Annotated in this window: 108 protein-coding genes and 2 pseudogenes; 57 read left to right on the top strand and 53 right to left on the bottom strand. The window is 65.5% G+C overall.

The window, feature by feature from the left end:
- Positions 1-262: 262 nt before the first annotated feature.
- A complete protein-coding gene (locus A5790_RS18960; protein ID WP_066847631.1) occupies positions 263-1,522 on the top strand; it encodes a hypothetical protein in 1,260 nt (419 codons plus the stop codon).
- Between the two features lie 111 nt (positions 1,523-1,633).
- Entirely contained in the window at positions 1,634-2,053 is a 420-nt protein-coding gene (locus tag A5790_RS18965) for a hypothetical protein (RefSeq protein WP_066847634.1), read from the top strand.
- A 1-nt stretch (position 2,054) separates the two neighbouring features.
- On the opposite strand, the gene A5790_RS18970 is transcribed toward A5790_RS18965, so the two are convergent.
- Positions 2,055-3,044: a GlxA family transcriptional regulator gene (locus tag A5790_RS18970; RefSeq protein WP_197696833.1), complete on the bottom strand. Its 990-nt coding sequence runs from the start codon at positions 3,042-3,044 to the stop codon at positions 2,055-2,057.
- A 91-nt stretch (positions 3,045-3,135) separates the two neighbouring features.
- On the opposite strand from A5790_RS18970, the gene A5790_RS18975 reads away from it, so the two are divergent.
- From A5790_RS18975 to A5790_RS19000, 7 genes are all read left to right on the top strand, one after another.
- The gene (locus A5790_RS18975) at positions 3,136-3,786 is read left to right on the top strand and encodes an HD domain-containing protein (RefSeq protein WP_066847637.1); all 651 of its coding nucleotides are present in this window, start codon (positions 3,136-3,138) and stop codon (positions 3,784-3,786) included.
- A gap of 18 nt (positions 3,787-3,804) precedes the next feature.
- Positions 3,805-4,509, top strand: coding sequence for a nitroreductase family protein (locus A5790_RS18980; RefSeq protein ID WP_066847640.1), 705 nt, complete (start codon positions 3,805-3,807; stop codon positions 4,507-4,509).
- Positions 4,510-4,542: 33 nt separating this feature from the next.
- Complete coding sequence (locus tag A5790_RS18985; protein WP_066847643.1) at positions 4,543-5,085, top strand: cupin domain-containing protein; 543 nt, start codon at positions 4,543-4,545, stop codon at positions 5,083-5,085.
- A 1,006-nt stretch (positions 5,086-6,091) separates the two neighbouring features.
- Entirely contained in the window at positions 6,092-7,750 is a 1,659-nt protein-coding gene (locus A5790_RS18990; RefSeq protein ID WP_156656455.1) for a hypothetical protein, read from the top strand.
- Between the two features lie 55 nt (positions 7,751-7,805).
- A complete protein-coding gene (locus A5790_RS18995; protein ID WP_197696834.1) occupies positions 7,806-9,632 on the top strand; it encodes a carbamoyltransferase in 1,827 nt (608 codons plus the stop codon).
- The gene (locus A5790_RS25850; protein WP_156656456.1) at positions 9,632-9,799 is read left to right on the top strand and encodes a DUF5989 family protein; all 168 of its coding nucleotides are present in this window, start codon (positions 9,632-9,634) and stop codon (positions 9,797-9,799) included. Before A5790_RS18995 ends, A5790_RS25850 begins: the two co-directional genes overlap by 1 nt.
- 788 nt (positions 9,800-10,587) lie before the next feature.
- The gene (locus A5790_RS19000) at positions 10,588-11,628 is read left to right on the top strand and encodes a class I SAM-dependent methyltransferase (RefSeq protein WP_066847650.1); all 1,041 of its coding nucleotides are present in this window, start codon (positions 10,588-10,590) and stop codon (positions 11,626-11,628) included.
- Positions 11,629-12,125: 497 nt separating this feature from the next.
- Here A5790_RS19000 and A5790_RS26270 read toward each other — a convergent pair whose 3' ends face one another.
- Together A5790_RS26270 and A5790_RS19010 are read right to left on the bottom strand one after the other, a co-directional pair.
- Entirely contained in the window at positions 12,126-14,705 is a 2,580-nt protein-coding gene (locus A5790_RS26270; RefSeq protein WP_066847655.1) for a PE-PPE domain-containing protein, read from the bottom strand.
- Positions 14,706-15,002: 297 nt separating this feature from the next.
- Entirely contained in the window at positions 15,003-15,671 is a 669-nt protein-coding gene (locus A5790_RS19010; RefSeq protein WP_197696835.1) for a hypothetical protein, read from the bottom strand.
- An 88-nt stretch (positions 15,672-15,759) separates the two neighbouring features.
- Between A5790_RS19010 and A5790_RS19015 the strand changes: the two genes are divergently transcribed.
- Complete coding sequence (locus A5790_RS19015; protein WP_066847661.1) at positions 15,760-16,530, top strand: SDR family NAD(P)-dependent oxidoreductase; 771 nt, start codon at positions 15,760-15,762, stop codon at positions 16,528-16,530.
- Positions 16,531-16,536: 6 nt separating this feature from the next.
- Here the strand turns inward: A5790_RS19015 and A5790_RS19020 are convergent, their stop codons facing one another.
- From A5790_RS19020 to A5790_RS19040, 5 genes are read right to left on the bottom strand one after another with little or no spacing between them, the layout of a single operon-like run.
- On the bottom strand, positions 16,537-16,944 hold the full coding sequence (locus A5790_RS19020) for an ATP-binding protein (RefSeq protein WP_066847664.1): 408 nt from the start codon (positions 16,942-16,944) through the stop codon (positions 16,537-16,539).
- A 9-nt stretch (positions 16,945-16,953) separates the two neighbouring features.
- Positions 16,954-17,286: an STAS domain-containing protein gene (locus A5790_RS19025; RefSeq protein WP_066847668.1), complete on the bottom strand. Its 333-nt coding sequence runs from the start codon at positions 17,284-17,286 to the stop codon at positions 16,954-16,956.
- Positions 17,283-19,253: a glycosyltransferase gene (locus A5790_RS19030; RefSeq protein ID WP_066847671.1), complete on the bottom strand. Its 1,971-nt coding sequence runs from the start codon at positions 19,251-19,253 to the stop codon at positions 17,283-17,285. Before A5790_RS19030 ends, A5790_RS19025 begins: the two co-directional genes overlap by 4 nt.
- Positions 19,250-20,476, bottom strand: a complete 1,227-nt coding sequence (locus tag A5790_RS19035; protein ID WP_369829801.1) for a PP2C family protein-serine/threonine phosphatase — start codon at positions 20,474-20,476, stop codon at positions 19,250-19,252. Before A5790_RS19035 ends, A5790_RS19030 begins: the two co-directional genes overlap by 4 nt.
- Positions 20,477-20,484: 8 nt before the next feature.
- Entirely contained in the window at positions 20,485-21,339 is an 855-nt protein-coding gene (locus A5790_RS19040) for a glycoside hydrolase family 26 protein (RefSeq protein WP_066847677.1), read from the bottom strand.
- A gap of 197 nt (positions 21,340-21,536) precedes the next feature.
- Here A5790_RS19040 and A5790_RS19045 point away from each other — a divergent pair, with 197 nt between their 5' ends.
- Positions 21,537-22,736, top strand: a complete 1,200-nt coding sequence (locus A5790_RS19045; protein WP_066847680.1) for a hypothetical protein — start codon at positions 21,537-21,539, stop codon at positions 22,734-22,736.
- A gap of 2 nt (positions 22,737-22,738) precedes the next feature.
- On the opposite strand, the gene A5790_RS19050 is transcribed toward A5790_RS19045, so the two are convergent.
- Together A5790_RS19050 and A5790_RS19055 are read right to left on the bottom strand one after the other, a co-directional pair.
- A complete protein-coding gene (locus A5790_RS19050; RefSeq protein WP_066847683.1) occupies positions 22,739-23,182 on the bottom strand; it encodes a cupin domain-containing protein in 444 nt (147 codons plus the stop codon).
- Positions 23,183-23,206: 24 nt separating this feature from the next.
- On the bottom strand, positions 23,207-24,985 hold the full coding sequence (locus A5790_RS19055) for an Hsp70 family protein (RefSeq protein ID WP_066847692.1): 1,779 nt from the start codon (positions 24,983-24,985) through the stop codon (positions 23,207-23,209).
- Between the two features lie 110 nt (positions 24,986-25,095).
- Between A5790_RS19055 and A5790_RS19060 the strand changes: the two genes are divergently transcribed.
- Positions 25,096-26,601, top strand: a complete 1,506-nt coding sequence (locus A5790_RS19060; protein WP_066847695.1) for an FAD-dependent oxidoreductase — start codon at positions 25,096-25,098, stop codon at positions 26,599-26,601.
- Here the strand turns inward: A5790_RS19060 and A5790_RS19065 are convergent.
- Positions 26,585-27,346, bottom strand: a complete 762-nt coding sequence (locus tag A5790_RS19065) for a hypothetical protein (protein WP_156656458.1) — start codon at positions 27,344-27,346, stop codon at positions 26,585-26,587. The two genes, A5790_RS19060 and A5790_RS19065, sit on opposite strands and share 17 nt — an antisense overlap.
- A 46-nt stretch (positions 27,347-27,392) precedes the next feature.
- Between A5790_RS19065 and A5790_RS19070 the strand changes: the two genes are divergently transcribed.
- Complete coding sequence (locus A5790_RS19070; RefSeq protein WP_066848308.1) at positions 27,393-27,851, top strand: nuclear transport factor 2 family protein; 459 nt, start codon at positions 27,393-27,395, stop codon at positions 27,849-27,851.
- Between the two features lies 1 nt (position 27,852).
- On the opposite strand, the gene A5790_RS19075 is transcribed toward A5790_RS19070, so the two are convergent.
- The 3 genes from A5790_RS19075 to A5790_RS19085 are packed head-to-tail and all read right to left on the bottom strand — an operon-like array spanning position 27,853 to position 29,929.
- Positions 27,853-28,506, bottom strand: a complete 654-nt coding sequence (locus A5790_RS19075; protein ID WP_066848312.1) for a L,D-transpeptidase — start codon at positions 28,504-28,506, stop codon at positions 27,853-27,855.
- Positions 28,507-28,515: 9 nt separating this feature from the next.
- A complete protein-coding gene (locus A5790_RS19080; RefSeq protein WP_066847698.1) occupies positions 28,516-29,343 on the bottom strand; it encodes an SRPBCC domain-containing protein in 828 nt (275 codons plus the stop codon).
- A 1-nt stretch (position 29,344) separates the two neighbouring features.
- Entirely contained in the window at positions 29,345-29,929 is a 585-nt protein-coding gene (locus tag A5790_RS19085) for a helix-turn-helix domain-containing protein (RefSeq protein WP_066847714.1), read from the bottom strand.
- A gap of 57 nt (positions 29,930-29,986) precedes the next feature.
- Here A5790_RS19085 and A5790_RS19090 point away from each other — a divergent pair, with 57 nt between their 5' ends.
- Complete coding sequence (locus tag A5790_RS19090) at positions 29,987-31,480, top strand: bifunctional phosphatase PAP2/diacylglycerol kinase family protein (RefSeq protein WP_066847716.1); 1,494 nt, start codon at positions 29,987-29,989, stop codon at positions 31,478-31,480.
- Here the strand turns inward: A5790_RS19090 and A5790_RS19095 are convergent.
- On the bottom strand, positions 31,434-32,105 hold the full coding sequence (locus A5790_RS19095; RefSeq protein ID WP_066847718.1) for a phosphatase PAP2 family protein: 672 nt from the start codon (positions 32,103-32,105) through the stop codon (positions 31,434-31,436). The two genes, A5790_RS19090 and A5790_RS19095, sit on opposite strands and share 47 nt — an antisense overlap.
- 47 nt (positions 32,106-32,152) lie before the next feature.
- Here A5790_RS19095 and A5790_RS19100 point away from each other — a divergent pair, with 47 nt between their 5' ends.
- Entirely contained in the window at positions 32,153-32,635 is a 483-nt protein-coding gene (locus A5790_RS19100; RefSeq protein ID WP_066847720.1) for a hypothetical protein, read from the top strand.
- A 102-nt stretch (positions 32,636-32,737) separates the two neighbouring features.
- Positions 32,738-33,232: a DUF4334 domain-containing protein gene (locus tag A5790_RS19105; protein WP_197696836.1), complete on the top strand. Its 495-nt coding sequence runs from the start codon at positions 32,738-32,740 to the stop codon at positions 33,230-33,232.
- Between the two features lie 123 nt (positions 33,233-33,355).
- Here the strand turns inward: A5790_RS19105 and A5790_RS19110 are convergent, their stop codons facing one another.
- Both A5790_RS19110 and A5790_RS26410 read right to left on the bottom strand, forming a co-directional pair.
- Positions 33,356-34,210, bottom strand: coding sequence for a DUF222 domain-containing protein (locus A5790_RS19110; protein ID WP_255361659.1), 855 nt, complete (start codon positions 34,208-34,210; stop codon positions 33,356-33,358).
- Positions 34,179-34,565, bottom strand: coding sequence for a DUF222 domain-containing protein (locus tag A5790_RS26410; RefSeq protein WP_255361660.1), 387 nt, complete (start codon positions 34,563-34,565; stop codon positions 34,179-34,181). The genes A5790_RS19110 and A5790_RS26410 overlap by 32 nt, the downstream gene beginning before the upstream one ends.
- Before the next feature lie 256 nt (positions 34,566-34,821).
- Between A5790_RS26410 and A5790_RS19115 the strand changes: the two genes are divergently transcribed.
- Together A5790_RS19115 and A5790_RS19120 are read left to right on the top strand one after the other, a co-directional pair.
- Positions 34,822-36,189 carry a sulfatase gene (locus A5790_RS19115; RefSeq protein WP_066847722.1) on the top strand — a complete coding sequence of 456 codons (1,368 nt, stop codon included), beginning with the start codon at positions 34,822-34,824 and terminating at the stop codon, positions 36,187-36,189.
- A gap of 65 nt (positions 36,190-36,254) precedes the next feature.
- Positions 36,255-37,055: a Stf0 family sulfotransferase gene (locus tag A5790_RS19120; RefSeq protein WP_066847725.1), complete on the top strand. Its 801-nt coding sequence runs from the start codon at positions 36,255-36,257 to the stop codon at positions 37,053-37,055.
- A gap of 34 nt (positions 37,056-37,089) precedes the next feature.
- Here the strand turns inward: A5790_RS19120 and A5790_RS19125 are convergent, their stop codons facing one another.
- A complete protein-coding gene (locus A5790_RS19125) occupies positions 37,090-37,851 on the bottom strand; it encodes a trans-aconitate 2-methyltransferase (RefSeq protein WP_066847738.1) in 762 nt (253 codons plus the stop codon).
- Positions 37,852-37,892: 41 nt separating this feature from the next.
- Between A5790_RS19125 and A5790_RS19130 the strand changes: the two genes are divergently transcribed.
- The gene (locus A5790_RS19130; RefSeq protein WP_066847741.1) at positions 37,893-39,086 is read left to right on the top strand and encodes a S9 family peptidase; all 1,194 of its coding nucleotides are present in this window, start codon (positions 37,893-37,895) and stop codon (positions 39,084-39,086) included.
- Here the strand turns inward: A5790_RS19130 and eccE are convergent.
- The 13 genes from eccE to A5790_RS19195 all read right to left on the bottom strand — a co-directional run bounded on the left by eccE (position 39,073) and on the right by A5790_RS19195 (position 55,668).
- Positions 39,073-39,990, bottom strand: a complete 918-nt coding sequence (eccE, locus tag A5790_RS19135) for a type VII secretion protein EccE (RefSeq protein WP_066847744.1) — start codon at positions 39,988-39,990, stop codon at positions 39,073-39,075. The genes A5790_RS19130 and eccE overlap by 14 nt on opposite strands.
- Positions 39,987-41,390 (bottom strand): type VII secretion-associated serine protease mycosin, encoded by a 1,404-nt coding sequence (gene mycP, locus A5790_RS19140; protein ID WP_066847747.1) that lies wholly within the window; start codon positions 41,388-41,390, stop codon positions 39,987-39,989. Before mycP ends, eccE begins: the two co-directional genes overlap by 4 nt.
- 10 nt (positions 41,391-41,400) lie before the next feature.
- On the bottom strand, positions 41,401-42,846 hold the full coding sequence (gene eccD / locus A5790_RS19145) for a type VII secretion integral membrane protein EccD (protein WP_304441293.1): 1,446 nt from the start codon (positions 42,844-42,846) through the stop codon (positions 41,401-41,403).
- A complete protein-coding gene (locus tag A5790_RS19150) occupies positions 42,831-43,694 on the bottom strand; it encodes an ESX secretion-associated protein EspG (RefSeq protein WP_066847752.1) in 864 nt (287 codons plus the stop codon). The genes eccD and A5790_RS19150 overlap by 16 nt, the downstream gene beginning before the upstream one ends.
- Before the next feature lie 6 nt (positions 43,695-43,700).
- Positions 43,701-43,991: a WXG100 family type VII secretion target gene (locus tag A5790_RS19155; protein ID WP_066847754.1), complete on the bottom strand. Its 291-nt coding sequence runs from the start codon at positions 43,989-43,991 to the stop codon at positions 43,701-43,703.
- Between the two features lie 36 nt (positions 43,992-44,027).
- Positions 44,028-44,321, bottom strand: coding sequence for a type VII secretion system protein EsxG (gene esxG / locus A5790_RS19160; protein ID WP_064346865.1), 294 nt, complete (start codon positions 44,319-44,321; stop codon positions 44,028-44,030).
- A 52-nt stretch (positions 44,322-44,373) separates the two neighbouring features.
- Positions 44,374-45,939 (bottom strand): PPE family protein, encoded by a 1,566-nt coding sequence (locus tag A5790_RS19165; protein ID WP_156656459.1) that lies wholly within the window; start codon positions 45,937-45,939, stop codon positions 44,374-44,376.
- A 2-nt stretch (positions 45,940-45,941) separates the two neighbouring features.
- Positions 45,942-46,250 carry a PE family protein gene (locus tag A5790_RS19170; protein ID WP_064417542.1) on the bottom strand — a complete coding sequence of 103 codons (309 nt, stop codon included), beginning with the start codon at positions 46,248-46,250 and terminating at the stop codon, positions 45,942-45,944.
- The gene (gene eccCa / locus A5790_RS19175) at positions 46,250-50,224 is read right to left on the bottom strand and encodes a type VII secretion protein EccCa (RefSeq protein ID WP_066847756.1); all 3,975 of its coding nucleotides are present in this window, start codon (positions 50,222-50,224) and stop codon (positions 46,250-46,252) included. Before eccCa ends, A5790_RS19170 begins: the two co-directional genes overlap by 1 nt.
- Positions 50,224-51,789, bottom strand: coding sequence for a type VII secretion protein EccB (eccB, locus tag A5790_RS19180; RefSeq protein ID WP_066847758.1), 1,566 nt, complete (start codon positions 51,787-51,789; stop codon positions 50,224-50,226). Before eccB ends, eccCa begins: the two co-directional genes overlap by 1 nt.
- Positions 51,786-53,627 carry a type VII secretion AAA-ATPase EccA gene (gene eccA / locus A5790_RS19185; RefSeq protein ID WP_304441294.1) on the bottom strand — a complete coding sequence of 614 codons (1,842 nt, stop codon included), beginning with the start codon at positions 53,625-53,627 and terminating at the stop codon, positions 51,786-51,788. The genes eccB and eccA overlap by 4 nt, the downstream gene beginning before the upstream one ends.
- A 108-nt stretch (positions 53,628-53,735) precedes the next feature.
- On the bottom strand, positions 53,736-54,626 hold the full coding sequence (locus tag A5790_RS19190) for an SAM-dependent methyltransferase (RefSeq protein ID WP_066848319.1): 891 nt from the start codon (positions 54,624-54,626) through the stop codon (positions 53,736-53,738).
- 151 nt (positions 54,627-54,777) lie between these two features.
- Entirely contained in the window at positions 54,778-55,668 is an 891-nt protein-coding gene (locus A5790_RS19195; RefSeq protein WP_066847762.1) for an oxygenase MpaB family protein, read from the bottom strand.
- Positions 55,669-55,748: 80 nt separating this feature from the next.
- Here A5790_RS19195 and A5790_RS19200 point away from each other — a divergent pair, with 80 nt between their 5' ends.
- A complete protein-coding gene (locus tag A5790_RS19200) occupies positions 55,749-56,369 on the top strand; it encodes a TetR/AcrR family transcriptional regulator (protein ID WP_066848323.1) in 621 nt (206 codons plus the stop codon).
- Positions 56,370-56,374: 5 nt separating this feature from the next.
- On the opposite strand, the gene A5790_RS19205 is transcribed toward A5790_RS19200, so the two are convergent.
- Positions 56,375-56,950, bottom strand: coding sequence for a VOC family protein (locus A5790_RS19205; RefSeq protein WP_066847764.1), 576 nt, complete (start codon positions 56,948-56,950; stop codon positions 56,375-56,377).
- A 195-nt stretch (positions 56,951-57,145) separates the two neighbouring features.
- On the opposite strand from A5790_RS19205, the gene A5790_RS19210 reads away from it, so the two are divergent.
- The 5 genes from A5790_RS19210 to A5790_RS19230 all read left to right on the top strand — a co-directional run bounded on the left by A5790_RS19210 (position 57,146) and on the right by A5790_RS19230 (position 62,232).
- Complete coding sequence (locus A5790_RS19210; protein ID WP_066847765.1) at positions 57,146-58,288, top strand: alpha/beta hydrolase; 1,143 nt, start codon at positions 57,146-57,148, stop codon at positions 58,286-58,288.
- Positions 58,264-59,301, top strand: a complete 1,038-nt coding sequence (locus tag A5790_RS19215; protein ID WP_369829802.1) for a 2-hydroxyacid dehydrogenase — start codon at positions 58,264-58,266, stop codon at positions 59,299-59,301. The genes A5790_RS19210 and A5790_RS19215 overlap by 25 nt, the downstream gene beginning before the upstream one ends.
- Positions 59,302-59,310: 9 nt before the next feature.
- The gene (locus A5790_RS19220) at positions 59,311-61,542 is read left to right on the top strand and encodes an acyl-CoA dehydrogenase (RefSeq protein ID WP_066847769.1); all 2,232 of its coding nucleotides are present in this window, start codon (positions 59,311-59,313) and stop codon (positions 61,540-61,542) included.
- A 62-nt stretch (positions 61,543-61,604) separates the two neighbouring features.
- On the top strand, positions 61,605-61,880 hold the full coding sequence (locus A5790_RS19225) for a hypothetical protein (protein ID WP_066847771.1): 276 nt from the start codon (positions 61,605-61,607) through the stop codon (positions 61,878-61,880).
- Between the two features lie 40 nt (positions 61,881-61,920).
- The gene (locus A5790_RS19230) at positions 61,921-62,232 is read left to right on the top strand and encodes a hypothetical protein (RefSeq protein ID WP_066847773.1); all 312 of its coding nucleotides are present in this window, start codon (positions 61,921-61,923) and stop codon (positions 62,230-62,232) included.
- A 12-nt stretch (positions 62,233-62,244) separates the two neighbouring features.
- On the opposite strand, the gene fadD2 is transcribed toward A5790_RS19230, so the two are convergent.
- Complete coding sequence (gene fadD2, locus A5790_RS19235) at positions 62,245-64,065, bottom strand: long-chain-fatty-acid--CoA ligase FadD2 (RefSeq protein WP_082961794.1); 1,821 nt, start codon at positions 64,063-64,065, stop codon at positions 62,245-62,247.
- A gap of 55 nt (positions 64,066-64,120) precedes the next feature.
- Here fadD2 and A5790_RS19240 point away from each other — a divergent pair, with 55 nt between their 5' ends.
- The 3 genes from A5790_RS19240 to A5790_RS19250 all read left to right on the top strand — a co-directional run bounded on the left by A5790_RS19240 (position 64,121) and on the right by A5790_RS19250 (position 66,402).
- Positions 64,121-65,365, top strand: a complete 1,245-nt coding sequence (locus A5790_RS19240; RefSeq protein WP_066847774.1) for a DNA polymerase domain-containing protein — start codon at positions 64,121-64,123, stop codon at positions 65,363-65,365.
- 119 nt (positions 65,366-65,484) lie between these two features.
- Positions 65,485-65,895, top strand: a complete 411-nt coding sequence (locus A5790_RS19245; RefSeq protein ID WP_064417530.1) for a hypothetical protein — start codon at positions 65,485-65,487, stop codon at positions 65,893-65,895.
- A 135-nt stretch (positions 65,896-66,030) separates the two neighbouring features.
- The gene (locus A5790_RS19250) at positions 66,031-66,402 is read left to right on the top strand and encodes an NYN domain-containing protein (protein ID WP_066847775.1); all 372 of its coding nucleotides are present in this window, start codon (positions 66,031-66,033) and stop codon (positions 66,400-66,402) included.
- Here A5790_RS19250 and A5790_RS19255 read toward each other — a convergent pair.
- Positions 66,386-67,021, bottom strand: a complete 636-nt coding sequence (locus A5790_RS19255) for a TIGR03086 family metal-binding protein (RefSeq protein WP_066847777.1) — start codon at positions 67,019-67,021, stop codon at positions 66,386-66,388. The genes A5790_RS19250 and A5790_RS19255 overlap by 17 nt on opposite strands.
- A 51-nt stretch (positions 67,022-67,072) precedes the next feature.
- Here A5790_RS19255 and A5790_RS19260 point away from each other — a divergent pair, with 51 nt between their 5' ends.
- Positions 67,073-67,507: a MarR family winged helix-turn-helix transcriptional regulator gene (locus tag A5790_RS19260; protein WP_066847780.1), complete on the top strand. Its 435-nt coding sequence runs from the start codon at positions 67,073-67,075 to the stop codon at positions 67,505-67,507.
- Between the two features lie 10 nt (positions 67,508-67,517).
- On the top strand, positions 67,518-68,930 hold the full coding sequence (locus A5790_RS19265) for an NCS2 family permease (RefSeq protein WP_066847782.1): 1,413 nt from the start codon (positions 67,518-67,520) through the stop codon (positions 68,928-68,930).
- Between the two features lie 5 nt (positions 68,931-68,935).
- On the opposite strand, the gene A5790_RS19270 is transcribed toward A5790_RS19265, so the two are convergent.
- The gene (locus tag A5790_RS19270; protein WP_066847785.1) at positions 68,936-69,601 is read right to left on the bottom strand and encodes an IF2 family translation initiation factor; all 666 of its coding nucleotides are present in this window, start codon (positions 69,599-69,601) and stop codon (positions 68,936-68,938) included.
- A 26-nt stretch (positions 69,602-69,627) separates the two neighbouring features.
- Complete coding sequence (locus tag A5790_RS19275; protein ID WP_066847788.1) at positions 69,628-70,176, bottom strand: CsbD family protein; 549 nt, start codon at positions 70,174-70,176, stop codon at positions 69,628-69,630.
- Positions 70,177-70,415: 239 nt separating this feature from the next.
- Between A5790_RS19275 and A5790_RS19280 the strand changes: the two genes are divergently transcribed.
- From A5790_RS19280 to A5790_RS19290, 3 genes are read left to right on the top strand one after another with little or no spacing between them, the layout of a single operon-like run.
- Positions 70,416-71,450 (top strand): GTP-binding protein, encoded by a 1,035-nt coding sequence (locus A5790_RS19280; RefSeq protein ID WP_066848327.1) that lies wholly within the window; start codon positions 70,416-70,418, stop codon positions 71,448-71,450.
- 27 nt (positions 71,451-71,477) lie between these two features.
- Positions 71,478-72,437: a non-homologous end-joining DNA ligase gene (ligD, locus tag A5790_RS19285; protein WP_066847791.1), complete on the top strand. Its 960-nt coding sequence runs from the start codon at positions 71,478-71,480 to the stop codon at positions 72,435-72,437.
- A gap of 60 nt (positions 72,438-72,497) precedes the next feature.
- Positions 72,498-73,499 carry a YihY/virulence factor BrkB family protein gene (locus tag A5790_RS19290; protein WP_066847793.1) on the top strand — a complete coding sequence of 334 codons (1,002 nt, stop codon included), beginning with the start codon at positions 72,498-72,500 and terminating at the stop codon, positions 73,497-73,499.
- Here A5790_RS19290 and A5790_RS19295 read toward each other — a convergent pair.
- Positions 73,466-74,083, bottom strand: coding sequence for a nitroreductase family protein (locus tag A5790_RS19295; protein WP_066848333.1), 618 nt, complete (start codon positions 74,081-74,083; stop codon positions 73,466-73,468). The genes A5790_RS19290 and A5790_RS19295 overlap by 34 nt on opposite strands.
- Before the next feature lie 38 nt (positions 74,084-74,121).
- Complete coding sequence (locus A5790_RS19300; RefSeq protein ID WP_066848330.1) at positions 74,122-75,207, bottom strand: dihydrodipicolinate reductase; 1,086 nt, start codon at positions 75,205-75,207, stop codon at positions 74,122-74,124.
- A 122-nt stretch (positions 75,208-75,329) separates the two neighbouring features.
- On the opposite strand from A5790_RS19300, the gene A5790_RS19305 reads away from it, so the two are divergent.
- Complete coding sequence (locus A5790_RS19305; RefSeq protein ID WP_066847796.1) at positions 75,330-76,238, top strand: enoyl-CoA hydratase; 909 nt, start codon at positions 75,330-75,332, stop codon at positions 76,236-76,238.
- 106 nt (positions 76,239-76,344) lie between these two features.
- On the opposite strand, the gene A5790_RS19310 is transcribed toward A5790_RS19305, so the two are convergent.
- A complete protein-coding gene (locus tag A5790_RS19310) occupies positions 76,345-77,355 on the bottom strand; it encodes an acyl-CoA dehydrogenase family protein (RefSeq protein WP_066847799.1) in 1,011 nt (336 codons plus the stop codon).
- Between the two features lie 102 nt (positions 77,356-77,457).
- Between A5790_RS19310 and A5790_RS19315 the strand changes: the two genes are divergently transcribed.
- Entirely contained in the window at positions 77,458-78,618 is a 1,161-nt protein-coding gene (locus A5790_RS19315) for an acyl-CoA dehydrogenase family protein (RefSeq protein WP_066847802.1), read from the top strand.
- Here the strand turns inward: A5790_RS19315 and A5790_RS19320 are convergent.
- Positions 78,607-79,395: a TetR/AcrR family transcriptional regulator gene (locus A5790_RS19320; protein WP_066847806.1), complete on the bottom strand. Its 789-nt coding sequence runs from the start codon at positions 79,393-79,395 to the stop codon at positions 78,607-78,609. The genes A5790_RS19315 and A5790_RS19320 overlap by 12 nt on opposite strands.
- Before the next feature lie 223 nt (positions 79,396-79,618).
- On the opposite strand from A5790_RS19320, the gene A5790_RS19325 reads away from it, so the two are divergent.
- Positions 79,619-80,806, top strand: a complete 1,188-nt coding sequence (locus tag A5790_RS19325) for an amidohydrolase family protein (RefSeq protein ID WP_066847809.1) — start codon at positions 79,619-79,621, stop codon at positions 80,804-80,806.
- Positions 80,807-80,879: 73 nt separating this feature from the next.
- Here A5790_RS19325 and A5790_RS19330 read toward each other — a convergent pair whose 3' ends face one another.
- The 4 genes from A5790_RS19330 to A5790_RS19345 are packed head-to-tail and all read right to left on the bottom strand — an operon-like array spanning position 80,880 to position 84,787.
- Entirely contained in the window at positions 80,880-81,704 is an 825-nt protein-coding gene (locus A5790_RS19330) for an enoyl-CoA hydratase/isomerase family protein (RefSeq protein WP_066847812.1), read from the bottom strand.
- Position 81,705: 1 nt separating this feature from the next.
- Positions 81,706-82,779 carry a hydroxyacid dehydrogenase gene (locus tag A5790_RS19335; protein WP_066847815.1) on the bottom strand — a complete coding sequence of 358 codons (1,074 nt, stop codon included), beginning with the start codon at positions 82,777-82,779 and terminating at the stop codon, positions 81,706-81,708.
- A complete protein-coding gene (locus A5790_RS19340) occupies positions 82,776-83,891 on the bottom strand; it encodes a TauD/TfdA family dioxygenase (protein WP_066847818.1) in 1,116 nt (371 codons plus the stop codon). The genes A5790_RS19335 and A5790_RS19340 overlap by 4 nt, the downstream gene beginning before the upstream one ends.
- A gap of 32 nt (positions 83,892-83,923) precedes the next feature.
- The gene (locus A5790_RS19345; protein ID WP_197696837.1) at positions 83,924-84,787 is read right to left on the bottom strand and encodes an HpcH/HpaI aldolase/citrate lyase family protein; all 864 of its coding nucleotides are present in this window, start codon (positions 84,785-84,787) and stop codon (positions 83,924-83,926) included.
- A gap of 5 nt (positions 84,788-84,792) precedes the next feature.
- Between A5790_RS19345 and A5790_RS19350 the strand changes: the two genes are divergently transcribed.
- On the top strand, positions 84,793-85,938 hold the full coding sequence (locus A5790_RS19350; protein WP_066847825.1) for an acetyl-CoA acetyltransferase: 1,146 nt from the start codon (positions 84,793-84,795) through the stop codon (positions 85,936-85,938).
- Positions 85,938-86,339, top strand: a complete 402-nt coding sequence (locus tag A5790_RS19355; RefSeq protein WP_066847828.1) for a Zn-ribbon domain-containing OB-fold protein — start codon at positions 85,938-85,940, stop codon at positions 86,337-86,339. The genes A5790_RS19350 and A5790_RS19355 overlap by 1 nt, the downstream gene beginning before the upstream one ends.
- A gap of 75 nt (positions 86,340-86,414) precedes the next feature.
- Here the strand turns inward: A5790_RS19355 and A5790_RS19360 are convergent, their stop codons facing one another.
- Complete coding sequence (locus A5790_RS19360; protein WP_066847831.1) at positions 86,415-87,974, bottom strand: class I adenylate-forming enzyme family protein; 1,560 nt, start codon at positions 87,972-87,974, stop codon at positions 86,415-86,417.
- 55 nt (positions 87,975-88,029) lie between these two features.
- Here A5790_RS19360 and A5790_RS19365 point away from each other — a divergent pair, with 55 nt between their 5' ends.
- On the top strand, positions 88,030-88,896 hold the full coding sequence (locus A5790_RS19365; RefSeq protein ID WP_066847834.1) for an SDR family NAD(P)-dependent oxidoreductase: 867 nt from the start codon (positions 88,030-88,032) through the stop codon (positions 88,894-88,896).
- Between the two features lie 3 nt (positions 88,897-88,899).
- Here the strand turns inward: A5790_RS19365 and A5790_RS19370 are convergent, their stop codons facing one another.
- Positions 88,900-89,718 (bottom strand): enoyl-CoA hydratase/isomerase family protein, encoded by an 819-nt coding sequence (locus tag A5790_RS19370; RefSeq protein WP_066847837.1) that lies wholly within the window; start codon positions 89,716-89,718, stop codon positions 88,900-88,902.
- Between the two features lie 91 nt (positions 89,719-89,809).
- Between A5790_RS19370 and A5790_RS19375 the strand changes: the two genes are divergently transcribed.
- The 8 genes from A5790_RS19375 to A5790_RS19410 all read left to right on the top strand — a co-directional run bounded on the left by A5790_RS19375 (position 89,810) and on the right by A5790_RS19410 (position 97,697).
- Positions 89,810-91,069, top strand: a complete 1,260-nt coding sequence (locus A5790_RS19375; protein ID WP_066847840.1) for a hypothetical protein — start codon at positions 89,810-89,812, stop codon at positions 91,067-91,069.
- A gap of 7 nt (positions 91,070-91,076) precedes the next feature.
- On the top strand, positions 91,077-91,883 hold the full coding sequence (locus A5790_RS19380; RefSeq protein WP_066847841.1) for an enoyl-CoA hydratase/isomerase family protein: 807 nt from the start codon (positions 91,077-91,079) through the stop codon (positions 91,881-91,883).
- Between the two features lie 7 nt (positions 91,884-91,890).
- The gene (locus tag A5790_RS19385) at positions 91,891-93,138 is read left to right on the top strand and encodes an acyl-CoA dehydrogenase family protein (RefSeq protein ID WP_066847843.1); all 1,248 of its coding nucleotides are present in this window, start codon (positions 91,891-91,893) and stop codon (positions 93,136-93,138) included.
- The gene (locus A5790_RS19390) at positions 93,135-93,947 is read left to right on the top strand and encodes an enoyl-CoA hydratase/isomerase family protein (protein ID WP_066847845.1); all 813 of its coding nucleotides are present in this window, start codon (positions 93,135-93,137) and stop codon (positions 93,945-93,947) included. The genes A5790_RS19385 and A5790_RS19390 overlap by 4 nt, the downstream gene beginning before the upstream one ends.
- Complete coding sequence (locus A5790_RS19395) at positions 93,944-94,744, top strand: enoyl-CoA hydratase/isomerase family protein (protein ID WP_066847848.1); 801 nt, start codon at positions 93,944-93,946, stop codon at positions 94,742-94,744. The genes A5790_RS19390 and A5790_RS19395 overlap by 4 nt, the downstream gene beginning before the upstream one ends.
- The gene (locus A5790_RS19400; protein ID WP_066847851.1) at positions 94,741-96,186 is read left to right on the top strand and encodes a class I adenylate-forming enzyme family protein; all 1,446 of its coding nucleotides are present in this window, start codon (positions 94,741-94,743) and stop codon (positions 96,184-96,186) included. Before A5790_RS19395 ends, A5790_RS19400 begins: the two co-directional genes overlap by 4 nt.
- 162 nt (positions 96,187-96,348) lie before the next feature.
- Positions 96,349-96,942 (top strand): SDR family oxidoreductase, encoded by a 594-nt coding sequence (locus A5790_RS19405; protein WP_066848336.1) that lies wholly within the window; start codon positions 96,349-96,351, stop codon positions 96,940-96,942.
- Positions 96,939-97,697: an SDR family NAD(P)-dependent oxidoreductase gene (locus A5790_RS19410; RefSeq protein WP_066847854.1), complete on the top strand. Its 759-nt coding sequence runs from the start codon at positions 96,939-96,941 to the stop codon at positions 97,695-97,697. The genes A5790_RS19405 and A5790_RS19410 overlap by 4 nt, the downstream gene beginning before the upstream one ends.
- Before the next feature lie 252 nt (positions 97,698-97,949).
- Here A5790_RS19410 and A5790_RS19415 read toward each other — a convergent pair whose 3' ends face one another.
- Positions 97,950-98,594 (bottom strand): TetR/AcrR family transcriptional regulator, encoded by a 645-nt coding sequence (locus tag A5790_RS19415; RefSeq protein WP_231987845.1) that lies wholly within the window; start codon positions 98,592-98,594, stop codon positions 97,950-97,952.
- 10 nt (positions 98,595-98,604) lie between these two features.
- Positions 98,605-98,886 (bottom strand): annotated as a pseudogene (locus A5790_RS25555) (SDR family NAD(P)-dependent oxidoreductase); the annotation flags it as partial.
- A gap of 408 nt (positions 98,887-99,294) precedes the next feature.
- On the opposite strand from A5790_RS25555, the pseudogene A5790_RS19430 reads away from it, so the two are divergent.
- The 8 genes and pseudogenes from A5790_RS19430 to A5790_RS19465 all read left to right on the top strand — a co-directional run bounded on the left by A5790_RS19430 (position 99,295) and on the right by A5790_RS19465 (position 107,174).
- Positions 99,295-100,058: pseudogene (locus A5790_RS19430) on the top strand (SDR family NAD(P)-dependent oxidoreductase).
- Positions 100,059-100,083: 25 nt separating this feature from the next.
- On the top strand, positions 100,084-100,896 hold the full coding sequence (locus A5790_RS19435; protein WP_066847862.1) for a sugar phosphate isomerase/epimerase: 813 nt from the start codon (positions 100,084-100,086) through the stop codon (positions 100,894-100,896).
- Positions 100,897-100,954: 58 nt separating this feature from the next.
- Positions 100,955-101,440, top strand: a complete 486-nt coding sequence (locus tag A5790_RS19440) for a VOC family protein (protein ID WP_066847864.1) — start codon at positions 100,955-100,957, stop codon at positions 101,438-101,440.
- Positions 101,437-102,447 (top strand): zinc-binding dehydrogenase, encoded by a 1,011-nt coding sequence (locus A5790_RS19445; RefSeq protein WP_066847866.1) that lies wholly within the window; start codon positions 101,437-101,439, stop codon positions 102,445-102,447. The genes A5790_RS19440 and A5790_RS19445 overlap by 4 nt, the downstream gene beginning before the upstream one ends.
- Before the next feature lie 136 nt (positions 102,448-102,583).
- Positions 102,584-103,828: an alkyl sulfatase dimerization domain-containing protein gene (locus A5790_RS19450; RefSeq protein WP_066847870.1), complete on the top strand. Its 1,245-nt coding sequence runs from the start codon at positions 102,584-102,586 to the stop codon at positions 103,826-103,828.
- The gene (locus A5790_RS19455) at positions 103,825-104,574 is read left to right on the top strand and encodes an SDR family NAD(P)-dependent oxidoreductase (protein WP_066847872.1); all 750 of its coding nucleotides are present in this window, start codon (positions 103,825-103,827) and stop codon (positions 104,572-104,574) included. The genes A5790_RS19450 and A5790_RS19455 overlap by 4 nt, the downstream gene beginning before the upstream one ends.
- Before the next feature lie 12 nt (positions 104,575-104,586).
- On the top strand, positions 104,587-105,771 hold the full coding sequence (locus A5790_RS19460) for a sulfotransferase (protein WP_066847875.1): 1,185 nt from the start codon (positions 104,587-104,589) through the stop codon (positions 105,769-105,771).
- A 224-nt stretch (positions 105,772-105,995) separates the two neighbouring features.
- Positions 105,996-107,174, top strand: coding sequence for an amidohydrolase family protein (locus A5790_RS19465; protein ID WP_066847879.1), 1,179 nt, complete (start codon positions 105,996-105,998; stop codon positions 107,172-107,174).
- Positions 107,175-107,270: 96 nt separating this feature from the next.
- Here the strand turns inward: A5790_RS19465 and A5790_RS19470 are convergent, their stop codons facing one another.
- From A5790_RS19470 to A5790_RS19485, 4 genes are read right to left on the bottom strand one after another with little or no spacing between them, the layout of a single operon-like run.
- Complete coding sequence (locus A5790_RS19470) at positions 107,271-108,806, bottom strand: class I adenylate-forming enzyme family protein (protein ID WP_066847882.1); 1,536 nt, start codon at positions 108,804-108,806, stop codon at positions 107,271-107,273.
- On the bottom strand, positions 108,806-110,005 hold the full coding sequence (locus A5790_RS19475; RefSeq protein WP_066847885.1) for an acyl-CoA dehydrogenase family protein: 1,200 nt from the start codon (positions 110,003-110,005) through the stop codon (positions 108,806-108,808). Before A5790_RS19475 ends, A5790_RS19470 begins: the two co-directional genes overlap by 1 nt.
- Positions 110,002-110,988 carry an acyl-CoA dehydrogenase family protein gene (locus A5790_RS19480; RefSeq protein WP_066847888.1) on the bottom strand — a complete coding sequence of 329 codons (987 nt, stop codon included), beginning with the start codon at positions 110,986-110,988 and terminating at the stop codon, positions 110,002-110,004. Before A5790_RS19480 ends, A5790_RS19475 begins: the two co-directional genes overlap by 4 nt.
- Before the next feature lie 6 nt (positions 110,989-110,994).
- Positions 110,995-112,188 carry an amidohydrolase family protein gene (locus A5790_RS19485; protein ID WP_066847891.1) on the bottom strand — a complete coding sequence of 398 codons (1,194 nt, stop codon included), beginning with the start codon at positions 112,186-112,188 and terminating at the stop codon, positions 110,995-110,997.
- A gap of 197 nt (positions 112,189-112,385) precedes the next feature.
- Between A5790_RS19485 and A5790_RS19490 the strand changes: the two genes are divergently transcribed.
- On the top strand, positions 112,386-113,504 hold the full coding sequence (locus A5790_RS19490; protein ID WP_066847894.1) for an acyl-CoA dehydrogenase family protein: 1,119 nt from the start codon (positions 112,386-112,388) through the stop codon (positions 113,502-113,504).
- Positions 113,505-113,518: 14 nt separating this feature from the next.
- A complete protein-coding gene (locus A5790_RS19495; RefSeq protein WP_066847897.1) occupies positions 113,519-114,415 on the top strand; it encodes a TIGR03619 family F420-dependent LLM class oxidoreductase in 897 nt (298 codons plus the stop codon).
- Here A5790_RS19495 and A5790_RS19500 read toward each other — a convergent pair.
- Positions 114,405-114,842, bottom strand: a complete 438-nt coding sequence (locus A5790_RS19500) for a nuclear transport factor 2 family protein (RefSeq protein ID WP_066847900.1) — start codon at positions 114,840-114,842, stop codon at positions 114,405-114,407. The genes A5790_RS19495 and A5790_RS19500 overlap by 11 nt on opposite strands.
- Between the last annotated feature and the right edge of the window lie 16 nt (positions 114,843-114,858).

Consider the following 114,858-nt stretch of genomic DNA (forward strand, 5'->3'; position numbering starts at 1 on the left):
CACTGACCACCCCACCCCCAACCCGCCGGCCCCACCAGGGCCGGCGGGTTTATTCGTCCCGGATCGTGGGCCTCACGACCCTCGTCGGCTCCGAGGCGGCCGCGGAGCACTGCCGAGGAAGCGAAGAACCGCATAGCGGGAACGCCAGCAGAGCGCATGGCTGGAATTCCGCGGCGTGTTTGCCGCCATGGCCGCGAAGAATCTGCCAAGGTCGCAAGTCTGTGCCAATACGCGCGCCAGGCGGCACACGACGGGAGATCACGTGAACGAAGCTCGAAGCGTCCTCTACCGGCGCGGCGCCCTCGCCATGTCATCGGTCGCGGTCACGACGGCCATGTGGTTGGGTGCCATATCGCCGGCTTTGGCCGATCCGTACGAGGACGGCGACTCGACCGAGGTCGTCGATAACTCCGGCTCCTACGCCGAACCCGTCGAAGAACCGGCCCCGGAGGACCCGGGCGAGCCGGCCGGCGAGGCTCCCGAGCCGGACGCACCGGCACTCGACGAGGCGGGGCCGGCCGAAGCACCCGACGAACCGGGACCGGGAGGAGCACCCGACGAACCGGGACCGGGCGAGGCACCGGGTGATCCGGGCGACCCGGACACGAACGTCGCCGACCCGGCAATCGATGCCGACACCGCCGACCCCGACATCGCCGAGGTGTCGCAGGGAGACTTCGACGAGGCTCACGGCGCCGATGCGGTGGACGTCGAGTCGGAGTCCGCGTCGGAGACGGAGGTCATCGAACTCACGGAATCGCTGGAGTCGTTCACCAGCACCACGACCACGACCACGACCACGTCCTCAACGTGGAGCAGCCCGGTGACGCAATGGAATTCGAGATGGACCGGCTATGACCGCTGGTATCGGCCCGTCTTCACCAATCCGTACAAATCGCCGCTGCAGATCGTCTACCCGTACAACAACACCACCCGCGTCGTCGACGTCCCACCGAGCGGTCGCGCCGTACTCACGGTGCCCAATCCCGGCGTGTACAGCTTCACGGCGGTGAACCGCGACCCCTCCGGCAAGCCGGTCACGGTGTCCACTGGAAGCTTTTCCGGTGGCGGCTATCAGCCGGCTCCCGGTCAGCCGCCGCCGCCAAAACCGAAGCCGCCGACGACCTTCAAGAACGTGCTCGTACAGCTCAAGTACAAGGACGGAGAGTCGAAACCGTTCCGGGTCAAGACGCTGGCCGATCTCGGCGATGACCCGTCGGTCGGTGGTCATCGCGTGCTTCTCGACGAGGAGACCCCCGCGTGGGGGCGCTGGACCAAGACCGGAGGCGGTGAGCGCTTGTTCGAGATCACCAGCACGCAGCAACTACCGGGACTGGTCGCGCCGTCACAAGGTCCCCTCCCCGGGTACCAGGTTCAGTTGACCAGCAACGAAACTGCGGCGCCGACCCAAGACACCTGGGTGAAGCCGGTGGCCATCGGCGCGGCCCTCGCCGGCGCGCTGGCGATCGGCGCGGTGGTGTATTTCCTCCTGTCAGGCCGTCGGCGCAAGACTGCGCCGTAACGGCCGAACGCGTCGAAGGTCTCGATTCAGCGACATCACGGACACAACCGGGTATTGCCGTGTCCCGTCACCGTGAATTGGCCTGACAGAACCGTAAATTCCTGAGTCACTATGACAAAGGTCTTGCACACATTGGCAATCGCGGTCGCCTTGCCGGCAACCGCATGCGTTGCACTCGCAGGGACGGCGTCCGCCGATCCTCCGCTACTCAACGGGTCCTACACCGAAGTGGACGGCGACTCCATTCTGGTGTTGACCTTCGCGACCAGCTGCGGTCCTGCCGGTTGTACCGGCACGGTCGCCAGTAACCAGGGATGGCAGACGCCCGCCACGTTCTCTGGCGGCCGCTGGACCTTCACCGTCTCCAAGCCCGGCGGTCTCACCTGTGAAGACGGCAGCTACGAACCGGCCGTGGTGTCGATGTCGGTCGATCCCACAACGCTCAGTGGCGTGCTCTCCTCGGACTCCAATTACGGCTGCGCGGGCGGCGTCGTGACCCAAAGCCCGTTCCAGCTGCGAAAGGTCGGCTGAGTCAGCCCCGGATGGCGGTGCGGAACCTGTCCCGGTAAGCCTTCGGTGATACACCGAGGTGTTCGACGAACGCTCGTCGAAGGGTCTCCGTGCTGCCGAAGCCTGCGAGGTGTGCCGTATCGGTGACGGTGCGGCCGGCGTCGAGTGCTGCACGGGCGGCATCGATTCGGATCATCTCGACGTACTCGGCAGGAGTCATCCCGAGCTCGGAACGGAATAGTCGTGTCAACTGGCGAGTGCTCAACGAAGCGCGCAGCGCAAGCGATTTCACGCTGTGGTTCCCTGCAGGGTTGGCCGCGATCGACTCGGTGACCACTCGAAGCGCTGACTGTGGCGGTGGGTTCGCCTCGACGAGCGCAGAGAACTGCGACTGTCCGCCAGCGCGTTTGAGGTAAACGACCAACCAACGAGCCACATCACGCACGAGGTCGGCGTCGTGATCCTGTTCGACCAGCGCAAGCGCGAGGTCGATGCCCGATGACACCCCGGCCGAGGTGAAGATGTCGCCGTCACGGACGAACAGTGCATCCGGCTCCACGGTGATGTCAGGGAAAGCCCTTGCCAGTCTTCGGGTTTCACGCCAATGCGTGGTGGCACGCCGCCCCCTGAGCAAACCGGCCTGCGCAAGGATGAACGACCCGGTACAGATCGAACCGAGCCGCCGAGTCCGATCCGCGAGCGACTTCACAGCCTCGACCAGTGCGCGGTCGATCGGGCGCGCCGGAATGTTGTCACTGCCTGCCACCAGGACGGTGTCGGCGGATTCGATGGACGCGATGCTGTCGGTGACACCCAAGCGGATCCCAATCGAGGTCGTCACATCGCGTCCGTCAACCGATGCGATCTTGATCTGGTAGTCGCCGCCGAACCGGTTGGCCTCGGCGAAGACCTCGCCGGCTCCGGCGACGTCCAGCATCGTGACCTCGTCGAAGACGACAATCACCACCACCCGCGAGAAGGCACCCGCCACCACAGCGCCATTGTGTCGCATTTTGTGGGCCGAACGGCTCATTAGCCGTGTGCGCACGAGCCGCCGCGTGCGTTGACTCAATCGCAAGAGTCCATATGTGAGGAGGCTGACGATGAGCATCGAATCGATCCAAACGATCGCCGGCATAGCGATACCCGACAGCGCGCTGGTGCGCGAGGTGACCGACTACATTCGCGACGCCGAAGACGACCTGCTGTTCGACCATTCGCGCAGAGTGTTCCTGTTCGGCGCGCTGCGGGGCAACCGACTGGGGCTGAAGCCCGACCTCGAGTTGCTCTATGTCGCCGCCATGTTCCACGACCTGGGTCTCACCGAGCGCTACCGCACCTCCGAACTGCGCTTCGAAGTCGACGGCGCGAACGCCGCCCGCGACTTCCTGCTCGAGCGCGGCGTCGACGCCGCCGATGCCCGGAAGGTCTGGCTGGGCATCGCCTTGCACACCACCCCGGGCGTACCGCAATTCCTCGACCCCGAGATCGCGCTGGTGATCGCCGGTGTCGAGGCGGACGTCGTCGGGATCGGCCGCGAAGAGCTCACACCGGAGGCCATCGACGCGGTGACCGCGGCCCATCCCCGTCCCGACTTCAAGAACCGCATCCTGGCGGCCTTCAACGACGGCATGAAACATCGCCCGGACACCACCTTCGGGACGATGAACGCCGATGTGCTGGCGCACTTCGACCCGACGTTCGAGCGGCAGGACTTCGTCGACCTCATCTTGAACAACAGCTGGCCCGAGTAGCGGGGAAGGAGTATAGAAATGGATGTCCACGAAGCGCTGTACACCACCAGGATGATGCGGCGATTGCGACCCGATCCGATTCCGCTCGAGACACAGGCCCGCATCCTGGATGCCGCCGTTCGCGCTCCCAACGGAGGCAACACCCAGCGTTGGCATTTCGTCGCCGTTGACGATCCGCGACTAATTCGTCAGTTTGCGCAGTTGTTCCGCCAGGCTCGCGACCTCGAATACGAGAAGTTCATGACCGGTACGGGACCGATGGTCGCGACGGCACCCGGCGCCGACGACGCCGCGCACGTCGCAACGATGCGTCGAATGAAAGGTTCGGGGAACTACCTCGCCGACCATTTCGAGGAAGTCCCCTTGTTGCTCTTCGTCTTCGCCATCGACGACCTCGGGGGCGCCAACATCTACCCGGCGATCTGGAGCGCGTTGCTCGCGGCCCGCGCCGAGGGCGTCGGCGGCGTCATGACGATGGTGCTCCGCAATTTCGAAGCACAGGTGAACGAGCTGCTCGGGGTTCCCGTCGGAGAGGGTTGGCGGATGTCGGCCATGCTGGCCCTCGGTTATCCCCTCGGTAAGTGGGGCGTGGCCGCCAATCGGCGACCCGTACACGAGGTTTCTTCCCGCAACCATTGGAATTCACCATTCGGCGTCGAGGTGCCGCAGCCGCTGTGGCCGCCGCAGGGTGAGATCCCGCCACGTCTGGCCGCGACGGGTTAACCGCTGCCGACATGACTCACGAAGGAGGCTGCCATGTCCATGACGAAGGATGCCGTGCTGACTGTGATGCAGCCCGGCGAAGGCGATGTCGTGCCCATCCCAGGCTTCGGGGCGGTCTTCAAGCTCGTCAGCCGGACCACTGGCGGCTTGGTGTCGATCGTCGAGCATCCGTTCCCGGTCGGCACGATCACCGCGGCGCATCGCCACACGCGCGAGGATGAGCACTCGTATGTCCTGGCCGGCGAGATCGGCTTCCGATCCGACGACAGCGAAGTGGTGCTCGGGCCGGGCGGCTACATCACCAAACCCCGCGGCCAGATGCACGCTATGTGGAATGCGGGAAGCGAACCGGGGCGAATCATCGAAATCATCACTCCGGGAGGTGGTTTCGAAAACTACTTCCGCGAACTCGGCGAGCTGCTCATGTCCGGCGAGGCAACGGCACAGCCCAGCGCCCCGTTGCACGAATCAGCCGAGTTTACTGAACTCGCAACGAAATACGGTTTGACATACGCGACGCCCGACTGGTTCGACGACGTCAGAAGACGGTACGGTTTGTCTCCCGCGACACATTGAGACCCGGAAGTATGCCTCGGAGTCCGACGGCGTTCCTAGACGGCCGGTTCGGGATCTTGTCGGCTAGTTCGAAAAGCCATGGATCATCGAGCAGTACGCGATAGCCACCGACCGCTGGGACATCGCCGACATCAGTGAACATCCTGACCCGGAACGGCTTCGATTCTCCGTCTTTGTCCTTGAGCCTTACGAGCACGTTCTTGAAGGTCGCCGGAGGCTCGGGTTTTGGCGGCGACTGACTGGGAGCCGTGAGGACTGCGCGTTGGCTCGGCGGGACATCGAAGACTCGGTTGTTGTCGGGATAGATGATCTGGATCGATGTGCTGTACGGATTGGTGAAGGCGGGCCGATCCCAGCGGTCATAATCGATTCATTTCAATTCCATTGCGTCACTGAGCTGCACCACGTCGAGAACGTGGTGGTTGTGGTGCTGGTGAACGACTCCAGCCACTCCGAAAGCTCGGTAACCTCGGTTTCGGACACCGTCGGCGAGTCGACCCTCACGGCTTGGCGCCGTGAGCCTCCTCGGAGTCCTCCTGGGAAACCTCCGCGTTGTCCAGGTCGGCCGTGTCGGCATCGACGGCCGGGTCGGCGACGTTCGAAGCGGGTTCCTCTAGGTCGGGAGTCGGCGCCTCCGGCTCGGGAGCCTCACCGACCGGCTCGCCACGCCATCCTCATCCTCGTACGGATCAGCAAACGCGGGCGGCACGGCACCCAGCCAACATGGCCGTCGTGACAGCAAGCGATGGCGAGACCAGGACGCTGCGCCGATACAACTAGTCACCGTCAGGGCTGCTCGGCGCTGTCCGCGTCCGTCAGTCCCAACGCTGTATCCGCTTCGGAGAAAACTTGCCTCGCTGTATCGCCGGCACCACCAATCCGGGGCGACCATCGGTGTGAAATCGCAGATATCGGCCTCGGCGCGATGCTAGGGTGCTCGCGAATGTGACCCTTATACGCCGGTGAAGGGCACGTTCTGTGACTGGATCGTCGAAGAGGGGGACAGATGCTCCAGGAACAGCGTAACGAGGCCGTCACACTCCGTGGTGAGCATGGTTGGTGGGTGCCTGAGGGTGAATCAGATGACCCAGGACACGATCGGCGATCATGGAGCGTTGCCGCCCTCAAGGCCTCCGCACTGAGAACCTCCGTCGGTTTGCTGTTCGCCGCGGTCCTGTGGCTGCTCGGGCTACGGCTCGGAGCCACTCTGCTCGTGCTGGTGTTGATCGCGCTCGCGGCGATTGCCGTCTTTCGGCCGGCCGCAGGGGCGACGATCGACCGCGGCATCGCCAGGGTGGCGGCGTTCGTGGCACGAGTTATCGCGAAGGTTGTGTTGGCGATCGTCTACTTCGTCGTCATAACCCCGGTGTCTCTCGTTCTTCGCCTCGTCGGTCGCAACCCTCTCAATTCACCCGGTGCCAGTCCCGGAAGCACCTGGATCACCAAGCCGCGTGTATCCGATCCGGCGATGGCTCGCCGCCAGTTCAGCGTTGAACCGGAGGTGATCGGATGGAAGCCAAAGGGACGGGCCGCCACCGCGAGACACATTGCGGTGATGACATTTCGCGCCGCCCTGGTGTTAATTGTCGTCGATCTTGCCATCGGGCTTGCATTCCCGCACTGGGCCGCCCATGGCGGCGTCCGCGTAGGAGGCAAGCAAGGCACGTGGGACGACATCTTTGCCGCACAGATCTCCTCTGCGGCAATGGCAGATGATCAAGAGTGGGCTGCCGACTGGTTCAACGAGTTCAAGTACGTATACACGCACAACGTGTATACGCCGCTCTTAGGCATGGTGAATCAGGACCACACGGGCAAGTACATCAACATCGTCGACCGCGCTCGCAAGACATATACCGCTGACGGGGTCGGAGAGGACGCCGCATCGGTATACATGTTCGGCGGGTCGACAATGTGGGGCTACGGTCAACGCGACTTGTACACGATCCCTTCCCAAGTGGCTCGATTCGCCGAAAAGGACGGTATTCCAGTCCGTATCACCAACTACGGGCAGGTCGCATGGGGAATCTGGCAAGAACTCGCCCTCCTTCAACAGCTGCTCAGCGAAGGTCGGGTCCCCGACGTGGCAGTTTTTTATGACGGCGCGAACGACGTTGCCGAGCAGGTAGAAGGACTCACGACCGAACCTACGTACCCGGGTGGGCACTTCGTAAGCCAGGCTGTGGAAAGGGCTCGCCTGCGTGGAGGGCTGGCGGGCCTCAAAGACTCTCTCATGGCTTTTTACTCGCAACACAGCATCCTGACGCGCATCGCCCTGACGTCTAACTCTAAGAGGGCTTCTCCGGAATTCACTCCAGAGCTGACCCACGAACGGGCACGCAACGCTGTGAACCTTTACGAAAGGGCGATCGAGGTCATCGAACAGCTGGCTAGGAGCTACGGTTTCAAGGCCGTGTTCGCCTGGCAGCCACTTGCTTATAGCACTGAGGGCGGCGATGCCGAACGCTACGCGAGCCCCGACGAGTGGGGAGTTGGAGCGGCGTTTCTCGACGCGTCCAAACTCGTGGCCCCTCCAGCCATCAATCTCGCCGACGCACTGGACGGCGTTGAAGAACCCGTGTTCGTGGACAACGCACATACCAATGAGTTTGGCGCGGAACTCGTTGCACGAATCATCTATCCACACCTGGGGCTGAAGTCATGAGCAATCGCGAACTTGTCGGTGAAATCGTCAACCTGCTCCCCGGCACGGTGCGATCATGAACATCCTGGGTATAAGTGCCTTCTACCACGACTCGGCTGCTGCTTTGGTGCGAGATGGGCAGATCATCGCTGCCGCGCAGGAGGAACGGTTCACACGTCTCAAGCACGACCCGGGTTTCCCGAAATACTCGATCGAGTATTGCCTCGCCGCAGGAGGCGTCGACCGCACTGGAATCGATGCAATCGCCTTCTACGAGAAGCCGATATCCCGGTTCATTCGTCTACTCAAGACGTACGCCGCCATTGCCCCACGGGGTTTTCGGTCCTTCTCCACCGCGCTTCCGCAGTGGTTGGGAACGAAACTCTGGATTACCTATGAAATCGAACGCAACCTGAAAGCGCTCGGGTACCGGATGCCCTCGGACTTGTACTTCACCGAGCATCACGAGAGTCATGCGGCAAGCGCTTTCTACCCCTCACCATTCGAATCGGCCGCCGTCCTCACGATGGACGGCGTCGGCGAGTGGGCGACGGCGAGCATCGGCCGTGGGGTCAACAATCAGCTGGAGATCCATCGCGAAATGCGGTTCCCACACTCGGTAGGACTGCTCTACTCCGCGTTCACCTATTTTTGCGGCTTCCGAGTCAACTCAGGCGAATACAAACTTATGGGCCTCGCGCCGTACGGTGAGCCGGCGTATGTAGATGTCATTACGGACAACCTTGTCGACATCAACGCAGACGGTTCGATCCAGCTCAATCTCAGGTACTTCGACTTCCTGGGCGGCCTCACTATGACGAATGACCGTTTTGCCGAGCTGTTCGGCGGGCCCCCGCGTCCTCCAGAAAGCGAGATCACTCGGAGGGAGATGGATATTGCCCGCTCAATCCAGGATGTGACAGAAGAGATCGTGATGAGGATGGCCGCGACGACGGCAGCCATCACTCAGGAGAAAAACTTGTGCTTGGCGGGTGGTGTTGCTCTCAACAGCGTCGCGAACGGGAGGCTGCTCCGCGAAGGGCCCTTCACCGACATCTGGATCCAGCCGGCGGCTGGGGACGCAGGAGGTTCCGTAGGCGCGGCTTTGCACACGTGGTACCAGATCGCCGGTAACCCAAGACATGTCGCAGGCGACCGCATGCAGGGGGCGTACCTCGGACCGCAATTCTCCGCGGACGACATTTCTGCATATCTCTCGTCACACGGCTACCCTTTCCAAACGGTCACCGACACCGACGAGCGTGCCCGACGAATCGCGGAGCTCGTCGCAGAAGGCAACGTCGTGGGTCTGTTCACCGGCCGCATGGAGTTCGGACCTCGAGCCCTCGGGAATCGTTCCATCCTTGGTGACGCTCGGTCACCCCAAATGCAGTCGGTCATGAACTTGAAAATCAAGTATCGAGAGTCGTTCCGCCCGTTCGCGCCATCGGTTCTCGAGGAGAGAGCGAAGGATTACTTCGACCTCGACGCACCTTCGCCATACATGCTCTTGGTGAGTCCGGTCCGGGAGGAGATACGCACCGCTCCCAGCAAGGCTGGGTCAGGCGAGATCTGGAGTGAGGTCAACAAGGTGCGGTCGTCTATCCCGGCGGTCACCCATGTCGACTACTCCGCACGCATTCAGACGGTCTCGCGAGAAACGAACCCGTTCTACCACAACGTTCTAGCGTCATTCGAGGATCTGACGGGTTGCCCCGTAGTCGTCAACACTTCGTTCAACGTCCGAGGAGAGCCGATTGTCTGTACTCCACAAGACGCTTACCGATGTTTCATGAATACCGAGATGGACTATCTGATCCTCGAGGATCATGTATTAGACAAACGACTCCAGCCGGGCCGTGAGGACAGGGAACTGTTCCACATCGCGACAGTACTCGACTGATGCGGCGCGCCTTCTATGCCTGGAAAATGCTGACAGAGTTCAGCAGGTACGCGGTCGTCAACAGAGCCTATTGGGTGATCCCAATGATCATACTGCTGCTGGGCGTCGCGGGGTTGCTCGGCGTCGTCCAAGTGACCGTTCCCTTCACCCTGTACGCGCTTTTCTGAGCTCCGTTCGGTAGCGCAGATCCAGCGGCTTCCCGGCGCTCGCCATCTACCACGGACCGCGCCGCAGGTGCTGGCAGCTCTTCCCTCAACGGGGCAGTCGGGGAAACGCAAGCTGTGCCGGAGTTTCGATCCGGTCTTGGCCGCCGTTAGCTACCCAGAGACGTATTTCTCGGAACAGATTCCGCAGCAAATAGAAGCGCATCAGTTAGTACAAACACAAGCTGGCGGAAGAGCACAAGGTCAGGTCCTGAGCTACTTAAACGGAAATGCTTGGGCGTCTGGGTGAAGCCCGACTGCTCGATCAATCGTTTTCTGGATCAACGCATTTCGACCGCTTGCTGTCATTACAAGGGCAAACACCGACAGGGCGCCGAACTCCGTAGGATTATCTCGTCCACGCCGCGTGCCGACATGCTCCTCGGACATCGATGGCGGCTCACTTGTGGGGCTCACGCAGTCTTGAGCCCAGGAGGTTCAATGCGCAGCCGAGCGCCTATCGACACAGCGGTGAACACGATGGGCTGGACTTGTCGATCGACCGGCGGATGTGATGGTCAGTCAAGCGGACTCGGATGTCCCGATCGGACATCAAGATGTATGGGCGCCGTCCGCGGAAGTTGGTCAGATATAAACACACGACTGCGCGGCTAAGGCTAATCACATTGGCAGAGCGAAGCTTACAGTCAGCAAATGCTCTACAAATTGCCTTAGAACCCATTTCACGAAACGGCTCATCCGACCTTATACAACACTGCTCCCCAATCTTTCCGCCGCAGTTAGACTTCGGCGTGACCTATTCCGGGCTCAACGATCTCTTTAGTGAACATTCCGAGTTGTTGTGCTGCCCGCACTGTGGCGCCACCCTAACGCTCCATGGTGATGGCTTCAGATGTGCGCAGTGTCAGCAGTGGCATCCCGCACAAGACGACATCGCATCGCTTTTCATCCCGAACGAGTGGAGCGACTCGAAGCAGGACGTCACCCAGAAGATCAAGGCGTTCTACGAGGCGAACCCCTTCCCGAACTACGACGACTTCGACAGCGTCGGCAGCTTGATCGACAAGGCGCGAAAGGCGGTGTTCGCCAAGCTGCTCGACGAGCAGGTCCCGACTGGCGCGCGCGTGATCGAATGCGGCTGCGGCACCGGACAGCTCGCTAACTTTCTCGCCATCCGTAACCGGACAGTGATCGGGACGGACCTCTGCCTGAACTCGCTTAAGATGGCCACAGCCTTCAAGCAACAGAACAATCTCAAGCGCGCCCACTTTCTGCAAATGAATCTGTTCAGGCCGGCGTTCAAACCGGGCACGTTCGACTTGGTGATCTCAAACGGGGTGTTGCACCATACGAGCGATCCACAGCTCGGCTTCGAGTCGATCTCGCGGCTGGTGCGGCCAGGCGGCTACATCATGATCGGGCTCTATCACAAGTTTGGGCGGCTGGCCACAGACATCCGTCGCTTCGCCTTCAAAGCCACAAACGATCGCATGATGTTTCTCGATCGCCACGCCGTCGATGCGCGCGTCAGCACGCAGAAGCGCCGGTCATGGTTCATGGATCAGTACAAGAACCCACACGAATCGAAACACACCATCGGCGAGGTAGTCGGATGGCTCAAGAACGTCGGCTTCGACTTCGTGCACGCGATTCCGAAGACAGAGCCGTTCGCCGAGTTGGCCGAAGACGAGCAGCTTTTCAAGCCGGAGCGGCTCGGCAACAGGTTCGAGCGCATGCTGGTGAATCTGGGAATGATGTTTACAGGCCACCGCGAGGGCGGATTCTTCATCGTCATCGCGCGGAGGCCGGTGGAACTCGGGGCCAATCCGTAGTTCGTCTACCCACGTCCTGAATCAAGAACCGCAACGTGGCTGGCTTCGATGACGGCATGAATGCTGCGCGTCAATTTCAGCAATTCATCGGCACATTGGCGATAGTCTCGCCTCAGCCTGGCAGTGAGCGGCTGGAATTAGCCGAGCTTTCCTGCCGAGACTGTCGAAGGAGGTGTCCGATGTCCGAACTCTCGAAAATTGTTAGCCGATGCGCCGGTACGGTGGTTCTCGGATGCGCGCTCGCCGCGGTTCCCGTTGTCACCGCGCTAGGCGGTGCGCCTGCGCAGTCGGGCGCCGAACCGGCATGCATCGGAAGTGAATCCATTGTCGATGGCACTCCGACGTGCGTGCCGGCGCCCACCGCCCCTGCCGCACCCGATGCCCCTCCGGCGCCGGTCGACAGCCAACAGCCCGACGGCGGGCATCACTGACGCGACGACAAACAGCCCCGGGCCATACGGCGCCGGGGCTGTCTGAGGGCAGACGATCTATTCGTCCTATTCGTCGCCGCCGCCGTCACTCTTGTTATCGCCGCTCTCGTTGGTGTTGCTGCCGTTCTCGTCGCCCGCCTTGGCGACGCCCGAGTCGGCGTTCTTGTCGGCGTTCGCAGCACTCGATCCCGGCACCCTGGCGACGGTTCCGGGCGTCACCTTGTTGGCGCCGCCGTCCCCGTTGTCCTTCTTGGTGCCGCGGTAGCGGCTTTCCGGCGTCACCTTTTTGGCGCCGCCGATGGAGTCGGTCTTGCTACTGGCGCTTTGACCGGTGCTGTCGCTCTCATCGGAGCCGGCGCCGACGCGGTTGAGGTTTCCCGCGGCCGACTGCACTGCCTCGACCGCATCGCCGACCCCGTCGCGAACGTCGGCCACCTGTCGGCCGACCTGTCGCTGCAGTTGGCCGAGTTCGGACTGGCTCGGTGTCGGCAAGTCGGGTGTCTGACGCTCAACCTCTGAGGCCACGCTCGAAATCTGCTCTCCGGCTCGAGAACTGACGGTCTTCAGGATCGACCCTGGCGCTGCCAGCATCGTATTAAGCTGAGCACGCTGCTCGGTTGTCAGTCCGATCTTCGTCTGCTCGACGAACCGCGTCACCGCGCGCGTCAACACATCGGTCAGCTCGTCGCCCACACCTGCGCCCAGCAGGCGAACGAAATCACCTGGCAACATCGCCATCTGGGCGGATGTGAGTGCCGGCGTACCGAACAACATCGGCTCACCGAACTTGTCGAGCGAACGGGCGTACGTGCCGTCTGCATTTCGCACGACGTCGGTGTATCCGATGTTGACCAGCATCTTGAGAACCGGTTCGAGCGCATCCGCCAGCGGTGTGTTGACGTCTTCCCCGGTGGCCAGGCCGATGGCGGCCGAGGCCAGTCGAGGCAGCGCCAGCAGTGGCAGCTCGTCGACCGGCAGCGTGTAGTAGATCGTGCCGTCAGGGCCGACATATCCACCCGCGCCGAGGTTTCCGAAGTCGACTCCGGTCAACAGGTTGGTCAACAGCACGGCCGATGCAACCGAGTTGGCCCATGCGATGGGGTTGGCGGTCGCGGGGGCGTCTGAGAGCAGGTCGTATTGCCAACCAACGTCGGCCTTGACCGTCACGATGATCGGTTCGCCGTCGACCGAGTCGATCACGGTCTGCAGGTTGCCGAGCTCGTCGAAGGTGATGTCGCCGGCATTTCCCGTGAGCAGCTTGGTGATCAGGTCGGGGTCAAAGCCGTCCGGCAGCACGTCCTGGCGGTCGGGGGTCACCGGGTTGACCCCGGTGAGCTCTTCGTATATCGGCGCGAAGCGCGAGTAGAGACCGCCGTTCACCCGACCGGGGTTCCGCACGAGCAGCAGCGACAGCAGGGTCACGTCGACGACGCCGCCCTCCTGCACCGTCTCCCAGCCCACCGGTGGCGCATCCGGGAATTCGAGGTCACCAGGCAGCGGAATCTCGAGCGGATTGTTCGTGGTGTCGGTCCGTGTCACTGTGACCTTGCCGTCACCGAAGGTGAGCCGGATTTTGCGCGGTCCGGTTTCCGGATCGCCGACGGCGAACGGGTTGTAACCCTCGTGGGTGTTGCCGTTGGCGCTGTCGATGAATGCTTGATACGCCTGCCCCGCCGCGATCGCCCCGTCGCCGTAGGCGATGAGGTTGACGTTGGTCAGGTAGGCGGTCCAGTTCAGCACCGGCGCAAGGGCACTGAGGTCGCCGTTCTCGATCGCGTGCGCCAGATAGGCAAGCTGTCCGACCGTTGGTAGGGCCGCGACGTCCTCAGGCGAGGCAACCCATTGACCCGAGGTGGTCGTGGTCCAGTAGCCGTCGTCCTTCCAACCGAATTCCGGTACCTCCGTGGTGAATTCGATGGTCTGGGGGATGTTGGTCACGGCGGCCAGCGCGGCGGCCAAGCCGGCGCTGTGCCCCGCAGCGGCGGCGGCGGCCGCGACGGTGGGGTTCTTGGCCGCGGCCTGGGCAGCCGCGACGGCGGCCTTGCCGGCCTCGAGCGCTGCCTCACCCTTGGCGAATGCGTCCGCAGCCGACTTGATCGGTCCGGAAGGGTTCTTCGGATTGCAGATGACCTTGCAGTACTTCTGGACGTACTCGTTGTACTTGCGCGTGTAGACCTGCGCGTACGTGGTGTTGTACGCCGCGGTGGAAGCATCCTCCGAAGCCTTGGCGATGTACGCGGCGCGAGCGACCTCGTAGCCACCGTCGTAGGCGAGGGTGTACGCCTCGTCATACAGCGGGTTGGGCTCGTTGACCGATACCGTGTGTGAGCCGGTCTGGCCCCATTCGCCCGGCGTGTAGTACTGCTCCTGGCCCGGATCGGTCGGATCCAACGGGTTGACCGGCGTGTACCAGTTCACCCACACCGGCCTCAGCTGCACGGGCCCTAGGCCCCAGGCCACCAGCGGATTGCGGTCTTTGGCCGCGACAATGGCGTTGTTGATCGCGACCGGATCATTGGGCAGCTTGGACCCCTCGCCAATCGGCAACCAATCCGGAACACCGACGAAGTAGGTCTGCGACGATGCTGCGTTAGCCAACGAGGGTGTCAAGATCATCGCCACCGACGTCGTCGCGATGGCGCCCATCAAGGCTAGCTTTTTGCCGTTCCCACGGTTGAGCCGGCGCCTCCGAGCCCGAGCCCCCTCCGGTTTTACGTTCCAAGTGCGCATGCGTATCCCACCCCTGAATATAAGTGTGCTTACTTGCCGCTGGAAATATTAACCGAGCGGCGTCCGCTTTAAGCCGGAGCAAGGTCAGGGAACGGCGTCTCAATATGTTTGCTGACGAAAATCCGCAGCCGCCCAGCTGGCGATTCTCAGCAAACTGTCAGATTGGTCACAGCACCGGTAATCCGCTGCGTCGCATCACGCGCCGCGACAACCTCAGCGCAGGTAGGTTTCGTCCCCGGTCGGGTAACCGCCCCCGCGGGTCGTGATGTGCACATGGTCGTAATGGCCGTAGCCGCCCCGCTGTGCGCCATCTGGCGTGTAGTACACACCGCGCCAGATCGCATCCTGCAAGCCGAAACGCTTCGCGTTGCGCAGGACGTAGGAGACGATCTCGTCGCCCAGGGCGATCCCCTCGGCGCTGCCGGGATTGGGAATCATCACGTCGAGCGCCAAGCCGTTGGGATGCCACCTCAGCGAATCGGGTCGCACGCCACCGATATTGCTGATCTCGGGGAAAGCCTCGCTGATGGCCCGCGACGCCAGGATCGTCTTCACCTGCAGGCCGCCCTCAGGCGCGATGCCGACCGGCAGAGATCGATCGACGGTGCGGTAGCGCGCCGCCGCAACCATGGCGTCGGCCGCAATGCCGGGGCTGACATGACCGATGGCCGCCGCGGGTGCTATCGGCGGGGCCGCAACGATCTCCAAACAGCACGGTTGACTGTCGGCAACCTCTTCGACGACGGGCTTGCTTTCCGGTGCCGGACGAGCTTGAAGGTGGACGTCTCCCCCGACCGCGAAGAAGACGGCGGCCGGGCCGAGCACTGCGGCCACGCCCATCGGTGACGTGCGCCTCTTCTTGGCTACGGAGTGCCGACCCACGCAGGGTTGTATATCAAACCGTTACATTTGCCGCAATCCGGGACGATCCGCTGGGCCCGCGCTCGACCAGGGTGGATCATCTCCAAGCGTGACGGGACTGCTCGAAGACAAGGTCATCATCGTCGCGGGCCTCGGCGGCATCGGAAACGGGCTGGCGCGCAGGTTCACCGACGAGGGAGCCCGTCTGGTGCTCGGCGATATCGACGCTGAGCTGGTAAAACGCGTCACCGACGAGATCAACCCGGCGGGAGAGCGGATCCGCGGCACGCATCTCGACGGCTCCGATGAGCAGTCCGTCAGCGCGGCGGTCGCATTGGCTGTCGACACCTTCGGTCGCCTCGATGGCCTGCATGTGAACTTCACCAACGCCGCGGATGCCTATCTGCCCGGCGGGGTCGTCGAGCTTCCGCTCGAAGCGTTCGACGAGGTGATGCGCGTCAACACCCGCGGGTTCGTCATCTGCGCCAAGCACGCCATCCCCGCGATGGTCGACAGCGGCGGCGGTTCGATCGTCTTCACCGCTTCCATCGACGCCTACAACGGCGCGGGCACCCGAGTGTCGTACGCCATGAGCAAGGCGGCCGAATTGGCGCTGATGCGACATATCGCGCGTCGATACGGACCCAAGGGCATCCGATGCAATGCGATCGCGCCCGGGTTGATCTGGCACTACAAATTCGACCAGCAACCGATGCCTGACGGCGTCGTCGAACAGGCCCGCGCACGGCAGATGATCAAGTCCCGGTTCGGGACGCCGAACGACGTCGCCGCATTGGCCGCGCTACTGCTCTCCGACGACGGCAGCTTCATCACCGCGCAGACGATCAGCGTGGACGGCGGTGTGACGTTGCGGCCCTGACCCCGGTCAGTGCAGACGCGACACCAACGTCCAACGGTTACCGGTCTCCTCGCGCCGATAGGAAAGCTCGTCGAGCACCCTCAGGGTGATGGCAAGACCCCGGCCGCTTTCGGCGAGTTCGTCGGGTAACTCCACCTGGCTGAGGTCCACCGGCGACGGTCCGCCGTCGTCGATGAAGGTCGCGATCACTTCGGTGGGTGAGACCGCGACCTCCATCCGCAACCGCACCGACTGGCCGCCCCGTGCGTGCTCGATAATATTGGCGCCGATCTCTCCGACCGCCAGATCCATCGACATCCGGGTCCCGTCGGGTACGTCATGCGTCTGCCACACTTCGTCCAACGTTTCCTGCAGGGCTGCAAGGGTTTCCGGACCAGTAGCCATTTCGACGACGGCGGCGGGATTCTGCATCATCGGTCGCTTCTAGTCGAACGCGGCGTCGGCTGTGGAATGTGCGCGCAGCACCCTGTCCAGGTTCGTCAGCGACAACACGGTCTCCACCTGCGTGGTGGGAGCCGCGATACGCAGATCCCCTCCCGCCTGCCTCGCGAGCTTGAGCCCGGATATCAGAACCCCGAGCCCCGACGAGTCAATGAACTCCGTTGCCGACAGGTCGACGACCAACCGGGTGCTGCCGGCCTCGACAAGGCCGTGTAGTTCCTTGCGCAGCGCCGGCGCCGCCACCATGTTCAGTCGCCCCTCGGGCTTCACCACCACTGCCCCGGAAGCTGTCGTACGCCTACTGGATCCGGTCACTTCTCGCCTTCCGCTTCATGGCCGCGATACCGCACTGCCTGGAACACCACGCTCAGGATGATTAGGTCGAAGAGCACCCAGAATAGATTCACTCCGACGCCCAGCACCGAGATTGCGCCGAAATACAGCTGGACGATCCCGATCACGGACGCGACCACCAGCAGCGCCATGGCGGCGAGCTGCCACTTCACCAATCCCCAAGGGATCGAGCCGGCACCCTGTCGGGTTTTGGGTGTGACCGCGAAGCCGAGGGGCCGGTCGAAGTAGACGTTGCGAAATGCCGTGATACACGCCTTGATCCAGACCGGGAACAGCGCAAGGCTGTACTGCTGGCCTCGCCATGTCGGTGTGCCCCTGCTGACGACGATGAAAAGAAGCTGGTTGAGGATCAGGAACGGAATCAACCGTCCGAAGAAGTCCCAACTGTAAGCCTGCACCGGCATGATATTGAAGATCAAAAAGATTGCGGGAGCAGCAATGTAGGCCAGAGCCGCGAAGCCGGCAAGGTAACTCCACATCGTCGCGAAGTACATGAGCCGCTGCCCGACGCTCAGGCCCTTCACGAATAGTGGGTTCTCCTTGAGCATCACCTGGATTGTGCCCTGTGCCCAACGCAGCCGCTGAGTGAGCATGGTGCGCACATCATCGGGCGCCAAACCCTCCGCCAGAATCTCGTGGTGATAGGCAGACTTCCACCCGAGTGCGTGCATGCGCATGCAGGTGGCCATGTCTTCCGTCACCGAGATCGTGGCCATCGGCAGCATCGGCTGGGCTTCATCGTCCCTGCCGACGTCCACGGTGCGGATCATGGTGCGAATCGACTCAAGCGCCCCCAGCGGCGACCACTCCCTGCCGGCGAGCGACTCCAGAGCCTCGTCATCGAAGATAACTGCGGTGTCGAGGTTTTCGCCGTGGCCGCTCAACGCGGCGATGGCATCGAGGTCAGCACGCATGGCGCTGACATCGGCGACTACCAGGCTCTTCGCCGCTGCGTCGACACGTTGCTGAAACACGTAGGTGATGTCGGCCAGCGGCTGCTTGGTCTTGAGTGAGGCACGGGCCTCGTGGACGGCGTCCTCGACACTCTTCAAGGCGGCAAGCACGCTCTGTTGATCTCTGCTGGTCCTGCGCTTCGCCTGCTTCAGGATCTTGCGCGAGGTATACAGCGCGCGCTTGATGCCGTCCTCCACCGCGCGCACGTAGCCGGTCACGCCGAGTTGCATCAGCGCGTCGCGCCGCAGCACGGCGTTGGAACCGCAGAAATACGCGGCGTTCCAACCGTCCTTACCTTGCTGAATGGGACCGTAAAACAACGGCGCCTGGCTGCCCAGCGGGTCGGAGAACGGGACGTTGATGAAGTATTGCGGCGTCTGGACCAACGCCATCTTCTCGTCACGGAAGTACCCCAACGTGAGGTCGAGGATCTCTGGTTTCGGCACCTGATCCGCGTCGAGGATCAAGATGAACTCGCCGTCGGTTTCCAGCAACGCGTTGTTGAGGTTCCCCGCCTTGGCGTGACGCGGTTTGTCCAACCAATGCGACGACCGGACCAGATATCCGATCCCGCGCTCGGCGGCGGCCTCCGCTAGCTCGTTGCGTTCACCGTCGTCGAGAATGTAGGTCCGATGTGGATACCGAATGCGCTGTGCGGCTTCCGCTGTCGCGATCACCATGTCGATAGGTTCGTTGTACGTGGTGATGAACACGTCGACCGTCGCGCCCTCGGGAGGCGGTGGCGGCGGGGGGCGACGACGCAGTCGCCACATCGTCATACCGAACAGCAGGGAGTCGATGAGGCTGTAGGTCTCGGCCAGCACCAAAGGAACCGCGATCCACCACGCCGACCAGTTCGTCGAAGCCAACCACCGCCAGACGACGTAGTTGACGCCTAGCGCGGCAGTGACCACGATCAACAGCCGCAGCCACGGCGACGGCGCGGTCCTCTCGGACGGAAGCTTGTGCGTCACGGAATGTCTCGGTGCACAGCTATCAATGTCACGTCGTCGAGTGGCGGCTTCCTGGTTGTCAAAGCGCTGACTGCGGCACAGAGCTCACCGGGTTTGGCGTGCTCGGCAACGAAATTTAGGATGTCCTGCTCTACGGCACTGCGACCGAGCAGGTCCAGCGACCCGTCCGAGGCGATCACGAGCATGTCGCCCGGCTCCAACAGTGTCTCCTGCGCTTCCCAGATGTCGTCGGGGACAACGCCCATCGGAAGCCCACCTGTAGGCAGGCGTTCGACGACACCCGTTCGTCTCAACACAGCGGCAATTCCGTGGCCGACGTCCACGTACTGCACTCGGCCGGACATCGTGTCCAACCGGGCATGGAAAATAGTCACGAAAGTTTCTGTGCGGCCGAAGTCTTCGGTCAACTGACTGGCCACCGAGTTGACTGCCGCCGACAAGTCGGCGTCGTAGGCCACCTGGTCGACCGCGCGCGACGCTCCACGCAATGCCGAGCGCACGCTGGCGGTCAGCAAGGCCGCCCCGAGCCCCTTACCCATCACATCGGCAACGGTGAACACCGCGCCACCCTGCACGGGGTAGAAATCGTAGAAGTCGCCGCCGACCGTGAACGCGGGCGAACACATCGCGCAGACGGAGTAACCGGGAAGGTCGTCAATCGCCGGCGGCAGCAGCAGACGCTGTATGGCGGCCGCTCGCTCCAGGTCGTCGGACCGTTCGAGTTCACGCTGTGCCCATACCGCGAGCTGACGGAAGATCTCGCGCTGCCGGTCGTCGAGCGATCGCGGCTTCAGGTCGTAGATACAGAAGGTCCCGACCGCGTGGCCGCCGGGACCGAAGAGCGGATAACCGGCGTAGAAACGGATGCCGCCTTCGGCCGCTATCGCCGGAAGCGCGGCGAATTCCGGCTCGACCTTCAGATCGTCGACGATCAGGGCCGGCTCGGCGGGTTTGTCATAGGTCCGGGCGATCGTTGCGCGACACACCGATGTCTCCCGGGGCCCAGTGATCTCCAGGCCCTCGCCCACCGCCTGCTTGCACCATTGGCGGTCACGGTCGATGAAGTTGATGTACGCCCGTGGCACCTCGAAGATCAGCTGCGCCATGCGGATGATGCGATCGAACCGCTCTTCGGCCGGGCTGTCGAGGATGTTCAGTTGCTCAAGCGAGTGAAGCCGCCGCTCTTCGACTTCGGCCGGGAGGGCGAAGCGGTCATTGGCCACGCCTGAGATCATGACACCAACCGCGTATCGCGCATCGCCTCGGCCATCGCGGCCGCCGCCTCCAGCGTGCTCTCGATCCGCCAGTCGGTCTCCTTGACGTGGTCGAACCAGACGAATCCGACTACATCGCGCTGCTGCTGGAGGAACTCGACGAAAGACGCTATCCATTCGGCTTTGCTGCCGCCGGATTCGGCGCACCCGACCTCCGCGATCAGGATCGGCTTGTCCGTCGCGATCGATCGCAGCTCGTCGAGGACGGCTCCGAAAAGTTGCTCGGGCGAAACCCAGTTCGACGAGGGCAGGCAGGTTCCCCAGTTGTATCCGTCGACACCCAACACGTCGACGTACTCGTGGCCGGGGTACCAGTCGGCCAGTATTCCGGCGCCGCCGACCGTGGGCGCCCATATCCAGTCGACGTTGGAGACGTCCTTCTCGGTGAAGATGTCGTGTACATGCCGCCACGCGCTGACGTATGCCGAGGGCGTCGTGCCGCCTGGCGGTGTCCAGGGGTACCAATTGCCGTTGAACTCATGCGCGAACCGAATGAAGGCGTGTCGGCCCCATTCGCCGATCTCGTCGGCCCAGCGGTAAATGTGGTCATCGAGGGCGCCAGCGCGCAGGGATTCCATGAGAGCGGGCGACCGATCGCCCGTCCAGCACCACGGCTCCCAGGAGACGATGGGTTCGGCGCCACCGTAGGTCACCACCGCCATTGCCGGTATCGGCGGCGGAGCAAAGAAATCCTCGAATGCCATCACCATCTCGGGGCGATGCCCGACCGCATCGGCGACGGCCTGCAATTCTCGGCCCGCCGTGAATCCGCCCGGCGTACTCACGCCGAAGCGTACGGCCAGCGCATCCACGGTGTTCCCCTACGTCCTATGAGGTCACTCAGATGTTCCCCCGCGCGCTATCGTCGCAAACTCCGATCCTCGCCATCGGGCAATCTGCGGATAGGGCGGTCATGCGGCGGCTGTGGGTTGCTGGGCTTACTGGGTATCGCCTCCTGCGAGGGGGAGTAATCTCAGGACCTGATTCACCGCAAGAACGGGGACACGATATGGACCTCGTGCTCGGCCTGTTGATGACGTCCAGCACGGTTCGGTGGGTGCTCGTCGAAGGCACCACCGGCGAAGGAGCCACCGTCGACCGCGGATCGTTCGACTTCGACGCGGAGGTCGATCCCGACGATCTGCTCAACGTCGCGCTCGCCGATGTCGCCAGCCCGATCCACGCCATCGGCGTCACCTGGACCAACGAGGCCGAAACCGTGGCGTCCGATGTGCTCGACGCACTTGCCGTCCGCGGTTACGGCAACGCGATCGCGGTCTCCGAACTGGAAGCGGGCGAGGTGCTGGCGGCGGGCATCGCAGAGATCGCCGACTACGACGACGTCGCGGTGTGCATCGTGGAACCCGACGCCGCGGTGGTCGCGATGGTCGACCGCGACGGCGTGACCGTCGACCGCATCGCGCGACCCCTTGACGGCGCAGACGTCGTCGAGCTGCCCAGCAGCGTGATCGCCATGCTCGAGCTCAACGAATGGCGGCCGCAGGCCATTTTCGTGGTCGGGTCGGCCCGTGATGTCGAGCTGATCACCTCGACGCTCGGCAACGTGACGGATTCCCCGGTGTTCTCCGCCGCCGAAGCCGACCTGGCGTTGGCACGCGGAGCGGCGCTGGCGTCGGCGCGGGCGGTGAACAGGCTGGACGCCCCGGCGACCAAAGCACCGTCGCGGGTCGGGGCGCTGGCATCGGTTCTCGTCGCCGCCGTGGTGACGTTCGTGGTGTCGACCTCGACAGCAGTCGGCCTGACTCTGACGGGCGACAGCTCGTCCACGCCCCAGGACCCGCCGGCCACCGACGAGGAACCCGTGGCCGTCGCGGACGAGGCGCGGCGGCCCGTCGAGAACGAGATCCACAGCAAGAAGGTCACGACGCCCGCCGAAGCGAAGCCGGTCGTCGCACAGACCATCGCGATGGCCGCCCCTCCGCCGCCGCCCGCCGCTCCCCCGGCCGAACCGGTCTACGAACCACCGGCCTACGTACCACCCGCGCCGGCGTACACCGCGCCCGAACCGGCCTACACACCACCGGCCCCCGCCGGCGCTCCCCCGGCTTACGCCCCACCTCCGGTGTATGCGCCCCCGCCGGCACCGGCGTACGTCCCGCCGCCGCAGCCACGTCTGCGCGACCGCATCATCGAGCGGATCCCGATCATCAACCGGTTCCACGAACCGGAGTACACGTACGGGCGTTAGACCTACGGGCAGGCGGCCGGTGCGTCGTCCCGCACCGCACGGTCGGCGGGCAACGTGTAGGTGACCGTCGCCTCTGCGTGCTCAAAGCCCCTGTTGGACACCACATGTGGGACACCGGCAGGGACGAAGATGGCCTGCCCGGCGCCGAAGACCGCAGGCACGCAGCCGCCGGCCGTCTGCAGACTCACCTCCCCGCCGTTGATCACCGAGTACTCCGGGCCCGGGTGGGTGTGCCAGCCGCTGCTCGACTCCGGTGCGAGCACGAGGTTCTGCACGTAGAGGGTGGTCGGCTGGCCCACGGCGACGATCGCGATGGGCGCATCCGTCGTGCCCTTCGCCAGGTCGGTGCGCTCGATGTCACCCTCTGCGGGTGTGGCGGCCGCCGACGGCGCTGCCATCGTCGCCGTGATCGCCAGGGCCGCCGCGACGGAATGTAACCGGTTCATCGCCGCATTATCCGACAGCTGGGGCTATGGCACCGGCTGGTAAGGGTTCTGCGGCACCTGGATCGGAATCGGCACCGGCACGAACGGCACAGTCAGATAGGTCGTCGTCATCGGCGTGGTGGTCGCCGTGGCGGAAGAGATCGTCGTGGTGGGCGCGGTGGTCGTGGTCGTGGGCGGGGTTGTTGTCGTCGTCGTCGTTGTGGTCGTCGTCGTAGTAGTGGTCGTTGTCGTCGTGGTGGTAGTCGTCGGTTGTGTCGTGGTGACGACGGTCGTCGTCGGCGGTGGCGGCGGTGGCGGCGGAGGTGGCGGTGCTTCGGTGGTCACCGGCGGAGGGGGCGGGTCGTTGGGCAGTGTGACGGTTTCGACGGGAGGCGGCGGCGCCTCAGGTGCGACCGGTTCGGGCGGCGGCGCCGACGGCGGCGGAACCGGCGCGGTCCGCGGAGCCTCGGTCACGCCGGTACTGCCGGTCGCACTGGTCAAGGCGATTGCCACTCCGCCGACGGCGACCACCGCGATGGCCGCCGCAACGCCCATCACCAGCCCCGGCAGCCGCTGCCAGATCCGGGGTTCGTCGATCGGCCCCGTCATCGCGGCCACGTACTGCACGGGCGGCGGGCGCATCGGCCCGGAGTCATACGGGGTCTCGTAGGGACCCGAGCCGGTGTAGGGCACGGGGTCGTCCGCCGCGTCGTCCTGCGACCAGGCCAGCGCGCCAACCGTCGATGTCCCCGGCGACTCGGTCTCCGTCGGGGGCGCCGGCGCCAGACCCGTCGGGGCGTCCGCGGCAACCACGGGCGCCAAGCCGGTGCGCGCCTCGGCGGCCGAGGTGTACGCGCCGATCAACGCGGCGCCCTTGGCGGCGTCGAGCCCCGGTTGCGCGGTGGCGAACACCGGCATGCCGGAGTGCTCGGACAGCCGCCGAATCAACGGCAGGCCTGCGCCACCGCCGACCACGACCAGCGCGGCGACGTCCTTCCAGCCAATTCTGTTGCGCTGCAACGTGTCATCGATCGCGGCCAAGACACCTTCGAGCGGTGTCGCGACCAAAGCCTCGAGTTCATCTCGGGTCACCCGAACCACCGAGTGATGGTTCGGCAACCGCACATCGACGTCGGTCGCCTCGTGTGTCGACAACCGTTCCTTGGCGTCGCGGCACTCTTCTCGCAGCCGCGACAGTGACCCCACGGCGGCCGTGCTCGTGGGGTCGTCTCCGCCCGAAGGCAGCCCTGCCAGAACGTGGCTGAGCAGCGCCTGATCGACAAGGTCACCGGAGAACTCCGTGTGACGAGTCGTCTCGTCGATCGGTTCGAACGCGTCGCCCGCATCGGCCAGCGTGATGCCGGTCGCGCCGCCGCCGAAGTCCACCAGTGCCAGCACACCCTGTGTCGGGATTCCGAGATCGGTTTGCAGCGCGGTCAGCGACGCTTTGGCATCCGAAACGAGTCGGGTGGTCGTACCGTCGGCGCCGAAGACGGGATGGCCCCGCAGCGCGCTGCGCAGGGTCCGAAGGGTGGCCGGTCCCCAGTGCGCGGGGACGGCGAGCGTGACGTCGGACGCCGGCGCACCGCTGGCTTCGACGAGATCGGCGAGCGCGGCGACCAACAGCCGGTCGGCCGAGTGTGACGATCCATCCGCGGCGACCAGTGGCACATCGTCGCCGGCCCGCTCGACGAACCCGGACATCACGGTGCCGTCCGGCACGGTGAATACCGAACGACGGAGCACGGGCTGATCGGCTCGATTGTCGATGCGTACCGCGACCAAGTTCGTCGTCCCGATCGACAACCCCAATGGGTCGCTCATAACGGACCACACGATAGTCCTCCGACCACCGGGAACCGGTCAGACACTCCGTGCGAACCCCGTTCGGCCGCCACGGTTTTGGGGTGGGCCAAACGGGTACCTGCAATGCCATGACATCTCTGTGGCTAGCAAACCGCGTCGAGCGGCCGGCACCGCCGGACCCGTTGGTCGAATCGGACCGGTCGGCCGACGTCGTCGTGGTCGGCGCCGGAATTACCGGCCTCATCACCGCGGTGCTCTTGGCGCGGGCCGGCAAGGACGTGTTGGTGCTCGAAGCACAACGCGTCGGCGCGGGCGCGACCGGCAATACCACCGCCAAAATCAGCCTGCTGCAGAGCACCAAACTGTCGAAGATCGTCTCCAAACACGGCGCCGGGACCGCCAAGCAGTACGTCGAGGGCAACCGTGAGGGCCTGGAGTGGCTGGTCCAGCACTGTGAGGCGCACGGGCTGTCGGTGCAACGCGAGGACGCCTACACCTATGCACAATCCGAGAAGGGTGTGTCCTCTGTGCGCCAGGAGCTCGAGGCGTGCGAGGCCGCGGGATTGGATGTCGACTGGGTCGACGACGCCGACGTGCCGTTCCCGTTCCACGGTGCTGTCCGGTTGGCCGACCAGGCACAGTTCGATCCGATGCCGTTGCTCGACAGCCTGGTCATTGAGCTCGACGAACGGGGCGGACGGCTGGCGCAAGGCGTTCGGGTGCAGAAGGTTTCGAATGAGGGCGACAAACTGGCCCTGAATGTGCGCACCACCGCAGGTGACGAATTCGACGTGCACGCCAAGCAATGTGTCCTCGCGACGGGCATCCCCATCCTGGACCGTGGCGGCTTCTTCGCTCGCCTCAAACCGCAACGTTCCTACTGCATGGCCTACAAGGTGCCCGGCAACATCACACGGGGCATGTACATCTCGGCTGATTCGCCGACCAGGTCGCTGCGTTATGCGCCGACGCCGGACGGCGATCGGTTGATCGCCGGTGGGGCGGGGCATCCCGTCGGCCACGAGAAGAGCCCGGCCTCGTCGGTGCAGGAGCTCGACCAGTGGACGAAGCTGCACTTCCCCGGCGCGATGCAGACCCATTACTGGTCCGCACAGGACTACTCACCCATCGACGAATTGCCCTACGTAGGCCCGATCCTGCCCGGCAACGACAAGATCTTCGTGGCAACGGGTTTCGACAAGTGGGGCATGACCAACGGAACCGCTGCCGCACTGGCGCTGTCGAGCCGCATCCTCGGGGGCCGGATGGACTGGGCGCAGGCCTTCGACAGCTGGAGTCCGCACGAGTTGTCGGGCATCCCCAAGGCGATGCAGACCAACGCGCAGGTGGCGCTCTATCTGACGCGCGGGTGGATCACTCCGGTCACCAGGATCCTCAACCGCACCCCAGAAGAGGGCGGCGTGGTCAGCGGCCCGCCATGGGACCTGGAGGCGCGAAGCGTGGTCGACGGTCGCGAGTACCGCGTGTCGCCGGTGTGCCCGCACCTCGGCGGCATCGTCAACTGGAACGACGCCGACGAATCCTGGGAGTGCCCGCTGCACGGCTCACGCTTCGCACCCGACGGAACCCTGCTCGAGGGTCCCGCGACCCGCAACCTCACTGCGGCGCAGTAGATATCGGCTTCTCCGGCAATAGCCGCCGAACAGCGATCGAGCCGATAACACCGACCGCGATCAGCGCGATCGCCATCGTGACGGACGTCGAGTCCGACACCCAGCCGACGATTCCGGTAACGGTGAGAAACGGTGGAAGCCAGTCGATGACACCCGACCACGAGTTCGACTCTCCGGTCGCGTAGTCGGGGTAGAACTCGGTGAAGGACGCGGCGAAGACGACGGCGCCGATGGGAATGATCCAGGCGGTCCAGAAGTTGTCGTTGTCACCTAGGACAGCATCCCCGATCGCACCGGCGATGGCGGACACCACGAATGCGCCGGCCCAGGCACCGGTGATCGCATAGTTGATTCGCCGAAACGGCGCACTGTCCCAGTGCTCGGGAGGTGTGGTGTCCTTCGCGTACGCCATCGTGAACGGCCGGCGGATGATCAGCGTGCCGACGGCGAACACGGCCAGCACGATGTTGCTGAGTTCGCCGGCCCACAGTTGCAGCCAGTCGATGACCGAATCCGGCGCAACCAAACCCACTACGACCAACACTGCGAAGTAGGCGACGGTCACCACCTCGAGTGAATGCACCGCGGCGCCGCGACGGGTGCCCACCCACAACGTGAGCAGAGCCAGACCCAGCGCCGCAGAGGCGGCTTCCTCGAACCGGCCGGGTCCTGCGACGACCGCCATCAGGATCCATGGCGCCAGTCCCGCGAACGGAGACTTGACGTAGGCGTCGATGAATTTCATGTCCGGACTGTACGCGCCGTGGCTGTGCTGTGTTGCAATGACGGGCATGGGTGACATCGACGAGATCCAACAAGTGAAGTACCGGTACCTGCGCGCACTCGACACCAAGCATTGGGACGAGTTCGCCGACACCCTCACCGAGGATGTGGTCGGCAAGTACGGCGAATCGATCGGCGAGGAGCATCACTTCACCAACCGCGACGAGTTGGTCAAGTTCATGCGCGACTCGCTGGGTCCCGAGATCATCACCGAACACCGCGTCACCCATCCCGAGATCACCGTCGACGGCGACGAAGCGACGGGCACGTGGTACCTGCAGGACCGGGTGATCGCGCCGGACTTCAACTTCATGTTGATAGGCGCGGGCTTCTACCACGACCGGTACCGGCGCACGAGCGACGGGTGGCGGATCAGCGAAACGGGGTACGACCGCACTTATGACGCGTCAATGTCACTCGAGGCGCTGAACTTCAAGGTGAAACCCGGTCGTGCACTGAACATCTGACTCACTGAGCAATCGCGATCAGCGCCCCCGGCCGAAGCCACCGCATGATCTCGACCAGCTTGCCGTCGTCGATCGCCACGCATCCGGCCGTCGGCCCGCCGTCGGTGGCGTGCAGGAAGAAGGCGCCTCCATTGCCAGGTACCCGCGCCTTGTTGACCCCCATGACGACCGCGTGCACGTACTGAGGGATCTGGAGGTTCTCGGTGCCGCTGGCGGGGTCGGTGTCGAACGGGCACTGCGCCTTCTTGCAGACCTGCATGGTGTTGTAGGTCGGGCTCTTCATGTCACCGTCCCACCAGTGGTCTGGCCCGACCTGCACGTACGGCAGACCTCCGCCGGGGTTGGGTGCGGTGCCGAAGGCGAAGTCCAGCGTGAAAACGCCCATCGGCGTTTTCATTTCGCCGTCATGGCTCTGCGGAGTCATGCCGTTGGCGCCGATCCAGGCCGGTATGCCCGCGGCGACCACCTGCCAACCCGCACCGGTCCGCTGGTAGACATCCATCTTGGCTTTCGAACCACCCACGCCGACAACTGAAATCACCTGGGTGGCCGAACCTACCGATTTCGCGAACCACGGCACCGTCTGCGCCTGGCCAAGGGGCGCCGTCGCAAGGGCCAGCAGGCTCACGCACAGGAGGGTCAGCAGTCGGCGCACCGACACATGCTAAGTCGCGGTGTGCTGCCCTTCGAGTAAGCCACGCAGCCACGACGACCAGTTGTCGTGTTCTTCCTTTGCGATCGCGGCGGCGTCGTCGCCGTAGAGAAAGACGCTGGCCATGGCGCTCGTCTGACCGGCGACCGTGCAGGTGCCGAGAACCGCGACGCCTTGCCCGGGTTCGTCGATGCGCAATATCAGGTCGCGCACGGTGTTGTCCTGGTGTACGCGTTGGACAACGCCGGCGAGACGTGGCGCGCCGCGCGGGGATTCACGATGTTCGCCGACGTCCACGCCCGCGAGGTTCAGCGCCTCGGTGAGTTTCGTCCACGCCTGCGACTCGTCGCCCGGATGAACCGACATGACCCGGACGCTCGACGCGGGCAAGCCCGCGAAATCCGAGAGGTAGATTTTGAGCACTTCGAAGGCGCCGGGCCAACCGGATTCGAAGCTCTCCATCTCGTCGTCCCAGTCGTCTCGATCGGTGAACAGGCTGTGCACCATCCGGATGACGCAGCGGTCCCCGGAGCGGCTGGTGACCGTCACTTCGGTGGCAAGTGGCGGCGCGTCGCCGCTCCAGTCGTGCTCCTCGTAGGCGAAGCGATGCGGAGGCTCCCAGGCGGTCACCTTGCCGCCCGAGGCGTCCGTCCCGCAGCTCTCGCCGCCGAAGTCGAATCTGATGGCGCCGCCGACGTGTTCCTCGACCGTCGTCGGCGTGAACCACGCGCCCATGCCGACGCCGGTGGCGATGGCATGCCAGACCTGCTCCGGTGTTCCGGGCACGAGCACTTCCACCGCTACCCGGCGCATACCGGAATCGTCTCTGTGCAAGGGCATTTCAGTCCTCCTTCGGGGCGGGGTAGGCGGCGACCAGCAACCGGTAGCCGCGCGCCTGCGGATCGGATTCGTCGTGATAGCGCGCGACCAGCGAGGTGATCGCGTCGGAGAGCTCGCGGGTGAACTCCGCCCGGTCGGATGGTGAGCGGAAGCGGACCGCGGTGTCGATCGACAAGGTCGCCAGCCGTTTGTCTTTTTCACGGGCGATCGCCCAGAGCTCACCCACTTCGCGAACGGCGCGGGCGGCCAGGGCGATCAGGTAGCTGGCGGACAGGCGGTCGTTGGTGCGGCCGGGGTCGGCGGCGACGGGTCCCATCGCGCCGGGCGACACGACGTAGGACGCGGCCGTGGCGACCAGCAAGCGCTCGCGCAGGCCACCCCACCGGCGTTCGCCGGCTTCGGCGACGAGCCGGTGCTCCTCGAGTGCGCGCAGGTGGTAGTTGACCTTCTGCCTCGATATTCCGACCCGCGGGGCAAGCGCCGCCGCGGAGGCCGGTTCGGTGAGTTCGGCGAGCAGTCGACCGCGGATCGGGTCCAGTGCACTGACCGCGGCCGCGGGATCGTCGATCACTTCCACGTCGAGCATGACGCCACGATGCGCTTGACAAGATTATTTGTCAAGACTCGTGGATACGTTGGGGAGATGGATATTGCGCAGGTCGTCGGCCGGCCCACAGGCTTACGGCGAATCACTCACGGTCTCGGCGCGCTGGACCAGGAGGTCTTCGACGCGATCGCCGAGTCGCCGACCCCGCTGCTTGACACCGTGATGCCACCGCTGACCCGCGCTGCCGACCACTCCAAACTCTGGTTCGCGATCGCGGCTGCCCTGGCTGCCACGGGTAAGCCGAGCGCGCGGCGCGGCGCGGTGCGTGGGGTGCTCACGCTGGCGGCGACGAGCTTGATCACCAACCAGGGCGCCAAGCGCATCCGGCGACGGCCCCGCCCACTGTTCGACTCCGTGCCACTGGTGCGTCGCACGCGACGCCGACCCACGTCGAACTCGCTTCCGTCCGGGCACTCCGCCAGCGCTGCCGCCTTCGCGGTGGGTGTCGGACTGGAGAGCGCGTCGCTCGGTCTTCCCCTGGCGCTTCTGGCGGGGCTCGTCGGGTTGTCCCGCGTCGCCGTCGGCGCGCATTACCCCGGAGACGTGATCGCCGGATTCGGTCTGGGTGCGGCGGTTGCGGTGCTGGGCGGACGGGTGGTGCCTCCAATGGTGCCGACGAGGCTTCCGACCGCGGATCCGCTGCGAGTGGAAACGCCGCCGCGACCGGAGGGGGAAGGTGTGGTGCTGGTCGTCAATCCCGCGTCTGGCAGCGGGACCGGAGCAGACATTCTCAAAGAAGTCCGAGAGGCGTTGCCACGCGCGGAGATAGTCGAGCTCTCCGGAGACGACGACTTCGCCACCGCCTTGCGCTCGGTGGCTCAGCGCGCCGAGGTTCTGGCGATCGGGGGCGGAGACGGAACGGTGTCGTGCGCGGCGGCGGCGGCCATCGAGGCGGGTGTGCCGCTGGCGGTGTTCCCGGGCGGCACGTTCAACCACTTCGCGAAGGACATCGGTTGCGAGACGGTGGAAAAGACCGTCGACGCGATTCGGCAGGGCAGCGTCGCGTGCGTCGACATGGTGTGTCTGAACGAAAATCAGATGGTGGTCAACACCGCGAGCATCGGTGCGTACCCGGCGTTCGTGCGCACCCGAGAGAAGTACGAACGCAAGATCGGCAAGCCGCTGGCCGGGCTCTACGCGATGTATCACACGTTGCGGCACGAGGATCCGGTCCGCATCCGTTACGACAACAAGACGTTGCAGACGTTCCTGTTCTTCCTCGGCAATTCAGCTTATCTGCCTTCGGGATTCGCGCCGTCGCGGCGGGACCGGATGGACGACGGGCTGATGGACGTCCGGATCCTCGAGACCGGTCACCGGTTCAGCAAGCTGCGCATTCTGGTTGACGTCGCGCTCGGCCGGCTCGTACGCAGCCCGTTCTATCACGAGATGCGGGTCCCCGAGTTCGAGTTCACCGCAGTCGACGGTCCGACGCTGTTGGCGCACGACGGTGAGATCGGAACCGAGTGCGAAACCGCCAGCTTCAGTGTGCGATACCGGGCGCTTCCGGTGTTCCGGCCGCTTCCGTGATCGGCCGCGACGGCCGCACGAGCATGAGGCACAGCACGAAATAGGCGTAACCCAAAGCCCATCCGGCCACGACGTCGGTCGGGTGGTGGACGTTGAGCACCACCCGGCCGACCCCGATCAGGGTGACGATGGCGATGCCCGCCGCGATGAGCCAAGCGCGTGCAGCCGGACGCACGGCGGGCAGAGCGACGGTCAGCAGGGCGAAGACCGCGACCAGCACCCCGAGGGCGTGGCCGGAGGGAAACGATGTTCCCAGCGCGGTGACGAACGCGGTGTCCGGGCGGGGACGGTCGGCGGCTCCCTTCGCGATCTCGGTGACGAGTCCGGCCAGTTCGACGGTGACGATCAGGAATATCGCGATGCGGATCCGGCGGCGCACGAACGCGACGACGATGAGCCCAATGGTCACCACGCGGAACATGCCCGGACCCAGAGCGAGGCAGAAAATATCCCATCCGAGCACCCATCCAGGATGGTCTGCGCCGATCGGGTAGAAGGCGTCGAGCGCAGCGAAATCGATGTCGGCCAACCACGTCCACTGCTGCGCGACACCGACCCATAGCAGGGCATACACCGCGACCGCGGCCAGCGCCGATACCACCAGCCGAGGTGTGTGTGATGCCATCGTCCACCTCTACCACGCGGATCGTTGGGCCGTTAGTGTGACTGCCCATGGCGGTGTTCCTGCGCAAGTTGCTCCGTATCGGCGGTATGCCGGACGAGATGCGGGCCGAGGTGGAGGCCGAGGGTGTGCTCTTCCTCTCCGAGTACATCGCGGTGACCCGACGCTTCAGCGGCAAGATCCCGGGGCGACGGGCGAACGCCAACGTAACGAGTTACGTAGGCTCGCTGGCACTGACAAACCAGCGTGTACTCGCCACGCTGTCGACCGTTCCGAAACTGGCCGGCCGCACCACCGATCAACGCTGGGACGCTACGCAGTCCGGGACCGTCACCGCCGAACTCTCCCCGACGGGTATGAAGATCGATGTCGACATCGCTGCCGTCGATTCCCGCTTCAGCGGCGAACTTTCAATGAATTACAAAGTCGCCATCCCCGAGGATGTGCTCATGCGGATCCCTCGGCGATCGCTGTCCTTCGACGTACCGCCGGAGTACGTGTTCCGCGCCGTAGGGGTGCCGTACCACCCTTAGGCGCTTTGACCGGTAAACCTCCCTGTCAAATCGCCGCCGGCCTGTATCTGTGGGGGCCATACTGGACCAACCATCCTCACCGCCGCGTGATGGGAGAGCGCCGTGGGCGATGAACTGGCCCGGAAGAGGTTCACCGAGCTCAAAGAGCGCGCAGGACAGCGGCTTGTGACGGGGCCGAAACGTGTGTTCATCCCGGACGCTGACCTCGATGCTTTCTGGGCAACGCTGGAGCCTGCGACCATCGATTTCATGATCGGCGAATGGGAAGGCGGTGAATTCGATACCGGTCACCGGGAAAACGGAACGTTGGCCCTCATCAACTGGTTCGGCAAGACCTTCATCTCTGCGACCGACGTGAAACCGCTGGTCTGCCTGGACGAAGACGGCCATAAGTACTCGAACGCCGAGAACGGCGAAGGCAGCCTGTGGATGGAGGAGTTCCGGGGCGAGGTAACCGCCACGATGGTGTTCGACGGACAGCCCGTCCACGACCATTTCAAGAAGATCGACGACCATGCCGTGATGGGCATCCTGAACGGTAAGAACGTACTCGACAACGGCCGCCACGCTTACTTTTATCTCGAACGGGTTCCTTAGAAGGGTGGGGGTTTGTTGCGTTCGGCGACGTAGGGCTGGTTGCAGCGCCGTTCGGCTTCGATTGCCGCAATACGATTCTGCTCACGAGTTCGTGTGCGGCGCGGCATTTTCAGGGTGCGCGCCTCATCGGTGTTGGTGTCGATGGTGGTGTTGATGGCGGCGGGTGCGGTGGGCTGGCACAGGTCGGGGAATAGCAGGCGGCTGCCGGGGTGGGTGGTATAGGTCTGCCCGTGGCGGGAGGTCCACTCGATCCTGCCGTCGCGATACTGGCGGTCGCGGCAGCGCACGAACCACGCCAAGCTTGTTGAGGCGCTGTAGCGCGGTTCGGGCCCGGCATCGCCGGGGTGGATCACCGGTTGACGTTTGGCGGTGGCGGCCAGGGTGCTCGCCAGCAGCGGCGCCCGGCAGCACACCCTTGCCCATCAGATACCCCGGGTCCGTGCCCGCCGGGCCCGCGGACTCGCCCTGGTTCTCCTCGTGTGGCGTGTGCGGTGCTGCGCCGTGCAGTGCGGCGGGGGTGTCGTCGGACAGTGATTCGTGGCGGGCGATGACATGGATGACCACAGCGCTGGGGGTGGCGGTTGCGGCTTCACATTCGGGGCGCCCGCATGCGCAGGTGAGTCGGTCGGCGCCGTGGCCGAGGGCGCCGAGGGCATCGGCGCGGCGTTGCTCGGTGGTACGCGGGTCGTGGTCGCACACTGCGGCGGCCATCGCATCCAGGCGCGCGTCGAGGGCGGCGGTGTCGGCGGCGAACAACCAACCCTCGATCGCGGCAGTGCCCGACCCGTCGGGCGGATCGTGGATCACCACGTCGCGGCCCAGCGCGGCGTTCTCAGTGCGCCGCACCGCGCCCGCGTCGTAGCGGTCCACACAGGTGTCGATGGCGGTGTCGAGTTTGGTCGCCGACAGGATGCCCCAGCGGGGCAGCTCGGTCGCGAGTTCGGCGTCAATCTTGGTCAGTGCGGCCGCATCGCGCACCAGCCGGGTGCGATGGGGTGACCGTGGCCACCATGCGAGACGAGAGCGCGCCGGTGGCGAACACCGCGGCCACCGCGGGCAGGCGCTGGCGCAGATCATCAGCTATTGAGAGTTGGTGGGAGGCCACGCCCAGGGAGACGCCCTGGGCGGCGGCGACCTCGGCGGCCGCGATCGCCCAGTTGTCGATGCACCACTGCTCGCGATCAACCGCCCCGGCCTCCCGGATCAATCGCTCGAGCACATCGGCAGAAGCGGCCAACCGGCGCGCGCACGCGGCGTTTTCCACCCGCGCCCACGCCCCGATCGCGCCCGCACCCCGGGACCGGCCGGCCACCCCCACCAACTCATCGAACATACGAACGAATCTAACGACCACCCCCGACCGCGTTGACCGCAACGACCGGCCACAACCACATCTGTGGACGAACCAGAACTTGGGGACAACTCCGACGGCCGTCGGCCGAACGCCTGTAGATAACGTGCTGAGAGCGAGGTCGTACCGAGCGTGAGGGCCACATAACGAGCGTGAGGTCGAGCGCCATGAGTCAAAGGGTTGCCCGTCCACGCTTCGCAGGTTGAAGTGGAGACGTCGACCGACGAAAGGATGGAACGTGACAGACCGGCGCCGAGACAACGTGCTGATCGTTCACTGGCACGACCTCGGCCGTTATCTCGGCGCCTACGGCCACCACGACGTGTCGAGTCCGCGTCTCGACGAATTCGCCGCCGAAAGCTTTCTGTTCACCCGCGCGCACGCGACTGCGCCGCTCTGCTCGCCATCGCGGGGTTCCTTGTTCACCGGCCGCTACCCCCAGAGCAACGGTCTCGTCGGCCTTGCCCACCACGGCTGGGAATACCGCGCGGGTGTCCGTACACTGCCGCAGATTCTGTCCGAATCAGGTTGGCATACCGCCTTGTTCGGTATGCAACACGAAACCTCATACCCTGCCAGGCTCGGCTTCGATGAGTTCGACGTCTCGAACTCGTACTGTGAATACGTTGTCGGACAGGCGACGCGGTGGCTCACCGACCCGCCGGATAAGCCGTTCCTGTTGACAGCGGGCTTCTTCGAGACGCATCGACCGTACCCGCGCGACAGGTATGAACCAGCCGATGCCACAGGCGTCGACGTCCCCGAGTATCTGCCCGACACCGCGGAAGTCCGGCAGGATCTCGCCGAGTTCTACGGGTCGATCACGGTGGCCGACGCTGCGGTCGGCCGACTGCTCGACACCCTTGAAGCGACCGGCCTCGACCGCACCACATGGGTGGTGTTCATGACCGACCACGGCCCAGCACTCCCCCGCGCCAAGTCGACGCTGTACGACGCGGGCACCGGCATCGCGATGATGCTGCGCCCGCCACGCGACGCGAATGTCCCGCCGAAGGTATACGACGAGTTGTTCAGCGGTGTAGACCTGGTTCCCACACTGCTCGACCTCCTCGGTGTCGAGGTACCGGCCGATGTCGAGGGGCTCTCCCACAAGGCGGCCCTGCTGGCCTCCCCTGAGCCGCCCGTTCGCACCGAGGTGTACACAACGAAGACCTACCACGACTCGTTCGACCCGATCCGCGCGATCCGCACCAAGGAATACAGCTACATCGAGAATTACGCGGCGCGCCCGCTCCTCGATCTACCGTTGGATATCGCCGACAGCGCGCCTGGGCGCATCGTCGCGCCCCTCACCCGAGCGGAGCGACCGCAACGAGAGCTCTACGACCTGCGCGCCGACCCCAACGAGTCAAACAACCTCCTAGTCCGAAACGTCTCGGCCGAAGCAAAGTCCGTCGCCGATGATCTCGCCCTGCTGCTCAACGACTGGCGTGTCAAGACCAACGACGTGATCCCCTCAGATTTCGCGGGCACCCGGATATCGGAGCGCTACACCGAAACATATCTGCGTATCCAACGCCAGCTGCCGAGCCGGTCCGCAATCGCGTCCGAACGCGGCGTCACAGCCGACCACAGCGGCCAATAATTTCGCTCAGCATGAGCGAAACCGCATGTGGTGTCGGATGATTGCCGTGTGGGTAAGCTGCGCGCATGTCAGCTCCGACGGCCTATCTAGTCCTGGCCTCTCAGCGCAGCGGCAGCACGCTGCTTGTGGAGTCCTTGCGCGCGACCGGTGTCGCCGGAGAACCCGGCGAGTTCTTCCAGTACCTACCGAGCACCAGCCAGTCGCCACAGCCCAGGCAGTGGTTCGAGGGTGTGACCGACGAGTCGATCCTGCGCCTCCTCGACCCGATCGACGAGGGCAAACCCGACCTCGCTCCCCCGGAGATCTGGCGCGACTACATCCGCACGGTCGGCCGCACCCCTAACGGCATTTGGGGCGGCAAGCTGATGTGGAACCAGACCCCGCTGCTGCTCGATCGGGCCAGCGGACTGCCCGACCGCTCAGGTACCGGCCTCTTGTCAGCCATCCGCGATGTCATCGGCAGTGACCCGTTCCTCATTCATGTCTTCCGACCTGACGTTGTCTCACAGGCTGTTTCGTTCTGGCGGGCGGTGCAGACCCGGGTGTGGCGTGGCCGACCCGACCCAGCGCGCGATGCCCGCGCCGAATACCACGCGGGAGCGATCGCCCACATCGTCACGATGTTGCGCGCCCAGGAGGAAGGTTGGCGCACTTGGTTCGATGAGGAAGGGGTTGCTCCGATGGAGGTGGCGTATCCGGTGTTGTGGCGCAACCTTTCACAGATCGTCGGCGATGTCCTCGAAGCGCTCGGACAGGACCGACGGCTCGCGCCCGAACCGGTTCTCGAGCGGCAGTCCGATCAACGTTCCGACGCGTGGGTCGACCGGTACCGAGCGGACGCAGAAAAAGACGGGCTTCCCACATGAGGACAACACTCTGCATCGTTGAGCCACGGGACGCTCAGTTCACCTGAGCCACCACGAAAACACGTCGAAACGGGAAGAACGTCGTGCCATCCTTCCGCGACGGATACGCCGCGTCCAGCAGCGGAATCAACTCGTCGCGGAACTCGTCCCACTCGGTGTCGGTGAGCTTACTGCGCACCGGGCGTAGCGCCGTCCCCGCGATCCAGTTCAGCACCGGGTCTTCGCCGGCCAACACGTGTACGTAAGTGGTCTCCCACGCGTCAACCGTGCAACCAGCATCGGCTAGTAGGTCTGCGTACTCGACCGAATTCTTCACCGGTGACTCCCGAAACGGGAAGTCATGCAGCCGTTCTGCCCATCGGTCACGCCGGACGAGTTCTCCCACCGTGCGATGCGACGGTGCGTCGAAGTTCCCCGGTACCTGCATCGCGATCCACGACCGGGGAGGCAACTGTTCGACCCATCTGACGAGTAAGCGGGGATGGTCGGGCAACCAATGCAGGGTGGCATTGCTGATCACGACGTCGGTATCGGGTTTCGGCACCCAATCGCCGACGTCACCGACGTTCGCGTCGATTCCTCTATCCCGCGCAGCCCGCACCATTTCCGGCGAGCTGTCGAACGCCTCTATGCGTGCCTGCGGCCAACGCTGGGCCAACGAGGCCGTCAGATTGCCCGGCCCACAACCCAAATCCGCAACCCGCCGCGGGGCATCGGCTGCGACCCGCGACAACAGGTCGAAGTACGGGCGCCCGCGCTCGTCGGCGAACGCCAGATATGCGTCGGGGTTCCACATGCTGACAGTTTGACACCGCCCAAACGGGATACCATGCGGAAGTGAGCCAAACGGAGGCCAATCCGGTCGATCCGCCGATTCCCGTTCCCGATGTCCCCGGTGCAGATGCCAGCACAGGGCTGCCACGACGCGCCGACCTGACGCTGCGCCAGCGCTTCATCGTCGACTCGTCAGCCGTGGCCGATCTCGCACTGCGCACCGCAATCGCATCGCTGCTCGCGACGACGATGCTGCCGACGCTGGCCGGCGGCCTAAGCCGGTCTCAGTCACGCGCCGAACGCGAACAGCTTCAGTTCTACGCCGACCTGGCCTCGGCCAAGGATCCCACGCAATCGTTTCCCGCGCCCACTTCGCCGCCCCGGGTCGCATCGCGAGCAGCCAACCCGCTGGCCGAATGGATCGCGAAGGGTCAGGTTCAGAACATTCGTTTCGACAGCAGCTTCGAGGCGATCAACCCTGACTTGCGCACCCAGTGCCGCGGATTCGAACGCAACAACGTCGTACACGCCCAGCACTGGCGACACGATGACGGGCCGCACCCCACGCTGTGCCTGATCCATGGATTCATGGGTTCGCCGTATTTGTTCAACGGCTTGTTCTTCTCGCTGCCGTGGTTCTTCCGGTCGGGCTACGACGTCCTGTTGTACACCATGCCCTTTCACGGTCCTCGTGCCGAGAAGGGCTCCCCGTTCAGCGGCTACGGGTTCTTCGCCAACGGGTTCTCGGGCTTCGCCGAGGCGATGGCCCAGGCGGTGCACGACTTCCGTTCGGTCCTTGACTATCTGGAGTTCACCGGCGTCGACCGCATCGCGCTGACCGGCATGTCGCTCGGCGGGTACACATCAGCGCTCATCGCAGCGGTCGACGACCGGATCCAGGCCGTGATCCCCAATGTCCCTGTCGTCGCCCCCGATCAGACGGTGGACGAATGGTTCCCCGCCAACAAAGTCGTGGGACTGCGGAACCTGCTGACGGGCACCGACGCGGAACTCACCGGCGGCGCCACCCTGTTCTCCTCCCCGCTGAACTACGCCCCGCTGGTTCCCAAGGACCGCCGGTTGATCATCACAGGTCTCGGTGACCGGTTGGCGCCGCCGGAACAGGCCGAGATGCTGTGGGAGCACTGGGACCGCTGCGCGTTCCACTGGTTCCCGGGGAACCACATCCTGCATGTCAGCCAGCCCGACTACCTGCGCAGGATGACCCGCTTCATGAAGGGATTCATGTTCGACTGAGTTCGGCCTGGTATCCGGCCGGCCAGTCGATCCGCGCCAGCAGATCGACGGCGACCGGCTTAGCCGGAACGTCCAGCCTGCCCACGGCCTTGGGATCCAACGCCGTCAGCAACGGTCCCTGAACTCCGCGATGCGGTGTCAGACCCGACACGGGCACCCCGCGTACGGGATCGGGTGTGCGGAACGCACACACCGCCGCGACAGTCAGGTGCGCGGCCGAACCACTGAACTCGACGGCCGTCCATGTCTCAGACGATTGAGACCACACCTCGTCGAGACGTTCACCCAACCGCTCGTCGACGGGAATCCCGTAGGCCGAGACGAATCCGCCTTCGTCTCGGACACCGCGCCACTTCTCGCGACCCTTTCCGATCAACGGCGTAACCGCATCGTCGACGGGTGCCGCATCAAGGCCCGCTTCCCGTAGGTGATCGGCGAGGCGACGGCCGGCGATCTCGGCAGTCTCGCGCAGCGGCAGCTCAGGTGAACGTGCCTGCAGAGCAACAAGATTCGACTCGGCATCCAGGGTCAGGCTGATCCACGTGGTACGAACACCATTGGAATCGCGGTTTGTCACGCGAACCTTCTCGCTACGGACGCCGAACCTTTCGACGTAGCCCGCGACCAGCGGCAGCGGCACACCGAATCCCGACGGGTCGTCGACCCGCAACACCACCGTGGCCTGCTTCGGACTCTGCGGCTTCGGCTTGGAGTGGTTGCGGCGAAACACCGCCAACCGCCGACCGATCATGTTTGTGACGAACTGGCCCCGCCACCATGCGAACACGACGACCACCACGGTGACCGCGATCCCGAAGATCCACCAATCCGGGGTCGTCTCCCACGGGTACGCCATTGCCGCCAGGACGACGGCCAACGACGCCAGCGCAATTCGAACGGTCACGATGCCTCCGCTTGGTTGTCTAGGTTCCTCCGCCGGCGGACCGCGACCGCGGCCGTGACGGCTGCGATCAGCGCCAGCACACCGGTTCCCACGAACGCGACCACCTTCGGGGTCTCGTCGGGGGCGGCCGGTCGCGGCGGTGCGGCGACGGGCTGGGGCTCCGGCTCCCCGTTCCCGGCGACGACCGCTGTCACATCCCATGTCAGCGCGGCGACGGGATCGACGAGTCCGGCACCGGTCAGGTTCGATGGTGCTCGCGCCGCACCCTGCGCACCGGCCGTGAGCCGGTCCCTGACCTGTTCGGCGGTCAGCTCGGGAAAACGACTGCGTACCAATGCCGCAACGCCGGATACATACGCGGCCGCGAAACTCGTACCGTTCAGCGGATACAACCGGCCCCGCTCGTCGGGTAGCCCGTTGGCGAGTGCGCCGCCTTCGCCGTTACCCACCGAGACGATATCCTGCCCGGGCGCGGCTATCCCCACCCACGGTCCCGCCATCGTGAAATCCGATGGGCGCCCGGCGCTGTCGAGTGAACCGACCGAAAGCACATACGGCTGCCAGGACGACGGTATCGACACCGACGTCACACCTGCCCAGTTACGAGGGTCCTCCGGGCGGCTGGGATCCGACAGCGGGTTGGACGGACATGCCGACCCCGGGTTCAACCCCATCTTGGTGTTGCCCGCGGCAGCGACGATCACCGCGTCCTTGTCCACGGCGGCATAGCGCAGGGCCGCACCGAGTTCGTTCTGGTCGATGTTCTCCGTTGCGGGCAGGCACGTGACGGCGGAGATATTGATGACCCTCGCACCCAGGTCCGCCGCGCGGACAACCGCACGAGCCAGGGTCGCCACATCGAGTGCGACCTGTGCCGTCGCCGGATTCTCGCCGATCTCGCGCGGGGAGAACCGCGACGACGTCGACCGGATCGCGAGCACGCGAGCACCTGGCGCCACCCCGGAGAATCCGTCGGCCCCCGGCTGTCCCGCGATCAGCCCTGCCACCAGCGTTCCGTGACCATCGCAGTCGCTGAGCCCATCGGTCGACTCGACGAAGTCCCCGCCGGGTTCCACGTTCGGCAGTCGAGGTCCCGGCGTGACGCCGGTGTCGATGACCGCCACGAGTTGTCCGTCGCCGCGGCTGTACTCCCACGCGCCCTCGAGGTTGAGCCGTTTCTGGTTGGTGCTGGGCGCACCGGGGTCGCTACCGGGTAACACACCCGCGCCGACGCACGGCCCGCGTTGCGATTGCAGCTGCACGGGCCCGGCGGCGCCCGACGGAGGCGGCACAGCCGGATCCACCTGAGGTGGCGTCAGCGCCTGTGCGACCGGAGAACTCACCGCCACGACGGCCATCGCCGCCGTAGCTGCGACCACAGTGCGCAACCGGTCGCGCATCACCGATGCCTCATCGATTGAGCACCCAGGCGAACAGTCCGACGAGATAGGCCAGCACCGGGATCAGCGACGCGTCGATACCGGATGCCAGGAACCCGACGATGCGACGCATCGGCAGCGAGTAGGTGTCCGGCGAGGCGACCCGCGGGAACGTCGCGACGATCACCCAGACCACCGTCAAGCCAACGAACGCCAGCAGCGCCCACCATGCCGCTCCGATGCGGTCGTCGACGCTGAACACGACCATGAACGAGATCGCAAGCAGGAAGGGCTGGCTCAGCAGCCATGCCTTGCACGGCGCCGAGTCCCACACGCGGGCCCGCAGCACCGATCCAAGCGCCACCGCGGCCACAACGTACCACGCCCACGGCGAAACTCCTTGCGGTGCAGCTAGTGTGATCGCCCCCGCGGTCGACAGCAGTGCACCGCCTGCGATGAAACCGGTTTGGTGCGAATCGCTGATCCGAACACGGCGCGGCAGATCGGCGAGCACCTTCATCGGGTGCGGCGCCGGGGTCGGGTCACCGGGAGCGGGTATGACCGGCATCGGCAGCCGCGCCCATAGGGCGGAGAGTTGGGCCGCCTGGACGGTGACCACGAGCGCGAGCACCACGAGCAGGGATCCGACGACGAGGTGGTTCAGGTGCCAGATCGTCGCGGCGCCCGCGGTGATCAGTGCACCGGCCCCGACGACGGTGGCCGCTGTGAAGACCGCGATGGCCCGTTGGGCGACAACGATGCTGACGATCGACCAGGCCGTCACGCCCGCGGCGGCGAGCAGCACGTGTGACGGCCCGAAGTCGCCGGGCACTCCGAGCGCGAGAGCCACGGTGATGGGCGCGAGCGCCGTCACGGCTAACGCCGTGCCGAGCCGGGGGGAACGGCCCCAGGTGAGCAGAGCGGCCAGCACCGTGAGCGCCGCCGCACCGCTGGCCACGGCGAGACCGGCGAAGCCACCGATGATTTCGCTGTGCACCGCAGCAAAGACGGTGGCGATCACGATCAGCGTGATCACCGCCGCGGCCGCACCACGCGCGATATGTGCCGCCCCCCACGGCTTCTCGCGGGCGGCGGAGAAGATGACGGCCGCGTCGCCGATGTCCTCGACGATCCGCGGTGCAGGTGGACCGGCCGGAAGCGGTTGCAGCGCCAGCAGATCACCGTCGACGACACCGACGGTGTCCAGCGTCGCGTCGAGGCTGAACGGCGCACCGCCGACCGGCGCCAGCGACAGCACGACCGGGATGGCATCGCCGTACTCCTCGTCGGCGGGCATCGCCATCCGCCGTACTGCGGGCAGGATCTCGCGCAGAGGGAGTTCGGTCGGCAACGCCATGTCCGTGACTCGACCGCCCGCCTCGCCCGCGGCGAGCACCGCGACGCGAACTATCGGCATCGACCGGGACGGGGCCGGGTCCGCCAAAGACGCTGTCGCGCCGCTCAAACTGTCTGCCATTGGTGTTCCGTTCTCTGGTTGGAGTCGAAGTCTCGGGTCAGTTTCAGGTCGGGGAACCACGCCCCGTCGGGCAGCGTTGCGGTGAGCCGCTCGACGGCGGTAGCGATCGCCATCGGCGTGCCGGGCGTGAACGTCGAGACCCATTCGCCGTCGAACGCCTTCGCTGGATGGACGAGCACCCTGCCCTCACGAGTGTCGACGACGCTAACGCCGACATCGGTGCTCACGCGGTGGCCGTCACGGTGGTCGCCGGCCAGGATCTCCACATAGCTGCGGTCCGTCGCGTAGGCCGCTTCGACGACTGCGCGTGCGCTCGGCGGGATGCCAAGGAACTCGATCACGTCGTCCAGCGTCGCGCCGTTGCGCAGCTGCTCATCGGCGCGCGCGCCGATGCGCGCGGGTATCGCGAACTCGTCGAACCTGGCCGGCGGGCGCCCCGACAGGCCCGCGGTCAGGATGGGAACCAACGCTTGCGGATGGTCCACCTCCAACGCGCTGAGCGTCACGAGGCCGTCGCCGCGCAGCGCGACGACGGTGTCGTCGTCACGGCGCGCAACGTGCCCGCGCAGCATCTTGCCCGAGCCGCGCACGAACCGGAGTTCAAGCCAACGCCGGGGCCGGCATGTCGTCGTGACCCATTGCCGGACATGGGGTTCGACGACACCGTCGGTCGTCATCACACCCATCCCGACCAGTTCGGCCGACAACCTGGCTTCGAACTCCGCCCGCTCAGCGTGGTCGCTGTAGGGCGGGGTGATGGCCAGCACCCAGGGGTAGTTGCCGGCCCCCGACGCGTCGGCGACGAACCAGGCCTGCTCCGCGGTCAGCTCGACTGCGTTAACTGCCACCGTCGGTTAGCCACCCCATTTGGCGCCTTCGGCCTGGTCCCGGGCGCTCATCGTCATGGTGTTCTGCTCGTGGGTGGCGGCCATCGCACGGTACGCGCGCACCAGTTCCTCGAGGGCGAGGTTCCACTGCGCCTGCCAAGCCTGATAGGTCGTGCCGGTGTCGCCCTGCCAGGCCCCGGCCAAAGCCGCCTGCTCGCTGGCGATGTCGGCGCCGACGGCCTGCAGGGCGCCCGAATATCCGGCCATCTCACCCGAATGGGCCAGCATCGCCGGGTAGTTGTACATGATCTGAGACATCAGGTTCTCCCTTGTAGGTCTAGGTCAGTTCGAAGTTCAGATACCGGTGTAGGTGCTGGCCGCCGCGGCGTCCTGCGCCACGTAGGTGCCCGCCGCGTCACCCAGGTTGGCCTGCGCGATGTCGAGCAGCATGTTGACCTTCGCGGAAACCTCGAGGAAGCGCGCGTGCGCTGCCTGGAAGGCCGCGGAGGACTCGCCCATGTGGAATGCCTGTGCCGACTGCGCTGCCTGCTCGGCCTGCGCCATGGTGCTACGCATGAGGGCTGCCTTCGCCGAGAACGCGGCCTCGGATGACACGAGCTGCGGGATGTGAGCGTCCAGGAGGCTCATGGATGTTCCTTTCGGATTGTGGTTCGGCGGAATGAGTTTCGGTCAGTTCGGTTCAGTCGTTTTCTCCCCCCTTGTGATCCCAGTCGCTGGGCAACATGGGTTCGGTGGGTCCACCGCCGAAGGAGTCTCCGGCGAGTTCGGTCAGCCCGCTCGCCTCCTCGGCTTCCGACTTGGTCGCAGCACCGGTGAAACCCACTGCGCCCGCGCCCTTTTCCGATGCGGCGACATGCGGACGCCGGACCGTTTCGCGCGGCGGGGCCGCGTCCTCGGGCTCGTCGGGTTCGTAATCCATGTAGGCGTCGGCGTACTGGCGTTGGTGGATCGGCTGCGGCCGCTTGCGACGGGCCTTGCGTTTGGCCAGCGACGATGCGGCGGCAGCGGCGGCGGCCGACGCAGCCATGTCCGATGCGGGCGCCTTCAAGCCGGTGCCCTCGCGGAACGTCGGGGAGACACCTTCTTCGGGATCCGGACCGGCAACCGCATACGGCACCACCGGCGCCGCAGCCGCAGCTGGTGCGGCACCCGCGGGCGCCGCACCGGCGGCCACCGACGCCGCCGGAGCGGCCGGAGCCGCCGGAACCGTCGGTGCCACGGTGGCGACCGGCGGAAGCGATTCCGCTCGCGGCTCGGCGACGGGCCGGATGGGTGCAGGCGCGGGAGCGGGCGCAGGCTCGGATGCGGCGGCCGGAACCGGCTCCGGGGTCTGCGACTGGACGATCAGGCCGATCAACAGTGGCAGCCAGATCGGAGCGCTGAGAATCAACGACCACGTGGCCCACCCGAGCGGCTGCGTGATTGCCTGGTAAAGGACGAACAACAGAATTAGTCCGGACGACGGGTTGAAGAGCCACCCGAAGAAGCCGTTCAGGAAGTCGCTGAGAATGTCCAGGACGTTGCCGAAGAACTGACGCGCGAAGTTCAGGATCGATTCGAAGAAGTCCTCGAAGAACCTCATGATCTCGCGCAGCAGGTCGGCGATGGAGTCGGCGATGTTCCGTGCCCCGCCGGAGTCCGCGGCGGTGGCCGCCGCCCCGGCCTGCATGACGTCGGCAGCGGCGGCTCCCGCCTCGCCCACACCCGGCGCCAGCAGCAGAGGCGCGGGAGGCGTGACCGGCGTGGCCGCCACCGCGGCACCCGACACCGCCTGATAGGTGCCCATCGTCGTTGCGGCCTGGATCCACATCCGGACGTAATCGGCCTCGTTCAAAGCGATCGGAATCGTGTTGATGCCCAGGAAGTTGGTGGCGAGCAATACGGCGTGGGTGGACTTGTTGAGCGCCAGCTCGGCCATCGTCGGCATCGTCGCCACCGCCGTGGTGTACGCCGCGGCCGCGGTCCCGTGCTGCGCAGCCGCGGCCGCGCTGTTCGCGCTGGCCTGTGCCAGCCAGGTGAGGTAGGGCGTATGCGCGGCCGCATACTGGGCGGCGCTCGGGCCTTCCCACGCGCCGCCCTGCACCGAACCGAGAACAGCGGTCAACTCGGCTGCCGCAGAGGAGTATTCAGCCGCCAACGCCTGCCACGCCCCCGCCGCCGCCAGCAGCGAACCCGGGCCGGGTCCGCTGGTCAGCATGGCCGAGTGGACCTCCGGGGGGAGGGCCATCCAGATGGGAGCCGTCACGGTCAGCCTCCGGCGACCAGGTAGCTCGCCGCGGCGGCAGCGTCACCGGTGGCATAGCTGATGCCGGACTGGCCGACGCCGACACCGGAGCGGCCCAATTCCTCCACCCCGAGGGCGGCCATCGAATTGTGCTGTGCCCCATGAGCACTCAAGCTGACGGCGGTCTGGATCGACACCGCATCGACGGCGGGCGGAATCACGGCGGTGACCGCGGGCGCGGCGGCGGCGTGAGCCGCTGCCAACCGGGCCGTCAACGCCTCGACGGCGGAAGCCGCCGCGGCGAGGCCTTCGGGAACGACGCGAAGAGTCATCAGTTGAACTCCCTTCCACTGTTGCCGTTGTTTCCTGAGCGTCCTGCCACCGCGTCTGCGAACGGGTTGACGAGTTGCAGGAACGTGGGGGCATCGCCATCATCCAGCAGCATCGCTCGGCCCGCAGGCAGACGCCGGAACCGATGTCCCCGGATCTTTCCGCTGTCCTGCGGGTTGCCCGACAGCATCAGGATCGCCGCCTGCAGCTCATTGAGCCGGCGCAGCAGGGGTGCTGTCATCAGGGCGTGTGCCGAACCGGTGGCGCGTGCGGTCACGATGACGCGAAGGCCCAGCTCGCTTGCCTGCGACAGCAATCCGATGATGCCAGTCCACGGGCGCTGCCCGACGAACGGCCCGCTGACCGCGGGCGCATCCGGGATCTGGTCGACGTCGTCGATGATCAGATAGTGGGTGTGGCCGTCCTCGCCGGACTGGTACTTCCACCTGCTCAGCTCCTGCGGTGACAGGCCCGCAGGCGGTCGGCGCTTCTCCAGCAGGGCGGTGAGCCCGAGCATCGCCGGAGTGATCCGGTCGATGTTCGGGGTGTACTCGTTGTCCGGGAACAGCGGCTCGTCTACCAGATGCAGACGCCGGTCGATCACCGTGAACGCGACGCGGTCCGGGGTGGAGTTCTCCCGGATGGTGCGAATCACGTGACGCAGCAACGTCGTCTTGCCCGACCTGGCGTCGCCGAACACCATCATCAACGGGTTCTGGTCGAACGCCATCGGCACGGACGCGAGATCCTCCTCGCGCTGGCCGATGACCACCTGTTCCGGCGCCGGATACAACGGGGCCACAACGTCGGGCGCGAGATCATGCGGCAACAACCGCACCGGCGGTGCCGTGACACCCCGATGGCGGGCGTTTATCACCCTGATGTCGCGCAGCGCCGGCTCGGCGAACAGGAAGTGCTCGGCGGCCATGGTCAGGCCGCGGCCCGGCTGCTCGGCGGGCACCGCTTCGGCGGGCCTGCGCAGCGCACCGGTGACCCGCACATTGCTGTCGCGCGGATCCGACAGCTTCAGTTCGAGGCGCAGGCCCAGACCGTCGCGCATGGCCAACGGAACCTCGAGCCAATTCGGAGTCGTGATGACGGCGTGGATGCCGTAGGACATACCGGTGTTGACCAGCTCGGTGACCTTCGACAGCAACGGGTTCCGGGTGTTGAAGGTGTCGGTGTTGTCCCGGCTGAACGCGTAGAGGTTGTCGATGACCAGGAACACCTCGCCGTAATCGTCGCGCTGGCCGTTACCCGAGTGCCCCCGCGCCTGGCGGGCACGCAGCAATTGCTCGAGCTCACCGAAGGTGCGCCGGATGCGTTCGGGCTCCAGCGGAGAGGCGACGCTGCCGACGTGGGCCAGGTCTTCGAGCGACCGCAGCTGACCGCCGCCGTAGTCCAGGCAGTAGAACGTCACATCGCGCGGCGAGTGCAGGGCCGCCGCCGACAGCATGAAGGTCTGCAGCGCCGTGGTCTTGCCCGACTTCGGCCCACCGTGGATCAGCAGGTTGGCACCGGCGGACCTGGCGTCGAAGATCAACGGATCGCGCCGCATCGAGAACGGACGGTCGATCTCGCCCAGCGGCCAACGCCATTCGCGCTCGGCCACGTCCGCGCGGGCGAGCAGTTCGTCGAGCGGAATGGGCTCGTCCAGCGGAGGCAGCCACAGCGGAGGCGCCTTAGGACCGTAGTGGGCCAGCTGATCGCCGATGGTGGCGACGAGTTTGCGCGGCGGACGCTCCTCGTGAGCGGCGGGATCGGAAACGACGACCGTGTCGGCAGGCGCTTCGACGTGACCGGCAGTGAACGGCTGTGGCACTGGAACCGACTGCACCACAACGGACCTCTCCACCCGCGGAGGATCGTAGATGCCGTCGACGTAGGTGCTGCGGAACTTGACCGGCATCGCGCCCGGCGCAGGGACCAGGAATCCCTCGCCCTTGTGCTCAGGGCCGGCCTCGATGTGGAACGCGTCCTCCACACCGATGACCTGGCGGCTGATGGCCGGGCTGGCCACCTTGAGCCCGATGCGGTATGAGGTGTTCTTGTCGATGTCCTTGATCCGGCCGACATCCAGCGTCTGAGACGCGAACAGGATGTGGATGCGGAACGAACGGCCCTTGCGCGCAACGTAGTCGAACAGGTCGGCGTACTCGGGATGGTCGGAGAGCATCAACGAGAACTCGTCGGCGACGACGAGAAGCGTGGGCATCGGCGGCAGGTCGTGACCGGCCGCGATCGCCGCCTCGTACTCGAGCACCGAGTTGAACGCACTGCCCTGCACCCGACGACCGGCCTCCATCAGCAGTTGCTCGCGCCGTGCCACCTCACCGCGCAGCGTGTCGGCGAACCGGTCGGCGAGCGAACGCTTCTCGGCCATGTTCGAGATGACCGCGACCACCTGCGGGAAGTCCCGGAAGATGTCGGCGCCGGCCTCACCCTTGAAGTCGGCGTAGATCACGATCAGCCGATCGGCGGAGTGGGTCGTCAACAGCGACAACAGGATCGACATCAACGTCTGCGACTTGCCCGAGCCGGTCATGCCGATCATCAGGCCGTGCGGTCCCATCCCGCCTTCGGCCTCGTCCTTGAGGTCGAAGATCAGCGGCTCACCGGTGGCGGTGACGCCGATGGGCACCCGCAGTTCGTCGGTGCGCGCCCGCGGCGCCCACAGGCTCGCCACGTCCAGCGCCGCGGCGTCCGGGATGCCGAGCAGTGTGGAGAAGGTCGCCACCCCTGTTCTGCCGGTGCGTGCGTGGCTCGGGTTCGAATCCCACTTCGACAACCGGCGGGCGATGTGACGCGCGGTCGCGATGTCGAGTTGATCGGCGGCGTCGACGTAGGGCTGCCATCCTCCGGTCTGCCAGCGATGCAGTTTGCCGTCCGTCAGCTGCAGGATCGGCCGTTCCGGGTCGGGGTACTGCTCGCGGTGCGGTGGCTCGGCGACACGCTGCACTACCGTCACACCGGCCAACCCACCGCGCGGGACCAGCGCCGTGGCCTCCACGTCGGGATCGTCGACGACGATGAGCAGGTGCTTGACCTCGTCGACGTCGTCGCTGCCGAACGGTGAGCGATCGTCGAGCGCCGTGGCGAGCTGCGAGCGCAGTTCAACGATGTCGGACGACAGGTAGCGGGCAGGGCCGGCCCCGTCAACCGCTCCCGGAATGTCGTTGTGCGGCAGCCACTTCAGCCATGACCAGTCGTCGCTCTCGATGTCCGGTGCGATCAGTGCGATGCCGAGCACGGCGGGGTCGTGCCAGGTGACGGCCTGGGCGATCCAAGCGCGTAGCGCGCCGCGAACCTCGTCGGGCTCGCCGAGGACCGTGATGCGCGAAACCTTGCCTAGGTCGATACCGGTCGGCGCGGCCCGCACCGTCCGCTGCACGTCGAGGAGGGCGCGTAACGCGCTGTGCGACACCGGTTCCAGGTCGACCTCGTCGGCGCTGTCCTTCACCCGCAGTGAGGCGTTCAGCGGGGCGTCGTGCAGCCCGGTGCGCACCACCAGGAAGTCGGGGTCGTGCGGATCGCGCTCCCACTGCCTGCGGGTGCCGGGCACGTCGATGAGTAGGCCCGGATCCGGATGCGACCACTCCAGCGCCGCACGCTGCTCGGCGGCGTGCGCGCGCACGTTGTCGCGGACCACCGACAGGTAGCGCAGATAGTCGGCCCGCTCGGCGTCGACCTCCTCGGTGCGCATCTTGTTGTCGGTGCCGCGGTAGAGCGCGGTCGCGGCCAGCAGCAGGACGAACGGGAAGAACAGCGTCGTCGGCGAGATCAGGCGCATTCCGGTGGCGAACAGCGCCACGATCATGCCGACGATCAGGATGACGATCAGGAACGGCAGCACCCGCCGCAGCAGCGACGGCGGAATCACCCGCGGCAGCTCTGGCGGCGGTTCGATCGTGATGGTGCCTTTGCGCGTCGTCGGCACCGGGATGCGGCGACGCGCCTGGAATATGAGCCGACTCATTACGGCGTCTCCCTCACGACAGCGGGGCGGGGGTCAGCGGCCAGCGCGTCGTGGGCCAGCAACGCATCGCCTCCCGACAGCGTCGGGCCGGGCGCGAACTGGCTCAGCATCGACCATGGAATCGGTAGGGCGGGCGGGGTGAGGCCCAGCGCGGCGATGGCGTTCTCGTCACCGTCGGTGTCGAGGCCGTAGCGGACCCCGACATCGCTGAGCCAGAAGGTTGCGCCGCCAACGGGTGACGTCGACGCGCCCCCGCCGTCCTGCCCGACCGTCTGTACCAGGTAGCCGCGCCCGGGATTCAGCACCACCTGGTTTGCGGTCGTTCCCGAGCCCGCTCCGACCAGCGGCACGGGACGCAGCTGATCGGAGACCGGCAACGTGACACCGGAACGCAGGTTCAGTGTCGCGCTCGTGGCATCGGCGGGGCGCTTCCACTGCGCGCATGTCAACGGCGCGTCGGTGGAGTCGACGAGCGAAATCGGTTCGGCGGGATAGGCATCGGTGTCGATAACGTCCGCGACGGGCAGACGCGCGATGTCGTCGGCGCCCAACCGCGGCGGCTGGTCGAGTCCGAACGAGTTCGCATTACGCATGATTGCGGCGATTACCGGTGAAATCGGTTGCAGTCCTTCGCCGAGCACCGCGTAGTGACGCAGGGTGTTGTCGGTGGCGTAGGCCGTGACCACCGCACCGACCGGCGCGGGCACCGGCAACGGGTACCGTGGCGGTTCACCGGCCCCAAAGATGACCGGCGGAATCAACGCGGGGGCTTCGGGCACCGCGTTGAACAAGCCGGGCGCGACGGGCCGCGTGTCGGCGCCTGCGGTACCCAGCCCCAGTGCACTGGTGACCGCGCGGTCGTTCATGTCGATCGCACTTCGGCGCCCGCTCCACAGCAGCCAGGTACCCGCATTGGGGCCGCTCGGGGTGGAGACCAGGATCGCCTTGTTGTCGGACAGCTGCTTCGCGCGTTCGCCGCCGTCGGTCAGCGGGCCCGCGATCATCGTGACACCGACGGCCGGTCCCGAAACTCCGTCGCACACCGTCCAATCGGCGTCACTGGTGGTGTTCTGCACCATGCGTTCCGGGGCACCCGGGATACCGATCAGATTGCCGCGGGGGAACTGGTCGATCTCGCTGGTCTTGACCTGCGAGGGGTTGTCCGGCCGGCCCGCGATCAGGCGCGCGGACGTCAGGTTCAGCACCGGGTGCAGCTGCTCGCCGAGGCGAACGTAGAGGGCCGAGCTGGTGCGATCGGCAAGGATCGCGTCGTTGCCCGCGACGCCGCCGGGCCGGATCAGCGAGAACACGAAACACCCAGCCATGACGGTGATCAGCACCAGCGCGCCGACGAGCACCGAACGGGCTTGGGTGCGAAGCGGGTCGACGAGCATGCGGGTGTCGTGTAGCGCGACACCGGATGCGATGCGCCGCATGATGAATCGCCATCCGGTCACCTGATGACGGGTGACGAACCCGCGGCGGTACACGACCCGGTCGGGGTTCTCGTTGTCCGGGGTGCGCGAGGCAAACGCCCGGCGATCCGCATTGTCCGGAGTGCTCATTCGGGCACCGTCAAACCCAGGCCACGCAGCAGCGGAATGGCGGATTTGGTGACGTCTCCATCGGTAATGGTCATCAGCTCGTCATCTGTGAAGTCGTGGGCTTCGGCGGTGGAACCGCCAGTCGACGGGAGGTGATCGAGTCGGTACTCGCGCTCCTCCTCGGAACGCTCGACCAGGTTGCGAACGAAACGGCCGTTGCCGGCGATGTCGAGGTTGCGCCTCTCCACACCGGTGGCGTCCGGCGTCGTCGCCGCCGCCAACTGCCCGAACAGCGTTTCCATGTGGGCGAGCGCCGCCGGTTCGAAGACGCTGTCGCGCTTCTCGGCCATGCGCACCGCGATCTCGACGAGTTCATGCGGTGTGTACGAGGGGAATTCGATGCTGCGGGTGAAGCGGGACCGCAGGCCCTCGTTGGTGTCGAGGAACGCGTCGAGATCCTTGCGGTAACCGGCGACGATGACGACCAACCGCTCGCGGTCGTTTTCCATGCGCGCCAGCAGCGTATCGATCGCCACCAGGCCGAAGTCATTCTTGGCGCCGGTCGACACCAGCGCATAGGCCTCGTCGAGGAACAACACACCGTCGAGCGCGCTGTCGATTATCGCGTTGGTCTTGGCCTCGGTTTCACCGATGTGCTGGCCGATCAGGTCGGCTCGGTGCACCTCGCGGACGGTCTCCTTCTTGAGAATGCCCAGACCGCAATAGATTTTGGCCACAACACGCGCGATGGTCGTCTTACCGGTACCGGGAGGGCCCGCGAACACGAGGTGGTTGGTGCGCTGCGCCACGGCCAGGCCACGCTCCTGGCGGCGGATCGCCATGGCGACCGAACTCTTCAGCCGCGCAACCTGGTACTTGACCTCTTCTAAGCCGATGAACTCGGCGAGCTCGGCCTCGGCCTCGAGTAGCAGGTGCGCCTTGCGCTCCTTGGCGCCGGGGTCGACGAACTCGGACTCGCTCGGCTCGGTGGCGGGATCCCACGGATCGGAGCGGCCCTCGATGCGCGCGGCCGTGGTCGTCAGGATGCCGTAGGAGGAGTCCGACAGCGCGATCTCGACCTGCTCGTTTTCCGGGTTCGCGGCGTAGAGTTCGGCGAGCACGTCGGCCGCGTCGAGCTCCTCGCCCTGCGCGCGTAGGCAGAGCGCCTTGACGAGCGTGCCGTCCACCGTGGCGACATCGACTGGGCCGGATGGGTCCTCGAGGTACGACAGCGCGGGTGCGTACATGCCCAGGCGGGCGAGCGACGTGCCGAGCGCGACGCGTGCCGCGTGTGCGTAGGTCTCGTCGAGCCGCGTGTCGTTGACGATCGGAGTGATCAGCCGGACCACATCCGACCAGCGCTCGGCGCGGTAGTACATCGCGATCCGCACCCACCGCGCGTCCAGCCAGCTGGGGCGTCGGGTGATCAACGGCTCGACGAGTTCGTCGGCGCCTACGTAGTCGCCGGCATCGCACAGCGTGACCGCATACGCCAGTTGGAAGTCGTCGGGTGTCGACGCCGAGAACTTGAGGTAGAGCCCGGTGTCGTAAGTGAAGGCCAGGTCGCCTTCGGCGAGCTGTACGTGGCGCTGCAGCACACCCGCCGTGGCGACCGTCTGCCAGATGGCCTCGAGTACCCGGGCGCTGGTGTCCCCCGCCGCGGCCAGGCCGGTCCACGCATCGCACTGTTCGCGAGCGATCCGGGTGAGTTCAGTGAAACCGGATCGGGCCGCGACCGGATCCGGCGGGCGTCGACGGTCGTGCACCGACAGCCCGAGGGCTCGGCAACACGTGGCGAACCGACTCACCACGTCGTGGTCGACGCGCGAAGTCGCAGCAAAATCGGTCTGTAGCGGCACGCGCCGTGTTCTCCCCGTAGTAATGGCAGGCTAACTTTCCGCCCGAAGTTAGCATTGACTAAGCTAACTTGTACAGACGCACGGGGTCCGCTCAGCGGGTGAACAAGCTCACGCCTTGACGGCGCTCACCAGGCTTATAGTCCCAGTCATCGTCGCGGCCTCCGACCCCTCCTCGGGCACCGGCCGGCCGTTCTCAGACAACCAGTCCTCGAGGGGTGTGGCCTCGGCACGCCACCCGCGGGCACCGAACCACTGCGCGGCGGGTTCATGCTGTTCGTTGTAGACAAGGGTGAAGAAGGTGTCCTCCTCTCCGGCGGACCGCTCCTCTTCCCTTTTGGCCTCGAAGGCCTCCGCGTCCATCGGCTCTGCATCCTCCACCGCGGCGTGACTGCCGGCCGCGGCCAGCGAGTCGATCCCGGTGAACAGGTCGCGTTGCGCGCCGGCCGGCAGATAGATCAGTAGGCCTTCGGCGATCCAGGCCGATGGTTCGTCGGGGTCGAACCCTTCGTCACGCAGCGCTTGGGGCCAGTCCTCGCGCAGATCGACCGGGACCTCACGGCGTTTGGCCCGCGGGGTGTGCGCGTCGAGGACCTGCCGTTTGAACTCGAGCACCCGCAGCTGGTCCAACTCGAACACGACGGTGCCGTCGGCCCAGTCCAAGCGGTACGCGCGCGAATCCAAGCCCGCGGCCAGCAGCACAATCTGCCGGACTCCCGCGTCGGCGGCGGCGCGAAAATAGTTGTCGAAGTACCTGGTGCGGACGGCCTGGAAGTCCACGAACGCCGTGCCGAAGTCGTCGGTTCGCAGAGGATGGTCGGGCGCTCTTCCGTCGAGCAGATCCGCCCACTCACCACCCACCGCGCGGCAGAACGTCTCGGCGAAGGGGTCGACAGCGATCGGGTGCGGCTTCTGCGCCTCCAGCGCCCGGGCCGCGGCGACGAATAACGCGGTGGAGCCGACGCTGGTGGTGATGTCCCAGGTGTCGTTGTCGTTGCGCATGTACTTGTTGTACGCCGACAATCTGACAGCGCTCTGTCAGACCAAGTGCCACCCAGAACGGCAGCCTCTAGTGTGCAGTCAGATCGCAGTTTGGTGGCTCCGAGGCCCGATTCCCGATCTGAATGCACGCCAGCGGTTTACGTCTGTCACCTCACACCAGCGGCCGGCCCGTGCGCACCCGCCAGTCCAGGTCTTTGAGCAGCACGTTGAACGGGAACTGCCGGACGAACCGCGGCATCACATTGTTGATGCGGCCCAGCATGGCCATCACCTGGTTGAACCGGCGCTGTTTCTTCGCGTCCCACGGCAGCTGCATCTCGTCGCGGAAGCGCTGAGGCAGGAAGCCGGTCGTGATGAAGAGGCTGAACGCATCGGTGCGCTTCTGCAGCCATGCCGGAGCCTTGAGGTCGCCGAGCCGGCCCGCGGCGATGGGCCACAGGTACTCCCGCACCGCGTCGTCGATGTGGACCTTGTCCAGCGACTCCTGCCAGTACTCGTCGAAGGCCTTGCGATCGGCCGGCCACATCTCCGCGGGAACCTGCAGCGTGGTGCCCAGCGCCGCACCGTCGCGGTAGTGGCGGTCGGCCGATTCGTCATCCATCTCGCCGACGAAGACCCGGTACACGTCGACGAAGCCCTTGTACAGGCAGGCTGCCACCCACAGCTGCAGATCTTTGTTGAACGCGTTGTACTCGACGGGGCTGTCCGGCAGCGAGTACACCTCGGCGTGCGACCGGTTGACCGCACGCCGGTAAGTGGCCTTCTGCTCATCGGTGCCCGCGAGCGCGACCGCAAGATAGGTGAACGTCGTCCGCGCCCGCTTGATCGGGTGCCGATCCGCGCGGCCACTCTCGACGCGGCTGTCTTTGACGCCGTATCCGACGCCAGGCCGCGAGAGTTCCATGATCACGTTGGCCGGACCCGACAGCAGGCCGATCCCGAGCATGGCGTCCCCTGGCGCGACGTTGCGCCGCAGCTTGCGCCCGGGCAGCGGCGCGTCGTTGACCGGTCTTCCGACGTGGTCGATCGGCTGGGAAACCATCGGGGAACCCCTATCGCAATGTGAGAACATGTGTTTCCTGATATTGTCTCCGCTCGGTGCCGGGTGTCAAGATGGCGGTCATGGCACAGGTACGGCCCTATCGGGGCGTCGCCGCGGTCCAGCGCCTCGCGCAGCGCCGGCTGCGCCTGCTCGACGCCGGACTCGAGCTGCTCGGCGCGGGTGCCGACGATCTCGCCGAGTTGACAGTGCGGGCGATCTGCGCCAAGGCCGGCCTGGGTGTCCGCTACTTCTACGAGACGTTCCACGACAAAGACGACTTCGCCGCCCAGGTCTACGACTGGGTGATCGCCGATATCGCGGCGACGACCCAGGCGGCCGTCGCGGCCGCGCCGCCCCGCGAGCAGCCGCGCGCGGCGATGGCGAACATCGTGCACACCATCGCCGCAGATCTGCGCGTCGGTCGCCTGGTGTTCAGCGTTGAATTGTCGAACACGGTGATCACGCGTAAACGCGTCGAGTCCACAGCCCTGTTCGCACAGTTGCTGCTGCAGCACGCGGGCGCGGTCGGCCCGTACGAGAATGAACTCGACGAAGCGACGGCGCATTTCGCGGTCGGCGGGGTGGGCCAGACGATCAGCACGTGGCTGGCGGGGCGCCTAGATCTGGACGCCGACCAACTCATCGACCGGCTCGCGGCGAACATCAACGCGATCTCAGGTGTGCCGACGAACGACGCCTGACCAGCTCAGGCGGTCACCCTCGGGCGCCGCTCCGCGGCGGTCCTCGGCGTAGCTCTCGCGTCACTCTCGCCGAACTCTTTGGTCCAGCAGGCGAATTCGAGCGTAATGCCGTCCGGGTCGAGGAAGTAGAACGACCTGACGTAAACGCCGGGATGCACCGTCGGCGAAACCTGGGCCTCGCTGTCGTCATGATTGAGCACAGGACCGACCCGCACGCCCTTGGCCTTGAGCCGCTGCCGATATTCGTCGAATTTCTCGGCGGGTACGTGAAATGCCAGATGGTTCATCGTGCTGACGGCGCTGACGATGTCCCCGATTCCCGGAATGGCCTCGGGCGAGGAGACGCCGGGAACCCGGTCCGGCGCGTCGGCGAACCAAAAGAATGCGACACAGTCGCCGTTACCGGCGTCGAAGAAGAAGTGCTGCCCCATGCCTCCCGGCAGATCGAGCGACTTTATCAACGGCATACCGAGGACGTTGCTGTAGAAGTCGACGGTTTTCGCCATATCCGAGCACACCAGCGCGACATGGTTGATGCCGCCGAGTTCGAACTCGGTGTTGGGATTGTCGGGCCTGATCACTGGGCGCCTCCTAGCGCGAATCTCTGGCCAGAAACGCAAATCGAATTTAGCATCAGGGGCAATCACGAGCAATGACGAACGGACCAGCACCGTTATGACGATCGTCCCGCGCGTCCCACCGCCGGTCAGACCGATCATCAAGATCGTTGAACAGCCTGTAGCCCTTGCTTTTTGGCTCGGCAGAAGGCAACCCGGATGACCAAAACGCCATCGAGCACCGCAACGCCGGGTGTCATCCGTGAGTTCGTCGGCCTCGATTCCCCGACCGCCCGGCGGGCGGGTGCGGGTGGGCATCCGTGCCAGGGCCTCTATCACCGCGGGGTGGGCCGCAAACCGAAGGTCGCGATGATCGCCACGCACTACCAGATCGATTTCTCCGAGCACTATCTCGCCGACTACATGGCCACCCGCGGCATCGGTTTCCTGGGCTGGAACACCCGTTATCGCGGATTCGAGAGCAGCTTCCTGCTCGACCATGCGCTAGTGGACATCGGTGTCGGCGTGCGATGGCTGCGCGAGGTCCAAGGCGTGGAAACCATTGTGCTGCTCGGAAACTCCGGGGGTGGATCGTTGATGGCGGCCTACCAGGCACAGGCCGTCGACCCACATGTGACACCGCTTCCGGGAATGCGTCCCGCAACGGGCCTGACCGACCTGCCTGCCGCCGACGGGTACGTCTCGACCGCGGCGCATCCCGGCCGCCCCGACGTGCTGACCGCCTGGATGGACGCGGCGGTCGTCGACGAGACCGACGCGGTCGCAAGCGATCCCGATCTCGATCTCTTTGAGGAGAATAACGGCCCACCGTTCTCGACCGAGTTCGTCGAGCGGTACCGGGCCGCTCAGATCGCACGAAACCACGCAATCACGGACTGGGCCGAGGCCGAACTCGAGCATGTGCGTGCATCCGGTTTCTCCGACCGCCCGTTCACGGTGCTGCGGACATGGGCGGACCCGCGCATGGTCGATCCCGCCCTGGAGCCGACGAAGCGACCCGCGAACATGTGTTATGCCGGAGTGCCGATGCAGGCCAACAGATCTGCACGCGGTATCGCCGCGGCCTGCACATTGCGAAACTGGATCGGGATGTGGAGCCTTCGACACGCCCAAACTCGCGCCGAACCGCACCTCAACCGGATCACGTGCCCGGCTCTGGTGATCAGCGCCGACCAGGACACCGGCGTGTTCCCGTCGGACGCCCAGCGCATCTTCGACGCGCTTGCCGGCTCAGACAAGATGCAGTCCTCGATCGACACCGACCATTACTTCACCACTCCCGGTGCGCGCAGCGAACAAGCCGATACCATCGCCAAGTGGATCGCGAAGCGGTGGCGTTAGACGCCGACCCGCCGCGCGAACGCTCGCCGCTGAGGGTCCTCGCTCACTTCACTCCCGGTTCGAAGGCCATCGATTTCGTTGCACCGCAATCTGATTGGCTCGACATCCGCTACTGTGCCGAGGACGACGACACCGCCTTCTACCGGGAGCTTCCCGAGGCCGAGGTGATCTGGCATGTGCTTCGACCGATTTCGGGAGACGATCTCGCCCAAGCGCGACGCTGCCTGCTGGTGCACAAGATGGGCGCCGGAGTTAACACCATCGACGTGGACGCCGCGACCGCCCAAGGCATCGCGGTCGCCAACATGCCGGGGGCCAACGCACCGTCGGTAGCCGAGGGAGCCGTGTTGCTGATGCTGGCCGTCCTGCGCAGGGTGACCGAACTCGACCGCGCCACCCGGGAGGGACGAGGCTGGCCGTCCGACTCGAGCCTGGGCGAAACCGTGCGCGACATCGGCGGCTGCACCGTCGGGTTGGTCGGTTACGGCAACATCGCCACCCGGGTCGAGAGAATCGTTGGGGCGATGGATGCCGAGGTTCTGCACACCAGCACGCGCGACGACGGCCATCGGGGCTGGCGTGCGCTACCCGACCTGCTGGCCGCCAGCGACATCGTCTCGCTGCATCTTCCGCTGACCGACGCGACAGCGGGCATGATCGACCGCGCAGCGCTGGACCGGATGAAGCCCGGCGCCGTCCTGGTCAACACCAGCCGCGGGCCCATCGTCGACGAACCCGCCCTCGTCGACGCGCTGCGGTCTGGAAACTTGGCCGGGGCGGGCCTCGACGTCTTCGCCACCGAGCCCGTAGAGGCCGACAACCCGCTGCTCGGGCTCGACAACGTCGTGCTCACCCCGCACGTCACCTGGTACACCGCCGACACGATGCGCAGGTATCTGGAACACGGTCTGGACAACTGCCGGCGGCTGTGGGACGGCCGTGAACTGGCCAACGTCGTGAACGGTATCGTGTCTCCCAACCGACCGGTTAATGGGGACGGTCCGTCACAGTGAGGTGCAGGTATGCCCATCGCCATCAATCCTGAGCACAGCGACCTGGCCGACTCGGTGCGGTCCTTCGTCGCTCGGGTGGCGCCCTCCGAGGTGCTCCACGAAGCGCTGGAGACGCCGATTCCCAATCCGCCGCCCTACTGGAAGGGCGCGGCCGATCAAGGTCTGCAAGGTGTGCACCTGTCCGAAGACGTTGGCGGGCAAGGCTTCGGGATACTCGAGTTGGCCATCGTCGCCGCCGAGTTCGGCTACGGCGCGGTGCCGGGGCCGTTCGTTCCGTCGGCCATCGCCAGCGCACTGATCGCCGCACACGACCCCAACGCCCCACAACTAGGCGACCTGGCCTCCGGCACGACGATCGCGACCTACGCCATCGACTCGAGCCTGACCGCCACCCGCCACGGCGAAGGTGATGCCGCCGGTCTGGTCATCCGCGGCGAGGTCCGTGCCGTGCCCAGCGCCGCAGAGGCGTCGCTGCTGGTGCTCCCGGTCGCCATCGAGAGCGGCGAGGAGTGGGTGATCCTCGACGCCGACCAATTGGAGATCGAACCCGTCAAGAGCCTCGACCCGCTGCGCCCGTTGGCACACGTGCGGGCGAACGCCATCGAAGTCAGCGACGACCGGGTGCTGAGCAACCTGAGCCGGCCGCTGGCTCGCGCGCTGATCTCGACGCTGCTGTCGGCGGAGTGCATCGGCGTGGCGCGGTGGGCCACCGACACCGCCGCGGCGTACGCCAAGATTCGCGAACAGTTCGGCAGGCCCATCGGACAGTTTCAGGCCATCAAGCACAAGTGCGCTTCGATGATCGCCGACACCGAGCGGGCCACCGCCGCCGTCTGGGATGCGGCCCGCGCCATCGACGAGTTCACCGCGCACGTGCGCAGCGGAGAAGACCCCGAAACCGGTTCTGCGGAAATCGCATTCGAGTTCGCCGCTGCCGTGGCGGCCACCCTGGCGCCCGAGGCCGCCCAGCACTGCGCTCAGGACTGCATCCAGGTGCACGGCGGCATCGGGTTCACCTGGGAGCACGACACCAACGTGTACTACCGGCGCGCGCTGGTGCTTGCGGCCGGTTTCGGCAGGCACGCCGACTACCCGCAGCAAGTCGTCGACGTCGCGACCAGCACGGGGATGCGCAAACTCAACATCGATCTCGATCCCGAGACCGAGAAGCTGCGTGACGAGATCCGCGCGGAAGTGGCTGCGCTGAAAGCCATTTCACGCGAAGAGCGCAACGTCGCGATCGCCGAGGGTGGTTGGGTGCAACCGCATCTGCCCAAGCCGTGGGGACGTGCGGCCGGCCCCGTCGAGCAGATCATCATCGCCCAGGAGTTCGACACCGGCCGGGTCAAGCGCCCGCAGATGGGCATCGCGGCCTGGATCATCCCCTCGATCGTCGCGTTCGGCACGGACGAACAGCAACAGCGTTTCCTGCCGCCCACCTTCCGCGGCGAAATGATCTGGTGTCAGCTGTTTTCCGAACCCGGTGCGGGTTCGGACCTGGCCAGCCTGACGACCAAGGCCACGAAGGTCGACGGCGGCTGGCGGATCACCGGGCAGAAGATCTGGACCACCGGTGCGCAGTACTCGCAGTGGGGCGCGCTGTTGGCGCGCACCGACCCGTCGGCGCCCAAGCACAACGGGATCACCTACTTCCTGCTCGACATGGCCAGCGAGGGCGTCGAGGTCAAACCGCTTCGCGAGCTGACCGGCAACGCGATGTTCAACACGGTCTTCATCGACGACGTGTTCGTCCCCGACGAGATGGTGCTCGGTGAGGTGAACCGCGGCTGGGAGGTCAGCAGGAACACGCTGACCAACGAACGGGTTTCGATCGGCAGCAGTGAGCCGCCGTTCCTGGCCAGCCTGGCCGACTTCATCACGTTCCTTCAGGACGGGCAGTTCGACCAGATCGAGCAGAACCACGCGGGCAGGCTCATCGCCGAAGGGCATGCCGCCAAGGTGCTCCACATGCGCTCGACGCTGCTCACACTCGCCGGTGCCGATCCGATGCCGTCCGCGGCGATCTCCAAACTGCTGTCGATGAAAACCGGCCAGGGCTACGCGGAGTTCGCGGTGTCCTCGTTCGGCACCGACGGCGCGATCGGCGACCCGGGGCAGGAGCCCGGCCGGTGGGCGGAGTACCTGCTCGGCAGCAGGGCAACCACGATCTACGGCGGCACGACCGAAGTGCAGCTCAACATCATCGCCGAACGGCTATTGGGACTGCCGCGCGATCCGTAAAGGCGCTTGCTGAAACGGCGTAGCCTGAGATCTGGGGTTGCGTCCAAGGGTTGGCGGTAGCTATGAGCGGTCTCGGTGTCCGTATCGCCCGCGTCGTCGTCGGCACGGCGGCGATGACAGGGCTGTTTCTGGCGCCGACGGTCCTTGCCGACGATCCGACGCCACGCGCGCAGTCCGCGCCCTGCTATCCCGGCATCATCCCCGGGAACCCCTGGGCGACGTCGTGCAACTTCGGGTCCCGACCGCCGCGAGTACGTGGTGGCCCGCCCGACCAGACGGCGGTGATCGCCTGCCGCGACATCCCCGGATGCCTGTCCGCGTTCGTCAACAATCCCTGACGAGCGTTTCAATGAACATACCGAGGGCAACATTTCAGCTATGACCAACGACGTCGAGAAACGCTGGGACCGGCCGAAAGCGTTCCGGGCCGCTGCCACCTACACCGCGGTGGTGGTCGCGGTGGCCGCCGTCGCCTTCGTCATCTACGCCCTTGTGTCGAAGACTTCGGTCGTGGCCGCCTCCACCGTGCCCACAATCCTGTTGCTCGGCGGTATCGGCGCGTTCATCAAGACCTACCGCGAGTGGAAGGCGAAGGGCACCTGGGTCCAGTGGCAGGGCGCCGGATGGTTCCTGCTCCTGCTGATGCTGGTGTGCCTGTCGATTCCGGGCGCGGCCGCGATGGCCGATTAAGGCACGACCTGACTATTCCGGCTGGTTGGCTTCTGCCTTCTCGTCGGCGTTTTCGTCGGCCTTCTCGTCCGACTGCTCGTCGGCCTTGTTCTCGCCGCCGCCGTCGGCCTTGGCTTTCTCGCCGCCTCCGTCGGCCTTGGCTTTCTCGCCGCCTCCGTCGACGTCCATCTCCCGAAGCTCACGTTTCAGGATCTTGCCCGTTGGATTGCGCGGCAACTCGTCGAGGAAGACGACCTCGCGCGGCACCTTGTAGCGCGCCAGGTGCTCGCGGACATAACCCTTGATGTCGTCCTCACCGATCGAGGCGCCGTCGGACTTGACGACGAACGCCCGCAGCCGGTGACCCCATTCCTTGTCCTCGACACCCACCGCGGTGGCCTCGACAACCTCCGGGTGTCCGCTGATCAGGTCCTCCACCTCGGCGGGGAACACGTTCTCGCCGCCGGACACGATCATCTCGTCGTCGCGGCCACTGACGTAGAGCAGACCGTTCTCGTCGAAATAGCCGACGTCACCCGACGACATCAGACCGTCGATGATCTGCTTGTGGCCGCCGCCGGTGTAGCCCTCGAACGGGAAGAAGTTGCCGACGAAGATCCGCCCGACCTCGCCCTGGGGCAGTTCATTGCCGTCGTCGTCGAGGATCTTGACCTTCACGCCCTTCACCACCGGTCCGACGGTGGCCGGGTTCTTCTCAAGATCCTGCGGTCGCGCGATCGTGGCGAACGCGATCTCGGTCGACCCGTACAGGTTGTAGATCACGGGTCCGAGCATCTTGAGCCCCCGCTGTGCCATCTCCGCGCCCAGCTGCGACCCCGATACGAACACGATCCGCAGCGACGACAAGTCGGGCTTGCGATCCATGTCGTCAAGCGCATCGAGCATGCGCGACAACATCACTGGCACGACCACCACCGCGGTCACCTTGTGCTCCTCGATGTCCTCGAGGACCTTCTGAGCCTTGAACCGCCTGCGCAGCAACAGCGTCGTGCCCAACATCATCGAGATCGTCGCGTGCAGAAAACCCAACGCGTGGAACATCGGCGCCGGAAGCGCGGTGATCTCACCACCCTTGAACGGAACATGCGAGAGCACACCGCCGATGGGAGCGAGGGTGGGCGGTGTACTTCTGTTGGCGCCCTTGGGTGTTCCCGTCGTCCCACTGGTCAGGATGATCACCGACGAATGCTTGGTCGCCTTGGGCGCCGCCTTACCGGAGTGTCGGGAGACGAAGTCCTCGAGCGTCTCGTCGGTGCTGTTCGACGGTTCGTCCTTATCGGGGTTCACGCCGAGCGCGCGCAGCTTGCCCAGCGGCGGATCCGCTTTGGACACGGCCTGGCAGTACTCGTCGTCGTAGATGATCAGCTTGGCGCCCTCACGTTCGGACACCTCCTTGACCTGGGGCCCGGAGAACTCGCTGTTGAGCAGGATGATCCGCGCACCGGTGCGGGCCGCGCCGTACAGCGCGACGAGGAACCACCGGTGGTTGCGAGCCAGGATCGCGACCCCGTCACCGCCCTTGACACCCTTCTCCAGCAGGCCGTTGGCCACTGAATGTGCTGCGTCGTCGAGTTCCTTGAACGTCATCTCGCCGAAGTCGTCGATGATCGCGGTGCGATTAGGGGTGCGGCGGGCGTTCAGGGCCGGGATCATCCCGAACTCGCCCCAACGCCGGATGTCGGCGAGCATTCCGGCGACGTTCTGCGGTGGTTCGATCTTGAACGCTCCCGCTCCGAACATCTTGGTGGCGTAGTGCAGCTCGGCCGACCCGCGTTCGACGAGTTGTTGAGCCTTGGCGAGCGCTTGCGACGGGAGCTCGGAGAGTCTTGCCATGTCCCCACCATATGTGACCCGCGTCGCAATGCGGCCGGGAAACTAGCATGACGTTATGGCCGCACCCCGGTACCTGGAGGTCGAGGGTCACCGGGTGCCCATCAGCCACCCCGACAAGGTCGTCTTCCCCGATATCGGCGTCACCAAGTCGGACCTGATGCACTACTACCTCAGCGTCGCCGACGGCGCCCTGCGCGGTGTCCGTGACCGACCGATGATCCTCAAGCGCTTCGTCAAGGGCATCACCGAGGAGGCCGTGTTCCAGAAGCGCGCTCCGAAGAAGCGGCCTGACTTCGTCGACGTCGCCGAGTTGAAGTACGCGTCAGGGACGTCGGCGGCCGAAGCGGTGCTGCGCGATGCGGCCGGCCTGGTGTGGGCGGTCAATCTCGGATGTGTCGACCTCAACCCCCATCCGGTTCGGTCAGACGATCTCGCGCATCCCGACGAGCTGCGCGTCGACCTCGACCCGATGCCGGGTGTCGAGTGGCCTCAGATCATCGACGTCGCGATGGTCGCCCGCGACGTGCTCGAGGACCATGGGCTGACGGCGTGGCCCAAGACATCGGGATCGCGGGGCTTCCACATCTACGCCCGCATCCAGCGGCGGTGGCCGTTCAAGTTCGTCCGGCTCGCCGCACAGGCGGTGGCCCGCGAGGTCGAGCGCCGAGCGCCCGAGATCGCCACCGCACGCTGGTGGAAGGAAGAACGCGAGGGCGTCTTCGTCGATTTCAACCAGAACGCGTTCGATCGAACCGTCGCGTCGGCCTATTCGGTGCGCGCGACCCCTGACGCCAGGGTGTCGACGCCGCTGCTCTGGAGAGAGGTGCCCGGATGCCGGCCGGACGCGTTCACGATCGCGACGGTGCCACAACGTTTCGCCGAACACGGTGACCCCTGGGAGGGCATCGACGATTCAGCGGGATCGCTTGACGCGCTGCTGGACCTCGCCGACCGGCTCGGCCCGGCGGAGAGGGCACCGCGCGGGGCCAAACGTTCGAGCGGAGGAACCGGTCGGCGGGTCTCCTCTAAGCCGCTCATCGAGATCGCCCGAACGAAGACCAAGGACGAGGCGATGGCGGCGTTGGACGAATGGCGACGACGGCACTCGGCCGCAGCCGAAAAGTTGGAGCCTGCAGACATTCTGGTCGACGGTATGCGGGGTCCCAGTTCGATCTGGTACCGCATCAGGATCAACCTTCAGCACGTGCCTGAAAACGAACGACCCGCCCAGGAGGAGTTGCTCGCCGACTACAGCCCGTGGGAGAACTACTCCGGACCCCAGTGGATGCAGCGCGACTGATTTGCTGGCTAACGCAAAAACTGCTTCTTACCAAAGTATTAGTCGCCGTTGGCGCTTGCCTTAATCTCGCGGCATAAGTTGGGCTTCATCGACGAAGCTGACTAATCGAGGAGGCGGTGATGTACGGGAATCCGACATTCGACTGCGCCGGGGCCCAGCTTCATGCCGTGTGCCGCCAGCTGGCAACGGTTGTGACGGTCGACGGCATCATCGACGACCGGAACATTGAACGGATCACCGCGTTCGCTCGCCGGTTCGTTCTGGCTGAGAAGCCGTTCATCCTCGATCTGAGCGAAGTGAGTTCGTGTGCAGAGCAACTCATTTCGTTGATGTACGACATCGATGAGTGCTGCTTCCACGCTGAGGTGGATTGGGCCGTCGTCGCCAGTGATGAAGTGCAACGAGTGTTGCATGCGTCCGGTGTGAGCGTCCCGGTCGCAGCATCGGTGCCCGATGCGCTTCATCACTTCGCGGAGAACATCGAGAAACGGCGTCGACTGCTGCCGCTGTTGACCCAGAAGACCGCATAGCGGAAGGCGACCAGGTGCTACTCGATATTCGTTGGCTCGGTTACCTGCTTGGCCGTCGGCATCCGACGGCCAAGCAGACCGGCCACGCGTTCTGAACCCGCCCCACCGTCGACCGACGCCGGTCCTCGACACGCGATGCGGTGGATCGTCGACGGTATGAATGTGATCGGATCGCGCCCCGACGGCTGGTGGCGTGATCGTCATCGCGCCATGGTGACCCTCGTCGAGCGGTTGGAATCCTGGCGGTCTCCCCGTGACGATGTCACCGTGGTGTTCGAACGCCCACCCAAGCCTCCGATCGACTCGTCGGCCGTCACCGTCGCTTATGCCCCGCGCCCGGCGCCCAACTCGGCCGACGACGAGATCGTCCGCCTTGTCCTCGCCGATGACCGGCCCGCCGACATCAGCGTGGCCACGTCCGACCGCACGCTTGCCGAGCGGGTACGCGAGGCCGGCGCGTCCGTCGTACCGGCGGAGAGGTTGCGCGATCTCATCGATCCGCGGTGACGCCTGCGGGCCGCCAATCGGGCGATCGGCCCAAGTGGCGCAGCACCCGATCCAGGTCGCTCGCGTCGGCCTGAGGTTCCACGGCACGCGCGAACGGTGAGTTGTCGGCCTCTCGGATTTCACCGTCAGGGACTCCCATCGCCAGGGGCACGACGGCCGCAACAACGTCGTCGGGCAACCCGAACGGCACACCGATGCTGCGGGCGACGTCCCACCCGTGCACGACGTAGTCGACGAAGTGAAAACCGATCGCCATCGCACCCGGAACCGTGACGTCCTCGCCGAACTCCGGTAGCGCGAACGTCGCCTCCAGCACCCCCTCGGCAGCGAACGCGGCCACCACCTCCGCGGCCGCGGCGGCATAGGCGCCGCCGGGGTCGGCGCGGACCGCATCCGCGACGGTCAGGGGCTCCCACACCCCGAGATCGCCGCCGGCTCCGCGAGCGGAGGCGGCAAACCCCTTGTGCTGCACGGTCATATGAGTCAGCAGGTCGCCGAGGTCCCACCCGCCACACGGCGTCGGACGATCGAGGTCGTCAACCGTCACTCGCGAGACGATATCGACGGAGGCGTTGATCGCTGTTCGATGGAGCGGTCGCGGATCACTAATCGTATGCATACACTTACGATATATACTCGCTTATCATTGGTCAACGCTTAATATCCCTGCATGCCGCCCAAGCCGCGACGACGAGACCTCGCGGCCATGCTCGCCCCGCTGATGCGCCGGCTGATCGCCCTGGAGACCCCCGTGCTCGCCGACCACGGCGTCTCGATGTGGGGTTACGCCGTGCTGTCAGCGCTCGACGAGTCCCCGGTACGCAGCCAGGCTGCCCTCGCCGAAGCCATCGGCGCCGACAAGACCCGGATCATCCCCACGCTCGACGAGCTTCAGGAACGCGGCTACATCGAGCGCATACCCGACCCGGCGGACCGGCGCGTGCGACTGCTGGAGATCACCGAATCCGGTCGCGCTCTTAAAGATTCGGTGCAGGCGGAGATCCAGCGCGGGGAGGAGCGGTGGCTTTCGGTGCTCTCGCCCGCCGACCGGCGAGCGTTCCTACGGGCCCTGCACGAGATGACGCGTGTCGAGGACACCCCATAGGGTTTGAGAAATGAACCGCCTCGACCGCTTCTTCGAGATCTCGGCGCGCGGCACGACGGTCGGCGCGGAGGCCCGCGGCGGGCTGGTCACCTTCATCGCGATGGCCTACATCATCGTGCTGAACCCGATCATCCTGTCCGGTTCCGAAGACGTCACCGGCGATCGACTGCAATTCGCCGAGGTTTCAGCGGTCACGGCGCTGGCCGCGGGCGTGATGACGATCCTGTTCGGCCTCATCGCGCGGATGCCGTTCGCGTTCGCCGCCGGTCTCGGCATCAACTCGTTCGTGGCGACGACGCTCGTCGGCTCCCTCACCTGGGCAGAAGCCATGGGACTGGTGGTGATCAACGGGCTCATCATCGTTGTACTGGCGGCGACCGGGTTGCGGCGGCTGGTCTTCGATGCCGTGCCGATGCAGCTGAAGCTGGCCATCACGGCCGGCATCGGGCTGTTCATCTTGTTCATCGGCCTCGTCGACGCCGGGTTCATCGGTTCGACGGGTGTCGCGTCACCGCCGGTCGGCCTCGGCGGTAACGGCAGCGGCTCCATCAGCACCGTGCCCACCGTCGTCTTCGCCTTCACGCTGCTTCTGACCGGCATCCTGGTGGCTCGAAAGGTGCGGGGCGGCATCCTGATCGGGCTCGTCGCCGGCACCGTCGTCGCGGTCGTGATCGAGTCGATCTGGCACCTCGGCTCCGCCGCGGACAAGCCCGGAGGCTGGAGCCTGTCGGTCCCGACGCTGTCGGGCTCACCGTTCGCGCTTCCCGACCTGTCGCTCGTCGGCGCCTTCAGCATGGACAGCTTCGGCCGCATCGGAGTGATCGCCGCGACCATGTTCGTGTTCACGCTGGTATTCGCGAACTTCTTCGACGCTATGGGCACCTTCACGGGCCTGTCCCGCGAGGCCGGACTCGCCGACGAGAAAGGCACCTTCCCGCGCCTGCGGGCGGCGCTGGTGGTCGAAGGCGCGGGCGCCGTGGTCGGCGGCGCATCGTCGGCCTCGTCGAACACGGTGTTCGTCGAATCGGGCGCGGGCATCGGCGAGGGCGCGAGGACCGGGCTGGCCAACATCGTGACCGGCGTGCTGTTCCTCGCCGCGATGTTCATCTCACCGCTGGCGTCGGTGGTGCCGACGGAAGTGGCAGCTGCCGCGCTGGTGATCGTTGGAGCGATGATGGTGTCGCATCTGCGACACATCGACATCTCCGAGTTCTCGGTCGCGCTGCCCGTGGTGCTGACGGTGGCCACGATGCCGTTCTCGTACTCGATCGCCAACGGCATCGGCGTCGGCTTCATCGCGTGGGTGGTACTGCGGTCGGCAGCAGGAAAAGCCCGCGAGATCAGCCCACTGTTGTGGGTGGTCGCCGCGGGCTTCCTGCTGTACTTCGCGCGAGGCTGGATCGAGTCACTGCTCGGGATCTAACCCGGTCAGCGGTCGGCTTGCCGCTTTTCCTTCTCGGCGTCGGCAAGGTCGTCGATCTTGTCGGCCTGCGCACGCGTCGTGGCCGCATCGACGCGCTTGTCCTGCGCGTCGGCCATCTTGACGCTGGCCACCTTCGCTGCGCTGCGCTCGGCCGCGTCGATCTGCTCTTCTTCGCGGCGCTTGGCCGTTTCGACGTTCTTCTTGCGCTGCTCGGCGATCTCGTCGGCCTTCTTCTTGTCCTCGACGATCTTCTTCTCGGCGTTCTCGACCGCCGCGCGCTTCCGCTCCTGCGCATCGGTACGCGCCTGGCGGGCTTCGGCCTCGGTCTCCTCGAACGTCTTCTGCTTGTCCTGCAGCGCCTTCTCGCGGGTCACCTTCAGCTCTCGGCCCGCCTGCTTGACATTCTCGTTGGCGGCCGCGTCGAGTTCTGCCGCGCGGCGCAGCGCGTCGCTGCGCTCGACGAGGGTGACGCCGCGCTTCTGGAGCTCGTGATCACCGAGCGCCGTGCCCACCGCGGTGTCGAGCATCCCGAGGGAACGCTCGTAGAACAGCCGGGCCGGCGCTTCGTCGTCCATCCGGGCGACAAACCGGTCGTCGATCAATTGCAGCGGCACGCGGGCCACCTGGTACTGAAACTTCAGCACCGCTTTCGGAATAGCGGTGAGACTCATCGGTTCAAGCTCCTTCTACGCCCTGCTCAGGCGTCGTCGTTGAGGTTTTCGGCCTGCCGCCGGATACGGGCGGCCTCCGCTTTCGCGCTTGCCGACTCCTCGACGGCTTCGCGATGTTCTTCGAGCGCGCCGGCGAGTTGAGTGTCGGCGTCGTGCACGCCCGCCCGCTGCTGGGCCTTGGCTTCGCGTGCCTTGCGCTCGGCGTCGATTTCGGCCTGGGTGCGCTCGCGCTCGAGCTGCTGACGGGCAGCGGCTTCGGCGGCGCGCTTCTGGGCGGCCTTCTGGTTCTCCACCGCGCCCTTTTCGGCGGCCGCTTCGGCGTTCGCCGCGGTGCGCTCCTTGGCGCCTTCGCGCTTGGCCTCCACCACATCGTTGCGGGCCTCCCGCGCCTCGGCGTCGGCGACCGCGTCGATCGTGTTGGCTTCTTTACGGCGTTCGGCCTCGGCCTGCTGCAGTTGGCCTTCGGCGGTCAGCGAGTCGTTTCCGGTGATAGCGCCAAACATCTCTTTGGCCTTGCCTTTCACCGAGTCGATCAGGCCTTCGCGTGCCTGGCCGGCCTTGTCGTGGTCCGTCATTCGGGCCTCCTCTCAGGGGTCAAGGTTCCACATCCGCGCGGGTCCGAAACCCTCTGTGGGCGGATGCACAGCAAATGGCTTAGTCGCGTCGGAGATCGGGTGCGTCACCGGTGCGGCCCGGTAGCAGACCCAGACCGAGCATGCCTACAGCGAGCCCCAGGTGCAGCCGGTTCGGCGGCGTTGCTGGAACAACCATCACCGCGGGATAGCCGCTCGGGGCCGATCGAAACGCTGCGATGATGTGTCGCGTGACAGCGACGACGATTCCGGCCATCGCTCTGACCGGCTACCTCGGCGCGGGTAAGACCACGCTGCTCAACCACGTGCTGCGCCAGCCGGGTGCGCGCGTCGGCGTCATCATCAACGACTTCGGCGAACTCAACGTCGACGCCGCGCTGGTCACGGGGCAGGTCGACGAACCGGCCTCGATCGCCGGGGGCTGCATCTGCTGCCTTCCCGACGAAGGCGGGCTCGACGACGCGCTGGCCAAGCTCGCCGACCCGAAGCTCGGCCTGGACGCGATCATCATCGAGGCCAGCGGACTGGCCGACCCGATAGCGGTGTCGCGGATCATCCGATTCAGCGGGGTGGAGCGGGTGCGGCCCGGCGGCATTGTCGACGTCATCGACGCCGCCGCACATTTCGACACCGTCGACGACCACGCCACCCCGCCGGCGCGATACGGGGCGGCCACCCTTGTGGTGGTCAACAAACTCGACCAGATCTCCGAGGACGCCCGCGAAGAGACGCTCGGGCAGATCGAAAAGCGTGTGCGCGAACGGAATCCGGACGCACACGTCGTGGGTGCGACGGCCGGACGTGTCGATCCGGCGCTGCTGTACGACGTGTCCGCATCCGTCGACGTCGGCGAGCAACTCTCCCTGCGCGAACTGCTCGTCGACACCGGAGACGCACATGATCACCCGCACGTGCACGCCGATTCGGTCACGGTGACCAGCAATGGTTGCGTCGATCCCGCGGCGCTGATCGACCTGCTCGAAACGCCACCCCCGGGCGTGTACCGACTCAAGGGCACGGTCGCGGTGCGGTACCGAGAGCGCACGCGCCGCTATGTCGTCAATGTGGTCGGCACGTCTGTCCACATCGCGAACGCGCCGTCGACGGCGGTCGCCAACGGACTCGTCGCGATCGGCACCCATGTCGACGTCGACGACGTCCGCGCGCGCATGACCGCGGCGCTGTTACCGCACGACGGCGTGGTCTCGGCCGCGGGGGTTCGGCGGCTGCAGCGCTACCGCCGACTCAGCATCTGATCGCCACCCCGCGCTTATGGTGAGGTGATGAGCGCCGAGGAGCAGCGCGCCGGGGTCGACCTGACCAACCTCGACCAACCGTTGACCCCGGACGCCAATGCCACCAAGCGCGATCTGATCGACTACCTCGACGCGGTGTCCGATCGGATTCTTCCCGGCCTCGCGGGACGTCCCCTGACGGTGTTGCGGGTGCTGCGCGGGCGGGCACCGTTCATGCAGAAGAACGTGCCGAAGTACACCCCCGAGTGGGTGAAAACCGTCTCGATGTGGGCCGAGTCCTCCCACCGAGAGGTCCGCTATGCCCTGTGCGACGATCGGCGCACGTTGCTGTGGCTGGCCAACCAGCGCGCCGTCGAGTACCACCCCACGCTCGGGCTGGCCGAGAACATCTACCGCCCAACGCATCTGGTGCTCGACCTCGACCCGCCGGAGGGAAGCGACTTCGCGGCCGTCGTCGCCACGGCTCACCTTGTGCGGCAGGCGCTTTCGGACTGCGGCCTGGCCGGAGCGGTGAAGACGAGCGGCGCCAAGGGAGTGCACGTGTTCGTCCCGGTCGACGACAGCGCACCGGTCGACGACGTCGCGGCGGCCACCCGTGCGCTGGCCGCTCGCGCAGAATCACTCGACCCTTCCCGTGCTACTACGGCTTTCATCGTCGACGACCGCCAGGGCAAGGTTTTCATCGACTCCACCCGCGCCGGGGGCGCGACGGTCGTCGCCGCATACAGTCCCCGGTTGCGCCCCGGCACCCCTGTGTCGTTCCCGGTCGCCTGGTCGGACCTGGACCGCATCACACCGGCGGACTTCACCGTGCACACCGCGATCGACGTCCTGGGCGGCAGCGACCCATGGGCGCAGGCGATGCCGGCACCGCAGACGCTGCCCCCCGACCTGATCGAGCACGGAAGGACCATCCCCGTCGCGCGGGTGGCCGCGATGCACGAGGGCAAGCGGCGGGCGCGTGCGCGCCGCAACAAGGGCGGCTGACGTCGGATTCACCCGGCCGGTTAGCGGGTATCGACAGCGCATCGGCGGAGGGATTCCGGGATGGTGGGCTGGCTGGACCGGCTGCAGCGACGCAACCGCCGCGTGGGTTTCCTCATCGCGGTGATCTACAAGTACGTCGATGATCAAGGCGGCTATCTAGCCGCGCTGATCACCTATTACGCGTTCGTCTCCCTGTTCCCGTTGCTGTTGCTGCTGACCACCGCGCTTGGGGTCATACTCGTCGGCCGCCCGGAGATTCAGCAACAGATCCTGCAGTCCACGCTCGGCCAGTTCCCCGTCATCGGTAGCCAGCTCGAACGGCCGGAGCAACTCAGCGGTGGCGTCACGGCCGTCGTGGTCGGGATCGCCGGTGCGCTGTACGGCGGTCTCGGTGTCGGGCAGGCGCTGCAGAACGCGATGGACTCGGTATGGGCGGTGCCCCGCAACAACCGCCCGGACCCGATCCGGTCGAGGCTGCGCAGCCTGCTGTTGTTGTTCGTGCTCGGTTCGGCCGCGGTCACCGCGACCGTGTTGTCGGCGGTCGGCCACGCGACGGCCAGTTTGGGGTGGTTCGGGAAAGTGGGCGTCACCGTCGCCACCGTCGCGATCAACGCACTCATCTGCCTGGTCGCGTTCCGCGTCACCACCGCCCGTTCCGTGTCGTACCGCGACGTGCTCCCAGGCGCCCTCGCGGCAGCGGTGATATGGCAGCTGCTGCAGTGGTTCGGCGCGAACTACGTCTCCCACGTCGTCAAATCGACCAGCGCGACCAACAGCGTGTTCGCGTTGGTTCTGGGCCTGCTTGCGTTCCTGTATCTGGTTTCGGTGACGTTGGTGATGTGCGCCGAAGTCAACGTTGTGCGCGTCGACCAGCTGTATCCCCGTTCACTGATGACGCCATTCACCGACGACGTCGACCTCACTTCGGCCGACCGGCGCACCTACACCCGACGGGCGAAAGCCGAACGGGCGAAAGGCTTTCAGAAGGTCAGTGTGCGGTTCGATCCGACCCGTGAAACTTCTCCTGATCAATCCGGCGAGGTGCCGGACAGCCAGGGTTGATCCCACCTGTCCACCGCCGCCACTTCCGACAACGGCTTACGACGGACTGTGTGATGGTGGCCCGCCGGCCATCCCAGCGTCACCAACGCCGCCGGCATCCAGTCGTCCGGGATCCCGATCAATGAGCGCAACCGCTCTTCACAGCCCATGTGCCACAACGTGATCGCCGCCCCGAGCCCCTGGGCGCGGGCGGCCAACAGGAAATTCTGCACCGCCGGGAAGATCGAACCGCCTTGCTGTAGCTCGGATGCCCCAGCTTGCGGCCGGACGCAGAAGAGGACGAGACCGGGTGCGGCGCCGCCGTTCCGCATGTGGTCGGCCATCGATCTCAGCACCCGAGACCGCGAATCGTCCGCGCCGTCATCGGGAGACGTGATTCCGTAGAACCGCTGCAGCTCGTCCCACGTTCGGTGTGCGGCCGCGGTGACAAGCGCACGGGACTGCTCGGAGCGCAGCACCACGAACCGCCACGGCTGTTGGTTGGCACCCGACGGCGCCCAGCTGGCCGCTCGCAGACACCTCTGCAGCATCGCATCGTCGACCGGTTCGTCGCGATACCGCCGCACCGCCGACGCGGTCTCCATCACCGTCCAGATGTCCGTCGACACGGCCGGGGCCCGGTTCACGACGTTGTCGTGCCGGGTAGGACGCCCCGCCATGTGCCACCGCGCACGGGTCCGGTGATCAACGGCAGGTCCAGCGTCGACAGCACTCCGGGTGGTGCGGCCATCACGGCCGGAATGGCGTTCAACTCACGCATCACGGTCGCATATGTCAAGCCACGCATATTGTTTCCACGCCCGTGCATCTCGATGTCGACGGTGTAGGTGGGCAGCCCGTCGACGATGACACGGTAACCGCCGTGCGGGGAGGGGTGGCGCGGCCAGTCCGGAGCCGATTGCTCACCCATGCGTGTGATGTGCTCGAGCACGACGCGTTCCTCGTCGTCCACCATGCCCGCCAACTTGAACCGCATGCCGCCCATGGTGCCCGGGGCGATCCAGCCCGACGCGACCTCGTAGCGTTCGGTGGCCAACCACTTGTCGATCGTGGTGACGACGCGGTCGAGAGGAAGGCCCACGCCGTCGGCGACGAGATGGACTGTCGGTGCCCACAGCGCCGCGAGGCGCTCGGTGTCGAACAGCGGCGCCGAATGGTCGGGCGGGTGGCCGAAACCCATGAAGTCAAACATGATGTCGGGCTGGTTGATCGGGCCGTAGTCGAGTATTTCGAGCATGGTGATGGTGTCGACGCGACTGCTGAATCCAGTCATCGTCAATGCGATGACGTCGTTGGCCCACCCCGGATCCACACCACTGTTGAAGAAGCTCGTGCCCCCTTCCTCGCACGCCGACGCGATGAGCTCGGCAGTGTCCTTGTCGGCGGCAGGCGGGTAACACATCGGAACCAGGGAGGTGCACACCACGTTCTTGCCCGCGCGCAGACAGCGGGCGATGTCCTCGGCAGCCTCCCGGTAGCGGTAGTCGCCCGAGGCGAAATAGGCGACCACGTCGGCATCCAGCGACAGCGCCGAGTCGATGTCGCGGGTCGCGATCACTCCGGTCGCGGGCATGCCGCACAGCGCACCGGCGTCCATGCCGTCTTTGGCCTCGGCGTGTACGACCACGCCCGCGAGGTCCAGGCCGGGGTGGGCGATCAGCGCACGCAGCGCGCCGACACCGACCTGGCCTGGCCCCCACAGAACCACCCGCGGGTTACGTTGGCAGTCCGACATGTGCACCCTTTCAGTCGATCCATCCAACCCGTGAGAACATACCTTCTCAATAAACGACAACACCATTGCCAGATTGGCCCGATCCGGAGGACACAATGAGCGAGTATCAGTTTCTGAAGTGGGAGACGTTCGACGATGGCCAGATCGTTCGGATCTCGCTGAATCGTCCGGAGCAGCGCAATGCGCAGAATCGCGGGATGCTGGTCGAACTCGATGAGGCGTTCGCCCGCGCCGAGGCCGACGACACCGTTCGCGTGGTCATCCTGGCCGGCGAGGGACCGATGTTCTCCTCCGGCCACGACATCGGCTCCAAGCAGGCGCGGGCCGAGTTCATGCCGGGGCCGGAGCAGCATCCCACGGCGGCCATCAACGGCGGGACGCGCGAGGGCGCGGAAAAGATCATGCTGCAGGAATGGCACTACTTCTTCCAGAACAACCTGCGCTGGCGCAACCTGCGCAAGATCACGATCGCGCAGGTGCACGGTGACGTGTTTTCGGCGGGTCTGATGCTGATCTGGGCATGCGACCTGATCGTGGGCAGTGAAGAGGTGCGCTTCGCCGACGTCGTGGGCACCCGGCTGGGGATGTGCGGCATGGAGTACTTCGGCCATCCGTGGGAGTTCGGCCCGCGGCGCACCAAGGAGCTGATGTTGACCGGCGACGCCATCGACATCGAGGAGGCGTATCGACTCGGGATGGTGAGCAAGATCTTCAAGCGTGACGAATTGGCCGATCGCACACTGGAAATGGCACGGCGGATCGCCACGGTACCGACGATGGCGGCGCTGCTCATCAAGGAGTCGGTCAATCAGTCGGTCGACAACATGGGCTTCTACAACGCGCTGCAGTCGTGTTTCACGTTGCACCAGCTCAACCACTCGCACTGGGTGGGCGTGCGCGAGGACAAACGGGCGACCGCCGGTGAGGAGCAGGGCGTGCCGAACTGGCGGACCGCTCCCCCGATCGTGTTGTCGGTCAAGGATCAGGTGCGCGCCGAATCCTGACGACCGTGCCCCCGCCCCCTCCCCCCTGCGCCGAACGTGGGTTACCGTCACGCGTTCGGCGGGCGAGGCGTGCATCAATCCCACACTCGCGATAGGCAGAGCCGAGTCAGCCGGCGACTGGTCCGTAGCGGGCGTCGGCCACGCGGTCCAGGGCGACCGCCGGCTCGCCGAACACCATGGCCCAGCCGCGGACTCGCCGGTAGTACAGCTGGATGTCGCCCTCCATCCCAAAGCCGTAGCCGCCGTGGATGTGCAGGCTGCGATAGGTCGCATCACGCGCGGTCTCGTAGGCGAACGCGAAGGCCATCGCGGCCAGCTCGGTCACGCGGTCCGGTTCGTCGGAGAACGCGCACGCCGCTTCGAAGGCCAACAGACGGGCACCGTCGGTCGCGGTGGCGCTGTCGGCAAGCGGATGTGACACGGCCTGAAAGGTGCCGATCGGGGCGCCGAACGCGTACCGCTGTTTGGCGTATTCGGCGCCGATCTCGACGGCCTTGGCCGCGGCACCCACGAGAGCCGCGGCGGTGAGGGTGAGCCACAGGTCGACCGCGGCGGTGAACAAGCGACGGGCGTGCTGACCCTCGGCGAGCACGGTGACGTCGCCGCGCGTCACCACGTCCGCCAGCGGTAAGGTGCCGAGATTTTCGACGTGCTCACGGTCAGTCGCAGACAACGCGACGAGACGCCCGCCGACCAGGGCCACCACGGTGTCGGCCACCGCCCCGCCGGGAACCAGTCCGAGAACATCACCGTCGCAGGACCGCGGAGCGAAGCTGACGAGCCTGTCGCCCGACATGGTGGCCGCCAACAGGTCGTCGTCGCCGCAGGCGGCCAGCAGTCGGGCGGCTATCTGCGCCTCGATCACCGGCGCCGATGCGACCGCCCGGCCGTATTGCTCGGCGATCAGCGCCAACTCGAGCTCGGAAGCCCCCCATCCGCCGTCGGATTCGCCGACCGCCATCTCGACGACACCGGTCTGGACGAGGGCCTCCCACAGCTTCGGATCGAACCCGAGAGGTTCTGCGGCACGCACCCGTTGCGACGTCGACTCGCGGGTATACATCGCGGCGAAGGAATCCACGAGTTGTCGCTGTTCGCCGGACAGGCTCAGGTCCACCGGATATCCCTCACATGCGAATATGGATACTCTCAGTTTTGAGAGTAACATTATCGCCTGCGCCGCCCGCCCGCCCGGTACGCGACAGATTGGTTCCCGCTCATGCATTTTCAGTCCGACTCCGCGACCGAAGCCTTCCGGGATGGTGTCCGTAGACATCTCAGCGACGTGCTGACCCCCGACATCGAGGAACGGATCTACCGCAGCGGTGTCGCGCACGACGACGACTTCGCCAAAGGGCTGGTCGACAAGGGTTACTTCGCTCCGGGCTGGCCGACGGCGTTCGGCGGGCAGGACCGCACCGCCTGGGAAGAGCAGGCGCTCAACGAAGAACTCATGCGCACGGACGCGCCGGTATACCTGTCCGAGACCACCCGGATGGTGGCGTCGATCATCCGGCAGATCGGTATACCCGCGATGAAGGAGCGCATCCTCCCCGGCGCTTTGACCGGCGACGTCACCATCGCGCTCGGCTTCACCGAACCGGAATGCGGCTCGGATGTGGCCGCCGCGGCCACGAGGGCCGTACGAGACGGCGACGACTGGGTCATCAACGGCTCCAAAATGTTCACCACCAACGGTCACATCGCCGACTACATCTTCCTGCTGGCCCGGACGAGCCCCGACAAACCGAAGCACAAGGGGCTCACAATGTTTCTCGTGCCGACGAGCTCCGACGGCTTCGAAGCGCAAGCGGTGTGGACGCTGTCGGGCGAGCGCACGAACATCACCTTCTACAGCGACGTGCGCATCGGCGACGAGTGGCGCATCGGTGACGTCGACGCCGGCTGGCAGGTGCTGGGCCTGTCGCTACAGGACGAGCACACGTCAGGATGGGGACCTCATATCGCGCGTCTCCTGCACCATGCCGAGGAGTGGGCGACCACGGCGCGCGCGCCCGACGGATCACCTGCGATCGCGAAACCCGATGTGCGGCGGCGGATCGCGCGGGTAGCGATGGAACTCGAAGTGGCGATGCTCCTACAGCGTCGATGTGTGTGGATGACCGAGAACGGTCGTACGCCCGTCGCCGAGGGGCCGATGGCGAAAGTGTTCTCCACAGAGGCGCTCGTGCGCGCGAGCCAAGACATCGTCGAACTCGTCGGGCCCGATGCGACGCGGTCTGTCTTCGAGCCGACGGCGCCGGAGCGCGGCCGCTTCGAACACCTCATGCGCTTCGCGCTGGGCACCACGATCTATGCCGGAACCAGCGAGGTGCAGCGCACCATCATCGCCCAGAGAGGTCTGGGTCTACCCCGTTAGGTCCTTGGGTTTGCGGGTGGGGCGCTTGCGTGGCGCGGCCTTGGCGGTTACAGCCTTCCTGGGCGCGTTCGCGGGCGGAGTCAGCGCCTGCAGGCACCATGCCCACAGCTGGTCCTCGGTGAGCTCAGCGCCCTTGACACCCAGGTGGAACACCCCGATCTGGGCCAGGGCGATGAGGGTCGAGTTCAACAGCGTGGTGAGCTGAGCGGGCGTCAGATCCTTACGGACCAGCCCCGCGCGTGAGCATGCGGTGAGGATCCTGGTGAGCAGCTTCTGATGCGGCTCCCAGATCTTCGCGAAATCGGCAGGGCGCTCGATCTCCAGGCTCAAGTTGTAGATCGTCATCACGCGCCCGCCGATTGCCTCCGACGACTCCGCACGCGAGAGGAATCCGCGGCAGAACGCCTCGAGTTGTTCCATCGGGCCGTCCGCGGCCGCCACCTCGTGGCGGATCGCCTCGATGAACTGACTGGTGGCATTCTCATACAGGGCCAGAAGCAGTTCTTCCTTGCCGGCGAAATGCTGGTAGAAGGCGCGCAGGCTGAGGTTCGAGCGATCGATGAGGGTCTGGATGGTGAAGTCGGCACGACCGGACTCCTCGACCAGTTCGAGGGCCGTCGCCAAGAACCTCGAACTACGCGCGAGTGCACGCGCGCGCGCTTGGCTGAGTCGCCGCTCGATCGTTCTTTCCTGCCAGCTACCCGGCATCTCGACGTCGGTCTCGACGAGTTCCAGATCGGCTTCCGAGTCGCGGGCACTCCGCTTCTTAGCAGTCATGATTACCTGAGAATACGCGTTCCGCCGCCGATCCACCTCGGCTACCTACACGCACACGTTGGCCAAAACAGCGTGACCCCGCCGGACTTCGCGCCCCGTCGAGCGGTCCGACGGTCTCGGCGTGCCGAGCGGGGCCTGTACAGTATTGTGGAAATATTGATTCTCGATTGCGAAAACAAGGGTTTCGCGATTGTGCCGCAAGCCGTTCCTAAGGAGTGCAGCGTTGACCGCAGACATCTTGATCGTCTCACCCGACGACCATCTGGTGGAACCGGCCGATCTGTGGACCAGCCGGTTACCCGAGCGCTATCGCGATGTCGGACCGCGGATCGTCCGGCACCGGGGACGCATGGACCCGTCGGTCACCTCCGACGTCGCGTTCATCGAGGATGACGACGGCCGCGACGCCGACATCTGGCACTACGAGGATTCGATCATCCCGATTCCGCTCATCAGCGCCGCTGCCGGTTACGAACTCGACGAACTCTCCACCGACCCGATCACCTACGACGAGATGCGACCCGGCTGCTATCGACCGGCCGACCGGCTCGCGGACATGGACCTCGCCGGCATCGAGGCCTCGGCTTGCTTTCCCAACACGCTGGTCCGGTTCTGCGGTCAGCGATTCCTCTACGCCAAGGACAAAGAGCTCGCGTTGCTCTGCGTGCAGGCCTACAACGACTTCCAGATCGACGAGTGGGGCGGCGGCTCGAACGGCAGGCTCATTCCGCTGGGCATCATCCCGCTGTGGGACGTCGAGCTCGCCGTCAAGGAGGTCGAACGGGTAGCGGCCAAGGGCATGCCTGCGGTGTGCTTCTCGGAGCTGCCTGCGCGACTGGACCTGCCGTCCATCCACAGCGGTTACTGGGACCCGTTCTTCGCCGCGTGCGAGAGCAACAATGTCGGGATCATGCTGCACATCGGCTCGAGTTCGTCGTTGACGAAGTCCTCCCCCGACTCGCCGCACGTCGTCACCAGCGCACTGATGGCGGTCAACTGCACCATCGCCCTGGTCGACTGGCTGTTCTCCGGCAAGCTGCGGCAATTCCCCAAGCTCAAACTCGCGTTCGCCGAGGCGCAGGCCGGGTGGATCCCCTACTACCTGCAGCGCGTCGACGAGGTCTGGGAGGACCGTCGGGCGTGGGGCGGCATCCATCCGCTGCTGACCGAGCCGCCGAGCACGCAGGTCCCCGGCCGCGTGTGGTTCTCCACCTTTGGCGACCCGGTCGCGTTCCGCATCCTCGATCTGGTGGGACCTGACCAGCTGATGTTCGAGACCGACTACCCGCACAACGACACGAATTGGCCCAACAGCATGGACGTCGCCAACAAGGCGACCGAGGGCCTCGATGAGGAGACCAAGCGGAAGGTGTTGTCCACCAACGCGAAGAACTTCTTCGGCCTGGCCTAGGCTCAACCGCCGAGACTACGGTTTCTGACGGATTCCGGGCCGATTCCGTCATAAAGCGTAGTCTCGCGTAGCTCTACCGCGCTTGCCAGTCGGGCTTGCGCTTCTCCAGGAATGCGCGCGGGCCCTCGATCGCGTCTTTGGTCAGGGCCACCTTCATCCGATAATTCTCGGCGAGCAGCTCCGCTTCGTATATCGGCAGCGTCAGCCCCTTGCGCACCGCCATCCGCGAACCACGCACCGCGAGAGGCGCATTGGAATTCACGATCTCGGCGACCTCCCACGCCCGGTCCATGAGCGTCTCGTGGGCCACCACCTCGGTGAACACGCCGAGGTCGTAGGCGCGCTGGGCGTCGAGCTGCTCGTGCCTGCCCATCAGGATCAACCGCATCGCCACGGGGAGCGGCAGGATCCGGGCCAGCCGGACCCCTTCACGCCCGGACGTGACACCGATGCTGACATGCGGGTCCATCAACGTCGCGCGTTCAGACGCAATCGTGATGTCGGCCGTTGTGACGAGGTCCATGCCCGCACCACACGCAATGCCGTTGACAGCACAGATGATCGGCTTGGTCATCTGCAGCCACGGGGGTGTGGCCTCCTGCGGCGCATCCCATTGGCGCATGGAGCTGAGGATGGGCTCGCCTTGGTTGTCGATCCCCGCCGCGTTCTCCATGTCGTGATCGGCCGCCTTGTTGACGTCGGCTCCGACGCACAGTGCACGGCCGGCGCCGGTGATGATGACGGTCCAGATGTCCTGCGACCGTTCGATTTCGGCGTACACCTCGGCGAGTTCGGCGATCATCTCGTCGTTGATCGCGTTGAGCACCTCGGGCCGGTTCAGCGTCACACACGCGGTGTGACCGGAGACCTCGAACGTGACTGTGTCGTAATTGCTCATCTCACTCCGCAGCTGCCGTGTCGCGGGCGGTCGGCCGGACCCCCAGGACTTCTTCGAACCGGTCGCAGTAACGCGGCCACACCTCCGGGTTGAGTAACCGCGGCGGTATGGCGCCCGCGAAAATCGTCTGCCACTGGCTGGCGGTGGCGACCGCGATGTCGCGAGCCGCCTCGACGGTGATGCCCGCGACATGTGGTGTCGCGACGACGTTGTCGAGCCTCAGCAGCGGGTTGTCGTGTCTCGGCGGCTCCTCGTGGAACACGTCGAGGCCCGCGCCGGCGATACTCCCGCTCACCAGGGCGTCGTAGAGCGCCTCTTCGTCGTGCACCGGACCACGCGCGGTGGTGATGAAGTACGCGGTCGGTTTCATCGCGGCGAATTGCGCAGGCCCGAAAAGCCCCCGCGTCTCGGCGGTCAGCGGGCATGTGACCTGAACGAAGTCCGATCGCTCGACCAACTCGGAAAGCCCGACCCGGACCGCGCCCTTGCCGCGGGCGGTCGCGTCGTCGACGTAGGGATCGAAGACCAGGACCTCCATCCCGAACGGAGCGCACAACTCGACGAGTCGTCCACCGATGGCGCCCAATCCGACGACTCCGACCGTCTTTCCGAACAGCTGAGTGCCCCGCAACACCAATCGATCTCCGAGGGGACCGCTGCGCAGCGCCCGGTCGGCGGCGGTGATCTTCTTGGCCAGATCGAGCATGAGTCCGAGCGCATGTTCGGCGACGGCTTCGGCGCCGGGACCGGAGTTGTTGCACACCGCCACCCCCGCGCGGGTACACGCCGCGACGTCGATCACGTCATAACCCGCCCCCGCCGAACAGACGGCAAGCAACTGTGGGCAACGATCCACCAGCGCCGGCCCCGCCAGCCACTGCACGCCATCCTCGATCGAGGCGACGTCAGTTCGGGTGGCGACCTGATATCCGTGCGCCGATTCCAATGCTGCCCAACCCCGTTCGACGGAAGCTCGGAGGTCGAGCTTGACGAGCTCGATGTCGGCCCCCGCCAGTATGTCTCCTGCAACCTGATCGGTCCATCTCTCGTAGACCAGTCGCGGACGGGTTGTCATCGCTTGATTTTGGGCTTCGCTTGAGCCGCCTTGAACATGTCGGCCAGTGCGGGGTCGACGTTCTTGTAGTCATTGCGTGCGATCGCGCCGTCGCGTCCGGCAACGGGGTCATAACCCAGGCGCAGATCCTTGTTCTCCATGTGGAAGTACTCCCGCCCGAGGGGGAGGCGGCGATCCTCCCGCGGAACTTCCATCCACGCCCGCAGGAAACAGCGTGCCTTCTTCGGGTCGGTGCTGCTGACGAAGTCCGAGCGCGAGTGGCACATTGCGAAGTTGTTGGCCACGGCGGCTTCACCGGACTCCAACCGGAACTCGACCTGCTGTTCGACCAGGACGGTGCGCAAAAACTCGATGGCGTCGTTCTGTTCGGCGGTGAACTCGCGGCCAAGGGTGTGCATGGCAGGCAGGATGCTGCTGTAGGTGAAGTTGATGCAGATACGACCGTCGATCTGGGAGAAGACCGGAACGTCGTATGGGGTCACATCCGGTTGATCGTCGGGTTGCTCGCTGCGCCGATGGTGCGGAAACCCCTGGTACAGCACGGGGAGCAGGTCGGGCCGTTCGTTGAGAATCCGGTTGTGCGCGGCGGGGCCGCTGGCGAACTGGCTCTCGCCACCTTCTGCGGCCGGGTACACGCAGAGCAGCGAAAGGATGTCCGCCGCATCGTTGTGCATCGCGAGCTCGGCCCTCGACTTGGTGCCGCGTGCCGGTTGTACGCCGTTGGGCAGCACCTCTTCCTGCACGCGCACCATGCGGTGACCGAAGGAGTTGTTCGACACCAGGTAGCCGAGGTGGGTACAGAATGCCCAGTAGATGCGTTCCAGGTCCTCGATCGAATGCTGTTCGACGGGGAAACCGCGCACACACGCCAGGCCCCTGCCGAACATCAACTCCCGGTACAGCCGCGCGAGATCCTCGTCGAGATCCGGATGTCGGGCGTCCTCCGGCGTGATGTCGTCGCGATCCTTTCGGGCGGTCTTGGCCAGTATGGATTCCAGCGCGGCCACATTGCTCGACGACAGGTCGAAGGCGAAGTCCTCCTTGCTGCTGAAGTCGGCACCGGTCCATGCCATGGGGTCGGTGACTTGCTCGGTGTAGATCGCGGTGGGCATCCGTCCTCCTGTTGTCGTGACGAGGCTCTCGGCTATCGGCTCGCCGCGCGCCTCTCGAGCTCACGCAAGGCATGCGCACGGGCAGTGGCGGCTTCGGACATCATCCCGACGTCGGTTCCCGCCGAAATGAATCGCAGTCCCAGCCCTGCAAAGCGTTTCAGCAGGTCAACGGACTTGATCCCGGCCACTCCCAGCGCCACACCGTGTGCACGACAGGCCGCTGCGACAGAGTCTACTGCACGGTGGAAATGCTCATTCTCATATTGCCCGTGGATCCCCATCTCGGCCGTCAGATCGCTGGGCCCAAGCAGCACCATGTCAACCCCCTCGACGGCCGCGATCTCCTCAGATACCGCCACCGCGTCGGGCGTTTCGATCATCACGGCCACCACGGTATGGCGTTCGAGTTCGCCCGTGAGTTCGGCGGTTGGACGGGGTGCGTATCCGCTCACCGCGTTGGGCCCGGAGATGGACCGATGGCCGAAGGGCGGGAAGCGGGCGGCGTCGATGACCGCCTGTGCCTCGTGTGCCGAGTTGACGTGCGGCACAATCACTCCGACTGCGCCAGCGTCGAGTACGCGCGCGATCATGGTGGGGTCGTGCGACGGTACCCGCACGAGACCGGATATGCCGGAACCGAGCGCGGCCACACAGAGCATCCCCGCCGTTTCGAGCGAGCACGAGGTGTGCTCGAGGTCGACATACACAGCGTCGTATCCGCAGGCCGCCGCGATTGCCGGGACGTCGGGCGTGCGGGCGTTCAGCAAAGCGAGGCACAACACCAGGCGATCGCCCTTCAAGGCATCCCGCAGCGGTCCCGGCACCCACCCACGGTAACCGAGCGAGAACGATGATTCCACTACAGCGTTAATGACATTATCGCCTGTGGTAACCATTACTCATGTCCCAGAACCGGGTCGCGGTGGTCGGCGCCGCGCTGTCCGATTGCGGGCGGGTGCCCGACAAAACGGCGATGGCGCTGATGGCGCAGGCCGCGCGGCGGGCCGTCGCAGACGCCGGCCTCACCAAGGACGACATCGACGGCTTCGGCGGCCACGGGACACTGTTGCCACCCGTCGAGGTGAGCGAGTACCTGGGGCTGCGGCCGACGTGGGTCGACGCCACCAACGTCGGTGGATCATCGTGGGAGGTCATTGGACGGCACGCCGCCGCGGCCATCGCGGCGGGCGAGATCGACGTGGCCCTGTTGACCTACGGTTCGACCGCACGCTCCGATGTCAAGCGCCGCGTGCGGGCATCGGCCGCGGCGTTGAGCACCGGCGGTGCGATGCAGTTCGAAGCACCCTACGGCGCCACGCTGATTGCCAAGTACGCCATGGCGGCCAGGCGCCACATGATCGAGTACGGGACAACCGAGGAACAGCTGGCCGAGGTTGCCGTCGCCGCGCATGAATGGGCTGCCATGAACGAGAACGCCTTTGAGCGCGATCGGATCACCGCAGAGGATGTCGCCGCGGCGCCGATCCTCGCCGATCCGTTCACGTCCAAGCATGTGTGTCTACGAACCGACGGAGGCGGGGCGGTCGTGCTCGCCAGCGAGCGGGTGGCGAAGGACTGCGCGAAGGAACCGATCTGGATCCTCGGCGCGGCCGATGCCGCATCGCACGTGAGCATGAGTGAATGGCCCGACTTCACGACATCGGCCGCCGCAGAATCGGGTCCGCGTGCGTTCGCGCAAGCGGGTGTCACCCCGGACGACATCGACGTCTGTCAGCTCTACGACTCGTTCACCTCGACCGTCCTGCTGACGGTCGAGGATCTCGGGTTCTGCGCCAAGGGTGAGGGTGGTCCGTTCATCGGCTCCGGCGCGCTCCGTCCGGGCGGTGCGCTGCCCACCAACACCGACGGCGGCGGGCTGGCGTCGTGTCATCCCGGGATGCGCGGAATGTTCCTGATGGTCGAGGCGGTTCGGCAACTGCGGGGCGAATGCGGCGAACGACAGGTCGAGGGTGCGCGCCTGGCGTGCGTGCACGCGATGGGTGGCTTCTTCACCCACAGCGCGACGATGATCTTCGGGAGGCAGTGATGCAGTCGCCCAGCGGTCCGAACCACCCGACCATCGACAGCGACAGCGAAAGTTGGTGGGCGGCGGTCCAGGATCGCACGCTGATGATCAACGAATGCGGCTCCTGCGGCCGGAATTCGTTGTACGCCCGCCCCTTCTGCCCTTACTGCTGGAGTGAGGACGTGCACCTTGCGCCGGCGTCCGGACGGTCGCGCCTCTACACCTGGAGCGTCATCTACCAGAACGCCGCACCGTTCGACGCCGTGCCCTACGTCGTCGCGATGGTCGACCTCGAGGAGGGTCCCCGCCTCATGACTCAGATCGTCGACTGCCCCGTCGATCAACTCTGCGCCGGAATGGAGCTCGAGATCGCGTTCCGCGAGGACGACGACGGATTCGTCGTACCGGTTTTTCGGCCGTAATCTTCCGCGAAATTGCATTCCAGCAGGAAAAGTTCGAGAGAGCGCCTGCTGGAATGCCATTTCGCGAAACGGGTGCTACGCAAGGCGGGCGGCGAGTACCCGCGGCCGACCCTTCGAACGCGCCTCGAGCGTGTTGCGCTGCACCTTGCCGTTGGCGTTGAGCGGCAGGGGCTCATCCCAGAACACCAGCTCCTCGGGCAGCTTGTACTTCGGCATTCCCTCCCCAACGAGAGCGTCCACCACGTTCATGAGTGACATCTCGACGCCGTCGTCGAGCACCAGCGCCACCGCCAGCCGTTCGCCGGTGGTCGCGTCGGCAACCGAGTAAGCGGCGCACTCCCGCACACCGGCAATCCGCGCTACCGCCTCCTCGACCTCCGCCGCGGGGATCTTCATGCCGTTGCGGATCACGATGTCCTTGATCCGCCCCACGACGCGCACGCGGTTTTCGTTGACCTCGGCGACGTCACCGGTCCGGAACCACTCCCCGTCGAACGCGTTGATGTCGTCCTCGGTGTCCGTGTAACCAAGAAATGCATGCGGACCCTTGATGCAGCACTCGCCCGCGTCCGCTGCCGACCCCACGCGGACGTCGACGTCCTGCAGCGCCACACCATCATCCGCGTGACGCACCGCCCTGCTCTCGGTGCGCAGCCCCGACGTGCAGATCGGCACCTCCGACGATCCGTACGCCCGCATCACGACGATGCCGAAAACATCCTCGACCCGTTCGACGATGCGCCTGTCGAGCATGGTGCCACCGAGATAAACCGCACGCAGCGGCACGACGCTCCCCCTGGCGACCGCTTCGTCGAGCAGGCGGTCGAGCAACCGATCCGGACCGCCGTACCACGTTGCGCCGGAGGACAACAGAAGATCACACGTCGCGGCGGGCTCCCAGCGATCCTCCAGCACCACCGGCACGGCGAGCATGGGTCCGATGAACAGCGCCTGCAGCACACCGGTCACCGAGGCGAGCGGGCTGATGAGGAAGATGCGGTCGTCCTCACCGAGTCCGGCGGCGGCAATGTAGTTGGCAGATGCCTTGGCAAGCGTGCTCAGCGAATGGATGACGCCCTTGGGCCGAGACGTCGTGCCGGAGGTGTAGAGAACAAAAGACGGCTCGTCGGCGGGCCGCATGGGCCCCTCGCTCACCGACATGTCCGAGGTGCGGAAGATGTCGATCCAGGCGCACGCCTCACGCAAGGGTCCGTCGACGACGGGAGACCAGTTCGGGGCCAGGCCGAACCGGGCCCCGGTGCGGGCCACGATGTCGGCGACCTGTGTCGCGCCCGCACTGCGCGGCACGAGCAGTACCACCGCGTCGATACGGATGGCGGCGTGTACGGCGACGACCGATCCGATGTCGTTGCCGACCACGACCACGACGGGTGTCGCCAGGCGGACACCGGCGTCGCGAAGCGCACGGACTGCCTGATCGACCTGTCCATCCAGTGCTGCGTAGGTGATTTCGGCACCGCGATCGATCAGCGCCGGCCGGGCCGGACACCGCTGGGCGGCCGACCGCACGACATCGAGCGGCCGGTCCGACCAGATGCCGGCGGCACGGTAGCGGGCCCTGAGACCGCTTGCTCGTTCCCGCGCGTGTCGCAGCAGCTCGGTGGCCGCGGTCATGGTGTCCTCCGATGCAAATACAGATTCTCGTCTACGTAAATGTAACCTCTCAGGCATGTCACCTTTGACCTTCGAAGATCAGGTTGCCGTTGTCACCGGTGCGGGCGGAGGGCTCGGGCGCTGTCACGCACTCGAACTCGCTCGTCGCGGTGCCCGCGTCGTGGTCAACGATCTCGGCACCGCCGTCGACGGCGAAGGCGCCTCGATTTCGGCGGCGCAGGCGGTGGTCGACGAGATCACCGCCGGGGGCGGCACCGCGATCGCCAACGGCGACTCCGTCGCGACGGAGGAGGGTGGTGCGGCGATCGTCGCAGCGGCGATGGACGCCTTCGGACGACTCGACATCCTCGTCAACAACGCGGGCATTCTCCGCGATGCAGCGTTCAAGAACATGACCGCCGAGCAGGTGGACGCGGTGATCTCGGTCCACCTGGCCGGCGCCTTCAACGTGACGCGCGCCGCATGGCCCGTCATGCGCGAGCAGAATTACGGGCGGATTGTTCAAACCACCTCTGGCACAGGCCTGTTCGGGAACTTCGGGCAGGCCAATTACGGTGCCGCCAAGATGGGGCTGGTCGGGATGATGCACGTGTTGGCGATCGAGGGTGCGCGAAACGGCATCGCCATCAACGCCATCGCGCCGATAGCTCGAACTCGGATGACCGAGGACATCATGGGCGAGGCCGGCAAGGCGATGGACCCGGAGCTGGTGACACCCGTGGTGGTCTATCTGTCGCACCGAGACTGCGATCGTACCGCTCATATCTACTCCGTGGGCGCCGGCAAGGTGTCGCGGGTGTTCATCGGTGTCACCAAAGGTATCGAGAATCGATCACTCACAGCTGAATTGGTGGCAGAGATGATCGACGAGATCGACGACAGCACGACCTTTACCATTCGCGGGGGCCCTGCGACCGGTTGATCGTCAACGGCCCTGAAAGTTCGGCGGGCGGCGCTCTGCGAACGACCGCAGGCCCTCCTGCAGGTCGGCCGTCCACGACACCACCTCCTGCGCCCAGGCCTCCTGCTCAAAGGCCCGGTCCCGCCCCGATTCCGACGACACCGACAGCAGGCGCTTGGTCAGCGCCAGCATGACGGTGGGGCCCGCGGCCAGGCGGCGAGCCAGTTCCTCGGCGACCGTATCGGTCTCCTCGGGTGCCACGACGCGGTTGACCAAGGTGAGTCGCTCGCAGGTCGCGGCGTCGACGGGTTCTCCGAGCATCAGGAGTTCGGTGGCCTTGCGCAGTCCGACGATCCTGGTCAGCAGATGTATCGCGCCCGCGTCCGGCAGGATTCCGCGATGCACGAATGCCTCCACCAGGCGCGCCTCGGTGGACATGACGACCAGATCGCAGGCGAGCATCAGGCTCGCGCCCGCACCCGCCGCCACACCCTTGACCGCGGCGACCACCGGCTTGTCACAATCGAGCACCGCGGAGATCAGTCGCTGATAACCCTTCTGCAGCATCAGAGCGACGTCTCCGGGCTTCTTCTCCTCGGTGGGTCGCGCCGATTGCGGGCCCAAACCCGCACCCGAGCAGAAGTGCCGATCCCCCGTCGCTCGCAACAACACGCTTCGCACCGAAGGATCGTCATCGGCCTTCTCGAATGCTTCCGTGAGAGCTTCACGTGCCAACGGGGACAACGAGTTCGCAGCATCCGCGCGGTCGATGGTGATCCGGCAGACACCATCGGATCCAACCGCGCTCTCGATGCCCGACTGCTCTGGAGTCAACTCGATCACCCCTGCGTTAACGACGTTTCCGTTTTTCGGGTATCTTAATTTCCGCCGACGTTCCCCACTGACGTTATGTGCCGAACTGAGGAGGCGATGCGTGACCCAGTCCTCGGCAACGGGCCAAATCACGGAGGAGGGTTTGGCCAAGTTGCGCGCCCGCATCGGCGTCGCCGTCCCGCACACTCAACCCCCGCATTACCGTCGGCCCAACGAGGACACGTTCCGGATCGTGGCGGAAAGCTACGGCGACGCGAACCCGCTGTGGTCAGATCCCGAATACGCGACGAAGTCGGTCTGGGGTGAACCGATCGCGCCGCCCGCGCTGATCGGCGGCGACACCTTGATCGGCGAGGACGAGGTCTCCGAACTCACCGAGGAGGACCGGCAGCTGACCGCCGGTGACCCGTTGCGCGGCGTTCACGCGTTCTATGGCGGATCGTCGCGCGAGTGGTGGGCGCCGCTGCGCGCGAACCGCCGGGTCTTCCGGCGCAACGCCCTTGTCGCCGCGCTGGACAAGAGCAGTGAGTTCGCCGCCCGGGCTGTGCACGAATGGTCGGCGCAGGTGTTCTGCGACGAGGACGGCGTCATCCTCGGCGGCCAGTACCGGAACATGATCCGCACCGAGCGCAGCAAGGCAAGGGGACGCAAGAAGTACGAGTCTGTCGACCTCGGAACGTGGAGCTCCGACGAGATCGCCGAGATCGGCGCGCGGTACGCCCGTGAGGCACCCCGAGGTGCCGAGCCGCGTTGGTGGGAGGACGTCGCGGAGGGAGACCAGATCGGCCCGCTCACCAAGGGTCCGCTCACCGTCACCGACATGGTGTGCTGGCACGTCGGAATGGGCATGGGCATGTACGGCGTGCGGCCCCTGAGGCTGGCCTGGCAGAACAGGCAACGTATTCCGCGCTTCTACACACTCAACGAGCACGGTGTCCCCGACGTACAGCAGCGGGTGCACTGGGACCCGAGCGCCGCGCGCGACGCGGGCAACCCGACGACATTCGACTACGGCCGCATGCGCGAGACGTGGCTCATCCATTTGTGCACTGACTGGATGGGTGACGATGCGTGGCTGTGGAAACTGGACTGTGAATTCCGGTTGTTCAACTACGTTGGCGATCTGCACACCATCACCGGCACCGTCACCCGCAAATACCTGGCCGACGGGGCCCGTCCGGCGGTCGACCTGGACCTCGCGGCGACCAATCACCGCGGCCAAATCACCACGCCCGGACACGCCACGATCCTCTTGCCCAGCAGGCAGCGGGGCCCCGTCCGCCTGCCGGAACCGCCCGGCGGGGCGACCGACCTCGCCCGTCTGCTGGCGGTCATCTCCGACCGGTTCGCCGAACATTGAGCCAGCCGTGACCTATCCGAGCGTTCCCGGACTCCGAGCCGAACAACAGGGCCCGGTTCTGCGGCTGACCCTGGACCGGGCCGAACGCCGCAACGCGGTCAACGACACCATGCTAGACGCGATGATCGGGCACCTGGCCCGGTCTGGCACCGACGAGTCGGTTCGCGTCATCCGCGTCGACGCCGAAGGTCCGGACTTCTGCGCCGGCGCCGATCTGGTGGCCAACAACGCCAAGTCGGAACGCAAACCGCGCGTGGGGAGCACGCAGCGGCGACTGCCCAACAAGGCCAACAGGCTCATACCCTTGCTGCTCGAGACTCAGGTGCCCGTCGTCTCTGTGGTTCGCGGCTGGGCGGCCGGCCTGGGTTTCCACCTCGCCTTGGCGTCGGATTTCTGCCTGGCAGCCTCGGACGCGGTGTTCTGGGAACCGTTCATGGCGCGCGGCTTCACGCCCGACAGCGGTGCGGCCTGGTTGCTGCCACGACTCGTCGGGATGGTTCGCACGCGCCAACTGTTGATGCTGGGCGAGGAACTGTCCGGGACCACCGCGGCGCAGTGGGGCATCATCCATGGCGCCTGCCCCGAGGCTGAACTCGAGGGTGCGGCAACGGATCTCGTCAGCCGGCTCGCCGCCGCACCCACGGTGGCCCTCGGCCTCACCAAGTGGCTGCTGCACAGCGGCAACGGTCTTGATCTCGATCGCCATCTTCAGAACGAGGCGATGGCACTCGAATTATCCAGTCGCAGCGAAGACTTCAAGGAGGGCCTGGCCGCCTTCCAGGACAAGCGGCCCGCGGAATTCAAGGGTCGTTGAGCCGAACATGACAGCACTACCGATCACCGCCGACACCACCACCGAAGACGCCGTCGAGGTGGTGCGGCGGTGGGTCGAGGCAGAGGTGCCGGCCGACTGGCGTGCGGCGGCAACCGAGGGCCCCGCCGCGCTGAGAGCGGCGCGAAGTCCGGCCGATTATCGGCGGTGGTATCTGACCTTTGCCCGAACCGGCTTGGTGGCGCCGACCTGGGCACCCGAACACGGTGGCCTCGGTATCGGCAACGATGTGGCTCGCGCCATCGAGAGCGTGCTCGCGCCGCTGCGGCTGACCCGGCTCAATCCGTTGGGCCTCAACAACACCGCGGCGGCCCTGTTCAGCCACGGCACCGAAGAGCAACGACGCCGCTTCCTACCGCCCATCGTCCGAAACGAAGAGAAGTGGTGTCAGCTCTTCAGCGAGCCCGGCGCGGGTTCAGACCTCGCGTCGCTGGCGACCCGGGCGGTGCGCGACGGTGACCAATGGGTGATCTCCGGACAGAAGGTGTGGACGACCTGGGCGGATGAGGCGGACTTTGCGATTCTGCTCGCCCGCACCGATCCCGATCAGCCGAAGCACAAGGGCATCACATACTTCCTGCTCGACATGCACCAACCCGGCGTCGAGGTGCGGCCGCTGCGCCAGATAACCGGTGACGCCGAATTCAATGAGGTCTTCATCGACGGCGCGCGGGTGCCGGACGCCCACCGCGTCGGAGAGGTCAACGACGGGTGGCGGGTCAGCGCGTCGACCTTGTCGAGTGAACGCCAGATGGTTTCGGGCTCCGGATCCGGCGGTATGGGCAGGCTCGGTGGGTCCAGTGCGGAACGACTGATCACACTGGCCAAGGAAACCGGCCGATGGGACGACCCGGTTATTCGCGACAAGGTCATGCGGCTCTGGGCTCAGGAACAGATCCGCGGATGGACCAATGCCCGTGTGCGCGCGGCACTCTCGGCCGGCCAATCCCCCGGTGCTGCTTCCTCGATCGGCAAGGTCCACCAGGCCACGCTCAACCAGCAGATCCAGGATCTCATGGTCGACCTCCTGGGCACCGCCGCAGTGGCGTGGCCCGCCACCGACGATCCGGACGCGATGCCCCGCGAGGTGCAGGGCATGATGCGCAGCCTCGCCAACGGCACCGAGGGCGGTACGACCGACATCAACAAGAATATCCTCGGCGAGCGCGTACTCGGGTTACCCAAGGAGCCGGATCCGTGGAAAGGGAAACCCTGGAAGGAGATTCCGCGCTCTTGACCGAATACGAGCGGTTGATCGTCGACAAGTCGGATCATATCGGGTGGCTTGTGCTGAATCGGCCCGAGGCAGGCAATGCATTCGACGCGTTGATGCTGGATGAACTCGAGGCCGCGTGGGCACAGCTGGATGCCGACCCCGACGTGCACGTGATCGTCAACGTCGCGAACGGCAAGGCGTTCTGTACCGGAATGGATGTGGTCCAGGTCGCCCGCGACAAACAGGCCATGCGGCGTCATTCACGCCGCACGCGCGACGCCGAGCTGAAGATCTCCTCGTGGCACTGTGGTGTGTGGAAGCCGGTTATCTCCGCGGTGAACGGGGTGTGCGCGGGAGGTGGTCTGCATCTGGTCGCCGACGCGGACATCGTCATCGCTGCGGAGGCGGCGACATTCGTCGACCCGCATGTCTCGGTCGGGCAGGCGGTCGCGTACGAGGCCATCACCCTGCTGCGCAAGTCGCCGATGGAGGCGATCACCCGGATGACGTTGAGCGGCAAAGGCGAGCGGATCTCGGCCCAACGCGCATATGAGTTGGGTATCGTCTCGCAGGTCGTGGCGGCCGATGAGCTGCGGGCGGCGGCCGGGCAGCTCGCGGCCGCGATCGCGACCAACTCGCCCACCGCGATGAGGGCGACCAAGAAGGCGTTGTGGCATTCCCTGGAAGTCGGACTGTCGGAGGCCAAAGCGGCGGCCACAGAGACGATCTGGCGACTGCGGAACCACCCCGACCATGCCGAGGGAGTACGGGCGTGGCGGGAAAAGCGCCCGGCCGACTGGCGACCCCTCGCACCGGTGGAGGCTTCGTGAGCTATCAGAGGTTGATCGTCGAACGTCGCGGCCCCGTCGGCTGGATCATCAACAACCGGCCCGACCGCCTCAACGCGTACGACGCGCTGATGCGCAAGGAATTTCCCGCTGCCTGGGCCGAGTTGGACGCCGACCCCGAGGTGCGGGTGATCGTGCACACCGGCAACGGCAGGGCCTTTCAGGTCGGCGCCGACGTCGACGATCTCGATGGCGAGGGGATCAAGCAGTACCAGGAGACCATGCAGACGCTGGACCTGAAGCTGACGGGCTGGCATTGCAATGTCGGCAAGCCCGTCATCACCGCGGTCAACGGGGTGTGCGCCGGGGGCGGACTGCACTGGGTCGCCGACGCCGACATCGTCATCGCGGCATCGGATGCCACGTTCGTCGACCCGCACGTATCCATCGGTCAGGTCAGCGCCCTGGAGACGATCGCGCTGATGCGCAAGATGCCCGCCGAGGCGGTCTTACGGATGGCACTGGTCGGCAGCCACGAACGACTCACCGCCCAGCGCGCATATGAACTCGGCATGATCAGCCAGATCGTCGATCCCCCCGACATGCTTCGCGATATCGCACAAGAGCTCGCCGAGAAGATCGCGAGAAACTCACCCGCCGCGATGCGGGCCACCAAACGCGCACTCTGGGGAGCGCTCGAGCACGGCCTGACCGATGCTTGCCGTGAGGGGGCCAAGCACCTGACGTCGATGTGGGGCCATCCCGACCAGGACGAAGGTCCGAAAGCGTTCGCCGACAAGCGAACACCAGCGTGGCTTCCTCTGGAGTCGGATTCGTGAGTCTCGCTGACCTGCTGGACGATCTGCCGAAGGTCGCGGTACACACTCTGGCCGTCGACGTGTCCCGGGCAGACCTGATCGCGAGTGCAGACCGCCTCGCCGCGGTTCTCACCGAAACCGGGCTGATGACCGGTCAGGTGGTCGCGGCGATGCTGCCCAACGACGCCACCACGGTCGCGGCGCTGTTCGGTGTCTGGCGTTCCGGTGGTGTCTACACACCGCTCAACCCCAGGGCCGCCGACGCCGAGGTGGCCGCTCAGCTCAAGAGCCTCGAGCCGGTCGCGGTGATCACGACACCCGCACTGGCCCATCGCTTCTCGGACTTCGCGTTGCCGGTCGTCACCGGGTCGAGCTTGGCGTGGTCGCTCACGCCGCACTCCAACTCGGCAGACGAGGCTCGGCGGTACGACGCCGATGTGGCGCTTCTGCAGTTCACCTCGGGGACGACAGGTCCGCCGAAGCCGGTGCCGCTGCGTCACTCCACCGTCCTGGACCTGATCGACCGGCTACTGGAGAAACTTCGCGGGTCGAAGCGCGCCCCCCGGAACACGGCACCGATGCCCAACCTGGTGCCGCTCTCACTATCGTTGTGGGCCGGTATCTACCAGGTGCTGTTCGCCTTTCGCGCCGGTTCCGGTGTCGTGTTGATGGACAAGTTCTCGGCCGAGGACTTCGCAGCGCTCGTGAAGCGCCACCAACTGCGGTCCACGGTCTTACCACCCGCCGCCTTGACGATGGTGCTCCACGACGATTCGGTCACCGACTTGTCGCCCCTGAAGATCGTCCGGTCCATCACCGCTCCGCTGTCGCCCGTTCACGCGGCCCGGTTTCGCGACAAGTTCGGTGTGCTCGTACTGAACTCCTACGGCCAAACGGAACTCGGCGGCGAGGTCGTCGGATGGTCGGCCGCCGACGCACGCGAGTGGGGGGAGACGAAACTCGGTTCCGTCGGACGCCCGCTCCCGGGCATCGACGTCACGATCACCGACGACGAGGTCATGGTCCGCACACCGACGACGGCTGCTCGCAAGATCGACCCCGCGTTCCTCGACAGGCTCACCGACGACGGGTGGTTTCACACCGGCGACCTCGGTCGGTTCGACGACGACGGATTCCTGTGGCTCGACGGGCGCGTCTCGGACATGATCAACCGCGGCGGGCTCAAGGTGTTCCCCGGCACCGTCGAAGAAGTGCTTCTGGCCGCCGACCGCGTGCACGAGGCAGCTGTGGTGGGGGTCCCCGACGAACGACTCGGCGAGGTTCCGTGGGCTTTCGTCGTGCGCGCCGACGACAGCGTCAACGAGGATGAACTGATCACGTGGTGTCGCGACCGCCTGACCCCGTACCGGGTACCCGTCCGGGTGGTGTTCGTCGAGCGCCTGCCGCGCAACGACGTCGGCAAGGTCGTCAAGCGCGAACTTCTGAGTCTCGCCGACGCGTAATCCGAAGCCGACACGGCCGACCGGGGCTCCGGTGACCCCGGCTGGAAACAGATCTTCTCGATTGTGAGAACGGTGCTACTCTCGTTCAGCATTGTGCTTTTCGCGGACGAAGGAGCCGTCGATGTGGCAGGAACTTGTCCGACTGACCGTGACCTGGGTGACGTGACCTCGTCCACAGTGGTGGTCGGCCACACCGGTGAGCTAACACGGACCCTCGCAACAGAACTCGACGCCGTCACCGTGGCGCCGGGAGGCGAGCTACCGGCGGATATCACGCGCGTGGTCATCGTCGTCGATCCCTGCCCGCGGCCGGTCGACGTAGCAGCTCTGAGCGGTGATGATTGGCATCGCCTCGTCGACGTATCGATGTGGCGCACGCTCACCGCGCTGCAACAGGCACGGGCGGGCTTTTCGGTCGGCGGGCGAATCGTCGTCGTCGTTCCGACGATTGGGATGGCGGGTGCCCTGGGGCTCGTCGCGTATACGACTGCGGTCGAGGGCATCCGCGCGATGGTGAAATCAGCTGCTCGACAATGGTCTTCGCAGGGCGTCGGCGCCAACCTCGTCGCCACGCCGCTGTCCCTGTTCTCCGACGATGCGGCCGCGGCCGGCCATCTGACCGTCCCGGCGGTCGCGGACGAGTCGACCCTGATGCACACCGTCGCCGAGTCGGTGAAGTTCCTGCTGCGGCCCGATCTCGACCATCTCGCCGGGGAGACGATCGTCGCCGACGGTGGTTCGGTGATGCTGCCGTGACCCTCACCGGCTTGACCGCCATGGTCACCGGCGCCGGCGGTGGGGTCGGCCGCGGCATCGCGATGGCACTGGCCTTCGAGGGAGCCCACGTCGTTGTCGCTGCCAGGTCCGAAACCGGGCAGGCGGTCGTCGACGAGATCGCCGCACGAGGTCATCGCGCGACGTGGGCGCGCTGCGACGTGACCGACTCTGACTCGGTCGCTCAGGCCGTCGACCTCGCCGTGACGACGACCGGACGACTCGACGCTGTGGTGCACAACGCGACGAGCAATCGCAGCAGCCAACCGCACCAATTGATCGACGTCGACCGCGCGCTATGGACCGACCACTCCTCGGTGTCGCTGAGCGGTGCCCACCACTGCGCGGCCGCCGCCTTCGACGCGCTCAAGGAGCGCCGCGGCACATTCATTGTCATGACCTCGCCCGCCGGCATCGAAGGCAGCGCGACTCTGCCGCTCTACGCCACGATGAAGGGCGCGCTGCGCGGCTTCGCCAAGAGCCTGGCGCGGGAGTGGGCACCCTACGGCATCACGGTCAACATCGTTTCGCCCCTGTCTTATTCGCCCGCCATGACCGCCGCAATCGAAGCCGAGCCGGCCATGGAAGGGCGGCTCGCGCGCCGAATCCCGCTGGGGCGGATCGGTGACGCGCAACGAGATATCGGTCCTGCCGTCGCCTTTTTGGTCGGCCCTCAAGCGCGCTACGTCACCGGTCAGACACTCGGCGTCGACGGCGGCCACTACACGAATCTGTAAGGCCGGTGCTATAAACGGGCGACTTGCGGTGAAACCATGCCACGCGCATTATCGCGTTGGCGTGTCGGTCGGTCTCCACTCGAGTTCGCGAGTCGCTTTGGAGTGGCCTGCTGGGGCCATGATGTGGAGCAGGCGAACTCCGTTGACGTTCATTGCAGATCTCATCGCGGTAGTCGACTGGCGAGGTCGCACGGCGAGGGGGTAGGTGCACGCACCGCTATGCCGAATCGTGGGGGTGCGGCCCCCGTACGCTTAGTCTCTCGCGTGTTCGAGTGTTTGGGTGGCAATGCCAGTGACGACTGCTTCGAGAAGCCTCTCGATGTGCTTCGCGTCGCTTTTGGACCTATCGCCGGAGGCATACCGCGTGAACAATCCCGCGATGACTGTGATGACCGCGTCTCCCTGAGCGTTGCGTACATCATCATCAACCGGACCGAGATTGACTGCCGTGATGGCGTCGTGCGTCATCGCCACAATCCGGGACACGAACAATTCGAATGTTTCGGCTAGGGCGGGATCCCTCGCCCCAGCCAGAAGCAGTTCTTGACGCGCAATGTTGAGCAGCAGCCCGTCGCCTCTGGACTGCATGACGATCAGTTCCGCCAATCGACCGAAGGGAGAGTCAGTCTTGGTCGCCGCATCAGTGACCGAACGCAGATTCTCGCAGTCTATGGCCGCGACTCGTTCGCCCACGCCGCGCAATAGTGCAGCCCTGGTTCGGTAGTAGTAAGACGTCGTGCCGTCCGCAACGTTAGCGGCGCGATCCACCTGCTGGTGGGTGAGCCCGCGCGAACCCTGCTCGGCGAGTACGCGGATACCCGCATCGCAGAGTTCGCGTCTTCGCTCGTCGCCGTCGCGTTTTCGTGGTGTGGCAATGCGCACGAGTGTATCGGTCAACGCAGGACCATCCCCCGTCGACGTTGATGACCTGTCCGTTGATCCAGGCCCCCTCGTCAGACAGCAGGAAGGCGACAAGGGCCGCGATGTCGGTGGGTCGGCCGACCCGCGGACCCCGGATTCGCTTGAGCGCCGATTTCTCGAGGTCGGGCCACTGCGGCACAGCACGAATCGCCTCTGTCGCGGTGAAGCCCGGGGCCACGGCGTTGCATCGCACCCCCGTCTTCCCCCAGCGCGTCGCCACGTGCCGCGTAAGCGCGCCAACGCCCGCCTTCGAGGCGGCGTACGCCGGCCAGACCTTGCAGGCTCACGACCGCTCCTTCGAATCGAGGCTTTTCCTTGCACAACTCTACCTCTATAGTCATAGAGGTATAGCTCTAGGGACGTAGAGGGGATCAGATAGTGGGCACCCATCGCGAAAGGCCCGGCGCCGACGGGGCTCCAAGCGAGCGGGTGACGTGCGCCGCTCAGAGGCGTGACCCGATTTCGGTGATGCGCAGTCCGTACGAGCCGGACGGTGACGAACTCACCGATGACACCGTTCAGCGGATTCGTCGATGGCTCGCCGAACATCCGCAAGATCGGTTCGGTTCTGCCGCTTGCCCATCGGAGAGGTACGGCTTGATCGACGACGGAATCGGGACCGCGTTCGACGAGTGCTTCCCCACCTTCGACTCCGAATTACATAGGACTTCGTGACATGCCCGAAACCGAGTCGAAGACAACCGGCCGCAGGCGAGTCCTGGTGACCGGCGCGGCCACGGGTATCGGCGCAGCCATCGTCGACGTCTTCGTGAATTCCGACGCCGACGTGGTCGCTACCTTCCATGAGGCGCCGCCCCCGGAGCGCTCGCAAGCCACCTGGCGTCACTGCGACGTCACCAGCGTCGACAGCGTGAACGACACGGTCGACGCGGCCGTCGCAGCGATGGGAGGCCTGGATGCCGTCATCCATGCCGCGGGCCTCTGGCTGCCGGGGATCGCCGGAGCCATTACCGATGCCGACATGATCGGCTCGTCTCGATCAATCTGCGGGGCACCATTCACGTCAATCAAGCCGCTCACCGAGTCATGCAGGGCTCGGGAGGCCGGATCATCAACTTCGGCTCCGCAGAAGCGGTGATGGGCAGCCCCATTTCGGCGGTCTACGCGGCCACGAAGGGAGCGGTACACGCGTGGACGCGTTCCGCCGCCAAGGCGTGGGCCAGTGAAGGCATCACGGTGAACGCGCTAGCGCCAGCGATGCAAACGCCCGGAGCCGAGCGCCTGCGTACTTTTCTCGGCCCTGAAGGTGCGGCGTTCATGGACGAGAACCTGAAGCTGGCCATCCCGTTGCGCGGAGCCCTCGGCGACCCGGCTAAGGACCTCGGTCCCTTCCTGGTCTTCCTAGCCGGCGAGGGGTCTGGGTTCATCACCGGCCAACTGCTCGCCGTCGATGGCGGCCTCGTCATGCTGGGCGCTTGAGACACCACACCGATCGGAGTACACCATGGACCGGCTGGGCATCGAATTCCTGAGCATCTTCGGCATGCCGCCGATCGAATTCATCTCTCTCACCGCGGAATTGGGTTGCCACTACATTTCTACGGCGCTCTACGGGGTGCCGCTGCCCGAATTGGGTTACTCCACGTATTCGCTCAAGGATGACAAGCGTCTGCGGCGCGAAATGGTCCGCGCCCTTGCCGATACCGGTGTGAAGATCTCGTTGGGTGAAGGATTGCTGATCCTGCCCGAACGTGACTCCGCCATTCTGGCAGACGACCTCGACGTGATGGCCGAGCTCGGTGCCGAGAAGGTCAATGTCGTGAGCTTCGAGCCCGATCTACGCCGAAGCTGTCACGAGTTCGCTGCGATCACCGAGATGGCTTCGCAGCGTGGACTGAGTACAGTCACCGAAGTCGTCCCGGGTTTCACCGTCGGGGACCTCAACACGGGTATGACGGTGGTTGAGTACGTCGACCGGCCCGAATTCCGCCTGCTGATCGACACCATGCACATCGCCCGGTTGGGCGCGCGGCCCGCCGACCTCGCAGCACTCCCCGGGGACAGCATCGGATACATCCAGCTGTCCGACACCACGTTGGTCAGTCGATTCGACGACTACAACTTCGAGGCCATGAACGAGCGCCTGGTACCCGGTACAGGTGAGGTGCCCCTGAGGGAGTACCTGGCTGAACTCCCCAAGGACGTTGTCGTCGGCCTCGAAATGCCGCAACGCGAAGCGGCCCTGGCCGGTGCCGGGGCAGCCCAACGACTGCGACCCGGCGTCGACGCGGCGCGGGAACTACTCGCATCCTTCTGATGGCCGTCCGACATTGTCCACGAGGAAAGGCAACGAATATGGAAGAAGGACAACGAGAATGAAGGCAGATGATCTGTACCACTGCGGGCTCGTCGTCGAAGACTTTGATGCCGAGATGGCATTTCTCACCGACGTAGTCGGTCACCGGTGGACTGAGACTATCGAGGTGGAGCAGACGGTCGAAATCGACGGCCGGGACGAGACCGTCCCCTTGCGGCTGGCGTTCTCGCTGAGCGAACCACGACTGGAACTCGTCCAGGCCGTTCCCAACACCGTGTGGACCCCTTCGACCTCGGGCCTACACCACCTCGGATACTGGTCCGACGACATCGATGACGACATCGCGACACTGCGAGGAAGTCACTTTATTGTCGAGGGCCGGGGTCTGACCCCCGAAGGCGAAACGCTCTGGGCGTACTGCAAAGGGCCGATCGGTCCGCGGATCGAACTCGTCAACCGCGTGATGCAGCCCGTAATGGAGAGCTTCTTCGGCATGGGGGAAACCCAACCCGCACGCGTGGACGGCGATCGGTCGATCCCATGAAGCAGGCGACAGTCATCGCCGTCGGCGAGACGGGGTTGATCGATGTTCCGAAGCCGCAAACCGGGCCGAACGACGTCCTGTTGCGCATGCGGGCTTGCGGTGTATGTGGGTCCGACGGAATCTACATATCCATGGGCGGAGTTCCACCCGTGGAGGGTCGCATGCCTCTGGGCCACGAACCCGCGGGTGAGGTCGTCGAGGTCGGCGCGCAAGTCGCAGGCATCCAGGTCGGGGATCACGTCGTGGTCAACCCGATGAGCGCGCCGAGCGGCATTATCGGAAACGGCGGCACCACAGGGGCGTTGGCGCCGTATCTACTCATCGAGAACGCGGTGCGAGGACGCAGCCTCGAGGTGATACCCGAGCACGTGCCGTGGGAGGTCGCAGCCCTCAACGAGCCCATGGCCGTCGCCCTACACGGCGCCAATCGCTGCAACCCCCGAACCGGGGACAAGGTCGTCGTCTTCGGTGCCGGACCGGTGGGCCTCGGTGCGATACTGGCCTTCAAATCACTTGGCGTGGGCCACGTGATTGTCGTAGATCCGATCGCCGGCCGTCTCGAAAAGGCGCTGCAAGTTGGCGCCGACGCCGTGATCAATCCCTCCGAGGAGGACGTCGTCGCTCGCCTGCTGGAACTGCACGGCGAGGGCGAGTCACTGTTCGGCGGTCGGGTCGGCACCGATGTTTACCTCGACGCGGCGGGCGCGAAAGCCGTCGTCGACACCGTGCTGTCGGCGGCGAAGCGGGGTGCGCGCTTGACGATCGTGGGCGTCCATAAGGAACCCGTGTCGGTGGAGCTGCTCAACGTGATGGGCAATGAAATCGAGATCGTCGGATCCTGTGGGTACCCTGACGAAATCTTCGAAGTGACAAAGGATCTGGTTGCCAACTGGCAGAAGTACGCCGTCATCGTCAGCCACAAAATTCCGTTCGATGACGTCGAGGAGGCGTTGCGGCTGGCGGCCACCGCCGGTGCCGCGGACAAGGTCGTCGTGACGTTCCCCTGACGTTGCGCGCGACCATCTTGGGGCTGACCAATACGGGTCCGTGGTTCGGCTCAAAGCGCTGTGTTGCATCGGGGTCGGCCGGTTGATGGCCATTGTCGTTCACATGCAAAAACTCTGAAGACGAAGAGGAGATCACATGGTGGGCATCCATCGCGAAAGACCCGGCGTCGATGCCCTTGCGGTGGCCACTGGCAATCCCGCCACCGCTCTGGGCGACGACGTGTGGATGTCTCCGGGCATCTCGAACTCGTATGCCCTTGGCACCAATGACGGTCGCGTCATCATCAACTGCGGCACGTTTTTCGAGGGTGAACGCCACAAGAAGGCGTTCGCTGAGGTGTCGGGGCCTACCCGCGCAATCGTCATCACGCAGGGTCACGCGGACCACTGGGGCGGCGTCAACGCGCTTCGCGAATCCGGCACCGATCTGGTGATGCACTCCAATTACCGGTACTGGCGCGATGACAACACCCGACTAATGGGCTACCGCGGCGCCAAGGCCTCCTTCGCATTCCCCCAGTTCATTGCCGCAGCGCTGGAATACTTCGAGACGACGGACCCGGCGGACATCGACCCGTCATTCATCGAGCCGACGACCACGTTCGACCGGCGCCACGAGATGACCATCGGCGGTCGTCGCATCGAACTGGCGTGGACACCGGGCGGTGAGACCACCGACGCGCTGGTCGTCTGGCTACCAGAAGAGCGGATCCTGTTCACGGGCAATCTGTTCGGTCCTTTGTTCGGTCATGTACCGAACCTCATGACGATCCGTGGCGACCGCTATCGCGACCCCGTTCTCTACATCGAGTCGCTCACCACCGTGCTCGACTACGCACCGGATCGATTGATAACAGGTCATTTCGACCCCATCGAGGGTGTCGACCGCATCGCCGAGGAGGTCACGGCCATGCGAGACGCCATGCAGTTTGTTCACGACCGGACCATCGAGCTCATGGCCAGTGGCGCAGACCTATACACGGCGATGCGCACTGTGAGTGTGCCGGCCGATCTGGACGTGGGCGAAGGTTATGGAAGAACGCCGTGGAACGTCCGCGCCATCTGGGAGATGTACGCCGGCTGGTTCCAACACCGTTCCACCACCGAGCTGTTCACGATTGCGCCGATGGCCGTGGCCGAGGACGTTGTGCGCATAGCGGGCATAGAACCGCTCGTGGAGGCGGCTCGTGCGCACGTCGCCGAGGACCGACCACTGTCCGCACTGCAGCTGACCGACATCGTGTTGGAGACCGAGCCGGGCCATGCGGAGGCACGAGCCGTCGCCATAGATGCCCACCACGCCCTACTCGCGAGCACCGAGAACTTCTGGGAACGAGCCTGGATCACCAAGACCATCGACGAATTGAGGGCCACCGAATGAATTCGATCAAATTCGACTTCACCGGGGCCAACGTCTTGGTCACCGGAGGAACCAGCGGAATCGGCTACGCCATAGCGTCCGACTTCGCCGCCGCGGGCGCCAAGGTCACCGTCACCGGAACGCGAGCCGATGCGTCGGACTATCCCGACGTCGATCTCACGGGCCTGACCTTCGTCCAGTGCCAGCAGTCCGATACCGGCTCGATAGACGCCCTTGCCGAATCGCTCGGCGATCTCGACATCTTGGTCAACAACGGAGGTGCACCCTACGCGGCCCAGAAGGACGAGTGGGATCCCGACGGATACGCGGGTTCGGTGGCCGTCAACATGTTTGCGCACATGCGCCTGACCATGGCATGTCACGAACGGCTGCGGGCGAGCACGCTCGCGGGCGGTAGCAGCGTCGTATCCATCGTGTCCATGTCTGCGTTCGTCTCCGCCGTGTTGGTGCCTGCTTACAGCTCGTCGAAGGCCGGCATGGTGGCCTTCACCAAGAACCTCGCGCGACGCTGGGTCGCTGACGGCATCCGCGTCAACGCCGTAGCGCCGGGGCTGATCAAAACGAGAATGACGGCGCCGGTCGCCGATTTCCCCGAAGCGCTCGAGGTGGAGATGCGGCACACGCCGATGAACCGAATGGGCCTCGCCGAAGAAATCTCGCCGGCTGTTCTCTTCCTCTGCAGCGACGCTGCGTCCTATATCACCGGAACCACTGTTGCCGTCGACGGCGGCTACTTGACCGTCTAGGGAGCACCCATCTTGAGCAAATTCGATCATGTGACAACGTCAGAAGATGTGCTGTGCCTTGCCATTGACGCGACCGGAGTTTCGCAAGCGCAGTCCGAGTCGTGGCGCCCAGGACTCGACATCATGCTCGACGAACTCGCCACCTCGACTGCGTTCAGCGCGCATGGTCGGGACTACATCATCGACAACTGCGTCAAAGCGCTCGCGCGTCGCCTCACGGTGGATGATTACGCCGAGAAACACCCGAAGGTCCTCGACGAGCCTGTCGAGCGTCCGATCTTCGTCTTGGGCATGCCACGCACGGGTACCACCGTGATCAGTTACCTGCTCGATCAGGATCCAACCCGGCGTTCGCTGCTGCATTGGGAGTGTGTCCACCCGATCCCCCCGGCCACCAGCGACACCCTGCGCACCGACCCGCGATGTCTGGCGCTGGTCGAGGAGCAAAACCAGCTGCTCAATGCACTGCGCAGCGCCCACATGTCCGTCCCGCACTGGGAAGACGCGGACGGCCCCACCGAGTGCATGTTCATCCACAACCAGGATTTCAAGGGCTTGTCGTGGGATGCCTTCATGAAGACGTCGCGGTACGCGGAGTGGTTGTTCGACGAGGCGGACATGACGACCACTTACGAATATCAGAAGCGATATCTCCAGGTGCTCCAGTCCGCCGCGCCGGGAACGTGGAGTCTGAAGATGCCGTCCCACTCCGTGCACATCGAGTCACTGCTCGAGGTGTTCCCCGACGCTCGGCTCATCTGGGCGCACCGCGACCCCTACCGCGCGACCGGATCGTTGGCCAATCTCTGGAAGCTGCCGAAAAAGCTGACGCTGTTACCTGATTCGATTGATTTCGCGGACATGGGCCGACAGGCTCAGTGGCAGATGTCCTACCACGTCGACAGGCCGCTGCGGGCACGCAGCCGTATCGGCGACGACCGCTTCTTTCATATGTATTACTCAGAGATGATGCGCGACCCGCTCGATGTCATGCGGCGCATCTACGCTTGGACGGGTGATCCGCTCACCGAAGACACCGAGCGCCGGATGCGATCCTGGCTCGCGGCTCATCCCCAAGATCACTACGGCACCAACACCTACAGCTTGGATGAGTATTCGCTGACCGTGAAGGCGCTCGAACCGACGTTCGCCGAGTACCTCGAGACCTTCCCCATCGAACTGGAAGCTAAAGCGTGACGATTGTTCCGCTGCGACCCGCTGACGTCTATCACACTGCTCCCGGAAGCCGCGGAATGGCTTGCGCATAGCCCTACGATCGAACGTTCCAGTGCGAGAATGTATCCTCTCGTTTTAGGATAATGTCATTGCCATCGGGCATGACGAGCGCCTTTGCTGGATAGATATCGCTGCCGACCCTGGCGGCCTGACCGCCGGACACAGCGATCGGAGAGGAATTGACGATGACCGAGCCCAAGGCATACGAGGTGTGGGATGCCGACAACCACATGTACGAGACCATCGACGCCTACACGCGCTACCTGCCTGAGAAGTATTCGGAAGCCCTGAAGTTCGTCGACGTCAAAGGCCGTAAGAAGCTGCAGATCCTCGGTGTCATCACCGAGACCATCCCCAATCCGACCTACGAGGTGATCCCCACTCCCGGCGCGTGGGCCGACTACTTTCGGGGCATAAATCCAGAAGGCAAGACGCTGCGGGAGCTGGCCGAGCCCATCCGGTGTCCCGACGAGTTCCGCCGCCCCGACCTGCGTCTGGCATTGATGGACCGTCAGGGCGTCGACGGGGCGGTGATGTTCCCGACCACAGCGGGCATGCTTGAGGAGCGCACGAAGTCGGACACCGAGCTCACCCACGCGGTCACGCATGCGTTCAACCGCTGGCTGCTCGAAGACTGGACGTTCAACTACCAGAACCGGATCTTCCCCGTCCCCGCTATCTCGCTCAACGATCCCGCACTGGGTGTGAAGGAGCTCGAATGGTGCCTGGACAACGGCGCCAGGACGGTACTGATCCGTCCGGCCCCGGTACCGCGCGAAGACGGCACGTCGCGCTCGGCCGCTCTGCCCGAGTTCGATGACTTCTGGCGACTGGTCGAGTCTTCGGGCATCTCGGTGCAAATGCACAATTCGGACTCCGGCTACGAGCGCTACGTCGACGACTGGGAGGACCCGGCGGAGTTCAACGGATTCGCGCTGAGCAAGCTACGGGGCTTCATCTACGAGGAGAGCCGGAACATCTTCGACACCCTCGCCGCCTTCATCGCTCACGGCGTGTTCGAGCGCTTTCCCGGGGTACGCATCGGGGTGATCGAAAACGGGGGCTCCTGGGCGCACCGCTTGTTGGACGTCTTCGACCGCGTGTACCACAAGCGGCCGTACGACTTCAGCGAGCATCCCAGCGACGTCTTCCGCAGGCACGTCTGGGTCAACCCGTTCCATGAGGAAGACATGTCGCACCTCATAGAGATCCTCGGTGCCGACCGCGTGATGTTCGGTTCGGACTATCCGCATCCAGAGGGCCTCGCCGAACCAGCGGATTTCGTCAAGGAACTCCAGAACCTGCCGGCCGAGACCACCACACGGATCATGGGCCGAAATCTCAAGGAGCTGATCGGTATCTAGACCGGCCGTCGCCGGCGTTCGAGGCTTAGCGGGTTGATGGATACCGATGCAGCTCGGATGCAGTCTCCCGGCGGCGAAGCGGGCGAGTCAACGCGGCTATCCGAAGCGTGCGCGCAACTCGTTCTTCAAGACCTTGCCTGTGAGGTTGCGCGGCAACGCCTCCACCAGCCGCAGGCTCTCCGGACACTTGTGCATGCTCAGACCCTGTTCCCGGCAGTGCTCGGCCAGCGTGCACAGCGTCACCTCGGTGCCGGGTTGAGCCACGACGACGGCGCACACCCGTTCGCCGGTGCGCGGGTCCGGCACCCCGATGACCGCGACGTCGTCAACAGCTGGATGGCTGGCCAAGACGCCCTCGATCTCGAGCGCTGAGATGTTCTCCGCGTTGCGGATGATGGCGTCCTTGATGCGCCCGGTGATCGCGACGTTGCCGTCATCGTCGATCCGACCTCGGTCACCGCTGCGAAACCAACCGTCGTCGTCGAATGCATCCGCGTCCAACGATGCATCGACGTAGCCGAGGAAGCACTGGGGCCCCTTGAGGCGCAGTTCTCCTTCCTCGCCCACACCTACCTCGCGCTCGTTCTCGTCGACCACGCGTATGGAGACCCCCGGCACCGGCCGTCCAACGGTGTGGTCGAGAACCTCCGGTTCGCCGTCCGGCGGCGGCGAGGTCACCACCGGAAACTCGGTCAGACCCCACGAGTTCGCGATCCCCGCCACCGAAAGCGTTTCGCGCGCTTGGCGTCCCAACTCGGGCGTGATCGGCGCGCCTCCTCCGACACACCCGCGTAGATCGGGAAAGAGCGGTTCGGGACCATGTTCCCGCTGCGCCGCCATGTAGGCGACGAAGAACGGGGTCGCCGAACCGAGCATCGTCGGACCGTGCGCGGCGACTGCCTTCGGAGTGTGGACCGGATCGAAGGTGTCGAACAGGACCAGGCGCATACCGGTCAACAGGCTGGCGGCCAGCATCGCGGCGCCGCCGATGTGCGAGACCGGAAACGCGATGGGGTTGATGTCGCTGTTCGAGGCGCCGAACATGCCCACCACCCCGGCCGACCCGGCGATCACCGAGCGGTCACAGTGCCGGATACCCTTCGGGGCCGCGGTCGTGCCCGACGAGTAGTACACCCACCGCGCCTCCTCGGCGTCCGTCGGCGGCGCCGGCAGAAGCGCCGGATCACCCGACGGCAGGCGGAGTTTCCCGGTGATCGGCGCGCTGTGGTCGACCACCACGATCGTCATCGGCCGCTCGCGTATCAACTCGCCGGCGAGCGCGACATGATCGAATCCGCGCCACACACCGGGAACGATAATGACCTCGGAACCGAGCTGCGCAGTGACGAAACGGACTTCACTCTCGCGCCAGATCGGCAACACAGGGTTCTGGACCGCGCCAAGACGGGCCAGGGACACCATCACGACCATCGTCTCGAGGGTGGTCGGCAACTGCCACGTCACCACGGTGCCTCTGGTGGCTCCACGTTCGAACAACCCGGCGGCGGTGCGCTCCGCCGCATCGTGCAACTGGCTGTTCGTCAGGCTGCGACCGTAGTCGTCGGCGAGTACGACGCGGTCGGGGTGGTTCTGAGCCGCCGCTTGGATCAGACCCCAATAGGTTTGCGCCATCAGCGAGTCGGCAGCAGCAGGCGTCGCTTGGCCAGGATGTTGCGCATCATCTCAGAGCTGCCACCGGACACGGTGTATGCACGGGACCATAGCCAGCATTCTTTCAGACGCTGTTTGGCAAGCGCCACATCCGAATCGGCGGAGACGGTGCAGACCATTGTCGACAGCTGCGCGCCGTAGGCCGAAACACGGTGATACGTCTCGGCAAAACTGAGCTTGGCGATCGAACCGTCGCCTGTCTGCTCGGCGCCGGCCACCAGGCGTTCGACATGGTCGTCGATGAAGGCTTTCGCCACCTCGACCTCGACGGCCAACTCCGCGACCTGGTGCCGGATGTCGGCGTGTTGCAGGGCCGGCTTGTCGTCGATGCGACCGTGACGGGCCACTGTGACCAGATCGTCGATCAGAAGTTCCAGCAGGATGACGTTGCCGCCGATGCCGAACCGTTCGAAGTCCAGGCCCGCCATGATGATCGACCAGCCCTGGCCAGGCTCTCCGATCAGGCTGTCGGGAGGGATGGTCACATCATCGAGGAAGACCTCGTTGACCTCGATCGCCTCGTTGATCGTGCGGATCGGGCGGATCTCGATGCCCGGTGAGTCCAACGGCACGATGAATGCGGACAGTCCGTGATGACGCGACGACGACGGGTCGGTGCGGATCAGGGCCAGGCCCATGTCGGCCCAGTGCCCGTCGGTGATCCACGTCTTCTGCCCGTCGATCACCCATGACCCGTCGGGCCGATGCGCGCCCTTACAGCGCACCGCGGCGATATCGCTGCCGGCATCGGGCTCGCTGAGCAGCTGGCACCAGACGTGCTCGCTGCTCCGGATCCGCGGCAGCAGAGCGGATTTCTGCTCTTCGGACCCGAAATGCAGCAGCACATGACAGGCCAGGTTGACCTGATCAACGGGGCGCGGGGCGCGGGCACGCAGGATCTCCTCGGAGACGATCCGATCGTGCAGTGGGTGGTGATCGGCACGGCCGCCGTATTCGACGGGCCAGTCCGCACCGATGAATCCAGCGTCGAACAGCGAGGCGAACCACGTGCGCAGCAGGGCTTCCTGCTCGGCCGTCTCCGGTGCCCGGCGCCCCTCTCGGGCCTCGAACGGTGGTGCATGTTCAGCGATGTGTGCCCTGACGCGGTTGCGGAACTCGGCGAATTCGGCCTCTGTGGGCCGAATCTGCGGGGCGCTCACCAGCCGACCCTATCGGCAAACAATGCGCGGCTGGACCGCGCGGTGCCGAGTAGACACGCGTTCGTGAAAACCCGGCGCAATTCATGGTGCAGCGGGTATTCCCAGGTGAATCCGATACCCCCCGAAAGTTGCATGCACTCGTCGACCGCCGCTGTGGCGTTCGCCGCGATGAAGGAATGCGCCGCGACGGACAGGGTCACCGCGTCGCTCGTGGTGGTATCGGAGGACAGCGCGCGCGCGGCCTTGGTGAGGACCGCGCGGGCCTTGGCCTCGAACACCGACAGTTCCGCCAAACGGTGTTGCACCGCTTGGAAACTCGCGATCGGTGCACCGAAGGCGATCCGTTCCTTGAGGTAGGTGACCAGCCGGTCGAAGGTGGCCGATAGCGTACCGAGCGAATCCGCGCTCAGCAGAATTCTGGCCAGTGCGAGTAGTTGCTCCGCTCGTTCGGGTCCGCCGATGGGAACGCTCTGTGCTCCGGAGAGGTCGACACGCCACACCGGTCGGTTGACGTCCAACAACTCTTCGTCGGCTTCCCGCGGCAGTGTGTTCGCCGCCTCGAACAGCTGAATCCCGTTGCCACCGAATGCGACAATGATGTCCGCCGAATTGGCGCCCGAGACACGCGTGACATCAGCTGCGAGGGCGCAGGCCGCCGCACCGGTGCCGTCGAGCATGGCGGGCAACCACCGATCACGCATCCGCGGCGGCGCCGAACTCAGTGCCGCAGCGGCCGTGACGCTGCCGAGCCAGTGTGTCGAGTTTCCCGAGCGTCCGAGTTCCTCGGCGATGACCGTGGTCTCAACCGGACGCCACCCACTGCCGCCGAGATCCTCGTCAACCAGCAGCCCTGTCCAGTCCATCGCCGCGAGGTCTTTGAGGGAGTCGTGCGTTCCGCACCCGGCCAGGAAGTCGCGCGCCGCGCCACGTACCAGTTCGATGTCGGCCGCATCGTCGAGGGCGGCATCTCCCTCAGTGCCCACCGGTGGTCAGCTCCGCAGCAGCAGATGTTCGGCGTTGTCGCGCATGATGCGCCGCTTCGCCGCGTCATCGAGCGGGTCGAGGAGCTTGAGGAAGTCCGCTGGTTCGGCCAACCCCTCGGCGTGCGGGAAGTCCGAACCCATCACCAACACGTCGTCGTACCCCAGGCTGGAGACGATGCCCGGGATGTCGTCCTCGGGGTATGGCACGACGCGGACGTGCTGTCGGAAGATCCTGGACGGCCGCTCGGTCAGCTTGCCTCCGATCCATGGGCCGTTGCGCCCCATGCCGCGACTCTTGTCCATGTGCTTGAGAAAGAATGGCACCCACTCGGCGCCGTGCTCGGCGACCAACGCGTTGAGTTTCGGGAAGCGGCCGAACAGATTGTCGAAGATCAACGCTGAGAGCGTGTCCTCGATCGGGCGCTGACCGTAGATGTTCATCCACTGCCACGCCGACATGTGCCAGGACGCCGGGTCGGGGTTATGCCCCCAGGCAGGCGAGATCGCGTTGAAGTACCAGAACGGCATGATGTGGTACACGAGCACGCAGCCGGCTTCCTGCAGCCGCGCGTAGACCGGGTCGAAATACGGATCGCCCGGCGACCGCCCGTAGGCGGGCCCGGTCGGCAGCATCACGAACTTCGCACCTTCAGCGATGATCGCCTCGGTCTCGGCGATCGCGGAGTCGAGATCGCGCAGAGACAACAGCGCGGTCGCATAGATGCGGCCCTCGAAGTCGAAGCCCCATTCGTCGTCGATCCAGCGGTTGAACGACCGCAGGTTCGCGTACAGCGCCGCTGTGTCGTCGACGTAGTGTTCGGCGGCCAGTGCCATTCCGCTCGGATAGATCACCATCCGTTCGACGTTCTGCTTGGCCATCACCGCGAGCCGCGCCGAACGTTCGACGTACTCCGGCTGCATGGGTTGCGGCTCGTAGGACTCCTCGGGGTTACCCGACCCCATCTGGCGGAGCATCTCCTTCAGCGAACCGGGGCGGTACGCCACATCCAGACCGAGGCCGCCCTCGCTGTTAAACGTCGCAACGCGGTGACCGGCGAGAATCACCTCAACGCCGTCGGCCCCCCGCACGGTCGTGATGGCACGGTCCTTGAACTCCGCGGGAAGGTACCTGGTGAAAGCATCGCGCGTCTCATAGCAGTGCGTGTCGCAGTCGAAAATGCCGTAATCAATGGTGGTCACCGCGCCGCCCCTTCGTGCGAGAATGATTATTCTCTCTTTCAGGAAAAGATACTATCCTCGATCGAGAATGCCTATCCGGGGTTGTCTCGATCCGATGTCGTCTCCGTTGGACCATTCGCCCCAGGAGAGGTTCACCGCGTCAGTGCGGAAGGAAAAGATGACTGCAGCAACGGTATTCGCCGCGGCGGGAGGTATCTATGTCCACCGCTGAGGCGGTCGATCACCACGACCTGCGCGCAGCAGTCCGCGATTTCCTCACCGCCAGGTCGCCGAGCAGCGCCGTTCGAGCCGCGATGGATTCTCAGCCCGGCTATGACGAGCGGGTCTGGCGCGAGTTGACCGCCGACCTCGGCCTGGCAGCGATCGCCGTGCCCGAGGAGTTCGGGGGCGCGGGCGCGGGCCTGCCCGAACTTGCGGTCGTCTTCGAGGAGATGGGCGCGGCCCTGCTGTGCGCCCCGTTCTTCTCCACCGTCGCGCTCGCGATCCCGACGCTTCTCGCCAGCGGTGACGCGGCCGCAATGCGGGAGTATCTACCCGAACTTGTCGTCGGATCGAGGACCGCCACCGTCGTTCTGAACGGAACCCTCGACGCGTGGGAGCCGAACGCCGTCACGCTGACGGCACGCACTGACGGCGGCCACAGCCGGATCGACGGAGTCGCCGAACGGGTCCTCGACGGTTACACGGCGAATACCGTTCTCGTTGCGGCAAATACAGCTTCAGGCATCTCGCTGTTCGCGGTGGACGGGGACGCCGACGGGCTGGGCCGCGAACCGTTGACGACGCTCGATCGGACACGCAAGATCGCCAAGCTGAGCTTCGACGGCGTCGCCGCGCGGCTCATCGGCACCGACGGCGCCGCCGCGGCCGCCCTCGAGAGCGCATACCGGGTCGCCGTCATCGCCCTGGCCTCAGAACAAGTCGGAGCGGCGCAGCGCTGCCTCGATATGGCCGTGGGCTACGCGAAAGAACGCATCCAATTCGGCCGTGCCATCGGCAGCTTCCAGGCCGTCAAACATCGGTGCGCAGACATGCTCGTGCTGGTCGAGGGGGCGCGATCGGCCGTGCGGCACGCCGCCGGACTGTCCGAGGGTGAGGAGCAGGCGGTGGCGGCTTCGGTGGCCAAGATGGCCTGTTCGGAAGCGTTTCTTCAGGTGGCGCTGGACAACATGCGGATCCACGGCGGCATCGGATTCACCTGGGAGCACGACGCACACCTCTACGTCCGTCGCGCGAAGGCCAGCCAACTGATCTTCGGTACCCCCGCCTACCACGCACAACGCCTGGCGGACCTCGTCACATCATCAAGCCACTAGCCGGAAGGACGACCGTGACCGTTTCATATTCGCTTGAACTCCCCACTCAGCGGGTGGAGGAGGCATCGGAGTTCGTCAATGCCGAAGCGATCGCCGAGATCGCGCGCGCCGCCGAGTCCAGCGGATTCGCCGCTGTACACGTCACCGACCACCCGGCACCCGATGCCAAGTGGCTCGACCACGGCGGGCACCACGCCCTTGATCCGTTCGTCGCGCTTTCGTTCGCCGCCGCGGCCACCACCGATGTGAAACTGCTGACCAACGTCTACATCGCCGCCTATCGCAACCCGTTCCTGGGTGCGAAGTCGATTCAGAGCCTCGCCGTCCTGTCCGGCGGCCGCTTCATCCTCGGCACGGCCGCCGGCTATCTGAAACCGGAGTTCAGAGCGCTCGGAATCGATTTCGACGCCCGAGGTGCGCTGCTGGATGAGGCGCTCGACGTTCTAAGCCACGTGATGACCGGTGATGACGTCGCCTACGAAGGGACATCGTTCGCCGCGCGCGGTGTCCGCCTGCGCCCGGTGCCTGCAGCCCCGCCCGTCTGGGTGGGCGGGAACAGCAAGCCTGCCGTGCGTCGCGCGGTGTCTCGCGCCCAGGGTTGGGCCCCGTTCAACACGTTCGGCTACGCGGCGGCGTCACGAACCGCGGAGATCTCCTCCATCGAGGACCTGGAAGCCGCGATCGTGTGGGCGAAGAAATACGCTGCTGAAGTCGGTCGAACCGAGCCGCTGGACATCTGTTTCTCTGCGGGCAACCTGCTCGACGACAGCAAGTCCTCCGACGAACGGCACGCCACCATCGCGAAGCTCGAAGCCATGGGCGTGACGTGGCTGACCATCGCCCCTCAGGGTGCCGATCGCGCCGAGGTGATCGATCACGCGCGGGCGTTCGCCAAGGAATTCATCGCATAAGGCTTCCCGTTGCAAACCCGTCGACACTGATGCGCCTGTGCGCGAACAGCCATCGGGCGTCGCGGGGCACCAGGACGTCTCGGTACCGGCCCCAATGGTCGAGTCCGATGTCTGTGTGCACGGCGAAATAGCTGCTCACTTCGATGCGATCGCGCGCCACCTGCCCGAACCGGATACTCGATACATGGTGGCGGACGTGAGACACCGCTGGGCGCGCGGTATCCGGCTCCCCGGCGATGGCTGCGCCGAGACCCGCTTCGATCGCCTCGGGGCCCTTCAGCGGCTCGTCACCACCGCTGAACTCGAGGACGCCGTCGGGCTCGAAGCACTGCGCCAGCGCACGGAGATCGAACCGATCGGTGGCCGCGGTGTAGTCGGATAACGTCTGCCGAACCGACTCTCGAACCTCGAGCTCCCAGGTGTCCATTTCTCCTCCGATGTAA

Origin of the sequence: Mycobacterium sp. 852002-51152_SCH6134967, assembly GCF_001667105.1 — a bacterium.
GTDB classification, from domain to species: Bacteria; Actinomycetota; Actinomycetes; order Mycobacteriales; family Mycobacteriaceae; genus Mycobacterium; species Mycobacterium neumannii_A.

What these genes read in the sequence shown, in the direction of transcription:
- A5790_RS19440 (WP_066847864.1), top strand. Translation starts at nt 100,955, where the DNA reads ATGAAGGCAGATGATCTGTACCACTGCGGGCTCGTCGTCGAAGACTTT.
- A5790_RS19290 (WP_066847793.1), top strand. Translation starts at nt 72,498, where the DNA reads ATGGTGGGCTGGCTGGACCGGCTGCAGCGACGCAACCGCCGCGTGGGT.
- A5790_RS19085 (WP_066847714.1), bottom strand. Translation starts at nt 29,929, where the DNA reads ATGCTCGACGTGGAAGTGATCGACGATCCCGCGGCCGCGGTCAGTGCA.
- A5790_RS19295 (WP_066848333.1), bottom strand. Translation starts at nt 74,083, where the DNA reads ATGGAGACCGCGTCGGCGGTGCGGCGGTATCGCGACGAACCGGTCGAC.
- A5790_RS18990 (WP_156656455.1), top strand. Translation starts at nt 6,092, where the DNA reads ATGCTCCAGGAACAGCGTAACGAGGCCGTCACACTCCGTGGTGAGCAT.
- A5790_RS26410 (WP_255361660.1), bottom strand. Translation starts at nt 34,565, where the DNA reads ATGTTCGATGAGTTGGTGGGGGTGGCCGGCCGGTCCCGGGGTGCGGGC.
- A5790_RS19220 (WP_066847769.1), top strand. Translation starts at nt 59,311, where the DNA reads ATGCCCATCGCCATCAATCCTGAGCACAGCGACCTGGCCGACTCGGTG.
- A5790_RS19305 (WP_066847796.1), top strand. Translation starts at nt 75,330, where the DNA reads ATGAGCGAGTATCAGTTTCTGAAGTGGGAGACGTTCGACGATGGCCAG.
- A5790_RS19255 (WP_066847777.1), bottom strand. Translation starts at nt 67,021, where the DNA reads ATGCATACGATTAGTGATCCGCGACCGCTCCATCGAACAGCGATCAAC.
- A5790_RS19230 (WP_066847773.1), top strand. Translation starts at nt 61,921, where the DNA reads ATGACCAACGACGTCGAGAAACGCTGGGACCGGCCGAAAGCGTTCCGG.
- mycP (WP_066847747.1), bottom strand. Translation starts at nt 41,390, where the DNA reads ATGCGCGACCGGTTGCGCACTGTGGTCGCAGCTACGGCGGCGATGGCC.
- A5790_RS18985 (WP_066847643.1), top strand. Translation starts at nt 4,543, where the DNA reads ATGTCCATGACGAAGGATGCCGTGCTGACTGTGATGCAGCCCGGCGAA.
- A5790_RS19470 (WP_066847882.1), bottom strand. Translation starts at nt 108,806, where the DNA reads ATGGCGCAAACCTATTGGGGTCTGATCCAAGCGGCGGCTCAGAACCAC.
- A5790_RS19055 (WP_066847692.1), bottom strand. Translation starts at nt 24,985, where the DNA reads ATGAGCGACCCATTGGGGTTGTCGATCGGGACGACGAACTTGGTCGCG.
- A5790_RS19095 (WP_066847718.1), bottom strand. Translation starts at nt 32,105, where the DNA reads ATGGCATCACACACACCTCGGCTGGTGGTATCGGCGCTGGCCGCGGTC.
- A5790_RS19280 (WP_066848327.1), top strand. Translation starts at nt 70,416, where the DNA reads ATGTGTCGCGTGACAGCGACGACGATTCCGGCCATCGCTCTGACCGGC.
- A5790_RS18995 (WP_197696834.1), top strand. Translation starts at nt 7,806, where the DNA reads ATGAACATCCTGGGTATAAGTGCCTTCTACCACGACTCGGCTGCTGCT.
- A5790_RS19450 (WP_066847870.1), top strand. Translation starts at nt 102,584, where the DNA reads ATGGTGGGCATCCATCGCGAAAGACCCGGCGTCGATGCCCTTGCGGTG.
- A5790_RS19190 (WP_066848319.1), bottom strand. Translation starts at nt 54,626, where the DNA reads ATGCGCAACGACAACGACACCTGGGACATCACCACCAGCGTCGGCTCC.
- A5790_RS19455 (WP_066847872.1), top strand. Translation starts at nt 103,825, where the DNA reads ATGAATTCGATCAAATTCGACTTCACCGGGGCCAACGTCTTGGTCACC.
- A5790_RS19225 (WP_066847771.1), top strand. Translation starts at nt 61,605, where the DNA reads ATGAGCGGTCTCGGTGTCCGTATCGCCCGCGTCGTCGTCGGCACGGCG.
- A5790_RS19260 (WP_066847780.1), top strand. Translation starts at nt 67,073, where the DNA reads ATGCCGCCCAAGCCGCGACGACGAGACCTCGCGGCCATGCTCGCCCCG.
- A5790_RS19050 (WP_066847683.1), bottom strand. Translation starts at nt 23,182, where the DNA reads ATGAACCGGTTACATTCCGTCGCGGCGGCCCTGGCGATCACGGCGACG.
- A5790_RS19100 (WP_066847720.1), top strand. Translation starts at nt 32,153, where the DNA reads ATGGCGGTGTTCCTGCGCAAGTTGCTCCGTATCGGCGGTATGCCGGAC.
- esxG (WP_064346865.1), bottom strand. Translation starts at nt 44,321, where the DNA reads ATGAGCCTCCTGGACGCTCACATCCCGCAGCTCGTGTCATCCGAGGCC.
- A5790_RS19385 (WP_066847843.1), top strand. Translation starts at nt 91,891, where the DNA reads ATGACAGCACTACCGATCACCGCCGACACCACCACCGAAGACGCCGTC.
- A5790_RS19090 (WP_066847716.1), top strand. Translation starts at nt 29,987, where the DNA reads ATGGATATTGCGCAGGTCGTCGGCCGGCCCACAGGCTTACGGCGAATC.
- A5790_RS19275 (WP_066847788.1), bottom strand. Translation starts at nt 70,176, where the DNA reads ATGACGGACCACGACAAGGCCGGCCAGGCACGCGAAGGCCTGATCGAC.
- A5790_RS18965 (WP_066847634.1), top strand. Translation starts at nt 1,634, where the DNA reads ATGACAAAGGTCTTGCACACATTGGCAATCGCGGTCGCCTTGCCGGCA.
- A5790_RS19245 (WP_064417530.1), top strand. Translation starts at nt 65,485, where the DNA reads ATGTACGGGAATCCGACATTCGACTGCGCCGGGGCCCAGCTTCATGCC.
- A5790_RS19250 (WP_066847775.1), top strand. Translation starts at nt 66,031, where the DNA reads ATGCGGTGGATCGTCGACGGTATGAATGTGATCGGATCGCGCCCCGAC.
- A5790_RS19080 (WP_066847698.1), bottom strand. Translation starts at nt 29,343, where the DNA reads ATGCCCTTGCACAGAGACGATTCCGGTATGCGCCGGGTAGCGGTGGAA.
- A5790_RS19335 (WP_066847815.1), bottom strand. Translation starts at nt 82,779, where the DNA reads ATGACAACCCGTCCGCGACTGGTCTACGAGAGATGGACCGATCAGGTT.
- A5790_RS19125 (WP_066847738.1), bottom strand. Translation starts at nt 37,851, where the DNA reads ATGTGGAACCCCGACGCATATCTGGCGTTCGCCGACGAGCGCGGGCGC.
- ligD (WP_066847791.1), top strand. Translation starts at nt 71,478, where the DNA reads ATGAGCGCCGAGGAGCAGCGCGCCGGGGTCGACCTGACCAACCTCGAC.
- A5790_RS19270 (WP_066847785.1), bottom strand. Translation starts at nt 69,601, where the DNA reads ATGAGTCTCACCGCTATTCCGAAAGCGGTGCTGAAGTTTCAGTACCAG.
- A5790_RS19355 (WP_066847828.1), top strand. Translation starts at nt 85,938, where the DNA reads ATGCAGTCGCCCAGCGGTCCGAACCACCCGACCATCGACAGCGACAGC.
- A5790_RS19350 (WP_066847825.1), top strand. Translation starts at nt 84,793, where the DNA reads ATGTCCCAGAACCGGGTCGCGGTGGTCGGCGCCGCGCTGTCCGATTGC.
- A5790_RS19490 (WP_066847894.1), top strand. Translation starts at nt 112,386, where the DNA reads ATGTCCACCGCTGAGGCGGTCGATCACCACGACCTGCGCGCAGCAGTC.
- eccCa (WP_066847756.1), bottom strand. Translation starts at nt 50,224, where the DNA reads ATGAGTCGGCTCATATTCCAGGCGCGTCGCCGCATCCCGGTGCCGACG.
- A5790_RS19070 (WP_066848308.1), top strand. Translation starts at nt 27,393, where the DNA reads ATGGGTGACATCGACGAGATCCAACAAGTGAAGTACCGGTACCTGCGC.
- A5790_RS18975 (WP_066847637.1), top strand. Translation starts at nt 3,136, where the DNA reads ATGAGCATCGAATCGATCCAAACGATCGCCGGCATAGCGATACCCGAC.
- A5790_RS19445 (WP_066847866.1), top strand. Translation starts at nt 101,437, where the DNA reads ATGAAGCAGGCGACAGTCATCGCCGTCGGCGAGACGGGGTTGATCGAT.
- fadD2 (WP_082961794.1), bottom strand. Translation starts at nt 64,065, where the DNA reads ATGGCAAGACTCTCCGAGCTCCCGTCGCAAGCGCTCGCCAAGGCTCAA.
- A5790_RS19360 (WP_066847831.1), bottom strand. Translation starts at nt 87,974, where the DNA reads ATGACCGCGGCCACCGAGCTGCTGCGACACGCGCGGGAACGAGCAAGC.
- A5790_RS18970 (WP_197696833.1), bottom strand. Translation starts at nt 3,044, where the DNA reads ATGCGACACAATGGCGCTGTGGTGGCGGGTGCCTTCTCGCGGGTGGTG.
- A5790_RS19155 (WP_066847754.1), bottom strand. Translation starts at nt 43,991, where the DNA reads ATGTCTCAGATCATGTACAACTACCCGGCGATGCTGGCCCATTCGGGT.
- A5790_RS18980 (WP_066847640.1), top strand. Translation starts at nt 3,805, where the DNA reads ATGGATGTCCACGAAGCGCTGTACACCACCAGGATGATGCGGCGATTG.
- A5790_RS19465 (WP_066847879.1), top strand. Translation starts at nt 105,996, where the DNA reads ATGACCGAGCCCAAGGCATACGAGGTGTGGGATGCCGACAACCACATG.
- A5790_RS19330 (WP_066847812.1), bottom strand. Translation starts at nt 81,704, where the DNA reads ATGAGCAATTACGACACAGTCACGTTCGAGGTCTCCGGTCACACCGCG.
- A5790_RS19500 (WP_066847900.1), bottom strand. Translation starts at nt 114,842, where the DNA reads ATGGACACCTGGGAGCTCGAGGTTCGAGAGTCGGTTCGGCAGACGTTA.
- A5790_RS25850 (WP_156656456.1), top strand. Translation starts at nt 9,632, where the DNA reads ATGCGGCGCGCCTTCTATGCCTGGAAAATGCTGACAGAGTTCAGCAGG.
- A5790_RS19065 (WP_156656458.1), bottom strand. Translation starts at nt 27,346, where the DNA reads ATGAAATTCATCGACGCCTACGTCAAGTCTCCGTTCGCGGGACTGGCG.
- A5790_RS19210 (WP_066847765.1), top strand. Translation starts at nt 57,146, where the DNA reads ATGACCAAAACGCCATCGAGCACCGCAACGCCGGGTGTCATCCGTGAG.
- A5790_RS19200 (WP_066848323.1), top strand. Translation starts at nt 55,749, where the DNA reads ATGGCACAGGTACGGCCCTATCGGGGCGTCGCCGCGGTCCAGCGCCTC.
- A5790_RS19435 (WP_066847862.1), top strand. Translation starts at nt 100,084, where the DNA reads ATGGACCGGCTGGGCATCGAATTCCTGAGCATCTTCGGCATGCCGCCG.
- A5790_RS19170 (WP_064417542.1), bottom strand. Translation starts at nt 46,250, where the DNA reads ATGACTCTTCGCGTCGTTCCCGAAGGCCTCGCCGCGGCGGCTTCCGCC.
- eccB (WP_066847758.1), bottom strand. Translation starts at nt 51,789, where the DNA reads ATGAGCACTCCGGACAATGCGGATCGCCGGGCGTTTGCCTCGCGCACC.
- A5790_RS19045 (WP_066847680.1), top strand. Translation starts at nt 21,537, where the DNA reads ATGGACCTCGTGCTCGGCCTGTTGATGACGTCCAGCACGGTTCGGTGG.
- A5790_RS19365 (WP_066847834.1), top strand. Translation starts at nt 88,030, where the DNA reads ATGTCACCTTTGACCTTCGAAGATCAGGTTGCCGTTGTCACCGGTGCG.
- eccD (WP_304441293.1), bottom strand. Translation starts at nt 42,846, where the DNA reads ATGGCAGACAGTTTGAGCGGCGCGACAGCGTCTTTGGCGGACCCGGCC.
- A5790_RS19240 (WP_066847774.1), top strand. Translation starts at nt 64,121, where the DNA reads ATGGCCGCACCCCGGTACCTGGAGGTCGAGGGTCACCGGGTGCCCATC.
- A5790_RS19315 (WP_066847802.1), top strand. Translation starts at nt 77,458, where the DNA reads ATGCATTTTCAGTCCGACTCCGCGACCGAAGCCTTCCGGGATGGTGTC.
- A5790_RS19020 (WP_066847664.1), bottom strand. Translation starts at nt 16,944, where the DNA reads ATGATGCAGAATCCCGCCGCCGTCGTCGAAATGGCTACTGGTCCGGAA.
- A5790_RS19340 (WP_066847818.1), bottom strand. Translation starts at nt 83,891, where the DNA reads ATGCCCACCGCGATCTACACCGAGCAAGTCACCGACCCCATGGCATGG.
- A5790_RS19120 (WP_066847725.1), top strand. Translation starts at nt 36,255, where the DNA reads ATGTCAGCTCCGACGGCCTATCTAGTCCTGGCCTCTCAGCGCAGCGGC.
- A5790_RS26270 (WP_066847655.1), bottom strand. Translation starts at nt 14,705, where the DNA reads ATGGGCGCCATCGCGACGACGTCGGTGGCGATGATCTTGACACCCTCG.
- A5790_RS19265 (WP_066847782.1), top strand. Translation starts at nt 67,518, where the DNA reads ATGAACCGCCTCGACCGCTTCTTCGAGATCTCGGCGCGCGGCACGACG.
- A5790_RS19195 (WP_066847762.1), bottom strand. Translation starts at nt 55,668, where the DNA reads ATGGTTTCCCAGCCGATCGACCACGTCGGAAGACCGGTCAACGACGCG.
- A5790_RS19345 (WP_197696837.1), bottom strand. Translation starts at nt 84,787, where the DNA reads ATGGTTACCACAGGCGATAATGTCATTAACGCTGTAGTGGAATCATCG.
- A5790_RS19320 (WP_066847806.1), bottom strand. Translation starts at nt 79,395, where the DNA reads ATGACTGCTAAGAAGCGGAGTGCCCGCGACTCGGAAGCCGATCTGGAA.
- A5790_RS19060 (WP_066847695.1), top strand. Translation starts at nt 25,096, where the DNA reads ATGACATCTCTGTGGCTAGCAAACCGCGTCGAGCGGCCGGCACCGCCG.